Source organism: Pseudomonas sp. WC2, from assembly GCF_050586545.1.
Taxonomy (GTDB): Bacteria; Pseudomonadota; Gammaproteobacteria; order Pseudomonadales; family Pseudomonadaceae; genus Aquipseudomonas.
In genome coordinates this window covers 54976-170318 of the sequence record NZ_JBOBDR010000010.1, presented here as the reverse complement: position 1 = coordinate 170318, position 115343 = coordinate 54976, and the positions used below count along the sequence as shown (strand labels likewise).

Annotated in this window: 107 protein-coding genes and 1 pseudogene (2 of these 108 only partly in view); 47 read left to right on the top strand and 61 right to left on the bottom strand. The window is 59.3% G+C overall.

The annotated features are described in order from the left end of the window. A protein-coding gene (gene lpdA, locus ACQ4OE_RS14590) for a dihydrolipoyl dehydrogenase (RefSeq protein WP_430947028.1) crosses the window boundary here: on the top strand, positions 1-818 show its 3' portion. Its footprint begins 583 nt before the window's first position; only the last 818 of its 1401 coding nucleotides appear in the window; the start codon falls outside the window, past its left edge; it ends in the stop codon at positions 816-818. Between the two features lie 130 nt (positions 819-948). On the opposite strand, the gene ACQ4OE_RS14585 is transcribed toward lpdA, so the two are convergent. Then, positions 949-1422 (bottom strand): Lrp/AsnC family transcriptional regulator, encoded by a 474-nt coding sequence (locus tag ACQ4OE_RS14585; protein ID WP_045122687.1) that lies wholly within the window; start codon positions 1420-1422, stop codon positions 949-951. 145 nt (positions 1423-1567) lie between these two features. Here ACQ4OE_RS14585 and ACQ4OE_RS14580 point away from each other — a divergent pair, with 145 nt between their 5' ends. Beyond that, positions 1568-2197 carry a LysE family translocator gene (locus tag ACQ4OE_RS14580; RefSeq protein WP_430947027.1) on the top strand — a complete coding sequence of 210 codons (630 nt, stop codon included), beginning with the start codon at positions 1568-1570 and terminating at the stop codon, positions 2195-2197. On the opposite strand, the pseudogene ACQ4OE_RS14575 reads toward ACQ4OE_RS14580, so the two are convergent. From ACQ4OE_RS14575 to ACQ4OE_RS14555, 5 genes and pseudogenes are all read right to left on the bottom strand, one after another. Beyond that, a pseudogene (locus ACQ4OE_RS14575) lies at positions 2194-3117 on the bottom strand (hypothetical protein); the annotation flags it as partial. The gene ACQ4OE_RS14580 and the pseudogene ACQ4OE_RS14575 sit on opposite strands and share 4 nt — an antisense overlap. A 115-nt stretch (positions 3118-3232) precedes the next feature. Beyond that, a complete protein-coding gene (locus ACQ4OE_RS14570) occupies positions 3233-4057 on the bottom strand; it encodes a class I SAM-dependent methyltransferase (protein ID WP_430947026.1) in 825 nt (274 codons plus the stop codon). Next, positions 4051-5205 carry an acyltransferase family protein gene (locus ACQ4OE_RS14565; protein ID WP_430947025.1) on the bottom strand — a complete coding sequence of 385 codons (1155 nt, stop codon included), beginning with the start codon at positions 5203-5205 and terminating at the stop codon, positions 4051-4053. Before ACQ4OE_RS14565 ends, ACQ4OE_RS14570 begins: the two co-directional genes overlap by 7 nt. Continuing rightward, complete coding sequence (locus tag ACQ4OE_RS14560) at positions 5202-6503, bottom strand: glycosyltransferase (protein WP_430947024.1); 1302 nt, start codon at positions 6501-6503, stop codon at positions 5202-5204. The genes ACQ4OE_RS14565 and ACQ4OE_RS14560 overlap by 4 nt, the downstream gene beginning before the upstream one ends. Continuing rightward, positions 6497-8074: a glycosyltransferase gene (locus ACQ4OE_RS14555; protein ID WP_430947023.1), complete on the bottom strand. Its 1578-nt coding sequence runs from the start codon at positions 8072-8074 to the stop codon at positions 6497-6499. Before ACQ4OE_RS14555 ends, ACQ4OE_RS14560 begins: the two co-directional genes overlap by 7 nt. Before the next feature lie 427 nt (positions 8075-8501). Between ACQ4OE_RS14555 and ACQ4OE_RS14550 the strand changes: the two genes are divergently transcribed. Genes ACQ4OE_RS14550 through ACQ4OE_RS14515 form a run of 8 tightly spaced genes read left to right on the top strand, consistent with a single transcriptional unit; the run spans position 8502 to position 17490 of the window. Further along, positions 8502-9416: a GDP-mannose 4,6-dehydratase gene (locus tag ACQ4OE_RS14550; RefSeq protein ID WP_430947022.1), complete on the top strand. Its 915-nt coding sequence runs from the start codon at positions 8502-8504 to the stop codon at positions 9414-9416. Continuing rightward, positions 9413-10384: a GDP-mannose 4,6-dehydratase gene (gene gmd / locus ACQ4OE_RS14545; RefSeq protein ID WP_105704732.1), complete on the top strand. Its 972-nt coding sequence runs from the start codon at positions 9413-9415 to the stop codon at positions 10382-10384. Before ACQ4OE_RS14550 ends, gmd begins: the two co-directional genes overlap by 4 nt. Before the next feature lie 3 nt (positions 10385-10387). Then, positions 10388-11830, top strand: a complete 1443-nt coding sequence (locus ACQ4OE_RS14540) for a mannose-1-phosphate guanylyltransferase/mannose-6-phosphate isomerase (RefSeq protein ID WP_122593004.1) — start codon at positions 10388-10390, stop codon at positions 11828-11830. Beyond that, positions 11831-12628, top strand: a complete 798-nt coding sequence (locus ACQ4OE_RS14535) for an ABC transporter permease (RefSeq protein ID WP_430947021.1) — start codon at positions 11831-11833, stop codon at positions 12626-12628. It begins immediately after the preceding gene. Then, complete coding sequence (locus ACQ4OE_RS14530) at positions 12628-13881, top strand: ABC transporter ATP-binding protein (protein ID WP_430947020.1); 1254 nt, start codon at positions 12628-12630, stop codon at positions 13879-13881. Before ACQ4OE_RS14535 ends, ACQ4OE_RS14530 begins: the two co-directional genes overlap by 1 nt. Beyond that, positions 13878-15245, top strand: a complete 1368-nt coding sequence (locus ACQ4OE_RS14525; RefSeq protein WP_430947019.1) for a glycosyltransferase family 4 protein — start codon at positions 13878-13880, stop codon at positions 15243-15245. The genes ACQ4OE_RS14530 and ACQ4OE_RS14525 overlap by 4 nt, the downstream gene beginning before the upstream one ends. Continuing rightward, the gene (locus tag ACQ4OE_RS14520) at positions 15229-16359 is read left to right on the top strand and encodes a glycosyltransferase family 4 protein (protein WP_430947018.1); all 1131 of its coding nucleotides are present in this window, start codon (positions 15229-15231) and stop codon (positions 16357-16359) included. The genes ACQ4OE_RS14525 and ACQ4OE_RS14520 overlap by 17 nt, the downstream gene beginning before the upstream one ends. Continuing rightward, complete coding sequence (locus ACQ4OE_RS14515; RefSeq protein ID WP_430947017.1) at positions 16360-17490, top strand: glycosyltransferase family 4 protein; 1131 nt, start codon at positions 16360-16362, stop codon at positions 17488-17490. A gap of 125 nt (positions 17491-17615) precedes the next feature. Here the strand turns inward: ACQ4OE_RS14515 and ACQ4OE_RS14510 are convergent, their stop codons facing one another. The 19 genes from ACQ4OE_RS14510 to mnmG form a co-directional block, all read right to left on the bottom strand. Continuing rightward, on the bottom strand, positions 17616-19646 hold the full coding sequence (locus ACQ4OE_RS14510; protein WP_430947016.1) for a pyridoxamine 5'-phosphate oxidase family protein: 2031 nt from the start codon (positions 19644-19646) through the stop codon (positions 17616-17618). A gap of 45 nt (positions 19647-19691) precedes the next feature. Continuing rightward, the gene (locus ACQ4OE_RS14505; protein WP_430947015.1) at positions 19692-20318 is read right to left on the bottom strand and encodes a glutathione S-transferase family protein; all 627 of its coding nucleotides are present in this window, start codon (positions 20316-20318) and stop codon (positions 19692-19694) included. A gap of 105 nt (positions 20319-20423) precedes the next feature. Next, positions 20424-21350, bottom strand: coding sequence for a LysR family transcriptional regulator (locus ACQ4OE_RS14500; protein WP_122593019.1), 927 nt, complete (start codon positions 21348-21350; stop codon positions 20424-20426). A gap of 74 nt (positions 21351-21424) precedes the next feature. After that, positions 21425-23257, bottom strand: coding sequence for a glutamine--fructose-6-phosphate transaminase (isomerizing) (glmS, locus tag ACQ4OE_RS14495; RefSeq protein ID WP_430947014.1), 1833 nt, complete (start codon positions 23255-23257; stop codon positions 21425-21427). A gap of 2 nt (positions 23258-23259) precedes the next feature. Beyond that, positions 23260-24036, bottom strand: a complete 777-nt coding sequence (locus ACQ4OE_RS14490; RefSeq protein WP_430947013.1) for a DeoR/GlpR family DNA-binding transcription regulator — start codon at positions 24034-24036, stop codon at positions 23260-23262. 228 nt (positions 24037-24264) lie between these two features. Further along, complete coding sequence (glmU, locus tag ACQ4OE_RS14485; protein ID WP_430947012.1) at positions 24265-25632, bottom strand: bifunctional UDP-N-acetylglucosamine diphosphorylase/glucosamine-1-phosphate N-acetyltransferase GlmU; 1368 nt, start codon at positions 25630-25632, stop codon at positions 24265-24267. Between the two features lie 116 nt (positions 25633-25748). Then, positions 25749-26174 (bottom strand): F0F1 ATP synthase subunit epsilon, encoded by a 426-nt coding sequence (locus ACQ4OE_RS14480; protein ID WP_007954164.1) that lies wholly within the window; start codon positions 26172-26174, stop codon positions 25749-25751. A gap of 45 nt (positions 26175-26219) precedes the next feature. Then, positions 26220-27599, bottom strand: a complete 1380-nt coding sequence (gene atpD / locus ACQ4OE_RS14475; protein WP_007911961.1) for a F0F1 ATP synthase subunit beta — start codon at positions 27597-27599, stop codon at positions 26220-26222. A gap of 27 nt (positions 27600-27626) precedes the next feature. Next, positions 27627-28487, bottom strand: coding sequence for a F0F1 ATP synthase subunit gamma (gene atpG / locus ACQ4OE_RS14470; RefSeq protein WP_122593026.1), 861 nt, complete (start codon positions 28485-28487; stop codon positions 27627-27629). A 50-nt stretch (positions 28488-28537) separates the two neighbouring features. Continuing rightward, positions 28538-30082, bottom strand: a complete 1545-nt coding sequence (gene atpA / locus ACQ4OE_RS14465) for a F0F1 ATP synthase subunit alpha (protein ID WP_016984064.1) — start codon at positions 30080-30082, stop codon at positions 28538-28540. A gap of 21 nt (positions 30083-30103) precedes the next feature. Beyond that, positions 30104-30640 (bottom strand): F0F1 ATP synthase subunit delta, encoded by a 537-nt coding sequence (locus ACQ4OE_RS14460; protein WP_007911956.1) that lies wholly within the window; start codon positions 30638-30640, stop codon positions 30104-30106. A gap of 12 nt (positions 30641-30652) precedes the next feature. Next, on the bottom strand, positions 30653-31123 hold the full coding sequence (locus ACQ4OE_RS14455; protein WP_003229781.1) for a F0F1 ATP synthase subunit B: 471 nt from the start codon (positions 31121-31123) through the stop codon (positions 30653-30655). Positions 31124-31181: 58 nt separating this feature from the next. Next, positions 31182-31439, bottom strand: coding sequence for a F0F1 ATP synthase subunit C (gene atpE, locus ACQ4OE_RS14450; protein ID WP_003097235.1), 258 nt, complete (start codon positions 31437-31439; stop codon positions 31182-31184). Positions 31440-31572: 133 nt separating this feature from the next. Beyond that, positions 31573-32442: a F0F1 ATP synthase subunit A gene (gene atpB / locus ACQ4OE_RS14445; RefSeq protein ID WP_008084413.1), complete on the bottom strand. Its 870-nt coding sequence runs from the start codon at positions 32440-32442 to the stop codon at positions 31573-31575. 16 nt (positions 32443-32458) lie between these two features. Continuing rightward, a complete protein-coding gene (locus ACQ4OE_RS14440) occupies positions 32459-32866 on the bottom strand; it encodes a F0F1 ATP synthase subunit I (protein WP_008084411.1) in 408 nt (135 codons plus the stop codon). 148 nt (positions 32867-33014) lie between these two features. Then, positions 33015-33887: a ParB/RepB/Spo0J family partition protein gene (locus ACQ4OE_RS14435; RefSeq protein WP_430947011.1), complete on the bottom strand. Its 873-nt coding sequence runs from the start codon at positions 33885-33887 to the stop codon at positions 33015-33017. A gap of 9 nt (positions 33888-33896) precedes the next feature. Then, entirely contained in the window at positions 33897-34694 is a 798-nt protein-coding gene (locus tag ACQ4OE_RS14430; protein WP_122593028.1) for a ParA family protein, read from the bottom strand. 18 nt (positions 34695-34712) lie between these two features. Then, entirely contained in the window at positions 34713-35357 is a 645-nt protein-coding gene (gene rsmG / locus ACQ4OE_RS14425) for a 16S rRNA (guanine(527)-N(7))-methyltransferase RsmG (RefSeq protein ID WP_122593030.1), read from the bottom strand. Further along, positions 35354-37252: a tRNA uridine-5-carboxymethylaminomethyl(34) synthesis enzyme MnmG gene (mnmG, locus tag ACQ4OE_RS14420; protein ID WP_008084400.1), complete on the bottom strand. Its 1899-nt coding sequence runs from the start codon at positions 37250-37252 to the stop codon at positions 35354-35356. Before mnmG ends, rsmG begins: the two co-directional genes overlap by 4 nt. Before the next feature lie 570 nt (positions 37253-37822). Here mnmG and ACQ4OE_RS14415 point away from each other — a divergent pair. The 3 genes from ACQ4OE_RS14415 (at position 37823) to ACQ4OE_RS14405 (ending at position 41831) form a co-directional block, all read left to right on the top strand. After that, positions 37823-38329, top strand: a complete 507-nt coding sequence (locus tag ACQ4OE_RS14415; RefSeq protein WP_430947010.1) for a sigma-70 family RNA polymerase sigma factor — start codon at positions 37823-37825, stop codon at positions 38327-38329. After that, positions 38329-39276 (top strand): FecR domain-containing protein, encoded by a 948-nt coding sequence (locus ACQ4OE_RS14410; RefSeq protein ID WP_430947009.1) that lies wholly within the window; start codon positions 38329-38331, stop codon positions 39274-39276. Before ACQ4OE_RS14415 ends, ACQ4OE_RS14410 begins: the two co-directional genes overlap by 1 nt. Positions 39277-39395: 119 nt before the next feature. Further along, complete coding sequence (locus ACQ4OE_RS14405; protein ID WP_430947008.1) at positions 39396-41831, top strand: TonB-dependent siderophore receptor; 2436 nt, start codon at positions 39396-39398, stop codon at positions 41829-41831. 43 nt (positions 41832-41874) lie between these two features. On the opposite strand, the gene mnmE is transcribed toward ACQ4OE_RS14405, so the two are convergent. From mnmE to rpmH, 5 genes are all read right to left on the bottom strand, one after another. Beyond that, entirely contained in the window at positions 41875-43245 is a 1371-nt protein-coding gene (mnmE, locus tag ACQ4OE_RS14400) for a tRNA uridine-5-carboxymethylaminomethyl(34) synthesis GTPase MnmE (protein WP_430947007.1), read from the bottom strand. A gap of 79 nt (positions 43246-43324) precedes the next feature. Next, positions 43325-45004, bottom strand: a complete 1680-nt coding sequence (gene yidC / locus ACQ4OE_RS14395; RefSeq protein ID WP_122593040.1) for a membrane protein insertase YidC — start codon at positions 45002-45004, stop codon at positions 43325-43327. A 2-nt stretch (positions 45005-45006) separates the two neighbouring features. Further along, a complete protein-coding gene (gene yidD, locus ACQ4OE_RS14390; RefSeq protein WP_010465488.1) occupies positions 45007-45252 on the bottom strand; it encodes a membrane protein insertion efficiency factor YidD in 246 nt (81 codons plus the stop codon). Next, positions 45245-45646 carry a ribonuclease P protein component gene (rnpA, locus tag ACQ4OE_RS14385; protein ID WP_016984072.1) on the bottom strand — a complete coding sequence of 134 codons (402 nt, stop codon included), beginning with the start codon at positions 45644-45646 and terminating at the stop codon, positions 45245-45247. Before rnpA ends, yidD begins: the two co-directional genes overlap by 8 nt. A gap of 16 nt (positions 45647-45662) precedes the next feature. Next, positions 45663-45797 (bottom strand): 50S ribosomal protein L34, encoded by a 135-nt coding sequence (gene rpmH / locus ACQ4OE_RS14380; RefSeq protein ID WP_003213577.1) that lies wholly within the window; start codon positions 45795-45797, stop codon positions 45663-45665. Positions 45798-46363: 566 nt separating this feature from the next. On the opposite strand from rpmH, the gene dnaA reads away from it, so the two are divergent. Genes dnaA through gyrB form a run of 4 tightly spaced genes read left to right on the top strand, consistent with a single transcriptional unit; the run spans position 46364 to position 52574 of the window. Further along, positions 46364-47890, top strand: coding sequence for a chromosomal replication initiator protein DnaA (gene dnaA, locus ACQ4OE_RS14375; protein ID WP_430947006.1), 1527 nt, complete (start codon positions 46364-46366; stop codon positions 47888-47890). Between the two features lie 39 nt (positions 47891-47929). Then, the gene (gene dnaN / locus ACQ4OE_RS14370) at positions 47930-49033 is read left to right on the top strand and encodes a DNA polymerase III subunit beta (RefSeq protein ID WP_053125301.1); all 1104 of its coding nucleotides are present in this window, start codon (positions 47930-47932) and stop codon (positions 49031-49033) included. Between the two features lie 14 nt (positions 49034-49047). Then, positions 49048-50151: a DNA replication/repair protein RecF gene (gene recF, locus ACQ4OE_RS14365; RefSeq protein ID WP_038359568.1), complete on the top strand. Its 1104-nt coding sequence runs from the start codon at positions 49048-49050 to the stop codon at positions 50149-50151. Positions 50152-50156: 5 nt separating this feature from the next. Then, positions 50157-52574: a DNA topoisomerase (ATP-hydrolyzing) subunit B gene (gyrB, locus tag ACQ4OE_RS14360; protein ID WP_122593046.1), complete on the top strand. Its 2418-nt coding sequence runs from the start codon at positions 50157-50159 to the stop codon at positions 52572-52574. Between the two features lie 134 nt (positions 52575-52708). Here the strand turns inward: gyrB and ACQ4OE_RS14355 are convergent, their stop codons facing one another. After that, positions 52709-53428, bottom strand: a complete 720-nt coding sequence (locus ACQ4OE_RS14355; RefSeq protein WP_430947005.1) for a response regulator transcription factor — start codon at positions 53426-53428, stop codon at positions 52709-52711. Positions 53429-53597: 169 nt separating this feature from the next. Between ACQ4OE_RS14355 and ACQ4OE_RS14350 the strand changes: the two genes are divergently transcribed. Beyond that, on the top strand, positions 53598-55130 hold the full coding sequence (locus ACQ4OE_RS14350) for an ATP-binding protein (protein WP_430947004.1): 1533 nt from the start codon (positions 53598-53600) through the stop codon (positions 55128-55130). A gap of 168 nt (positions 55131-55298) precedes the next feature. Here the strand turns inward: ACQ4OE_RS14350 and ACQ4OE_RS14345 are convergent, their stop codons facing one another. The 4 genes from ACQ4OE_RS14345 to glyQ form a co-directional block, all read right to left on the bottom strand. Continuing rightward, on the bottom strand, positions 55299-56078 hold the full coding sequence (locus ACQ4OE_RS14345; protein WP_122593052.1) for a lysophospholipid acyltransferase family protein: 780 nt from the start codon (positions 56076-56078) through the stop codon (positions 55299-55301). An 82-nt stretch (positions 56079-56160) separates the two neighbouring features. After that, on the bottom strand, positions 56161-56700 hold the full coding sequence (gmhB, locus tag ACQ4OE_RS14340; RefSeq protein ID WP_430947003.1) for a D-glycero-beta-D-manno-heptose 1,7-bisphosphate 7-phosphatase: 540 nt from the start codon (positions 56698-56700) through the stop codon (positions 56161-56163). 4 nt (positions 56701-56704) lie between these two features. Beyond that, entirely contained in the window at positions 56705-58759 is a 2055-nt protein-coding gene (glyS, locus tag ACQ4OE_RS14335) for a glycine--tRNA ligase subunit beta (RefSeq protein ID WP_430947002.1), read from the bottom strand. Continuing rightward, on the bottom strand, positions 58756-59709 hold the full coding sequence (gene glyQ, locus ACQ4OE_RS14330; RefSeq protein ID WP_025112261.1) for a glycine--tRNA ligase subunit alpha: 954 nt from the start codon (positions 59707-59709) through the stop codon (positions 58756-58758). Before glyQ ends, glyS begins: the two co-directional genes overlap by 4 nt. A gap of 81 nt (positions 59710-59790) precedes the next feature. On the opposite strand from glyQ, the gene ACQ4OE_RS14325 reads away from it, so the two are divergent. The 3 genes from ACQ4OE_RS14325 to ACQ4OE_RS14315 all read left to right on the top strand — a co-directional run bounded on the left by ACQ4OE_RS14325 (position 59791) and on the right by ACQ4OE_RS14315 (position 61589). Further along, a complete protein-coding gene (locus ACQ4OE_RS14325) occupies positions 59791-60348 on the top strand; it encodes a DNA-3-methyladenine glycosylase I (RefSeq protein WP_102902532.1) in 558 nt (185 codons plus the stop codon). A 40-nt stretch (positions 60349-60388) separates the two neighbouring features. Continuing rightward, positions 60389-61276, top strand: a complete 888-nt coding sequence (locus tag ACQ4OE_RS14320) for a lysophospholipid acyltransferase (protein WP_008084359.1) — start codon at positions 60389-60391, stop codon at positions 61274-61276. A 73-nt stretch (positions 61277-61349) separates the two neighbouring features. Then, a complete protein-coding gene (locus ACQ4OE_RS14315) occupies positions 61350-61589 on the top strand; it encodes a PilZ domain-containing protein (RefSeq protein ID WP_430947001.1) in 240 nt (79 codons plus the stop codon). Between the two features lie 4 nt (positions 61590-61593). On the opposite strand, the gene ACQ4OE_RS14310 is transcribed toward ACQ4OE_RS14315, so the two are convergent. From ACQ4OE_RS14310 to def, 5 genes are all read right to left on the bottom strand, one after another. Next, positions 61594-61908, bottom strand: coding sequence for a tetratricopeptide repeat protein (locus tag ACQ4OE_RS14310; protein WP_430947000.1), 315 nt, complete (start codon positions 61906-61908; stop codon positions 61594-61596). A 134-nt stretch (positions 61909-62042) separates the two neighbouring features. After that, positions 62043-63419 (bottom strand): Trk system potassium transporter TrkA, encoded by a 1377-nt coding sequence (gene trkA, locus ACQ4OE_RS14305; RefSeq protein ID WP_122593064.1) that lies wholly within the window; start codon positions 63417-63419, stop codon positions 62043-62045. Positions 63420-63441: 22 nt separating this feature from the next. Continuing rightward, positions 63442-64752 (bottom strand): 16S rRNA (cytosine(967)-C(5))-methyltransferase RsmB, encoded by a 1311-nt coding sequence (rsmB, locus tag ACQ4OE_RS14300; protein WP_430946999.1) that lies wholly within the window; start codon positions 64750-64752, stop codon positions 63442-63444. After that, a complete protein-coding gene (gene fmt, locus ACQ4OE_RS14295; protein WP_430946998.1) occupies positions 64749-65708 on the bottom strand; it encodes a methionyl-tRNA formyltransferase in 960 nt (319 codons plus the stop codon). Before fmt ends, rsmB begins: the two co-directional genes overlap by 4 nt. 57 nt (positions 65709-65765) lie before the next feature. After that, entirely contained in the window at positions 65766-66272 is a 507-nt protein-coding gene (gene def, locus ACQ4OE_RS14290) for a peptide deformylase (protein WP_016984087.1), read from the bottom strand. 160 nt (positions 66273-66432) lie between these two features. On the opposite strand from def, the gene ACQ4OE_RS14285 reads away from it, so the two are divergent. The 3 genes from ACQ4OE_RS14285 (at position 66433) to ACQ4OE_RS14275 (ending at position 69252) form a co-directional block, all read left to right on the top strand. Beyond that, the gene (locus ACQ4OE_RS14285; RefSeq protein WP_122593069.1) at positions 66433-67458 is read left to right on the top strand and encodes a LysM peptidoglycan-binding domain-containing protein; all 1026 of its coding nucleotides are present in this window, start codon (positions 66433-66435) and stop codon (positions 67456-67458) included. Positions 67459-67538: 80 nt separating this feature from the next. Further along, positions 67539-68639: a DNA-processing protein DprA gene (gene dprA, locus ACQ4OE_RS14280; protein WP_430946997.1), complete on the top strand. Its 1101-nt coding sequence runs from the start codon at positions 67539-67541 to the stop codon at positions 68637-68639. Between the two features lie 55 nt (positions 68640-68694). Further along, positions 68695-69252 (top strand): L-threonylcarbamoyladenylate synthase, encoded by a 558-nt coding sequence (locus ACQ4OE_RS14275; protein WP_430946996.1) that lies wholly within the window; start codon positions 68695-68697, stop codon positions 69250-69252. Between the two features lie 88 nt (positions 69253-69340). Here the strand turns inward: ACQ4OE_RS14275 and ACQ4OE_RS14270 are convergent, their stop codons facing one another. Beyond that, positions 69341-70318 carry an NADPH:quinone reductase gene (locus ACQ4OE_RS14270; RefSeq protein WP_430946995.1) on the bottom strand — a complete coding sequence of 326 codons (978 nt, stop codon included), beginning with the start codon at positions 70316-70318 and terminating at the stop codon, positions 69341-69343. Between the two features lie 149 nt (positions 70319-70467). Between ACQ4OE_RS14270 and hemF the strand changes: the two genes are divergently transcribed. Next, positions 70468-71382 carry an oxygen-dependent coproporphyrinogen oxidase gene (gene hemF, locus ACQ4OE_RS14265; RefSeq protein WP_430946994.1) on the top strand — a complete coding sequence of 305 codons (915 nt, stop codon included), beginning with the start codon at positions 70468-70470 and terminating at the stop codon, positions 71380-71382. A 9-nt stretch (positions 71383-71391) separates the two neighbouring features. Continuing rightward, positions 71392-72213: a shikimate dehydrogenase gene (gene aroE, locus ACQ4OE_RS14260; RefSeq protein WP_430946993.1), complete on the top strand. Its 822-nt coding sequence runs from the start codon at positions 71392-71394 to the stop codon at positions 72211-72213. A 115-nt stretch (positions 72214-72328) separates the two neighbouring features. Here aroE and ACQ4OE_RS14255 read toward each other — a convergent pair whose 3' ends face one another. From ACQ4OE_RS14255 to betC, 3 genes are all read right to left on the bottom strand, one after another. Next, positions 72329-73897, bottom strand: coding sequence for a SulP family inorganic anion transporter (locus ACQ4OE_RS14255; RefSeq protein WP_430946992.1), 1569 nt, complete (start codon positions 73895-73897; stop codon positions 72329-72331). Between the two features lie 172 nt (positions 73898-74069). Beyond that, entirely contained in the window at positions 74070-74990 is a 921-nt protein-coding gene (gene choX / locus ACQ4OE_RS14250) for a choline ABC transporter substrate-binding protein (RefSeq protein WP_430946991.1), read from the bottom strand. Between the two features lie 16 nt (positions 74991-75006). After that, positions 75007-76521, bottom strand: a complete 1515-nt coding sequence (betC, locus tag ACQ4OE_RS14245; RefSeq protein WP_430946990.1) for a choline-sulfatase — start codon at positions 76519-76521, stop codon at positions 75007-75009. Between the two features lie 114 nt (positions 76522-76635). Here betC and ACQ4OE_RS14240 point away from each other — a divergent pair, with 114 nt between their 5' ends. After that, the gene (locus tag ACQ4OE_RS14240; protein WP_122593088.1) at positions 76636-77586 is read left to right on the top strand and encodes a choline sulfate utilization transcriptional regulator; all 951 of its coding nucleotides are present in this window, start codon (positions 76636-76638) and stop codon (positions 77584-77586) included. A gap of 3 nt (positions 77587-77589) precedes the next feature. Here the strand turns inward: ACQ4OE_RS14240 and ACQ4OE_RS14235 are convergent, their stop codons facing one another. Then, entirely contained in the window at positions 77590-78252 is a 663-nt protein-coding gene (locus ACQ4OE_RS14235; protein ID WP_430946989.1) for an NAD(P)-dependent oxidoreductase, read from the bottom strand. Between the two features lie 82 nt (positions 78253-78334). Between ACQ4OE_RS14235 and ACQ4OE_RS14230 the strand changes: the two genes are divergently transcribed. Then, a complete protein-coding gene (locus ACQ4OE_RS14230) occupies positions 78335-78661 on the top strand; it encodes a DOPA 4,5-dioxygenase family protein (RefSeq protein ID WP_122593092.1) in 327 nt (108 codons plus the stop codon). On the opposite strand, the gene ACQ4OE_RS14225 is transcribed toward ACQ4OE_RS14230, so the two are convergent. Next, entirely contained in the window at positions 78662-79063 is a 402-nt protein-coding gene (locus tag ACQ4OE_RS14225) for a GFA family protein (protein WP_430946988.1), read from the bottom strand. Between the two features lie 322 nt (positions 79064-79385). On the opposite strand from ACQ4OE_RS14225, the gene ACQ4OE_RS14220 reads away from it, so the two are divergent. Together ACQ4OE_RS14220 and ACQ4OE_RS14215 are read left to right on the top strand one after the other, a co-directional pair. Beyond that, a complete protein-coding gene (locus ACQ4OE_RS14220; protein WP_034152221.1) occupies positions 79386-80693 on the top strand; it encodes a CitMHS family transporter in 1308 nt (435 codons plus the stop codon). A gap of 85 nt (positions 80694-80778) precedes the next feature. After that, positions 80779-81546, top strand: coding sequence for a TerC family protein (locus ACQ4OE_RS14215; protein WP_034152222.1), 768 nt, complete (start codon positions 80779-80781; stop codon positions 81544-81546). Between the two features lie 132 nt (positions 81547-81678). On the opposite strand, the gene ACQ4OE_RS14210 is transcribed toward ACQ4OE_RS14215, so the two are convergent. Further along, positions 81679-82044, bottom strand: coding sequence for a DUF6124 family protein (locus ACQ4OE_RS14210; RefSeq protein WP_430946987.1), 366 nt, complete (start codon positions 82042-82044; stop codon positions 81679-81681). 675 nt (positions 82045-82719) lie between these two features. Here ACQ4OE_RS14210 and ACQ4OE_RS14205 point away from each other — a divergent pair. The 12 genes from ACQ4OE_RS14205 (at position 82720) to ACQ4OE_RS14150 (ending at position 94158) form a co-directional block, all read left to right on the top strand. Next, positions 82720-83352 (top strand): hypothetical protein, encoded by a 633-nt coding sequence (locus ACQ4OE_RS14205; protein ID WP_430946986.1) that lies wholly within the window; start codon positions 82720-82722, stop codon positions 83350-83352. Beyond that, a complete protein-coding gene (locus ACQ4OE_RS14200) occupies positions 83349-83990 on the top strand; it encodes a hypothetical protein (RefSeq protein WP_430946985.1) in 642 nt (213 codons plus the stop codon). The genes ACQ4OE_RS14205 and ACQ4OE_RS14200 overlap by 4 nt, the downstream gene beginning before the upstream one ends. Then, a complete protein-coding gene (locus ACQ4OE_RS14195) occupies positions 83987-84628 on the top strand; it encodes a hypothetical protein (protein ID WP_430946984.1) in 642 nt (213 codons plus the stop codon). Before ACQ4OE_RS14200 ends, ACQ4OE_RS14195 begins: the two co-directional genes overlap by 4 nt. Positions 84629-84662: 34 nt before the next feature. Continuing rightward, on the top strand, positions 84663-85307 hold the full coding sequence (locus tag ACQ4OE_RS14190; protein WP_430946983.1) for a hypothetical protein: 645 nt from the start codon (positions 84663-84665) through the stop codon (positions 85305-85307). After that, complete coding sequence (locus ACQ4OE_RS14185) at positions 85304-85945, top strand: hypothetical protein (RefSeq protein WP_430946982.1); 642 nt, start codon at positions 85304-85306, stop codon at positions 85943-85945. The genes ACQ4OE_RS14190 and ACQ4OE_RS14185 overlap by 4 nt, the downstream gene beginning before the upstream one ends. Positions 85946-86152: 207 nt before the next feature. Next, a complete protein-coding gene (locus ACQ4OE_RS14180; protein WP_430946981.1) occupies positions 86153-87811 on the top strand; it encodes a Na/Pi cotransporter family protein in 1659 nt (552 codons plus the stop codon). Positions 87812-87980: 169 nt separating this feature from the next. After that, on the top strand, positions 87981-89372 hold the full coding sequence (locus ACQ4OE_RS14175; protein WP_430946980.1) for a M16 family metallopeptidase: 1392 nt from the start codon (positions 87981-87983) through the stop codon (positions 89370-89372). Between the two features lie 191 nt (positions 89373-89563). Beyond that, complete coding sequence (locus tag ACQ4OE_RS14170; protein WP_122593107.1) at positions 89564-90592, top strand: DUF5924 family protein; 1029 nt, start codon at positions 89564-89566, stop codon at positions 90590-90592. A 54-nt stretch (positions 90593-90646) separates the two neighbouring features. Further along, positions 90647-91795, top strand: coding sequence for an MlaE family lipid ABC transporter permease subunit (locus tag ACQ4OE_RS14165; RefSeq protein ID WP_430946979.1), 1149 nt, complete (start codon positions 90647-90649; stop codon positions 91793-91795). Continuing rightward, positions 91792-92595 carry an ABC transporter ATP-binding protein gene (locus ACQ4OE_RS14160; protein WP_007911797.1) on the top strand — a complete coding sequence of 268 codons (804 nt, stop codon included), beginning with the start codon at positions 91792-91794 and terminating at the stop codon, positions 92593-92595. Before ACQ4OE_RS14165 ends, ACQ4OE_RS14160 begins: the two co-directional genes overlap by 4 nt. 1 nt (position 92596) lies before the next feature. Then, entirely contained in the window at positions 92597-93535 is a 939-nt protein-coding gene (locus ACQ4OE_RS14155) for an MlaD family protein (protein WP_430946978.1), read from the top strand. After that, positions 93532-94158, top strand: a complete 627-nt coding sequence (locus ACQ4OE_RS14150; protein ID WP_430946977.1) for an ABC-type transport auxiliary lipoprotein family protein — start codon at positions 93532-93534, stop codon at positions 94156-94158. Before ACQ4OE_RS14155 ends, ACQ4OE_RS14150 begins: the two co-directional genes overlap by 4 nt. Positions 94159-94273: 115 nt before the next feature. Here the strand turns inward: ACQ4OE_RS14150 and ACQ4OE_RS14145 are convergent, their stop codons facing one another. The 5 genes from ACQ4OE_RS14145 to ACQ4OE_RS14125 all read right to left on the bottom strand — a co-directional run bounded on the left by ACQ4OE_RS14145 (position 94274) and on the right by ACQ4OE_RS14125 (position 98772). Next, positions 94274-95503 carry a nucleoside recognition domain-containing protein gene (locus tag ACQ4OE_RS14145; protein WP_007911793.1) on the bottom strand — a complete coding sequence of 410 codons (1230 nt, stop codon included), beginning with the start codon at positions 95501-95503 and terminating at the stop codon, positions 94274-94276. Between the two features lie 228 nt (positions 95504-95731). Next, positions 95732-97063 (bottom strand): glutamate/aspartate:proton symporter GltP, encoded by a 1332-nt coding sequence (gltP, locus tag ACQ4OE_RS14140; RefSeq protein ID WP_122593117.1) that lies wholly within the window; start codon positions 97061-97063, stop codon positions 95732-95734. A gap of 702 nt (positions 97064-97765) precedes the next feature. Beyond that, positions 97766-98230 (bottom strand): inhibitor of vertebrate lysozyme family protein, encoded by a 465-nt coding sequence (locus ACQ4OE_RS14135; RefSeq protein ID WP_122593119.1) that lies wholly within the window; start codon positions 98228-98230, stop codon positions 97766-97768. A 1-nt stretch (position 98231) separates the two neighbouring features. Beyond that, on the bottom strand, positions 98232-98396 hold the full coding sequence (locus ACQ4OE_RS14130) for a DUF1328 domain-containing protein (RefSeq protein WP_003177151.1): 165 nt from the start codon (positions 98394-98396) through the stop codon (positions 98232-98234). Positions 98397-98487: 91 nt separating this feature from the next. Continuing rightward, positions 98488-98772, bottom strand: coding sequence for a hypothetical protein (locus ACQ4OE_RS14125; protein ID WP_122593121.1), 285 nt, complete (start codon positions 98770-98772; stop codon positions 98488-98490). A 427-nt stretch (positions 98773-99199) separates the two neighbouring features. On the opposite strand from ACQ4OE_RS14125, the gene algB reads away from it, so the two are divergent. Next, a complete protein-coding gene (gene algB / locus ACQ4OE_RS14120) occupies positions 99200-100546 on the top strand; it encodes a sigma-54-dependent response regulator transcription factor AlgB (protein ID WP_027610247.1) in 1347 nt (448 codons plus the stop codon). Positions 100547-100556: 10 nt separating this feature from the next. After that, entirely contained in the window at positions 100557-102347 is a 1791-nt protein-coding gene (locus ACQ4OE_RS14115) for an ATP-binding protein (protein WP_430946976.1), read from the top strand. 1 nt (position 102348) lies between these two features. Here the strand turns inward: ACQ4OE_RS14115 and ACQ4OE_RS14110 are convergent, their stop codons facing one another. The 7 genes from ACQ4OE_RS14110 to ACQ4OE_RS14080 form a co-directional block, all read right to left on the bottom strand. Continuing rightward, on the bottom strand, positions 102349-103962 hold the full coding sequence (locus tag ACQ4OE_RS14110) for an EAL domain-containing protein (protein WP_430947067.1): 1614 nt from the start codon (positions 103960-103962) through the stop codon (positions 102349-102351). Between the two features lie 76 nt (positions 103963-104038). Further along, entirely contained in the window at positions 104039-104821 is a 783-nt protein-coding gene (locus tag ACQ4OE_RS14105) for an N-acetylmuramoyl-L-alanine amidase (RefSeq protein ID WP_430946975.1), read from the bottom strand. Between the two features lie 101 nt (positions 104822-104922). Next, positions 104923-106986 (bottom strand): diguanylate cyclase, encoded by a 2064-nt coding sequence (locus tag ACQ4OE_RS14100; RefSeq protein WP_430946974.1) that lies wholly within the window; start codon positions 106984-106986, stop codon positions 104923-104925. Further along, a complete protein-coding gene (locus tag ACQ4OE_RS14095) occupies positions 106983-107861 on the bottom strand; it encodes an endonuclease/exonuclease/phosphatase family protein (protein ID WP_430946973.1) in 879 nt (292 codons plus the stop codon). The genes ACQ4OE_RS14100 and ACQ4OE_RS14095 overlap by 4 nt, the downstream gene beginning before the upstream one ends. A gap of 14 nt (positions 107862-107875) precedes the next feature. Next, positions 107876-108517 carry a thiol:disulfide interchange protein DsbA/DsbL gene (locus ACQ4OE_RS14090; protein WP_430946972.1) on the bottom strand — a complete coding sequence of 214 codons (642 nt, stop codon included), beginning with the start codon at positions 108515-108517 and terminating at the stop codon, positions 107876-107878. A gap of 200 nt (positions 108518-108717) precedes the next feature. After that, positions 108718-109329, bottom strand: coding sequence for a c-type cytochrome (locus ACQ4OE_RS14085; RefSeq protein ID WP_122593137.1), 612 nt, complete (start codon positions 109327-109329; stop codon positions 108718-108720). Positions 109330-109372: 43 nt separating this feature from the next. Continuing rightward, the gene (locus ACQ4OE_RS14080) at positions 109373-109663 is read right to left on the bottom strand and encodes a c-type cytochrome (RefSeq protein ID WP_038365005.1); all 291 of its coding nucleotides are present in this window, start codon (positions 109661-109663) and stop codon (positions 109373-109375) included. Positions 109664-109854: 191 nt separating this feature from the next. Between ACQ4OE_RS14080 and yihA the strand changes: the two genes are divergently transcribed. Then, complete coding sequence (gene yihA, locus ACQ4OE_RS14075) at positions 109855-110499, top strand: ribosome biogenesis GTP-binding protein YihA/YsxC (protein WP_016986445.1); 645 nt, start codon at positions 109855-109857, stop codon at positions 110497-110499. A 281-nt stretch (positions 110500-110780) separates the two neighbouring features. Here yihA and polA read toward each other — a convergent pair whose 3' ends face one another. After that, positions 110781-113585 (bottom strand): DNA polymerase I, encoded by a 2805-nt coding sequence (gene polA, locus ACQ4OE_RS14070; RefSeq protein ID WP_430946971.1) that lies wholly within the window; start codon positions 113583-113585, stop codon positions 110781-110783. Between the two features lie 74 nt (positions 113586-113659). Between polA and ACQ4OE_RS14065 the strand changes: the two genes are divergently transcribed. Together ACQ4OE_RS14065 and ACQ4OE_RS14060 are read left to right on the top strand one after the other, a co-directional pair. Continuing rightward, a complete protein-coding gene (locus ACQ4OE_RS14065; RefSeq protein WP_122593142.1) occupies positions 113660-113956 on the top strand; it encodes a DUF2782 domain-containing protein in 297 nt (98 codons plus the stop codon). A 61-nt stretch (positions 113957-114017) separates the two neighbouring features. Next, positions 114018-114971 carry a homoserine kinase gene (locus tag ACQ4OE_RS14060; RefSeq protein WP_430946970.1) on the top strand — a complete coding sequence of 318 codons (954 nt, stop codon included), beginning with the start codon at positions 114018-114020 and terminating at the stop codon, positions 114969-114971. Positions 114972-115075: 104 nt separating this feature from the next. On the opposite strand, the gene ACQ4OE_RS14055 is transcribed toward ACQ4OE_RS14060, so the two are convergent. Further along, positions 115076-115343: the final stretch of a zinc ABC transporter substrate-binding protein ZnuA gene (locus tag ACQ4OE_RS14055; RefSeq protein ID WP_082355434.1), read on the bottom strand. It continues 653 nt past the right edge of the window; only the last 268 of its 921 coding nucleotides appear in the window; its start codon lies beyond the right edge, outside the window; it ends in the stop codon at positions 115076-115078.

The window sequence follows — 115343 nt, the reverse complement described above, 5'->3', positions numbered from 1 at the left end:
GACTCGGCGCGCAGGTGACCGTGGTCGAATACCTCGACCGTATCTGCCCCGGCGTCGATGCCGAGGCTGGCAAAACCCTGCAACGTTCGCTGAGCAAACAGGGCATTGCCTTCAAGTTGAGTTCGAAAGTCACCAGCGCCACGTCTTCCGCCAACGGCGTGCAGCTCAGCGTCGAACCAGCGGCAGGCGGAACGGCTGAATTGCTCGAAGCCGATTACGTGCTCGTGGCTATCGGCCGCCGCCCGTACACCCAAGGCCTGGGCCTGGAAAACGTCGGCCTGAGTACCGACAAGCGCGGCATGCTCGCCAACAAGCAGCATCGCACCGAAGCGCCCGGCGTCTGGGTGATCGGCGACGTCACGTCCGGGCCGATGCTCGCGCACAAGGCGGAAGACGAAGCCATGGCCTGCGTCGAGCAAATCCATGGCAAGGCTGGCGAGGTCAATTACGACCTGATCCCCAACGTGATCTACACCAAACCGGAACTGGCCAGCGTCGGCAAGACCGAGGAACAGCTCAAGGCTGAGGGTCGCGCCTACAAGGTCGGCAAATTCCCGTTCACCGCCAACAGCCGCGCCAAGATCAACCATGAGACCGAAGGCTTTGCCAAAGTTCTCGCCGACGAGCGCACGGATGAGGTGCTCGGCGTACATCTGGTCGGCCCGAGCGTGAGTGAAATGATCGGCGAGTTTTGTGTGGCGATGGAGTTCAGTGCGTCGGCGGAAGACATTGCGCTGACGTGCCACCCCCATCCGACGCGGTCGGAGGCGTTGCGCCAAGCGGCGATGAACGTGGAGGGGATGGCGACGCAGATGTAGGTTTCGAAAATTTTATTGGCTGACCTACCGCTTTCGCGAGCAAGCTCGCTCCCACAGTTGACCGTGTTCCTGATGAATGACTGCGATCGAATGTGGGAGCCAGCCCTGCTGGCGATAGGCGCGCCCCGGTCTAGAGCGGAAGATGCCCCAGCGGCAACGCCCCCGGCGTCTTCACCGTGTGAATCGCAAAGTTGCTGCGAATGTCACTCACCCCCGGCAACTTCAACAGACAGCCACTGAGAAAACGGTCATACGCGCGCAGATCCGGCACCACCACTTGCAGCAAAAAATCCGACTCTCCCGACACCAGAAACGCTGAAATCACTTCCGGCAACGCCGTCACTGCGGCGTAAAACGCCTCGGCCTGTTCGTCGTTATGGCGTTCGACCTTGACCCCGACAAACACCGTCAACCCCAACCCCACTTCGTCGCGATCCAGATTGGCCTGATAGCCCCGGATCACCCCGGCCTCCTCCAGCATCCGCACGCGGCGCAAACAAGGCGAAGCCGACAGACCGATTTCATCCGCCAACTCAACGTTGCTCAAGCGTCCGTCGCGTTGCAGGGCGGCGAGGATTTTGCGGTCAAAGGCGTCGAGTTTCATGTTTGGCAGATTCCGATAGTGATGACGCTGGAAACCCGCAGGTTATGCCAAATCTACCGGGTTTTGAAGCTGACTACGCAAGCACCTGCGCCACCTTCCGACCCTAGACTGAGCGCACCGAATCGACAACGAAAAGGGGTGCAATGTGACGAGTCTGTGGCTGTTTTTTCTGGCGCTGGCAGTGGTGTTTCTGTTGCCCGGCCCGGACATGATCCTGCTGCTGCAAACCGGTGCCCGTCAGGGGCGAACCGCCGCGTTGGCAACGGCCATCGGCCTCGGCATCGCCCGGGGTTGTCATGTGGCGTTGGCGGCGTTGGGGCTAGCGGCGCTGTTCAAGGCCGCGCCGTGGACGTTCGACGTGGTCAGGCTGGCCGGTGCGGCGTATCTGTTGTGGATCGGCATTCAATGCCTGCGCAGCACGCTGCTGCCGGATCTGCAGACCAGCGAAATGGCCGACGCCCACGGACAATGGCGCGAGGCGGTGCGCCGAGGTCTGCTGACCAATCTGCTCAACCCCAAAGCGCTGTTGTTCTGCTCGGTGTTACTGCCGCAATTCATCGTCCCTGACGGCGCGCCGGTACTGAGCCAGTTCGCCTTGCTCGGCGCGCTGCTGGTCGGCATCGGTCTGCTGTTCGATTGCGCCTACGCCCTGACCGGTGCCGCGTTGGGCCGTTGGCTGCAACACAGTCCAACGGCCCAACGGGTTCAACAATGGCTGTTCGGCAGCCTGCTGATCGGCTTTGCGCTACGCCTGACCTTCGTCCAGCAGGCTTAGCCTTTGCGGGCCTTGCGCTGGCGACGGGTGATCAACAGCAACGCAGCGGCGCTGACCAGCACAATCGCGCCGATCTGCACCGGCCACTTGTACGGGCGCAGCGATGAGCGAACCGCATCTGTCACTTGGGTGACGTAGCGCTTGTCGGCGTTTTCAAAGTCCGGGTACGGACATTGATTGCCGAAATCCACCGCCCACGGCACGAAAGGGCCTTCCTTGACGTAACGCTGATACAACGCGCTCTGCTCTTCCAGGCTGCTGTTCCAACCGGCCGCGTTGCACAGCACGGCAGCGAATGCCTGGCTGGTGTGCGGCAGATTGTCGGCGGCGCGACCGGCCAATTCGGTGGCGACGAAGCGGTAGTGATAACGCTGATCAGGTTTCGCTTCGCTGGCCTGCTGACGTTGCACTTCGGCCTCTGAAACCAGCGGTCCGACTTTCAGTTCGGTGGTTTCCAGACTGAAGTTGCCGCCGAACGTGGCATAGTCCGGCGCCATCTCGTAACCGAGAATGTCCATGCCCCACTCCCGAGCGGTCCACGCAGCGTTGTACAACGCACTGGCGCGTTTAGTCGGCCACCACGCGGCATCGGCTTTCAAGCGCTGCTCACCGTAGAGGCGCGCTTTGTTTTGCAAGTCGGGATTATCGAAATAGCCGACCGCTGCGGCGTAATGACCTTCGCGCAGCAAGCGCCGACCGAGCAAATTGCGCAGGCTGGCAGCGACCGGCAATGGCACGTAGTTATCGCGCTCCTGCTGCGTCAGCGCGGGCGAGGCCGGGACGTTGTCGTCGACGTATTTTTTCAATTCATCAACCGTCAGCACCCGTTCGGCAACCGTCGCCGCGTCGAACCAATAAGTGCTGTTGCTGCGATACAACTGCACGAAAGCTTGCAGGTATTCGCCGCGTTGCAAGGCGAGTTACACAAAACCTTGTGGGAGTGAGCCTGCTCGCGAAGGCGTTGTGTCATTCAACCACGATGTCGACTGACGCGGCCTCTTCGCGAGCAGGCTCGCTCCCACAAGGGCAAAGTGATCAGGGTTTACGCGCGATGATCACCTGGCTTTTCGCAACCACGGCATCCAGCGCCTGCTTGATCTGCGCGCCACGCGGCGAGTTCAGCACCGCTTGCCAAGTGTCGGCCCAGTGATTGAGCAGCGGGTGGTCGGGGTTGCTGAAATCAACCTTGGCTTCCCAGAACAGCAGCATCCACATCGACCAGTAAAAACCGTACTGGCTGTGGCTGATGATCTCCAGCCCCGCATCGCTGACCATCGCCTTGAACTGCTCTTCGCTGATGATGCGAATGTGGTTGGGCTTCTGGAAATACTCGGCGGCGGCGATGTCTTTCTGCAGGTCTTCAGAGCTTGGGTGCGGCACGCTCAGCAAATACAGCGCGCCCGGTTTGCCCACGCGCACCAGCTCGGCGAGAAACTGCGCCGGATCGTCGACGTGCTCGATGACTTCGGTGGAGACCACGCGGGTTGCCGTGGCATCGGCAATCGGCAGCGGATTGCAGTCGGTGACGTGGCATTCGACCTCCCGCGCCGGTGTGTCACTGAGACGCTGGCGGGTCGCTTCGACCTTGGCGCCGTCGATGTCGGCGATGATGATCTTCGCCCCGCGCATGCCGCAGAAATGCACATTACCGCCGTCGCCGCAGCCGACATCGAGCAGCGTGTCATCGGCAGTCACCGGAAAGTCTTTGAACAGCTCGCCGGTTTCCTGATTGAACCAGCCACTGAGCATCGCATCGTGCAGGCCGAGCATGTACGGGTCGGTCTTCTCGGCGGCCGCAACAGGCTGCGCGGGGGCCGGGGCAGGCGTGCCCGCCGTGAGTTTCTTCAAAAGGCTCAGCATGAGGTGGCTCCAGAGGATGGGACGGCGGTTCGCGAGGTGCCGAGGCGTTTGACCAGCGCGGCGCCGCGATTGCGCATGGGCATTTCGATGAAGCGGTAATTGAGTTCACTGAGCAGCACGATCAGACCGAACGCCAGCAGCAGCGTGATGATCGGATGCCCGGCGGGGCTCGGCAGCTCAGCAGTCTGCAATCGGAAAATCAGTTCACGCACCAATTGATAGGCCGGAATATGGATCAGATACATGCCGTAGGAACGGCTGCCAATCCAGGCCAGCACACGCTGAACGCCACCGGCCGGTATCAGGTAATCGCGGTCGTACGAAGCAATCCACACCAACAGCGCGCTGAGCACGGCGATCGAACCGATGCGGTAATTGACGAAGGTGAAGCGGTCGGTGGCCATGAAGCTCATCAGCGATCCGATCAACACAAACGCCGAAACACCGACCCACGGGCGTCGCAAGAACGTCGGTTGCCAGCGCTGATAGCTCGGCTGCGCACTCCACATCGCCAGCAAGACGCCAAGCGCCAGCGCATCGGTACGCACCACCATCAGCAGCGGCGTACGCAAGGTGAAGAGCTGCACCGCGACCAGCGCCAGTAAAGCCCAGACCAGATGCTTGCGGCACAGCACGATCAGCAGCGGGAACAGCAGGTAAAACTGCTCCTCCAGTGACAGGCTCCAATAGACGAAACTGCTGCCGTATTCGTAATGGAAGAAGCTGTCCGCGAAGCGGAAGTTGGCGTACTGGAACACTCCCGCCAGTGTCGCTTGCAGGTTGGCCGACAGCGTGCCGAACGCCCCGGAGCGATTGAGAAACAGGCACGCCAGCAGCATCAGCGCCAGCCATAACCAAGCGGATGGCAAGAGACGGAAGGCCCGGCGCAGCCAGAAATTGCGTGTCTGCTGCCAGTATTCCTGACGAGTGCTGCAGCCCTGCATCGCCGGAATCAGGCTGCGGGCGATGACAAAACCGGAGATTGCGAAGAACAGATCAACGCCCCACCACGGCTGCGCCCAGGCATGGATTTTTTCCAGCAAGGGCACCGGATCGGTGAACAGGCTGCCCTGCAGGTGATGGAACAGCACGCCCAGCACCGCAACAGCGCGCAGGACTTCAATGTCCATGATCCGTTTGCTGTTCATGCTTCAGGGCTTTCCACGAGGGCCGCGCTGGATTCAAGCAACTGCGCGAAGAACACCCGCAAACGCTGCTCGGCGACCGCCTGACTGCAGAACCCTTGCAGGCTGCTGACGGCTTGCGCCGACATCTGCGCATAACGCGCCGGCTGGTTTTTCGCCACGTCGTAACTGGCTTGATAGGCCCGACACAACGACGCCCAATTGGTCACATAACGCAGCGTACGGAACGCCTTGCGCGGGTCGTGCGGCCAAGCGGTGAGTTCGTCGGTGGACTCGATCAGGAACGCGTTATCGGCATTCAGGTAATCGATCATCGCTGTGGTACGCGGCGCCACGGCCGGTTTGCCGCAGGACATGAACTCCATCAGCGGCAGGCACTGGCCTTCGCCGTAGGAGGTGTTCACCACGTAGCGGGTCGCTTGCACCAGTCGTTCGTAATCGGGATCGGCGAGATAGCCGTAGATCAACACGATACGGCAGCGATAGGACTGGTTTTTGTACAGGTGATGGAGGATGTCGCCGAGGGCTTCCTCGGCATCGTGATGGGTGAGCTTGAGCACCAGCGTGGCGTCGTCGACGTCGCGAAAAATCACGCAGAATGCGCTGAGCATGTCTTCCCAATTCTTGCGCCCATCGCCGGGGTTGAACACCGAGGTGTACACCACGCCGTCGAGCAGCAACTCCTGTTCGGTGATCGGCGCAGCAAAATCAATTCCTTTGCCTCGGCGCAGATGCTTGGGGCCGAACGCATTGAGATCGACGGTGCGGCTGTCGGCGACCAGCCCTTTGATCTTCAGGCGGAATGACTCAGCGGGCGCTTGCCCCTGCAACTGCTCGCCGCGCGCGGCAAAGCGATCCCACACCGGCGCCGGCACCGCGACGATCGGGTAGTCTTCGGTCATCGCTTCGCGCACGGCATTGACTGTGTAATTGGAATGGGTGATCGCTGCACCACAAGCTGCCAGCACGGTGCGCCAGTCATTGCGCGGCTCACCGGCGAAGGCTTCGTTGGGAATGGTGCTGAATTCCCAGGCAAACACCGGCAACGTCGGACAGGCCAGATGCACCGGCGTGCGGTGCGGTGGCGAGAACGACAGGAACACACAGGGCTCACCGCGGCTCGCGCATTCCAGGTACAGCGCATCGACCTCGCGCTGTGGGTCAACGACTTCCACCACCCGTCCGAGGCGTTCGAGCACTGGCCGGTATTCCTTGAGCACGAAGTAATAGCTGTACTCCGAGCGCCCCAGATTCCGCGCGATGGTGTGCTGGTTGGTTTCCGAATGAATGATGATCAGCATGAGGCGTTGTCCGTTACTGGCGCGGCATCGATGGTGTTCGGCGCCAGCCCGAAAAAGTCCGCCATGCGCTTTTGCACCGGAGCAAAGGAACAGTAATCGTGCATGCGTTGTACCGCGGCGGCCGACATTCGCTGGTAATCCTGCGGTTGTGCCTTGGCCATCCGGTAGCTGTGTTCGTAGGCGTTTTTCAGCGAACCCCAATCCGGGCGATAACGCAGAGTCCGGTAAATGATGCGCGTGTCCTGCGGCCAGATGGTCAGTTCCTCGCTGGAACCGACCACGAACGCCACCGATTCATCGATGTAATCTTCCATCGCCGTGTGATCCGGCGCGATCACCGGTTTGCCGCTGGACATGAATTCCATCAACGGCAGGCACAACCCTTCGCAGCGCGAGGCGTTGACGTAAAAACTCGCGGCCTGATAAAGCCCTGCGTATTGCTCATCGTCGAGGTAACCGTGCATCACCACCACCCGACAGGCGAACGGCGTGAGCTGCGCCAGCAAGGTCATCAATTCGCTGTAGTAGGACGCCAGATCGTTCTGGGTGATTTTCAGCACCAACGTTGCGTCGGGGGTTTCACGGAACGCCCAGCAGAACGCGGTGATCAGTTGGTGCCAGTTCTTGCGGCCATCCTTGGGATTGAACACGGTGACGTAGACCACACCGTCGACCTGGGTCTCGACCACCGAGGTGGTGTCCGGCAGGTCCAGTGGCGGCGGTTCGATCACCGGCAGCGGTTGCGGGCCGCAAATGGCCGGCAGGCGTTGTTCGAGCCAGCCGTGCAGGTTCTCCGGAACCAGATCGCGCAAGCCTTCCCAATACCAGTTGTGCAGAAACTTCACTCGCGGCAGCGGTTCTGCCTGATCGCGCCCCCGGTCCAGCGCCCAGAGGCGCAAGTAATGCCGGGCAATGACCAGGCGCCGCTTAAAGGTCAGAGGTGGTGGGCGGGCGGCTTCGAGTTCGGCGGCCAGCGCCGCCTCTTGTTCAGCGGTCAGCGGCGTCGGGATCAACGCATCGGCCGACAGACCCAGCGTGTGTGAATCGAAAATGCAGCCCTTGATCGCCAGCGTGGCGCCCGGATTGACCGGCGCAGGCACATGCTGCTGACGGATTGCCGCGAAGTTTTCCCATAGCGGTGTCGGCAGCACCAATACCGGAAAGTCCTCACCCATGGCGCGGCGAATGGCGCGCGCGGTATGGCTCGACAGGGTGATCACACGGCCCTGGCGCGCGAGCATCTGCGTCCAGTCCTGGCGTGGATCGTTGTCCCACTGCTCATCGGGGATCGAATCGAACTCCCACGCCACCACGCAAATCGTTGGGCATTGCAGATCGACCGGGGTTTTCTGCGGTGGGGTGAAGGACAGGAACACACTGTCTTCGCCGGCAGCGAGCAGTTGCTGATAAAGCGTATCGACTTCGGCGGTGGACGCGACCACATGCACGCGCCCAAGGCTTTCCAGCACCGGACGATAGGCCTTGAGCACAAAGTAATAGCTGTATTCCGGACGCCCCAGGCTTTGGCTGATGGAGCTGTCGTTGACGTCCGAGTAGAGAATGAAATTCATGGCATCCCACGATGAAACTGCCGTCCTGGCAACTTCATGCTATGACGGCCAAGCCTTGGATCGAGTCGGCATTGCCGTTCTCGCCCTGGGTCCTGGAGCACGTCTTCGTTCTTGTTTTAGTGGTCGGTTTCACCCTGCGTCGCCCTCCCGAAAGCAACACCCGGGTTTTCGCGACGAGGGGCATTCTAAACACATCCGTTAAGGATCCGGGAACCGTCCGACGAGAATAAATCGGGCTACGCTAACGAGAACTGACCGGTCACGGTTGGACCTGTTGAAATTGCCGCGCAATTGGCACAGATTGGCAACCAAACAACTACAACAATGACTTCGCCTGTTGTCGCACCGGTTTTTTCTACCGGTCTGACAGACTTCCCCTCAGAGCCTGTGGGAAAGTGGCGCAAGTTCAAGACCAAGGGGTCGCTGTTTGAAAAAGCGTCTGTTCGTCACGGGTCTCAGTGGATTCGTGGGACAACATATTCAGTCTCGTCTGGCATCGCCTGATGCGTCGTGGGAGCTGCTGCCTGCCGCGGCCTCCTACGACCTGACAAAGCCCGACAGCCTCATCGATCTGTGGCCACAATTGCCCGACGCCGTGATCCACCTGGCCGGGCAGACCTTCGTCCCCGAAGCCTTTCGCGATCCGGCGCGCACCCTCGAGATCAATCTGCTCGGCACCCTCAATCTGTTGCAGGCGCTCAAGGCCCGCGGCTTTCAGGGCACCTTCCTATACGTCAGCTCCGGCGATGTCTATGGCCAGGTCGGCGAAAGCGCCCTGCCGATCTCCGAGCAACAACCGCCCTGCCCGCGCAACCCTTACGCGGTGAGCAAACTGTCTGCCGAATTCCTCAGCCTGCAATGGGGCCTGAGCGAAGGCTGGCCAGTGCTGGTCGCGCGCCCGTTCAATCACATCGGTACCGGGCAGAAAGACAGTTTTGTCATCGCCAGCGCCGCCCGCCAGATCAGCCGCATCAAACAAGGCTTGCAAGCGCCGCAACTGGAAGTCGGCGACATCGACGTGACGCGCGACTTCCTTGATGTCGGCGATGTCGTCTCGGCGTACCTCGCGCTACTGGAAAAAGGCACGCCGGGGCAGGTCTACAACATTTGCTCGGGCCGCGAGCAAAGCATCCGCAGCCTGATTGAACAGCTGGGCGATCTGGCCGAAGTCGAGATGCAACTGGTTCAGGATCCGGCGCGCATGCGACGCGCCGATCAGCGCCGCGTTTGCGGCAGCCACGCAAGACTGGCGAAAACCACAGGATGGGCGCCAGAAATCACCACACAACAATCCCTGCGGGCGATCCTGTCCGACTGGGAGATGCGAGTACGACAAGAATGACAAAAAGTGCACTGATCACAGGGATCACCGGCCAGGACGGCGCATATCTGGCCAAGTTGCTGCTCGACAAGGGCTACAAGGTCCACGGTCTGGTCGCACGGCGCAGCAGCGATTCGCGCTGGCGCCTGCGCGAGATGGGCGTCGAAGCCGACATCGTCTACCTCGACGGTGACATGGCCGATGCCTGCTCGGTGCAGCGCGCGGTCATCAAGTCGGCGCCGGACGAGGTGTATAACCTCGCCGCGCAAAGTTTCGTCGCCGCCTCCTGGGATCAACCGGTGACCACTGGCATCGTCGACGGCCTGGGCGTGACCCACCTGCTCGAAGCGATCCGCCAGTTCAGTCCGCACACGCGTTTTTATCAGGCTTCGACCAGCGAAATGTTCGGCCTGATCCAGGCCGAGCAGCAGGATGAAAACACACCGTTCTACCCGCGCAGCCCATACGGCGTGGCCAAACTGTACGGCCACTGGATCACCGTCAACTACCGCGAAAGCTTCAACCTGCACGCCAGCAGCGGCATCCTCTTCAACCACGAATCGCCACTGCGCGGCATCGAGTTCGTGACCCGCAAGGTCACCGACGCCGCCGCCCGCATCAAGCAGGGCAAACAGCACGAACTGGCCTTGGGCAACATCGACGCCAAACGCGACTGGGGTTTTGCCGGCGACTACGTCGAAGCCATGTGGCTGATGCTGCAACAGGACAAGCCGGACGATTTCGTGGTCGCCACCGGCGTCACCACCACGGTGCGCGAAATGTGCCGCATCGCCTTCGATCACGTCGGCCTCAACTACCGCGACTACGTGAAGATCGACCCGGCGTTTTTCCGCCCGGCCGAAGTCGAAGTGCTGCTCGGCAACCCGGCCAAGGCTCAGCGCGTGCTGGGCTGGAAACCGAAAACCGACCTGGATACCTTGATCCGCATGATGATGGATGCGGACATGAAACGCGTCGCCAAGGAGTAGGCCATGCTGATCCCCGTGATTCTGTCCGGCGGTGCCGGCACCCGTTTGTGGCCAGTGTCCCGCGAGGGCCATCCGAAGCCGTTCATGACCCTGCCCGACGGCCAGTCGCTGCTCGGCAAGACCTACCAGCGAGCCGCCGCGTTGCTCGACGGCTGGGGTGACATCGTCACGGTGACCAACCGCGAATATTACTTCCAGAGCAAGGATCACTATTGCGCCGCCCACGTGTCGCGCCATCGCGGGCACTTCCTGCTGGAGCCGACCGGGCGCAACACCGCACCGGCCATTGCTGCCGCCGCGCTGTCGCTGCAAGCTCTGCACGGTGATGACGCGATCATGGTGGTGATGCCCGCCGACCATTTGATCGTCAATCAGGACGCACTGAAAGCAGCGGTCGAGCACGCGGTTGATCTGGCCAAGGACGGTTATCTGGTGACCTTCGGCGTGATCCCGACCGCGCCGGAAACCGGCTTCGGTTACATCGAAACCGGTGCACCACTGGACGCCAAGGGTGCGGCCAAGGTGCAGCGCTTCGTCGAGAAACCCGACCTGCAAACCGCCACGCATTATCTGGAGAGCGGCAACTTCCTGTGGAATTCGGGGATGTTCTGCTTCACCACGGCGACCGTGATTGCCGAGCTGCAATTACACGCGCCCGAACTGTTGGAACAGACCCGCGCCTGTATGGACGCCAGCGCTCCGGTGGAAACCGTGGGCTGCCTGCAACAGGAACTGTCACCGGCGCTGTTCGCTGAAATCACCGACATCTCCATCGATTACGCGTTGATGGAGCGCTCGGAAAAAGTCGTCGTGGTACCCGCCGGATTCGACTGGAGCGACATCGGTTCGTGGGGCGCCGTCGCCGCACTGGTGCCAGCCGATGCCGACAACAACCGCGCCAGCGGTGAGGCGATCTTCATCGACAGCCACAACAACTTCGTGCAGAGCGAAGGTCGCCTCGTGGCGACTGTAGGTGTGGATAACCTGATCGTGGTCGACACCGCCGATGCCGTGCTGGTGGCCCACGCCGACCGTGCACAAGACGTGCGCCGGGTGGCCAAGCAACTCAAGGACAAATCCCACGAAGCCTATCGCCTGCACCGTACGGTCAGCCGACCGTGGGGCACCTACACCGTTCTCGAAGAAGGTCCGCGCTTCAAGATCAAACGCATCGTGGTCAAACCCGGCGGCAAGCTGTCACTGCAAATGCACCACCACCGCAACGAGCACTGGGTGGTGGTCGAAGGCATGGCCAAGGTCACCAACAACGGCACCGGCACGCACCTGGTGGCGAAGAACGAATCGACGTTCATTGCCGCCGGCCACAAGCATCGCCTGGAAAACCCCGGCGTGATCGATCTGGTGATCATCGAAGTGCAAAGCGGCGAATACCTGGGAGAGGACGATATCGTCCGCTTCGAAGATCATTACGGCAGGACGGTTTGAATGCTGCTTTCCCTGTATCGCTCGCTGCGCAGCTACCGTGGATTCATCCTCGGTAGCGTGCAACGAGAGTTCCAAGCGCGTTATCGCAATTCGCTGTTCGGTGCCCTGTGGCCGATCTTCAACCCGCTGTCGATGATCATCGTGTACACGGTGATTTTCTCGCACATCATGCGTGCGCGCCTGCCGGGCGTGGACGACAGCATGGCCTACAGCGTTTACCTGTGTGCCGGCCTGCTGGCATGGGGACTGTTCTCCGAGATCACTCTGCGCAGCCAGACCATGTTTCTCGACAACGCGAATCTGCTGAAGAAAATCAGCTTCCCGCGGATTTGTCTGCCGGTGATCGTGCTGATCAATTCCGCGATCAACTTCGCGATCATCATCGCGTTGTTTTTGGGGTTCCTGCTGGTGACCGGGCGCTGGCCGGGCATGGTGTTGCTGGCGCTATTGCCGCTGATGGCGCTGCAAATGATGTTTTGCGCCGGACTGGGCATGGTCCTCGGCGTGCTGAATGTGTTCTTCCGCGATGTCGGCCAACTTTTCGCGATCTGCCTGCAATTCTGGTTCTGGCTGACACCGATCGTGTACCCGATCACGATCCTGCCGGAATGGGTGCAGCGCCTGTTGCAGCTCAATCCGCTGACCAACCTGTTCAGCAGTTATCAGAACCTGTTCCTCTATGGGCAGTGGCCGGTGTGGAGTTCGCTGCTGCCGATCTTCGTCACCGGGATCGTGTTCTGCCTGATCGGGCTGCGCCTGTTTCGTCAACGCGTCGGCGAAATGGTGGATGAACTCTGATGGGGCATATTCGTGTCACCGGCCTGAGCAAGGCCTACAAGCAATACCCCAACCGCTGGGCCCGTCTGGCCGAGTGGCTGATTCCTTTTTCGCCGATCCGTCATCACCAGCACTGGGTGCTGCGCGATGTCGAATTCGAGATCGCCCCCGGTGAAGCGGTGGGCATCGTCGGCGCCAACGGTGCCGGCAAAAGCACTTTGTTGAAGATGATCACCGGCACCACTCAGCCCACCGCGGGCAAGATCGAACTCGAAGGTCGGGTCGCGGCGCTGCTGGAACTGGGCATGGGTTTTCATGCCGACTTCACCGGCCGCCAGAACGCGATCATGGCCGGTCAGTTGCTGGGCATGCAGCTCGAAGAAATCGAAGCGCTGATGCCCGAAATCGAACACTTCGCGGAAATCGGTGAAGCCATCAATCACCCGGTGCGCACCTATTCCAGCGGCATGCAGATGCGCCTGGCATTCAGCGTGGCCACCGCCCGGCGCCCGGACATTCTGATCGTCGACGAAGCGCTGTCGGTAGGCGATGCCTACTTCCAGCACAAGAGCTTCGAACGCATCCGCAGCTTCCGCAAGGCTGGCACCACGCTGTTGATCGTGTCCCACGACCGCTCGGCGATTCAGTCGATCTGCGATTCGGCGATCCTGCTCAAGGACGGCCGCATGGCCATGTACGGCAAACCCGAAGCCGTGCTCGATTACTACAACGCCCTGATGGCCGAGCGCGAAGGCCAGGTCGTGCGTCAGGAAATGCTCGCCGGTGGCGAAGTGCAAACGGTGTCCGGCACCGGCGAAGCGGCGATCCTCGGCGTGCGCATGCTCGACGAGAACGAGCGCAGCATCGACGCCGCCGAAGTCGGCCAACCCGTGGTCCTGGAAGTCCAGGTTGAAGTGCGCAAGGACATCGAACGGTTGGTGCTGGGCTTCATTCTCAAGGATCGCTTGGGCCAGATGATGTATGGCATCAACACCCACCGCCAGAATAAAGCCCTGACCGATCTGCACGCCGGCGAACGCTTCACCTATCGCTTCGCCTTCATCATGGGCCTGGGCAAAGGCAACTATTCGGTGTCGCTGAGTCTGTCGCGTCTGGACTCGCACCTGGATCGCAACTTCGAGTGGCGCGACTACGGCCTGGTGTTTCACGTCATCAACAACCGTCACGAGGATTTCGTCGGCTGCTCATGGCTCAACGCCCAGACCACGATCACCCGGCAAACCGACGTCGCGCCTGTCGAGCGCACCTCATGACCCGCCTGCTGGTGGAATGCACTCACGTCTTCAAGCACCCGAAGGTCAATTCGGGGATCCAGCGCGTGGTGCGCAATGTCATCCAGCAATTGCCTGCGAGTGCCGACGGCGTCGAGTGCATGCCGGTGATTCTGCTCAACGGCCAACTCTATCGCGTGCAGCGCCTGGCACCGTTGGACACGCCGGTGTTCAACGCCTTGGCGACGTTCGGCGAGCGCCTGCAACGCTTGGCGCATCGGTTCTGGCAATGGCACCAGCGCCTCGACACCAGGATCACCGCGAAACTGGCGCGGCGCATGGTGTATGTCGCCTATCGCCTGACGTCGTTCGGCGTATTCGGTTTACCGCTGCGCGTGATCGGCGCCATCAACCACACCCAACTGCTCAAACGCTGCTCACCGTTGCAGCATCGGCCCGGCGATCAACTGGTGCTGCTGGATTCGTCTTGGCACTCGGATTTTTTTGCCCAGGCCGAACAACTCAAACGTGACGGCGTCGGCCTGATTGCGGTGATCTACGACCTGATTCCGCTGACCCATCCGCAGTTTTACGACACACGGCTGGTGCAGGTTTTCAGTGAATGGTTCGACTGGATCACCCGCACCGCCGACGGTTACATGGCGATTTCCGCCACAGTGCGTGATCAGGTGCGCGAGGAACTGCAGCGGCGTATCGGCCCCGCACAGACTGACAAGCGCTGGTTTGACTTCTTTCACCTCGGCTCCGAACTGGATTTGCACAGCAGCGAAGACAAAGTCGAGCCGCGCCTGGACAAGCTGTTCACCACGCCGGAGCCGGTGTTCCTGATGGTCAGCACCATCGAGCCGCGCAAGAATCACGGCTATCTGCTCGACGCCTTCGAGCGCGCCTGGGCCGCCGGTTCGAACGCGCGGTTGTGCATTGCCGGGCGCATCGGCTGGAAGTGCGACGCCTTGCTCGAGCGCGTGCGCAGCCACCCCGAACTGAATCAACGCTTGTTCATGTTCAATGATCTGAGCGACACCAGCCTCGAACATGCCTATGCCCACGCCAATGCGCTGGTGTTTCCGTCCTTCGTCGAAGGCTTTGGCTTGCCGCTGGTAGAAGCCATGCAACGCGGCTTGCCGGCGATGGGCAGCGACATCGCGGTGTTCCGCGAAATCGGCGGTGAGTTCATGGCGTACTTCGATTTGCAGGATCCTCAGAGCCTTGCTGATCTGGTCAGCGCTTTCGAAAACACTGGCCAGTTCCCCGCCGCCCGCGATGTGGCTGACTGGGCCTGGATCGGCTGGCGCGAGGCCAGTGAGCAATTGGCTGAGCGCAGCGTGCGCCATGTTGTGCAAGCGCCAGCGGCGCAAGCGAGGCAGCATGCGCATTGCCCTTAACGCCCGAATCCTGCAGGCGCCGCGCACCGGCATCGGCCATTACGTCGCCGAACTGGTGAACGCGTTGCGCAGCGAGACCGATGTCGAAGTCACGCTGTTTCACGGCTGGGGCTGGAGTTCGGCGCTGCCGGAAGCGGCGATGCCCGGTTATTCGCGCCTGACCCCGCTGCTGCGGCAGATTCCCGGGGCCTATCAGGCACGACGTTGGCTGGAGCAAAGGCGTTTCGATCAGGGCAGCGCACAGGGTATCGACCTCTATCACGAGCCGAGCCTGTGGCCGCTGGCCTTCAACGGCCCGACCGTAATCACCCTGCACGACCTGACCCACCTGCATTTCCCCGACACCCAGCCGCCCGCGCGGCTCAAGGAAATCGAGCGGCGTCTGGCCATTGGCGTAGAGCAGGCACGGCTGATCCTGACTGACTCGCAAGCCATTGCCGACGAGGCGCAAGCCTGGTTCGGCTTGCCCGCCGAGCGTTTTGTCGTCGCCCCGTTAGGCGTGGCGGAGCGCTTCCATCCGCGCGAACCGCACAGCATCGACGCCGTGCTCAAGGCGCATGCCGTGGAGTTCCGGGAATACTTTCTGTGTGTCGGCACCCTCGAGCCGCGCAAAAACCTCGGCTTGGCCCTGCGAGCACACGCCTTGCTGCCAGACGCCGTGCGCCAGCGTTTTCCATTGTTGATCGTCGGCATGGCGGGCTGGGAGCGCGAACAATTCAGCGAACCGCTGCGCCAGGCGTTGGCGAGCGGGCATGTGTGCCTGCTCGGTTATCTGCCGGACGAACAAGTGGCGCAACTGCTGGCCGGTGCCCGCGGGCTGATTTTCCCCTCGCTGTACGAAGGTTTTGGTCTGCCGGTGCTGGAGGCGATGGCCAGCGGCACGCCGGTGGTCATCACCCGTTCTTCAGCCATGCCGGAGGTGGCAGGGCCAGCGGGCAACTATATTGAAGCTGACGATGCGGACGGCTTGCGCGATGCAATGAACCGACTGATCGACGATCAAGCACATTGGCAGGCATGCCGAGAAGCCGGATTGCAGCAGGCACGGCTTTTTTCCTGGGAGCGTTGTGCGCAGGCTACGGCCAGTGCCTACCGCCAGGCTATGGGAGGTTGAATGCGCGTACTTCATTTTTTCAAGACTTACCTGCCTGACTCGGTCGGCGGCATCGAACAAGTGATCTTCCAGCTGTGCGAGAGCGGCGCCCAGCACGGTATCGACGGCCAGGTCCTGACCCTCAGTGCCGATCCGACGCCGCCCGTGGTGCAACTCGGTCACCACGAAGTGCACCGCGCCAAACTCGACATTCAGTTCGCCTCCACCGGATTTTCCTGGAGCGTGTTCAAGCAGTTTCGCGAAATGGCCGCTGAAGCCGACGTGATCAACTATCACTTCCCGTGGCCATTCATGGATCTGGTGCATTTCGCCAGCGCCATGCAAAAACCGAGCGTGGTCACTTATCACTCGGACATCATTCGCCAGAAGCACTTGCTCAAACTCTATCGGCCCTTGATGAACCGTTTCCTCGCCAGCGCCGACCGTATCGTTGCGGCGTCGCCGAACTACCTGCACACCAGCGATGTGCTACAGCAGTTTCAGGACAAGACCCGGGTGATTCCGTATGGCTTGAACAAAGCAGGTTATCCACAAGCCGATGCCGAACGCATGAATCGTTGGCGCCGTCAGCTTGGGGATAAGTTTTTCCTGTTTGTCGGGGTGATGCGTTATTACAAAGGCCTGCACATTCTGCTCGAGGCGCTGAAGGACGTGGATTACCCGGTGGTGATCGTCGGCGCCGGCCCGCTCGAGCAAGAACTTCATGCCCAAGCGGCAGCGCTGGGACTGCGAAATATTCACTTCCTCGGGCGACTGGGCGATGAAGACAAAGTCGCGCTGCTGCAACTGAGTTACGCGATCGTCTTCCCCTCGCACCTGCGGTCGGAAGCGTTCGGCATTTCCCTGCTCGAAGGCGCGATGTACGGCAAACCGATGATCTCCAGCGAAATCGGTACCGGCACCAGCTACATCAATATCCACAATGAGACCGGACTGGTCGTGCCGCCGAGTCATCCACAGGCGTTTCGCGAAGCGATGCGTACGCTTTGGGAAGATCCGGTGCGGGCTGCGGCGATGGGCGTGAAGGCTGAGGCGCGCTATCGGCAGTTATTCACCGCCGACGAAATGGGCCGCAAGTGGACGGAGTTGTATCAGGAGTTGCTGGAGGAAAAATCCCTGTCCTACGCCTGACCTCAAGCCAAACCACATTGCCAATGTGGGAGCGAGCCTGCTCGCGAAAGCGTCGGGTCAGCCAACATCATCGTTGCTGACAGAGCGCATTCGCGAGCAGGCTCGCTCCTACAGGTTGTTTTCGATTACAGATCGAGCACCAGTGGCTGACTGCTCTGCGCCGGCACCGCGCAACAAATCAGCACATGCCCCGCTTCCGGGATATCCGCCGGCACCTGTGGATAATTCACCGCGCCACTGACCAGTCGGGTCTTGCACGTGCCGCACGAGCCACCGCGGCAACTGAACTCCGGACGTAAGCCACGGCTTTCCGCCAACTCCAGCAAACTGCCGCCGTCCGGCTGCCAGCGCGCTTCCTTAGCCGAGCGTTCGAACACTACGGGAACCGAAGTCGTCGCTGCGGGCGGTTGTTCGATGACGATGGCGTCCGGATCGGCCTGACGCTTCAGCGTCGACGGGCCAAAGGTTTCCGCATGAATCTGCGCATCGCGCACATCCAGCTCGCGCAAGATGTCGTACAGGCCTTGAGTAAAACCACCGGGGCCGCAAAGCACGAAGTCGAGCTGATCGAAATCCTCGGCATCCAGCAGGTTTCTCAGCACCGTGCCGTCAATTCGGCCCGGCAGATCAAAATCCTCGCCCTCCTGCAGATCGGCTTCCGGTTGGCTGAGCAAACGCAGGACGCGGACTGAGTCGCCTGACGTTTCGAGCAAACGGTCCAGCTCCTTGCGAAACGGTTGATCCGCGAGGCTGCGCGAACTCTGCAGCAACAATGTCGGACGAATCCCTCGCGTCCGTAGGCCTTGGTACACCACCTCGCGCAGCATCGACAGCAACGGTGTGATTCCCACACCGGCCGCCAACAAAACCAACGGTCGTTGCTCCAGCGGTACGACGGTGAAATGCCCTTGTGGCGCCCGCGCTTCGAGCACATCGCCAACGCGAATCTGCTCATGCAGATGCGATGAAATCAGGCCTTCGTGCTTGACGCTGATCCGGTAGAAACCATCCGATGGCGCACTCGACAGGCTGTAAGTGCGGATATGTACCTCGCCATCGATCGTGAAGCGCAGAGGTAAATGCTGCCCAGCCAGAAATACCGGCAGACCGGCGCCATCGGCGGGCTCCAGATAGATCGAACGGATGCTGCGACTTTCTTCCTCGATCTTCGCCACCCGCAGTGGCCGCCATTGATTGCCCAGCGCTTGCGCTTGTAACCGAGCATCTGCCTCGGCCCAATTACCGGTCAACAGGCTGGTCGGCGACATGCCGTCGAAGCGCCAGCGCAACGCCAAGGCTGCCGGCCGTCGCACCAGTTTTTCCACTTCGAATGTCCACAGGCGCTCAGCCCCTTGAAACGCTTCGATCTGCGGGTCATCAAGCAGAATCTCGGTACGCCCGCTGAGTTGCAGCACATCGCCTGTGGAAAAGTCGATGAACAGCAAGCCAGCCTTGGGGTTGAGCAGCAGATTGCCCAAGGTGTTGAAATGCAGGTTGCCGGCAAAGTCAGGGATCGTCAGACGATTGCCTTCCACCCGTACGAAACCGGCCTGACCACCGCGATGGGAAACATCCACCGCGCGCTGGCCATCGGCATCGACATAACTGGCGACGAAGAAAGTATCGGCGCCAGTAATCAGCGCAGTGGCTGCCTCGTCGAGCGTATTCAGATGTTCAGCCGGGCGCGTCTGCGGATCCGTCAGCGGCACTCGTTGAAACTGCCGCAACTGGATGTATTGCGGGCAGTTGCCGAAGGCCTGATCCACCCTTACGTCGAAACCCTGCGCGGTCAGATTGCCGACCTGGCCATTGAGGCGATTGCGCCGGCGGGTGTGCAGTTCGATGCCGAGCAAACCGATTGGCTCGCCATTGCGCAGTTGCGCCGGATCATCGGCAGCGACCTGGCTGGCGAAGTGCAGATGTTCGGGATCGGGCGAATGGGCAAACCCCGGGGCGCCTTCGAGCAGACTGGCCCAAGGCCGCCCGTCCGCATCGACGGCGCCGTACAGCAGGAAAGGCAATTGCTGATAGAACTCACGGTGCTGATCCGGCATCCAGCTGCGAATCACCTTGCGCCCGACGGCTTCCATGCGTTCGGCAACGCCGACATGGGCCTGTAATTGTTGCTCGCCAGCGTGCCACGGTGAACGTTCCATCACGACCTCTCCCCTGCGCCGGCGGCACAGTGTGGATTGCGAAAATCAGGCAGTGGTTTGCAGACCGGCGACGGTGCGCGGCATGCCGACAAAACCAGGCAAGGCTTCGACCCGGGCCAGCCAGGCGCGAACGTTGCCATACTCTTCCAGCGACACATTGCCTTCCGGCGCGTGAGCGATGTAACTGTAGGCGGAAACGTCGGCAATGCTCGGTTCGTCGCCGGCCAGATACGCGGTTTTGCCCAACTCGACGTCCATCACTTTGAGCAGGTTGTGTGCACGGCTAATCGCCTCTTCAGCATTCAGCTGTGCGCCAAATACGGTGACCAAACGCGCGGCAGCGGGACCGAACGCAATCGGCCCGGCGGCGGCGGACAGCCAGCGCTGCACATGCGCGGCACCGACCGGGTCGGCAGGCAACCAACGACCGTTGCCGTATTTCTGCGCCAGGTACACCAGGATCGCGTTGGAATCGGCCAGCACCACGCCGCCGTCATCAATCGCCGGCACCTGTCCGAAGCTATTGATGGCCAGATAGGCTGGCTGCTTGTGCTCACCTTTGGCCAGATCGACGAAGATCAGCTCGGTCGGCAATTGCAGCAGGGAGAGCATCAACTCGACGCGATGGGCATGGCCGGAACGCGGGAAGTTGTAGAGTTTGATCGCTTGCATGGTCGACTCCGCTGAACAGGGGCGCCACTGCGGGGGTGAGAGCGCCGATGCAGGCCATCATCCCCTCACTGCGAAAAGAACAGAATCACCACCAAACGAAATCGATTATTTCATCTCGTGCAATAACGCGGCATTTTTCAACGCCGGATGGACGCGCAACGCCTCTACGGTGAAATCCACGAAACTGCGAATCCGCGCCGGGGCCTTGCGCCCGCCTTGATACACCACGTGGATCGGCAGCGGCGGCAATTCGAATTCAGCGAGGACGATTTCCAGCTCACCGGTGGTGATTTTGCTGGCGACTTGATAGGACAGCACCCGAGTCAAACCGAGGCCCATGCAGGCTGCGGTGATTGCTGCTTGGTTGGCGGTGACGATGAGTCGCGGCTCGGGACGCACGCTGAGCGGCTCGCCCGCGTCGAGAAACGGCCATGTGCGTTGCTGACCGATCGCAGAGGTGGCCACCACGGGCGCTCCGGCCAATGCCAGCGGATGAAGCGGCCGACCGTACTTGGCGAAGTAGCCCGGCGAACCGCAGATGACGCGACGTACCTCTCCCACTCGGATCGCGTGCTGATTGCTGTCGGGCAGATCACCGATGCGCACCGCGACATCGATGCCCTCTTCAACCATGTTGACGATGCGATCGACCAGCACCGCATTGATCGTGACATCCGGATACTGCGCCAGATAACCCGCCATCACCGGCGTCACAAACAAATCACCGAACAATACCGGCGCCGTTACCGTCAATTGCCCACGCGGCTGAGCATGACTGCCTGCAGCGGAATCCTCGGCTTCCTGCACCTCCGCGAGAATCCTCCGACAATCCTCCAGATACCGCTGCCCCGCTTCGCTCAAATGCACACTGCGCGTGGTACGAATCAGCAACTGCGTGCCAATCCGTAACTCCAGCGCCGCGACCGCTCGGGTGACGCTCGCCGCAGACAGCCCCAGACGCCGAGCGGCGGCGGAGAAGCCTTGCTCTTGGGCGACGGTGGTGAAGATGTGCATTTCCTGGAAGCGGTCCATGAAGGCCCTCAGTCAGATACAAAAATCGCAGCCGGGGCTGCGATTTTGTTGTGTCCATGTCAGCTGTGGATAACTTATTCCACCGTCACCGACTTCGCCAAATTACGCGGCTGATCCACGTCCGTGCCCTTCAGCACCGCGACGTAATACGACAGCAACTGCAGCGGGATCGTATAGAGGATCGGCGAGAGGATGTCGTGAATGTGCGGCATCTGCACCACGTGGGTGCCTTCGCCGTTGGTCATCCCGGCTTTTTCGTCGGCGAACACGATCAGTTCGCCGCCGCGTGCGCGGACTTCCTGCAGATTGGATTTGAGCTTTTCCAGCAGCTCGTTGTTTGGCGCAACGGTGACCACCGGCATGTCGTTATCCACCAGCGCCAGCGGGCCGTGTTTCAGCTCACCAGCCGGGTAGGCTTCGGCGTGGATGTAGGAGATTTCCTTGAGCTTCAAGGCACCTTCCATCGCCACCGGGAATTGCGCGCCGCGACCGAGGAACAATGTGTGGTTCTTTTCGGCGAACAGTTCGGCGATTTTTTCCACGGTGCTGTCCATGGCCAGTGCTTCGCCAAGGCGGGTTGGCAGACGACGCAGTTCTTCGACCAGCGTGGCTTCGATGCCTTTGTCCAGCGTGCCGCGCACTTGGCCCAGGGACAAAGTCAGCAGTAGCAGGCCAACCAGTTGCGTAGTGAAGGCTTTGGTCGAGGCCACGCCAATTTCGCGGCCGGCCTGGGTGAGCAGGGTCAGGTCGGATTCACGCACCAGCGAGCTGATGCTGACGTTGCAGATCGCCAGGCTGGCGAGGAAACCCAGTTCCTTGGCGTTGCGTAGCGCCGCCAGGGTGTCGGCGGTTTCGCCGGACTGCGAGATGGTCACGAACAGGGTGTCCGGCTGCACCACCACTTTGCGATAACGGAATTCGCTGGCAACTTCGATCTGGCACGGAATGCCGGCCAGTTCTTCCAGCCAGTAACGCGCGACCATACCGGCGTGGTAGCTGGTGCCACAGGCGACGATCTGTACGTTGCGCACTTTGGCGAACAACTCGGCAGCCTGTGGACCGAAGGCCTGTACCAGCACTTGGTTATTGCTCAGGCGACCTTCGAGGGTGCGCTGGACAACGGCCGGTTGCTCATGGATTTCCTTGAGCATGTAGTGGCGGAATTCACCTTTGTCGGCGGCTTCGGCACCGTCGGTGTACTGCACGGTCTGGCGCTCGACGGCTTTGCCATCGACATCCCAGATCTGCACGTTATCGCGGCGAATTTCGGCGATATCGCCTTCTTCCAGGTACATGAAGCGGTCGGTGACCTGACGCAGGGCCAACTGGTCTGACGCGAGGAAGTTCTCGCCGAGACCCAGACCGATCACCAGCGGGCTGCCACTGCGGGCGGCAACCAGACGATCCGGTTGGTTGGCGTTGATCACCGCCAGACCGTAAGCACCGTGCAGTTCCTTGACGGTCGCCTTAAGGGCGACGGTCAGGTCAGGCTGATCCTTGAGTTTGTGGTTGAGCAGGTGAGCGATGACTTCGGTGTCGGTATCCGAGCTGAACACGTAACCCAGCGCTTTCAGTTGTTCGCGCAGCGCTTCGTGGTTCTCGATGATGCCGTTGTGCACGACAGCGATATCGCCGGAGAAATGCGGGTGGGCGTTGCGCTCGCACGGCGCGCCGTGGGTAGCCCAACGGGTGTGGGCGATACCGAGACGACCGACCAGCGGGTGTTCGGCCAGCGCTGCTTCGAGTTCGCTGACTTTGCCCGGACGGCGCATGCGCTCGAGGCTTTCGTCGTTGGTGTAAACCGCCACACCAGCGCTGTCGTAGCCGCGGTATTCGAGGCGCTTGAGGCCTTCGAGCAGGATGGCGGTGATGTTACGTTCTGCAACTGCGCCGACAATTCCACACATGCTTATTTCTCCTGACTGACAGCCGCGCAAATCACGGTGATACCGCGGGCCTGAATCTGATCGCGTGCATCATTGGGCAGGCGATCATCGGTAATGAGGGTATGGACGCTGCTCCACGGCAGCTCCAGATTGGGAATCTTGCGGCCGATCTTGTCGGCCTCGACCATGACGATGACTTCCCGCGCCACGTCAGCCATGACCCGGCTCAAACCGAGCAGCTCATTGAAGGTCGTGGTGCCACGCACCAGATCGATGCCATCGGCGCCGATGAACAATTGGTCGAAGTCGTAAGAGCGTAGTACTTGCTCGGCGACCTGACCCTGAAAGGACTCCGAATGCGGATCCCAGGTGCCGCCGGTCATCAACAGCACCGGTTCGTGTTCGAGTTCGCTCAGGGCGTTGGCGACGTGCAGGGAATTGGTCATCACCACCAGACCGGGCTGCTGGCCGAGTTCGGGGATCATCGCGGCGGTGGTGCTGCCGCTGTCGATGATGATCCGCGCGTGTTCGCGGATACGCTTCACCGCCGCGCGGGCAATCGCCTGCTTGTATTTCGAGACGCTCTGGGCGGTTTCCGCGACCAGCTCCTGCGGCATGGTGATCGCCCCGCCGTAACGGCGCAGCAACAGACCGTGGCTCTCCAGCGCCGCCAGATCCTTGCGGATCGTTACTTCGGAGGTTTCGAAGCGCTTGGCCAACTCATCCACACTGACTTCACCCTGCACATTAAGCAAGGCAAGGATGTTGTGGCGACGTTGGGGTGTATTGCGTTTCGACATGGCGTCTTAAGTTTCGATTCGAAAGATAACGGAAGCAATCAAAACCTATCGGCCACAAATCGTCAAGCGCCAGTCAGACTTTTTTGAACACGACACAAACAAAAATGTGGGAGCGAGCTTGCTCGCGAAGGCGACGTGTCAGTCAACATGCATGTTGAATGATCTACCGCATTCGCGAGCAAGCTCGCTCCCACATCGATTTCGTCACTAAAACGAATTGTGGATAACTCAGCTCTTCTTGATCTTCTCCGGCCGCTTCCAGCCATCGATATTCTTCTGTCGCGCACGGCCAACTGCCAACTGCGCGTTATCCACATTCTGCGTGATAGTCGACCCTGCCGCGGTGGTGGCACCGTTGGAGATATCCACAGGCGCGACCAACGAGTTGTTAGAGCCGATGAACACGTCCGCACCCAACACGGTTTTCCACTTGTTGGCGCCATCGTAATTGCAGGTGATGGTGCCGGCGCCGATGTTGGTGCGCGCACCTATTTCGGCGTCGCCCAGATACGTCAGGTGACCGGCCTTGGCGCCCTCGCCCATGTGCGCGTTCTTCAACTCGACAAAGTTACCCACATGCGCGCGCGCTTCGAGCACGGTGCCGGGACGCAAGCGTGCGAACGGGCCGGCATCGCTGCCCTCGCCCAGAACCGCGCCTTCGATATGACTGTTGGCCTTGATCACCACACCTTTGCGCAGGGTGCTGTCCTTGATCACGCAGTTCGGGCCGATCACCACGTCGTCTTCGATCACCACGTTGCCTTCGAGGATCACGTTGATGTCGATCAGCACATCGCGACCCACGGTGACTTCGCCACGCACATCGAAACGCGCCGGGTCACGCAAGGTCACGCCTTGGGCCATCAAACGACGGCCAGCGCGCAACTGGTAGTGACGCTCCAACTCGGACAGCTGCTTGCGATCGTTGGCGCCCTGCACTTCCATCGCGTCGTGCGGTTGTTCGGTGGCCACGACCAAACCATCGTTGACCGCCATTTCAATCACGTCAGTCAGGTAGTACTCGCCCTGAGCATTATTGTTCGACAGGCGACTCATCCAGTCGGCCAAACGATTGGCCGGCACGGCGAGAATGCCGGTGTTGCCTTCGGTGATGGCGCGCTGCGCTTCGCTGGCGTCTTTGTGTTCTACGATGGCCGCGACCTTGCCGTCGGCATCACGAACGATGCGGCCGTAGCCGGTTGGGTCGTCCAGTTCGACGGTGAGCAAGCCCATTTGCCCCGGAACGACTTGTTTGAGCAAGCGTTGCAGGGTTTCGACTTCGATCAACGGTACGTCACCGTAGAGGATCAACACGGTGTCGGCGGTAATGAACGGCACAGCTTGGGCGGTGGCGTGACCGGTGCCGAGTTGTTTGTCCTGCAGGACGAAATTCAGGTCATCGGCTGCCAGTCGCTCACGTACTACGTCGGCGCCATGGCCAATGACCACGTGGATGCGTTGTGGATCGAGTTGGCGGGCGCTGTGGATAACATGGCCCAGCATGGAATTGCCGGCAATCGGGTGCAGCACCTTCGGCAGGGCCGAACGCATACGAGTGCCTTGACCGGCCGCGAGGATAACGATTTCAAGAGACATGACTGGCTACCAATCCTGGGTGGTCAGCAACTGCGACCGGGGTTTGAATTCGGAAAAGAAAAAAGGGTAGCCGAGGCTACCCTTTTTTATCAATCGCACAACAAGCGGCTGACGGATTAACCGCCAAACTTCTTGCGGATCTGCTGGACGGTGCGCAGCTGAGCTGCAGCCTCGGCCAGACGTGCGGACGCAGCTCCGTAGTCGAAATCTGCGCTCTTCTCGTGCAGAGCAGCCTCGGCAGCCTTGAGAGCTGCTTGAGCCTGAGCTTCATCCAGGTCGGCGGCACGTTGCACGGTATCGGCAAGCACCTTGACCATGTTCGGCTGAACCTCGAGGAAACCACCGGAGATGTAGAACACCTCGGCTTCCCCGCCTTGCTTGATCAGGCGGATCGGACCTGGCTTCAGATTAGTGATCAGCGGCGCGTGACCCAGAGCGATACCAAGATCACCCAGTGCACCGTGCGCAATCACCATCTCGACCAGGCCGGAAAAGATTTCCCCTTCCGCGCTGACGATATCGCAATGGACTGTCATAGCCATCTGATTGCCTCAACCTAAATTAGCGCCCGTTGCCGGGCGCCGGGATTACAGTTTCTTGGCTTTCTCGATCGCTTCTTCGATGCCGCCAACCATGTAGAACGCTTGTTCTGGCAGGTGGTCGTAGTCACCGTTGAGGATGCCTTTGAAGCCAGCAATGGTGTCTTTCAGGGAAACGTATTTACCCGAAGCACCGGTGAAGACTTCAGCCACGAAGAACGGCTGCGACAAGAAGCGCTGGATCTTACGAGCACGGTTTACCAACTGCTTGTCGGCTTCCGACAGCTCGTCCATACCCAGGATCGCGATGATGTCCTTCAGCTCTTTGTAACGTTGCAGAACGTACTGAACGCCGCGAGCGGTGTCGTAGTGGTCCTGGCCGATTACGTTCGGGTCCAGCTGGCGCGAAGTCGAATCCAGTGGATCTACTGCCGGGTAGATACCCAGGGAAGCGATGTCACGGGACAGAACGACGGTGGCGTCCAAGTGGGCGAAGGTGGTCGCTGGCGACGGGTCGGTCAAGTCATCCGCAGGTACGTATACCGCTTGGATCGAAGTGATCGAACCTTCCTTGGTCGAAGTGATACGTTCTTGCAGAACGCCCATCTCTTCAGCCAGGGTCGGCTGGTAACCTACTGCCGAAGGCATACGGCCCAGCAGTGCGGATACTTCAGTACCGGCCAGGGTGTAACGATAGATGTTGTCCACGAACAGCAGAACGTCGTTACCTTCGTCACGGAACTTCTCGGCCATGGTCAGGCCAGTCAGTGCTACGCGCAGACGGTTGCCCGGCGGCTCGTTCATCTGACCGTAAACCAGTGCCACTTTGTCCAGAACGTTGGAGTCCTTCATCTCGTGGTAGAAGTCGTTACCCTCACGAGTACGCTCCCCCACACCGGCGAACACGGAATAACCGCTGTGCTCGATGGCGATGTTACGGATCAGTTCCATCATGTTTACGGTTTTGCCTACACCGGCACCACCGAACAGACCGACTTTACCGCCTTTGGCAAACGGGCAAACCAGGTCGATAACCTTGATGCCGGTTTCCAGCAGGTCGTTGCCGCCTGCTTGCTCAGCGAACGAAGGTGCTGGGCGGTGAATGCCCCAACGCTCTTCGGTGTCGATCGGGCCAGCTTCGTCGATCGGGTTACCGAGGACGTCCATGATCCGGCCCAGGGTCGCTTTACCGACCGGTACGGAGATGGCTGCGCCAGAGTCGGTAACTTCCAGACCGCGCTTCAAGCCCTCGGTGGAACCCATCGCAATGGTGCGAACCACGCCGTCGCCCAGCTGTTGCTGAACTTCCAGAGTGGTTTCAGCCGCGCTCACTACTTTCAGCGCGTTGTAGATGCTCGGTACGCTGTCGCGTGGAAATTCCACGTCGATAACGGCGCCGATGATTTGAACGATACGTCCGCTACTCATAGCTGGATCCTCTGAATATTTGAACCGTTAAACCGCGGCAGCGCCGCCGACGATTTCCGAGATCTCTTGGGTGATCGCAGCCTGACGCGCCTTGTTGTAGATCAGCTGCAAATCGCTGATCAAATCACCGGCGTTGTCGGTAGCGTTCTTCATCGCGATCATCCGCGCAGCTTGTTCAGCCGCGTTGTTCTCGACCACCGCCTGGTAGACCTGCGACTCAACGTAGCGGACCATCAAGCCGTCAAGCAGCTCTTTGGCATCCGGTTCGTAGAGATAGTCCCAGTGGTGCTTGAGATCCTGATCCGGGGTGGCCACCAGTGGAATCAACTGCTCCACGGTAGGCTGTTGCGTCATGGTGTTGATGAACTTGTTGGACACCACGGACAGGCGGTCAATACGGCCGTCCAGGTAGGCATCCAGCATCACCTTGACGCTGCCGATCAGATCATTGATCGACGGCTCTTCACCCAGGTGGCTGATAGCTGCAACGACGTTACCGCCGAAGTTGCGGAAAAAGGCCGCACCCTTGCTACCAACGACACACAGATCAATCTCGACGCCGTTTTCGCGGTTTACCGCCATGTCCTTGACCAGGGCCTTGAACAGGTTGGTATTCAAGCCGCCGCACAAACCACGGTCACTGCTCACCACGACATAACCCACACGCTTGATAGCGCGCTCGATCATGAACGGGTGGCGGTATTCCGGGTTGGCGTTGGCCAGATGCCCAATAACCTGGCGGATACGCTCCGCATAAGGACGGCTAGCAGCCATGCGCATTTGTGCCTTGCGCATTTTGCTGACCGCCACTTTTTCCATGGCGCTGGTAATCTTTTGCGTGCTTTTGATGCTCGCAATCTTACTGCGAATCTCTTTTGCGCCTGCCATGTAACACCTATCAGGTTAGCAAGCGGGAGCCTCGCGGCTCCCGCTGCGGCTTACCAGGTTTGGGTGGCCTTGAACTTCTCGATACCGGCTTTCATGCCAGCGTCGATTTCGTCATTGAAGTCACCTTTAACGTTGATCTTGGCCATCAAATCGGCGTGATCGCGGTTGAAGAAAGCAATCAGCGCTTGTTCGAAGCTGCCGATCTTGGCGATTTCAATGTCAGTCAGGAACCCACGCTCAGCGGCATACAGCGACAGCGCCATGTCAGCGATCGACATTGGTGCGTATTGCTTCTGCTTCATCAGCTCGGTAACGCGCTGACCATGCTCAAGTTGCTTACGGGTCGCTTCGTCCAGGTCAGAAGCGAACTGGGCGAATGCCGCCAGTTCACGGTACTGAGCCAGAGCGGTACGGATACCACCGGACAGCTTCTTGATGATCTTGGTCTGAGCGGCACCACCCACACGGGATACCGAAACACCGGCGTTCACTGCAGGACGGATGCCCGAGTTGAACATGGCCGACTCCAGGAAGATCTGACCGTCGGTGATGGAAATCACGTTGGTCGGAACGAACGCGGAAACGTCGCCAGCCTGGGTTTCGATGATCGGCAGTGCGGTCAGGGAACCGGTTTTGCCGGTCACTGCGCCGTTGGTGAACTTCTCTACGTATTCTTCCGAAACGCGGGATGCGCGCTCCAGCAGACGGGAGTGGAGATAGAACACGTCGCCTGGGTAAGCTTCACGGCCTGGTGGACGGCGCAGCAGCAGGGAAATCTGGCGGTAAGCCACTGCTTGCTTGGACAGATCGTCATAAACGATCAGCGCGTCTTCACCGCGGTCGCGGAAGAATTCACCCATGGTGCAACCGGAGTACGGTGCCAGGAATTGCAGCGCAGGAGATTCCGAAGCACTGGCAGCCACGATGATCGTGTTGGCCAGAGCGCCGTTTTCTTCCAGCTTGCGAACCACGTTAGCGATGGTCGATTGTTTCTGACCGATCGCTACGTAGACGCAGAAAATGCCGCTGTCTTTCTGGTTGATGATCGCGTCGATCGCCAGAGCGGTTTTACCGATCTGACGGTCACCGATGATCAGCTCACGCTGGCCACGGCCGACAGGGATCATGGCATCGACAGCCTTGTAGCCAGTCTGTACAGGCTGGTCTACCGACTTACGCCAGATCACGCCCGGAGCAACTTTCTCGACCGCGTCGGTCTCGGTGTTGCCCAGTGGACCTTTGCCGTCAACAGGGTTACCCAGTGCGTCGACTACGCGACCCAGCAGTTCCTTACCAACCGGAACTTCGAGGATGCGGCCGGTGCACTTGGCGCTCATGCCTTCAGCCAGAGACTGGTAAGCGCCCAATACAACGGCACCTACGGAGTCTTGCTCCAGGTTGAGGGCCATACCGTAGACGCCGCCCGGAAACTCGATCATCTCGCCGTACATTACGTCGGCCAGACCGTGAATCCGCACGATGCCGTCAGATACGCTGACGACAGTGCCTTCGTTACGGGCTTGGGAGGTCACATCGAGCTTGTCGATGCGGCCCTTGATAATTTCACTTATTTCGGAAGGATTGAGTTGCTGCATTGCTCTGCTGCCCCTTCAAACTCAAGATTTCAATGCTTCGGCAAGTTTCGCGATTTTTCCGCGAATCGAGCCATCGATAACCAGGTCGCCGGCGCGGATCACGACACCACCAATCAAGGCAGCGTCCTCCGCAACTTGCAGGCGCACTTCCCGGTTGAGTCGTGCACTGAGAACCTTGGCGAGTTTGTCTTGCTGTTCTTGGTTCAATGCAAAAGCACTGGTCACTTCAACGTCTACCGATTTCTCTTGTTCGGCCTTGTACAGGTCGAAAAGAGCGGCAATCTCCGGCAGAAGCGGGAGACGGTCGTTTTCGGCAACGACATTGATGAAGTTCTGTGCCTTGGCATCAAACTTGTCGCCGCACACGTCAATAAACGTGGCGGCCTTTTCTGCGCTCGTCAGTCGCGGGGCCTTGAGCACGCGCTGCATGGTGTCATCTTGTGACACCGCTGCAGCCAGGCCGAGCATGGCTGACCAATTGGCCAGTTGCTGGTGGGCCTGAGCGTGCTCGAAGGCCGCCTTAGCGTAAGGTCGGGCCAACGTGGTCAGTTCTGCCATGATCGCCCTCGCTTAGATTTCAGCAGCCAGTTGGTTAACCAGCTCTGCGTGCGCGTTTTGATCGATTGTGGCACCCAGGATCTTCTCGGCGCCGCCGACAGCCAGCAAACCCACTTGGGCGCGCAGCTTGTCTTTGACACTGTTCAGTTCCTGTTCGATCTCGGCTTGAGCCTGAACCTTCACACGGTCAGCGTCGACACGGGCCTTTTCAACGGCCTCTTCGACAATCTGGTTACCGCGTTTCTTGGCTTGCTCGATGATTTCAGCTGCCTGAGCTTTCGCTTCGCGCAGTTGCTGACCCGCTTTTTCTTGGGCCAACTCCAGGTCGCGAGCTGCACGGCTGGCAGCGTCCAGACCATCAGCGATCTTCTTTTGACGTTCGTGCAGAGCAGCGATGACCGGAGGCCATACATACTTCATGCAGAACAATACAAAAATCAGGAACGCAACGGACTGGCCAATCAGGGTCGCATTAATGTTCACGCCAACACCTCGCAGTTACGTTGTCCATCACACCAAATTACCCGGAATATCCGAGTAATTAGCCAGCGATCTGACCAACGAACGGGTTCGCGAAGGTGAAGAACAGCGCGATACCAACACCGATCATGGTTACGGCGTCGAGCAGACCGGCAACGATGAACATTTTAACTTGCAGCATTGGAACCATTTCTGGCTGACGCGCTGCGCCTTCCAGGAACTTGCCGCCCAGCAGGCCGAAACCAATTGCGGTACCCAGTGCGCCCAGGCCGATCAACAGTGCAACAGCGATAGCGGTTAGACCAACTACAGTTTCCATCTTTCCTCCCGACTTTTACGTCGTATGGTTTAGGTTTTTTAGATTAAAGCGGTAAAACAAATCGTTTCAGGTGCCCTGTGAAGAGCCCCTTCCCGTTTGACCGGGAAGGACATCAGACTAGTCGAGACTGGTCTTAATGGTTTTCTTCGTGCGCCATCGACAGGTAGACGATGGTCAGCATCATGAAGATGAACGCCTGCAGGGTGATGATCAGGATGTGGAACACAGCCCACGCCCACTGCAGAACAACGCCCAGGCCGCTCAGCCAGAGCAGGCCGCTGCCGAACATCACAGCGATCAGAATGAACACCAGCTCACCGGCATACATGTTGCCGAACAGACGCAGAGCCAGAGAGATCGGTTTGGCGATCAGGGTCACGAATTCCAGCAGGAAGTTCACCGGGATCAGCAGGGCTTGAACGAAGATGTTCTTGCTGCCGAACGGGTGCAGGGTCAGTTCGCCGATGAAGCCGCCGATGCCCTTGACCTTGATGCTGTAGAAAATGATCAGCGCGAAAACCGACAACGCCATGCCCAGTGTCGCGTTCGGGTCGGTGGTCGACACGGCGCGGAACGGGATGTGGTGATCACCGGTGATCAGGATGGCCAGCTGAGGAATCCAGTCGACCGGGATCAGGTCGACGGCGTTCATCAGGAACACCCAGACGAAGATGGTCAGTGCCAGCGGTGCAATCACCGGGCTACGGCCATGGAAGCTGTCTTTCACGCTGCCATCGACGAATTCGACCAATACTTCAACGAAGTTCTGCAAAGCACCCGGCTGACCCGAGGTCGCTTTCTTTGCCGCCATGCGGAAAAGAAAAACGAAGATCAGACCCAACGCGACCGACCAGCCGAGGGTATCGACGTGGAAAGCCCAGAAGCCCATTTCTTTGGCTTCTGCTGCGGTATGGGCAAAGCCCCAGCCGCCGTTAGGTAGCTGACCGAAGGTCAGGTTCTGCAAGTGGTGCTGGATATAGCCCGAAGCGGTTGTTTCTGCCATGGTTGCCTCAAACGCCCTAAGGTCTCGAAAGTCTTGTTCTCATCAGCAGGGGAGCGAACCAGCTGACCGACTGAGTCAGCACGAACACGCCGAATACAGCAATCGGCGCCAATGGCTTCACACCTGCAAACACCAGCGCAAAAAGCACTGCTGTCAAAATCAGTTTGCCTGCCTCGCCGGCATAAAATGACCGGACGATGGACTGGGCTGCTCGGGCGCCGGAAAACCGAAATGCCTTGTGAGCGAAATAAACATTGGGCAGCAAGGCTATCAGGCCTCCGCAAAGTCCCGAGTATCCGGCAACGACTCCATGCCATTGCCAGAGCGCCAAAGCGGCAATGAGCAAAATGACAAATTGAGCCATTAACACCGGAAAAACTGCCAGGCGATGGAACGGCAGGCGGTTTGGCTTGCGGGTTTCCATCACTATTGCTCTCCAATGGTCGGCTGCCAGAATTCAATAACTTGGCATAATTTGTGCCGACAAAATGCGCGCAGAGTATAGGGGCGGTTCTGCCCCTATTCAACTGTCAGGTAGTGATTTCCGACTGCGCGCTACATGAGGAAATGTTTCAGCGGATGTGTGCGAGCACACCTTGGAGCTCATCGAGAGAGTTGTAACCGATCACCAACTGACCCTTTCCCTTCTTGCCATGGCGAATCTGCACCGCAGAGCCTAGGCGCTCGGCCAGACGCTGTTCGAGGCGGGCGATATCCGGGTCGGGGTTGGTCGCTTCAACTGGCTCCGGTTTGCCACTCAACCACTGGCGAACCAGTGCCTCAGTTTGGCGCACGGTGAGGCCGCGTGCGACAACATGTCGCGCCCCTTCCACCTGCTGATTGTCCGGCAGACCGAGCAAAGCACGGGCATGACCCATCTCCAGGTCGCCGTGGGACAGCATGGTCTTGATGACTTCAGGCAACGCAATCAGACGCAACAGGTTGGCCACAGTGACGCGGGACTTGCCCACAGCCTCGGCAACCTGTTGCTGAGTCAGCTGGAATTCCTGCTGCAAACGCTGCAGGGCCACCGCTTCTTCGATCGGATTGAGGTCTTCACGCTGGATGTTCTCGATCAGTGCAATGGCGATCGCGGTTTCATCCGGCACATCGCGGACCATCGCCGGGATGGTTTCCTGCCCGGCCTGCTGGCTTGCGCGCCAGCGGCGTTCACCGGCGATGATCTCGAAGCGGCCACCACCAATCGGGCGCACCACGATCGGTTGCATCACGCCTTGCGCCTTGATCGACGCGGCCAGTTCTTCCAGCGCCTGCGGATCCATGTCCCGGCGCGGCTGGTATTTACCGCGCTGCAGCAGGTCCAGCGGCAAGTGTTGCAATTCACGGGTGTCAGCTTGCGCGGCTTGTTCTTCCAGCGCGCTGACGGTCGGACCACTCAGCAGTGCATCCAGTCCACGTCCGAGACCTCGTTTCTTGACGGCCATGGGGATTCCTTAAGTTGCCTGAGCGGCGGCGATGCGTGAATTTTTGCGCTGACGGCGAACCATCTCGCCGGCCAGGGCCAGATAAGCCAAGGCGCCGCGCGATTGCTTGTCGTAGGCCAGCGCCGGCATGCCGTAGCTCGGCGCTTCGGCCAGACGGATGTTGCGCGGGATCACCGTATCGTAAAGCTGATCGCCGAAGTGCTCCTTGAGCTGCGCCGATACATCGTTCATCAGGCTCAGGCGCGGGTCGTACATGGTCCGCAGCAGGCCTTCGACTTTCAGGTTCGGGTTCAGCAGTTCAGCGATGCGCTTGATGTTATCCACAAGGTCGCTCAAGCCTTCGAGCGCAAAGTACTCGCACTGCATGGGGATAATCACCCCATCAGCGGCGACCAGTGCGTTCAGCGTGAGCATCGACAACGACGGCGGGCAGTCGATCAAAATGTAATCGTAGTTTTCACGGATCGGCGCCAGCGCGCTGCGCAGACGGCTTTCCTTCATCTGCATTTCCAGCAGCACCACTTCGGCCGCGGTCAAATCGCGGTTGGCCGGCAGCAGTTGATAACCGCCGTGCTCCGAATAGTGCATGGCCTCGGCCAGATCGCATTCGCCGATCAGCAGGTCGTAGACCGAGTTTTCCAGGCCGTGTTTATCCACACCGCTACCCATGGTGGCGTTGCCCTGTGGATCGAGATCGATCAACAGCACCCGGCGCTTGGTCGCGACCAGCGATGCTGCGAGGTTGATGCAGGTGGTGGTCTTGCCCACACCACCCTTTTGGTTCGCTATCGCGAATACCTTAGCCATTCTTGCTTGTGTTCCCAATCATGCCGTGCGGCGCAGTATCAGCAGATGGCGTTGGCCTTGGCAACCGGGTACGGCCAGGGCGTGTTCGCTATCGAGTTTGAAGTCTGCCGGCAATGCTACCAGCTCATCGGCCGGATGAACGCCCTTCATTGCCAGCCAGCGTGTATCGGCATCGCCGAGGTGGCGAGTCCAATTGGTGAAGTTTTCCATGCTGCTGAACGCCCGGGAAATGATCCCGTTGAACGGCTGCGCAGGCTGGAACGCTTCGACACGACTGTGGATAACTTGCAGGTTATCCAGTTTGAGTTCGAGTTTGACCTGAGTCAGGAAGCGGGTTTTCTTGCCGTTGCTGTCCAGACAGGTCACTTGCGAGTCCGGGAACAGGATCGCCAACGGGATCCCCGGCATGCCGCCGCCGCTGCCGACGTCGAGCCAGCGACCGTTTTCGATGAACGACATCACGCTCAAACTATCGAGCAAGTGGCGAGAAACCATTTCGTCCGGATCGCGCACGGCAGTCAGGTTGTAGGCCTGGTTCCATTTGATCAACAGGGCCAGATAGCCCAGCAGCAATTCGTGCTGGGCTTCAGTGAGATTGACACCGAGCTCGCGGGCTCCTGTGGATAACTCTTCGGCGTGTTGCGAAGTGACCTTAGAACTCAAGCGCTTTGCTCCAACTGACGGCCCGCGCCGCGTTTTTTCAAATGAATCATCAACAGCGAAATCGCTGCCGGGGTCACGCCCGGAATCCGCGAAGCCTGGCCCAGCGTCTCTGGTCGAGTCGCGCCGAGCTTGCTCTGGATCTCCTTGGAGAGACCGGAAATATTGGTGTAATCGATATCCACAGGCAATTTCGTGTCTTCACTGGCGCGCAGACGGGCGATTTCGTCCTGTTGACGGTCGATGTAACCGGCGTATTTGGTCTTGATTTCAACCTGCTCGGCGACCTGTGGATCTTCGGCGCCGTTGCCGGTCACTTCGACCAGACCAGCGTAGTCGATTTCCGGACGACTCAAGAGGTTGAGCAAGTTGTATTCGTGGGTCAGCGGCGTGCCGAATTTTTCGGCAATCGCATCGCCCTGCTGCGTGTTCGGGCGAACCCAGGTGCTTTTCAGGCGCTGCTCTTCCAGCTCGATACTTTCGCGCTTCTTGCAGAAGGCCGCCCAACGCGCGTCATCGACCAGACCGAGCTCGCGACCTTTTTCGGTCAGACGCAGGTCGGCGTTGTCCTCGCGCAGAATCAGGCGGTACTCGGCACGGGACGTGAACATGCGGTACGGCTCTTGGGTACCGAGGGTGATCAGGTCATCGACCAATACACCGATGTACGCTTCATCGCGACGCGGGCACCAGGCTTCTTTGCCCTTGGCGCGCAATGCGGCGTTAGCGCCAGCGAGCAAACCTTGAGCGCCGGCTTCTTCGTAACCGGTGGTGCCGTTGATTTGCCCGGCGAAGAACAGACCGCCAATGACTTTGGTTTCCAGGCTGTACTTCAGGTCGCGCGGATCAAAGTAGTCGTACTCGATTGCATAACCCGGACGCACGATGTGCGCGTTTTCCATGCCGCGAATCGATTGCACGATCTGCAATTGCACGTCGAACGGCAAGCTTGTGGATATCCCGTTCGGGTACAGCTCATGGGTGGTCAAACCTTCCGGTTCGATAAACACCTGATGGCTTTCCTTGTCGGCAAAGCGGTGGATCTTGTCTTCGATCGACGGGCAATAACGCGGGCCGATGCCCTCGATTTCACCGGCAGCGGAATACATCGGCGAACGATCGAGGTTCGCGGCAATGATTTCGTGGGTGCGGGCGTTCGTGTGAGTAATCCAGCAGCTGACCTGGCGTGGATGCTGTTCCTTGTTGCCCATGAACGACATCACCGGGATCGGCGTATCGCCCGGTTGCTCGGTCATCACCGAGAAATCCACAGACTTGCCATCGATACGCGGCGGTGTGCCGGTTTTCAGGCGACCGACACGCAGTGGCATTTCACGCAGACGGTGAGCCAGGGCAATTGACGGCGGATCACCGGCGCGACCGCCGGAAAAATTCTGCAAACCGATGTGGATAAGTCCGCCGAGGAACGTACCGGTGGTCAACACCACGGAATCAGCGAAGAAACGCAGACCCATTTGCGTGACAACACCACGGACTTGTTCCTGCTCAACGATCAGGTCATCAGCGGCCTGTTGAAATATCCACAGGTTCGGCTGGTTTTCCAGAATTTCGCGGACAGCGGCTTTGTACAGAATGCGGTCGGCCTGAGCGCGAGTTGCACGTACGGCAGGGCCTTTACGGCTGTTCAACACGCGGAACTGGATGCCGCCCAGATCTGTGGCCGTGGCCATCGCGCCGCCGAGGGCATCGATTTCCTTGACCAGATGGCTTTTGCCGATGCCACCGATCGCCGGGTTGCAACTCATGGCACCGAGGGTTTCCACGTTATGCGTCAGCAACAGGGTTTTTGCCCCCATACGTGCTGAGGCCAGTGCTGCCTCGGTACCGGCATGACCGCCGCCGATGACGATCACTTCAAAACGGGAAGGGAAATCCACCACGCACCTCGTGCCTGCTTAAGTAGGTAATTCAGGAATAGTTTGAGATCAGGTTTTTTAACCTGGTCGACAAGTATAGGGACTTCGCCCTTCCTAAAGAACCCTCTGCACAAAATTTAACCAGCTGTGGAGAACTCGAGGTTAAAAGAATAAAAAAGAGAGAAATTTATAAAACCTTTGTTTTTATGTTTATTTCTACTGAGGCGACTTTCTGTGGATAGATCGCTACAGGCCTTTATATTCAATATGTACAGAGATCCAAAACCCTGTGACCATGTGCCAATGAGCGCCTTGGATAACCGGTTTAAGCCTGTGGATTAAAGGGGTGGTTATCCACAGAGGGGGTTATGTCCAGTTTTCAGGCCCTGTTATCAACTGCCCTTAGTGGCAGTTATTCACAGGGCTTAATCCACAGAAAATCGATAAAACGGCGTTTTCGAGGCGCAAAAAAAATGGCCAACAAGAGTTCGCTGGCGACAGAGAAGGCGATGGAGGGGAGTGCGAGGCTATTGTGAGAGAACGTAACAGGGGCTAATAATAGGCATTATCATTAACTCGCCCACTTTTCCTATGTCCCTACCCGCTCACACTGCTGCGATTGAGCAAATCTACGAGCAACACCATTCGTGGCTCTATGGATGGCTGAAAGGGAAGCTGCATGACGCCTGCGATGCAGCCGATGTGGCGCATGACACGTTTGTGCGGATTCTGGCGGCGCGTAATGCCGCACAGATTCGTGAGCCACGGGATTACCTGGCAACCATTGCACGCGGTCTTGTCATCGATCGTTATAAAAGGCAGGCCATCGAAGTTGCCTATTTGCAGACCTTGGCGGCGCGACCGGAAGCCACCGCCATCAGCGAGGAAGACAAGGCGCTGATCATCGAAACCCTGGTCGCTGTGGATAAAGCCTTGGCCGGTCTCGGTGCCAGGAGCCAACAGATTTTCAAGCTGTCGCAGATCGATGGCCTGACTTATCAACAGATTGCTTCGCAGTTAAAGGTTTCACTGACCACCGTGAAGAAGCACATGATCCGCGCCCTGACGGAATGTGCCCTGACCATGGCGCAACGTTGATGGCCATCGCCCCCAATCGCCAGATTTTCGAAACCGCCGCCAGTTGGTACGTGCAGTTTCAGGCTGAGCCGCCGACTCTCGCCGAACAGAAAGCCTGGCAGCTGTGGATAGATAGCGATCCAGCGAATCTGGCGGCCTGGAATCAGATGGAACAATTGCAGCGCCACCTCGGCACGCTGCCGCAAGATCTGAAACGTCGCGCGTTGAATAACGGTCAGCAACGTCGCCAAGTGCTGAAATTGTTGCTGCTCGCTGCGGGGACAGGGTTTGTAGGTTGGAATGTTCAGCAACACACTTCCTTGGGAAATATCTTGGCCGACTATAAAACCGGCGTTGGCCAGCGTCGCAACATCACATTGGCGGATGGCAGCCAGATTCAACTCAACACCGACACTGCCATTGATGTGTCTTTCGACCCGGCACAGCGGCTGATTCGCCTGCGCTCGGGCGAGATCCTGATTAAAACCGGCAAGCTTGGCGATCAACGGCCCTTTTTTGTCGAAACCCGGGATGGCCGGATACAAGCGTTGGGCACCCGTTTCTCCGTCCACCAGCTATCGGACTCTACCCGTGTTGGAGTGCTGGAGGACCGGGTCAGTGTTCAGCCCGGTGATACTTCAACGGCCGCAACAATCTTGCAGGCAGGCGAAGGTGCTGATTTTGATCGTCAGCACATAGGCCTCATTCATCCGTTCAAACCCTCGGAAGTGGCGTGGATCAACGGCCAATTGATCGTTCTCGATGCACGCTTGGGCGATGTGATTGAAGAATTGGGCCGTTATCGCAGCGGCGTTTTGCATTGCGACGCGCGAGCCCGGGAGCTTCGGGTCTCCGGGACATTCCGCCTCAACTCCACCGATGCAGTCCTGGCCAATCTTCAGGCATCGCTGCCGATCAACGTGCGTTATTTCACCCGTTACTGGGTCTCGATCAGCCACAACGCTTGAACGAAATTTCACCTGGGGAAAATAAATCGACAATCGGGTTATCTTTTTTTGCCCTGACCCGGCCCTACAGGTAATCGCGATATACGCGGCTCTTTGCCACCTTCAGGGCTTATCCACACATGCGTCTTCCCACGTTTCGTCAGCGTTTTTCCTATCACTGCGTTGCTTACAGCCTACTGATGACCAGCGCTGCTTCCTGCTTGGTTCTGACCCAAAGCGCCTTTGCCGCGACGGCGGCCCAGCGCTACGCCATCGCGGCCGGCCCGCTGGACAATGCACTCAGCCAGTTCGCCGCTGCCGCTAACGTGATTCTGTCCTTCTCGCCGCAACAGACCAGCCGTTTACGCAGCGTCGGGTTGAACGGCAACTTCACCGTCGACCAGGGATTCGCCCAACTGCTGCAAGGCTCGGGTTTGCAAGCCGTACCGCAGGCGCCGGGCAGTTACATTCTGCAGGCAGTACCCAACGGCGATTCACTGGAACTGGCCCCGACCAACATCAACGGTCAATTGGCCAACCCGATGAACCTGGATTACGCCGCCGACGTCGGGTACAAGGCGCAGAACAGCCGGATCGGTACGAAAACCAGTACACCGTTGTCGGAAACGCCGCGTTCCGTGTCAGTCGTCACCGCCCAGCGCATGAAAGATCAGAAATCTCAGACTCTCACCGAGGTGCTCGGCTACGTGCCGGGGATCTTTGCCCCACCGTTTGCTGCTGGCGACAGCCTCGCCGGCGACCTGTTCTACATTCGCGGTTTCAATGCCACCGATTACGGCTACGGTCTATTGCGCGATGGACTACGCGTACAGGGCAACCGCTATGACACTAGCACCGAGCCCTACGGACTGGAGCGCGTCGAGATTTTCCGCGGCCCGTCTTCTCTGCTGTATGGGGAAAACGCACCCGGCGGTCTGGTCAATCTGGTCAGCAAACGCCCGACTGCCGCACCGCAAGGCGAAGTGCAATTGGGTTATGGCTCAAACAATCGTCGGCAGATCGGCGTTGATGTCTCTGGACCACTCAATGACAGCGGCAATGTCCTTGGACGAGTGGTGATGCTTGGGCGCCAGTCGGACACCCAGACCGATCACGTCCCGGACGACCGAATCTACATCGCGCCATCGCTGACTCTGAATTTCGACGATTTCAACACGCTGACCCTGCTGGCTAACTACCAGAAGGATCACACCAACATGGAACTTGGCCTGCCGGCCGCCGGAACATTGCTGAGCAATCCCAACGGCAAGTTATCCAAAGGCACTATGCTCGGTGACCCTGACTGGAACACATTCGAACGGGAAACCTGGAGCACCGGTTACGAGTTCAGCCACGCGTTCAACGACGATTGGCAGTTCCGGCAGAACTCGCGCTACATGCAGTCGCGCATTAACCGCCACGAGACCTGGCCGGGCAACCTCAACAACGCAGGGTTTGGCACACGCCTGAACATGACGGCGTACGATCGCTTCAACAAATCGATGGTGTATTCGCTGGATAACCAACTGGAAGGCAAATTCCAGGTCGGTGGTCTGGAGAACACGGTGTTGTTCGGCGCCAGCTACGACCGCACCTCCTTTAATCAGGACTGGAACGCCGGCATCGTCGGGCCGATCGATGTGTATAACCCGGTGTACCTGCGCGACCCGACCACACCGATTGCGGTGCAAAACACCTTGCTTGAACAACAGATGAAAGGGGTTTATGCACAGATCCAGAGCAAGTACGACCAATGGTTGTTCTTGCTCGGTGGCCGACAGGACTGGGTCGACAGTGATTTCCGCGACAAAGTGGCCCAGTCCAGTGACATCAGCTCCGAGGACAAGAAATTCACCTATCAGGGCGGGGTGATGTACCAGTTCGACAACGGCATGACGCCGTATGTCAGTTACTCCACCTCGTTCGTGCCGGTGCAGCAGATTTCCAACGCCGGCGCGCCACTCGATCCGATCACCAGCAGCCAATATGAAGTGGGCCTGAAGTACGAACCGATCGGCTGGGACACCGCGTTTACGGCGTCGGTGTATGACCTGCGCAAAAAGGACGACACCTACTTCGACGCCACCACATCGAGCTATCGCCAGGTTGGAGAGAGCCGCTCCAAGGGTGTGGAACTGGAGCTCAACAGCAACCTGACGCAGAACCTCAACGTCACGGCGGCCTACACCTACACCGATGCGCGCATTACCAAGGATGCCGCAACGTCATTGGTCAAAGGCCATCAAATGACCGGCGTGCCGCGTAATCAGGCTTCGGTCTGGGCGAAATATCGTTTCCTCGATGGCGACTTGAAAGGTTTGTATGTGGGTGGCGGTGTGCGTTATTTCGACAGTGCCTTCGCTTACACCTCGCCTTCTCTCTACGGAAAGCTAGATGCCGGCGATGTCACCTTGGTGGATGCGGCTATCGGTTATCAGATCGATACGCACTGGAGCATCGACCTGAATGCAAAGAACCTGTTCGACAAGGAATATGTGTCGGGTTGCAACGACGCGGGTCGTTGCTATTGGGGTGAAGATCGCACCCTGCTCGGTACGGTTTCCTACAACTGGTAAAACGAAAAAGGGGCTGTGGATAAATTGTCCACAGCCCCATCTGTCATTTGCCGATACAGAAACTTGAGAAGATCCGTCCGAGCAGGTCATCAGAGCTGAAGGCCCCGGTGATTTCGCCAAGAGAATGCTGGGCCTGGCGCAAATCCTCAGCCAGTAACTCGCCAGCGCCAGCCAAGGTCAGCTGGGCGCGGCCGTGTTCCAGTGCCGCACTGGCGTGGCGCAAAGCCTCCAGATGTCGGCGTCGTGCACTGAAACTGCTTTCCGAGGTTTGCTCGTAACCCATGCACGCCTTGAGATGGTCGCGCAGTAAGTCCAGACCTTCACCGGCTGACTTAGCGCTGAGGCTGATCGTCACGTGCCCGTCTTCGCTGGTTTCCAGAACAATGGCTTCGCCCGTCAGATCGGCCTTATTGCGAATGAGCGTAACTTTCGCCGGGTCCGGTCGGGTTTCGAGGAATTCTGGCCACAGGGCAAACGGATCGAGCGCTTCCGGCGCAGTGGCGTCCACTACCAGCAACACCCGATCAGCCTCGCCAATGGCTTTCAATGCCCGTTCAACGCCGATCTTTTCCACATGATCATCGGTATCGCGCAGACCGGCCGTATCGACAACGTGCAGCGGCATGCCGTCGATGTGGATATGTTCGCGCAGGATGTCGCGAGTGGTGCCGGCAATTTCGGTAACGATGGCGGCTTCACGACCGGCCAACGCATTCAGCAGGCTGGACTTGCCGGCATTCGGCCGACCGGCAATCACCACCGTCATGCCATCGCGCAACAACGCTCCCTGCCCAGCTTCGCGCAGCACTGTGGATAATTCATCACGCACTTTGTCGAGCATGCTCAGCACATGGCCATCGGCGAGGAAGTCGATTTCTTCTTCCGGGAAGTCGATAGCGGCTTCGACGTAGATGCGCAGAGCGATCAACTGTTCGGTCAGGTTATGCACACGCTGGGAAAACGCGCCTTGCAGAGAACGCAGCGCATTGCGCGCAGCCTGTGCAGAACTGGCTTCGATCAAATCGGCAATCGCCTCGGCCTGGGCCAGGTCGAGTTTGTCATTGAGGAAGGCGCGTTCGCTGAATTCGCCCGGGCGCGCCAAGCGGCAGCCGAGTTCCAGGCAGCGTTTGAGCAACATGTCCAGAACGATCGGGCCGCCGTGGCCTTGCAGTTCCAGCACGTCTTCACCGGTGAACGAGTTCGGTCCCGGGAAATACAGCGCCAGACCTTCGTCGAGCACCTGATTGTCGTCGGTGAAAAACGGGCCGTAATGGGCGTAACGCGGTTTCAGTTCGCGGCCGCTGATGGCTTTCGCCGCAACACTGGCTAACGGCCCGGAAATACGGACGATGCCCACACCCCCACGGCCTTGAGCAGTGGCGACGGCGGCGATGGTTTCACGAGGTACGCTCATTAACCGGAATCCAGACAAAAATGACAGATAGCAAAACGCCCCACTAGGGGGCGTTTTGAGTGGTTATCCACAGTGTAAATCAAGCGGCTGCTTTGGTAGCCCGTTCGATCTTACGTGTGATGTACCACTGTTGGGTGATGGACAGGCAGTTGTTCACAACCCAGTACAGCACCAGACCAGCCGGGAACCACAGGAAGAAGAAGGTGAAGATGATTGGCATCATTTTCATGACCTTCGCCTGCATCGGATCCGGCGGAGTCGGGTTCAGCTGCTGCTGGATGAACATGGTTGCGCCCATGATGATCGGCAGAATGAAGAACGGATCCTTGATCGACAGGTCAGTGATCCACAGCATGAACGGCGCTTGGCGCATTTCCACGCTTTCCAGCAGAACCCAGTACAGCGAAAGGAAAACCGGCATCTGCACGAGGATCGGCAAGCAGCCGCCCAGCGGATTGATCTTCTCTTTCTTGTACAGCTCCATCATGGCTTGCGACATTTTCTGCCGGTCATCGCCATGTTGTTCTTTCAGTGCAGCCAGTTTCGGCGCAACGGCACGCATGCGCGCCATCGATTTGTAGCTGGCGGCCGACAGAGGGAAGAAAAGACCCTTGATCAGCATGGTCAGGAAGATGATCGACCAGCCCCAGTTACCAACGATCGCGTGGATATGTTGCAGCAACCAGAAGATTGGCTGGGCAATGAACCACAAGATGCCGTAGTCGACGGTCAGTTCCAGACCTGGGGACAACTCTTTCAGCACAGCCTGGCTTTTCGGACCGGCGTACAGCACAGCGCTAGTTTCAACCTTGGCACCCGGGGCAGCGGTCAATGTAGGACCGGTGTAACCGATGATGTAGTTGCCTTTGCTGTCTTTACGGGTCTGGACGACGTTGTTTTCGCCCTTGGCCGGGATCCACGCGGTCACGAAGTAGTGTTGCAGCCAGGCTACCCAACCACCGGTGACGGTTTCTTTCAGCTGTGCCTTGTCCATGTCCTTCATGGACACTTTCTTGTACGGCTCCGAACTTGTCCACAGGGCGGCGCCCAGGTAAGTCGCGGTGCCAGTAGCAGTGGTGGACGAAGGATCAGCGCTGTTATCACGCTTCAACTGAGCAAACATGGCGCCGTTCCAGGGCTGAGCGCTCTGGTTATCCACAATGTAGGAAACAGCTACGTCATACAGGCCGCGTTTCAGGGTGAAACGCTTGATGTAATTGACGCCGTCCTTGCTGAACTTCAGGTCTACGACCAGTTGGTCCTGACCGTCAGCCAGTTGATAAGTCTTCTTCTCCGCAGAGTAGACCGGACGACCGGCCGGATTTGCATCCGGGCCATTGGTGCCGATCAGACCGCTTTGGGCCAGATAAACACGTTCGCCGCCGTTATCGAACAGCTGGAACGGAACATCAGGACGATCCTGACGACGTGGATACAAAGGCAAGGTCAGTTGAGCAACATCACCACCTTGTGGATCGATCGCGAGATCGAGCACATCGGTTTTGATCTGGATCAGATCCTTGCTGGCGGCTACCGGCGTTTCGGCAGGTGCGCTGGTATCGCTAGCGGCGCGCGGAATATCGTCACTGGCGGCAGCATTATTGCCAGTGGCGGTGTCCGGCAAACCGGATGTAGTCGTACTGGAAGCAACATTCTGAGTCGGCAGGGCAGCCTGACCGTAGTCCTGGTTCCATTTAAGGACCATAACGTAGGCCACGATTGCCAGGGCGACGATCAGGATCGTGCGTTTGATATCCATGATTACTCGGCCATCGAAGAAGAACGGGAGGTAGGGATAGGTGGAACCGGGTCATAACCACCGGGATTCCACGGATGACAGCGACCTAAACGACGAAAGGTCAGCCAGCCACCGCGCAGAAGGCCATGATTTTCAATGGCTTCATACGCGTAGCAGGAACAACTGGGGTAGAAACGACAGTGGCTGGCCATCAAAGGACTAATGGCATAGCGATAAAACTGGATCGGAACGAGGGCCAGTTTACGCATCAGTACTGTCTACCCCTACAGTTTCGGTTTTGACTTCTGGAACTGGCTTGCTGCGTGCCAGACGCTTCCAGAGCTTGCCGAAATGCTGAATCAATTCGGGGTTTTCTACATCGCCCAGACCTTTGCGCGCGACGATAACGATATCCCAACCGACCAGTGAATCCTGGTGCAGACGGAATGATTCGCGCATCAAACGTTTGAGGCGATTGCGCTCAACGGAGAGCTTTACGCTCTTCTTCCCGATCACCAGCCCGAGACGGGGGTGATCAAGATCGTTGTTGCGTGCAAGGAGCAGGAGATTTTTCCCCGGAACCTTGCCGGTAGGGGAGTCAAAGACTGCCTTGAAATGCCGGGGGGTAAGCAGACGCTTTTCCCGACTGAAGTCCTGACTCACCTCCAGTACCGGATTATCAAACTGCCAGACGCGCACGACCTTTGGCGCGACGACGCGACAGGACTGCGCGACCGTTCTTGGTAGCCATGCGAGCACGGAAACCGTGGGTACGAGCGCGTTTGATAGTGCTTGGTTGGAAAGTACGTTTCATGTCGTGTTACCTGGTTCGTCCACAACGGGCCGGAATGGCCCCCGTTTTAAGAGACCGGGGATTCTAGAGAAAGCAAGCGTTCAGGTCAATTTCCAACCAGCGTTTCCTTATAAATAGATCTCAAGGTGTTCGTCGACTGATCACCCGCTCGCCATACATAAAAATAAAGAAGGGAATTATTTAAAGCTTTTTTGTAAAGCTTGTTAAAGCTAGGAGCGGCCCTGTCTGTGGATAAGTCGTCTCACGCCATATTTCACAGGGTGTACAGAGAATGACAACTACAGTGGAAAACCGTGGTCAGCCTGTGCTGCGCTGTCGGATAACCTGTGAGTGGAATGGCCGGTTATCCACAGGCTGGTTATCCACCGAGATCAACCCCCAGTTGTCCAATGCCCTTAGAGGGGGTTATCCACAGAGCTTATTCACACACCGTTGGTCGCTTTCTTGGTGGTTAAGGCATTGATAAATCATGTTCCACGAGCAACCTGCATGTGGATAAGTGGACGGCTCGCCGCTACAATGGCCGCTTGTTTTTGCCTCACCGGCTTTCAACTTAGGGGATATCCGTGTCAGTGGAACTTTGGCAGCAGTGCGTTGAGCTTTTGCGCGAAGAGCTGCCAGCCCAACAATTCAACACCTGGATCCGTCCACTACAGGTCGAAGCCGAAGGCGACGAGTTGCGCGTCTACGCACCGAACCGTTTTGTGCTGGACTGGGTCAACGAAAAGTACCTGGGACGTGTCCTTGAACTGCTGGATGAGCACGGCAACGGCATGGCGCCTGCGCTTTCCTTATTAATAGGCAGCAAACGCAGCTCGGCACCGCGTGCCGCACCCAATGCGCCACTGGCGGCAGCGCAAGCTTCCCAGGCGCAGGCCAATGCTGCTCCGGCAAACGCCTCGGCACCTGCGCAGACGCCCGCACCGGCAGCCAAGCGCTCGACGCAGAAAAGTCCGGAAGTCAGCGATGAACCGTCTCGCGACAGTTTCGATCCGATGTCCGGCGCCGCTTCGCAGCAGGCCCCGGTGCGGGCCGAGCAACGTACCGTGCAGGTAGAAGGTGCGCTCAAGCACACCAGCTACCTGAACCGTACCTTCACCTTCGAGAATTTCGTCGAAGGTAAATCCAACCAGCTCGCCCGCGCGGCGGCCTGGCAGGTGGCGGACAACCCGAAGCACGGCTACAACCCACTTTTCCTTTATGGTGGGGTTGGCCTGGGTAAAACTCACTTGATGCATGCGGTGGGTAACCACCTATTAAAGAAGAACCCGAATGCCAAGGTCGTGTACCTGCATTCCGAGCGTTTCGTGGCCGACATGGTCAAGGCGCTGCAGCTGAATGCGATCAACGAGTTCAAGCGTTTCTATCGTTCGGTAGATGCGCTGCTCATCGATGACATTCAGTTCTTCGCCCGTAAAGAGCGTTCGCAGGAAGAGTTTTTCCACACCTTCAACGCCCTGCTTGAAGGTGGCCAGCAGGTCATTCTCACCAGTGACCGCTACCCGAAAGAAATCGAAGGCCTCGAAGAACGCCTCAAATCTCGCTTCGGCTGGGGCCTGACGGTTGCCGTCGAGCCGCCGGAACTGGAAACCCGCGTGGCGATCTTGATGAAGAAGGCCGACCAGGCCAAAGTCGACTTGCCGCACGACGCCGCGTTCTTCATCGCCCAACGTATTCGCTCCAACGTCCGTGAGCTGGAAGGTGCGCTGAAACGCGTGATCGCCCACTCGCACTTCATGGGTCGCGACATCACCATCGAGTTGATTCGCGAATCCCTGAAAGACCTGTTGGCGTTGCAGGACAAACTGGTCTCTGTGGATAACATTCAGCGCACCGTCGCCGAGTACTACAAGATCAAGATCTCCGACTTGCTGTCCAAGCGTCGTTCGCGCTCGGTCGCACGTCCGCGTCAGGTGGCCATGGCGTTGTCCAAGGAACTGACCAACCACAGCCTGCCGGAAATTGGCGATGTGTTTGGCGGCCGTGACCACACCACCGTTTTGCACGCCTGCCGCAAGATCAACGAACTTAAGGAATCCGACGCGGACATCCGCGAGGACTACAAGAACCTGCTGCGTACACTGACCACTTGATGAACACCAGCGCAGCTTATTAAGGCAAGGGACTAGACCATGCATTTCACCATTCAACGCGAAGCCCTGTTGAAACCCCTGCAACTGGTCGCAGGCGTCGTCGAGCGTCGACAGACCTTGCCGGTACTGTCCAACGTGCTGTTGGTAGTCGAAGGCCAGCAACTGTCGCTGACCGGTACCGACCTGGAAGTCGAGCTGGTCGGTCGTGTGCAACTTGAGGAGCCGGCTGAAACAGGTTCCATCACCGTGCCTGCGCGCAAGCTGATGGACATCTGCAAAAGCCTGCCCAACGATGCGCTGATCGACATCAAGGTTGATGAGCAGAAGCTGGTGGTTAAGGCCGGCCGTAGCCGTTTCACCCTGTCGACCCTGCCTGCCAACGACTTCCCAACGGTTGAAGAAGGCCCGGGTTCGCTGACCTGCAGCCTCGAGCAAAGCAAACTGCGTCGTTTGATCGAACGCACCAGCTTCGCCATGGCCCAGCAGGACGTGCGTTATTACCTCAACGGCATGCTGCTGGAAGTGTCCGAAGGCATCATCCGCGCCGTGGCCACCGACGGTCACCGTCTGGCCATGTGCTCGATGAAAGCCGATATCGGCCAGCCGGATCGCCACCAAGTGATCGTCCCGCGCAAAGGTATCCTTGAACTGGCGCGTCTGCTCACTGAGCCGGATGGCAATGTCAGCATCGTCCTGGGTCAGCATCACATCCGCGCGACCACCGGCGAATTCACCTTCACCTCGAAACTGGTCGACGGCAAGTTCCCGGACTACGAGCGCGTTCTGCCCAAGGGCGGCGACAAGCTGGTACTGGGCGATCGCCAAGCGTTGCGTGAAGCGTTCAGCCGTACCGCGATTCTATCCAACGAGAAGTACCGTGGTATTCGTCTGCAACTGGCCAACGGTCAACTGAAAATCCAGGCGAACAACCCGGAGCAGGAGGAAGCGGAAGAAGAAGTGGGCGTTGAATACAACGGCGGTTCGCTGGAAATCGGCTTCAACGTGAGCTACTTGCTCGACGTGCTGGGCGTGATGACCACCGAGCAGGTTCGTCTGATCCTGTCCGACTCCAACAGTAGTGCGCTGGTGCAGGAGTCCGACAATGACGATTCGGCTTACGTTGTCATGCCGATGCGTCTGTAATCAGCTGACTCTGGATGTCCTTAAGTCGTGTTTCGGTCACCGCGGTGCGCAATCTGCACCCGGTGACCTTCTCCCCCTCCCCCCGCATCAACATTCTTTACGGCGCCAACGGCAGCGGCAAAACCAGTGTTCTGGAAGCCATTCATCTGCTGGGGCTTGCCCGTTCGTTTCGTAGCACGCGGCTTTTGCCGGTCATCCAGTACGAACAGCTGGCCTGCACCGTGTTTGGTCAGGTCGAATTGGCCGAGGGTGGCCATAGCGCTTTGGGCATCTCCCGCGATCGTCAAGGCGAGTTCCAGATCCGCATCGACGGCCAGAACGCCCGCAGCGCTGCGCAACTCGCGGAGATCCTGCCGCTACAGCTGATCAACCCTGATAGCTTCCGTTTGCTCGAAGGCGCACCGAAGATACGCCGGCAGTTTCTCGACTGGGGCGTGTTCCACGTCGAGCCGCGGTTCATGGCCACTTGGCAGCGTTTGCAGAAGGCCTTGCGCCAGAGAAACTCATGGCTGCGGCATGGTACACTTGACGCCGTTTCACAAGCGGTTTGGGACAGGGAACTGTGCCAGGCCAGCGCTGAAATCGATGAATACCGCCGCGCTTACATCAAAGCCTTGAAACCAGTCTTTGAACAAACCTTGAGTGAACTGGTTGAGCTCGAAGGTTTGACGCTCAGCTATTACCGAGGCTGGGACAAAGACCGGGAATTGAGCGCCGTATTGGCCGGTTCCGTGCAACGGGACCAGCAAATGGGTCATACCCAGGCCGGACCGCAACGGGCTGATTTGCGTCTTAGATTGGGCGCACACAATGCCGCGGACATCTTGTCCCGGGGTCAGCAGAAGTTAGTGGTCTGTGCACTGCGGATTGCCCAAGGGCATCTGGTCAGCCAGGCCCGCCGCGGTCAGTGTATTTATCTGGTGGATGACCTGCCGTCCGAACTGGACGAGGGCCACCGTCGCGCGCTGTGTCGCTTGCTGGAAGACTTACGCTGCCAGGTGTTCATCACCTGTGTAGATCACGAATTATTGAGGGAAGGCTGGCAGACGGAAACGCCAGTCGCTCTGTTCCACGTGGAACAGGGCCGTATCACCCAGACCCACGACCATCGGGAGTGAAGGCATTGAGCGAAGAAAACACGTACGACTCAACGAGCATTAAAGTGCTGAAAGGCCTGGATGCCGTACGCAAACGTCCCGGTATGTACATTGGCGACACCGACGATGGCAGCGGTCTGCACCACATGGTCTTCGAGGTGGTCGACAACTCGATCGACGAAGCCCTCGCCGGCCATTGTGACGACATCAGCATCATCATCCACCCGGATGAGTCCATCACCGTTAAAGACAACGGCCGTGGCATCCCTGTAGACGTGCACAAAGAGGAAGGCGTTTCCGCCGCCGAGGTCATCATGACCGTCCTCCACGCTGGCGGTAAGTTCGACGACAACTCCTACAAAGTATCCGGCGGCCTGCACGGTGTAGGTGTGTCGGTGGTGAACGCACTGTCCGAAGAATTGGTTCTGACCGTTCGCCGTAGCGGCAAGATCTGGGAACAGACCTACGTCCACGGCGTACCTCAGGCGCCGATGGCGATCGTTGGCGACAGCGAAACCACCGGTACCCAGATCCACTTCAAGCCTTCGGCTGAAACTTTCAAGAATATCCACTTCAGCTGGGACATCCTGGCCAAGCGTATTCGTGAACTGTCCTTCCTCAACTCCGGTGTCGGCATCGTCCTCAAGGACGAGCGCAGTGGTAAGGAAGAGCTGTTCAAGTACGAGGGCGGTCTGCGTGCGTTCGTTGAATACCTGAACACCAACAAGACTGCGGTCAACCAGGTGTTCCACTTCAACATTCAGCGTGAAGACGGCATCGGCGTGGAAATCGCCCTGCAGTGGAACGACAGCTTCAACGAGAACCTGTTGTGCTTCACCAACAACATTCCGCAGCGCGACGGCGGTACTCACCTGGTGGGCTTCCGTTCGGCACTGACGCGTAACCTGAACAACTACATCGAGCAGGAAGGTCTGGCGAAGAAGCACAAAGTCGCCACCACCGGTGACGATGCCCGTGAAGGCCTGACTGCGATCATCTCGGTGAAAGTGCCGGATCCGAAGTTCAGCTCGCAGACCAAAGACAAGCTGGTCTCTTCCGAAGTGAAGACCGCGGTCGAACAGGAAATGGGCAAGTACTTCTCCGACTTCCTTCTGGAAAACCCGAACGAAGCCAAGCTGGTCGTTGGCAAGATGATCGACGCTGCGCGTGCCCGTGAAGCCGCGCGCAAGGCCCGTGAGATGACCCGCCGCAAAGGCGCGCTGGACATCGCCGGCCTGCCGGGCAAGCTCGCTGACTGCCAGGAAAAAGACCCGGCCCTGTCCGAACTGTACCTCGTGGAAGGTGACTCCGCGGGCGGCTCTGCCAAGCAGGGACGTAACCGCAAGACCCAGGCGATCCTGCCGTTGAAGGGCAAGATCCTCAACGTCGAGAAAGCCCGTTTCGACAAGATGATCTCGTCCCAGGAAGTGGGCACCCTGATCACCGCACTGGGCTGCGGTATCGGTCGCGACGAGTACAACATCGACAAGCTGCGCTATCACAACATCATCATCATGACCGATGCTGACGTCGACGGTTCGCACATCCGTACCCTGCTGCTGACCTTCTTCTTCCGTCAGCTGCCGGAGCTGATCGAGCGTGGCTACATCTACATCGCCCAGCCGCCGTTGTACAAGGTCAAGAAAGGCAAGCAAGAGCAATACATCAAGGACGACGACGCCATGGAAGAGTACATGACGCAGTCGGCCCTGGAAGATGCGAGCCTGCACCTGAACGAAGAAGCCCCGGGCATTTCCGGTGAAGCGCTTGAGCGTCTGGTGAACGATTTCCGCATGGTGATGAAGACCCTCAAACGTCTGTCGCGCCTGTACCCGCAGGAACTGACCGAGCACTTCATCTACCTGCCGGCCGTGAGCCTGGAAAAGCTCGGCGACCACGCCGCGATGCAAGAGTGGCTGGCCCAGTACGAAGCGCGTCTGCGTACCGTCGAGAAATCCGGTCTGGTCTACAAGGCCAGCCTGCGTGAAGATCGTGAACGTGGTGTATGGCTGCCAGAGGTCGAACTGATCTCCCACGGCCTGTCGAACTACGTCACCTTCAACCGCGACTTCTTCGGCAGCAACGACTACAAAACCGTCGTCACCCTCGGCGCTCAACTGAGCACCCTGCTCGACGAAGGCGCGTACATCCAGCGTGGCGAACGCAAGAAAGCGGTCACCGAGTTCAAGGAAGCACTGGACTGGCTGATGGCCGAAAGCACCAAGCGTCACACCATTCAGCGATACAAAGGTCTGGGCGAAATGAACCCGGATCAGCTGTGGGAAACCACCATGGACCCAAGCGTGCGCCGCATGCTGAAAGTCACCATCGAAGACGCCATCGGCGCAGACCAGATCTTCAACACCCTGATGGGTGATGCGGTCGAACCTCGCCGTGACTTCATCGAGAGCAATGCGTTGGCGGTTTCTAACCTGGATTTCTGATCCTCGTTTGCGACAAACAAAAAGGCCAACGCATTGCGTTGGCCTTTTTATTGGCGGATCAAAAGATCGCGGCCTGCGGCAGCTCCTACATCGATCTCTGTAGGAGCTGCCGCAGGCTGCGATCTTTTGATCTTTTATTCAGAGGCAGCAGACACGCTCTCCAACCGATACCCATACCCATAAATCGTCAACAGCTGCCAACCCCGATCCGCTGTCAGCCCGAGCTTGTTCCGCAGTCGATAGATATGCGTATCCAGTGGTCGCGACGACGCAATCTCCTCATGTGGCCAAAACCGCTCATAAAGATAATCCCGAGACAGCGGCCGGCCCAGATTGCTGAACAGACACCGCGCCAGTCGATACTCGCGCTCGGTCATGACAATCGGTTTGCCTTCGCGGGTGACAGTCAGTTCGGCGTCATCAAACGTCAGATCATTAAAGCTCAGCACTTCCGTCGCCGCCGCACGTTGCTGGCTGTGACGACGCAATACCGCAGCCACCCGCGCCTTCAATTCATTCGGCCGGAATGGCTTGCTGACGTAATCATCAGCCCCTGCATTCAACGCCTGAACGATATCGCTCTCGCCATCGCGACTGGTCAGCATGATCGCCGCCGGCGGCGCTTCCATGTGTTCGCGGGTCCAGCGCAGCAGGGCCAGGCCGGTGAGGTCGGGCAATTGCCAGTCGAGGATCAGCAGGTCGAAGGTTTCCCGGCGCAATTGCCGGAGGAGGTCTTCACCGCGCTCGAAGCTGTGCAGTGACCACGGCTGCTCGCCGGCATCGGCCATTTGCTGCAGGGTTTGCTCGACCCGGCGCAGTTCGGCGGGTTCGTCGTCCAATATCGCAACGCGCATTCGCGGTGGTTCCTTGTCGCTGGGGCAGTTGGTGGACAACGATAGTCGCACGCCCTTCGCTGTGAAAGTATGCGGCCCGCCGTTGGTCGACGTCCGCTATGATTCTCCGGGTCTACGTCTCAGACCTGTGGCCCATGAAACCATTCACCCTGCCCTGCCGTTTTTCCACATGAACCATAATCGTCGGCGCGAAAGCCGCGAACCGAGCCAGGTGCAGCGACTGTTTCGACAGTTAGTGCGCGAGTGGTTGTGGATAAGTCTAGTGCTGTTGCCGCTGACTGCGGTGCTGTCCTATCGCGCGCAAATCAATCTGCACGATACGACGCCGGCGATGGGCGCATTGTTGTCGGTCACTCTGGTGGCCGGCAGTCTCGGGTTGCTGTTATGGCGACCGCGTTGGGCGCTCTGGGTGACGCTGGTCGGCATGGCGTGCGCACTGCTGGCCAGTGCGGGTCTGGCAGAGATGCGTCGCTGGTGGTCGCCAACGCCAGCGGTGCTGGGCATGTTGTTCGGCTATTTGATCTGGAACTGGCGCCGGCTAAGCGTGGTGCTGACTTATTTCGGTTGGGAACTGGCAAGGCTCGATAGCGAACCCAAGGTCTTTCCCGAACGCCGTCGCTCGCAATTTACCGGCGCTGATCGCCTACAAGGCCAGATCATGGCGCTTGAACAGGCCATGAGCCGTACCCGCGATACGCGGCGATTCATCGCCGATGGCCTGGAATACCTGCCCGTCGCCACGCTGATCAGCGATCCCAAAGGGCAGATCCTGTTGGGTAACCGTAAGGCTCGCGCATTATTCGACGATCCTTTGGTGGGCGACGATGTTCTCGACCAGCTCGCCCGCCTTGGCTATCCGGAATTATCCACAGCGCAGCGCCCACTACTGTCTGCGTTGCCGCTCTTGGAATTTCGCGATCACAAAGAACGCAGTCTGCGTCTGGAACGCGCCGCCCTGCTGCCGGTGGACGGTGACACACCGATCGGCTGGCTGCTGAGCCTCACCGATCTGAGTGCCGAGCGCGCTGCGGAAGAACAACGCGGAGTGTTGCTGCGCTTCCTTTCCCACGATCTGCGCGCCCCTCATTCGGCGATCCTCGCTTTGCTCGACGTCCACCGTCATCAAGCGGGGGCTGATGCGCCGTTGTTCGATCAGATTGAGCGGCAGGTGCGTCGGGCGCTGGACCTGACCGACGGGTTTGTTCTGCTGGCGCGTGCGGAATCCGAGGCCTATCAATTTCAGCCGACGCTGTTCGCGATGCTGGTACTCGACGTGATGGATCAAGCGTTGCCCATCGCTCAGCAAAAACGCATCGAGCTGCTGCATGACATGGATGAGCATTCCCAGGAACGCCTGATCAGCGCTGACCAGGGTCTGCTGACCCGCGCCCTGTTCAATCTGCTGGAAAACGCGATCAAGTACAGCCCGGCCGCCACTACGATCACGCTAAACGTACGTTGCGACGAAGAATGGCTTCACTGTGAACTGACTGACCAAGGCAAAGGCATCGCTGCCGAAGAGTTGCCTGATCTGTTCACCCAGTACCGGCGCTTCTCCTCCGCTCAAGGCATTGATGGCGTAGGCCTGGGTCTGTCGATGGTCAAAGCGGTGGTCGATCATCATGGCGGCATCATCGAATGCCGCAGCGTGGTCGATCAGGGCACTACGTTTGAGCTCGAACTACCGCTGATCCCAGAGTGAACAGGCACAAAAAAACCGGCTATATCAGCCGGTTTTTTAACATCCGAAAAAAACTTATGCACGTTTTACGGTGTTTTATGAGTTTGAGAAATATATAAGTAAATCAGTCACTTAAAATGAATATTCAAGCCTTTTCAACAAAACCGTACACAGGTTATCCACAAAATCTCAGACAGCGATCTGATCATTTGACGCTGGCGCTTGTGGGGCCGGTGGCAGCGAGCCCATTTCGCGTTGAGTCTTCTCGTTCCAGGCTTGCACCCGATCGTTCAACTCGGCAATGGCGCGAGGCCCAGTCCCTTCGGCGTACATCGGTTCACCGATGACTACGGTGATCACTCCGGACTTTTTGCCCCAGCCAACTTTCGGCCAGAACTTGCCGGCATTGTGTGCAATCGGCAGTACCGGAAGCGCCGCATTCACCGCCAAAGCGCTGCCACTGCGGGAGAACTTGCCGACAGTGCCGAAAGGAACGCGTGTGCCCTCCGGGAAGATCAGCACCCAGACATTGTCCTTGAGCAGTTCGTCACCCTTGGCCGCGACTTGTTTCAGCGCCGCTTTCGGGTTGTCGCGATCGATCGCGATCGGCCGCAGCATGGCCATGGCCCAGCCGAAGAACGGCACGAACAACAATTCACGCTTGAGCACCTGGCTCAAAGGCGAGAAATAAGCGGAGAGAAAGAACGTCTCCCAAGTGCTCTGGTGGTTCGATTGAATCACGCAGGGCCGGTCAGGCACGTTTTCCGCGCCTTTGATTTCGTAACGGATACCGAGGAACACCTTGGTCAACCACAAGGCGCAACGGCACCAGTACACGTTGATGAAACGATAACGCGCCTTGAACGGCAGAAACGGCGCGATAAAAAAACTCAAGCTGCACCACAGCAGGGAAGTGGTGCCCAGCAGCAGGTAAAAGAGAAAAATTCTGATGGCCCGCAGTATCGACATAGTGACGTTTACCGTGACGGGGCAATGCCCGAGTGTTCAAGCGCACTCCCGATCAATCCCTGGTCAGGAATTCAGAAGTACTCTAGTTGTGGATAAGTTCTGCGGCAATCGCCGCCAGATCGTCAAAAATCAGAGTGCCAACCGGCAGGGTTTTGCCCTGAGTCTTTGCGCCTTTTCCGGTCTTTACCAAAACTGGCTGTGAATCGACGGCTTTGGCGGCCTCCAGGTCACCAAGGCTGTCGCCGACGAACCAGACATTGTTAAGTTCGACGTCGTAATGCGCCGCGATGGTTTTCAACATCCCCGGTTTCGGCTTGCGGCACTCGCAACCCTCGTCCGGCCCATGCGGGCAATACACGATCAGCCCGACTTCACCGCCCTGCTCCGCCACCAGTTCGCGCAGGCGCGCGTGCATGGCGTCGAGGGTGGCGAGGTCGTAATAGCCGCGAGCAATGCCCGACTGGTTGGTGGCCACCGCCACCGTCCAGCCGGCCTTGCTCAACTGCGCAATCGCTTCGATCGAGCCGGGTAACGGAACCCACTCCGCCACTGACTTGATGTAAGCGTCGGAGTCGTAATTGATCACTCCGTCCCGATCGAGAATCAGCAGTTTCAACAGCAATCCCTCAACCCAGCAGCGAAATGTCGGCAACACCGAGGAACAGGCCACGCAGACGCGCCAGCAGCGCGTAACGGTTGGCCCGCACATTGGCATCGTCGGCATTGACCATCACCGCGTCGAAGAACGCATCCACCGGCTCACGCAATGCAGCCAAGCGTGCCAGCGATTCGTTGTACTGACGCGCCGCAGCCATCGGCTGTACAGCCTGATCCGCTTGCTGGATCGCCGAGTACAGCGAGAATTCGTTGGCGTTGTCGAAGTACTTGGCTTGCACCTCGGTCGGCACCGAACCTTCGACTTTGCTCAACAGGTTCGACACGCGCTTGTTCACCGCCGCCAGCGCTGCCGCTTCCGGCAGTTTGCGGAAGGCCTGAACCGCTTGCACACGCTGATCGAAGTCCAGCGCCGAACCCGGCTTCAGGGCACGTACCGACAGGTAAGTGGCCACTTCAACGCCTTCGTCTTCGTAACGCGCACGCAGACGGTCGAAGATGAATTCCAGCACCGCTTCGTTGAGGCCGGCAGCCTTGACCTTGGCACCGAACGCGTTCACCGCGAAAGCCACGGCGTCGTTCAGGTCCAGATCGAGTTTTTTCTCGATCAGGATGCGCAGCACACCGAGTGCCGCACGGCGCAGGGCATACGGGTCTTTGCTACCGGTTGGCAGCATGCCGATACCGAAGATACCGACCAGGGTGTCGAGCTTGTCAGCGATCGCAACGGCGGCACCGGTCAGGGTCGCCGGCAGTTCTGCACCGGCACCGCGTGGCATGTACTGCTCGTTCAGCGCCAGCGCGACGTCTTCCGGCTCACCGTCATTGAGGGCGTAGTAGTAACCGGCGACACCTTGCATCTCCGGGAACTCGCCGACCATTTCGGTGGCCAGGTCGCACTTCGACAGCAGGCCTGCACGGGCAGCCCACGAGGCATTGCCGCCAATGCGTGCGGCAATGTACGCAGCCAGTTTCGATACGCGTTCGGCCTTGTCGTAGACGCTGCCGAGTTTTTCCTGGAACACCACGTTCTGCAGGCGCAGGTTGAAGTCTTCGAGTTTCTGCTTCTTGTCTTGCTTGAAGAAGAACTCGGCGTCGGTCAGGCGTGGGCGAACCACTTTCTCGTTACCGGCGATGATCTGCTGCGGGTCTTTGCTTTCGATGTTGGCCACAGTGATGAACCGTGGCAGCAACTTGCCGTCGGCATCCAGCAGGCAGAAGTACTTCTGGTTGTCCTGCATGGTGGTGATCAGCGCTTCTTGCGGCACGTCGAGGAAGCGTTCCTCGAACGAGCACACCAGCGGCACCGGCCATTCAACCAGCGCAGTCACTTCGTCGAGAAGCGCCGGCGGCACGATGGCCGTGCCTTCCTGACGGGTGGCCAGCTCCTCGGTGCGCTTGCTGATGATCTCGCGACGTTCGTTGGCATCGGCCAATACATAAGCGGCACGCAGGTCAGCCAGGTAGCTCGACGGCGAACCGATGCGCACGCTTTGCGGGTGATGGAAGCGGTGACCACGGGAATCACGGCCAGCCTTCTGCGCGAGGATGGTGCAGTCGATGACCTGGTCACCGAGCAGCATCACCAGCCACTGGGTCGGACGCACGAACTCTTCCTTGCGCGCACCCCAACGCATGCGTTTCGGGATTGGCAGGTCGTTCAGCGAATCTTCGACGATGGTCGGCAGCAGGCTCGCGGTCGGCTTGCCGGCGATGCTCTGGCTGTAGCGCAGTTTCGGGCCGCTCTGATCGATTTCGCTTATATCGACGCCGCACTTCTTGGCAAAGCCCAGAGCTGCTTGCGTAGGATTGCCTTCAGCGTCGAACGCCGCCTGACGTGGCGGGCCGTCGAGGTTGATGCTGCGATCCGGTTGCTGGGTGGCCAGCGCGGTGATCAGCACAGCCAGACGACGCGGCGCGGCGTAGACGGTTTTAGTCTCGTAGCTCAAGCCAGCGGCTTGCAGGCCCTTGTCGATACCGGCGAGGAACGCCTCAGCCAAGGTGTTCAGGGCTTTCGGTGGCAGTTCTTCGGTGCCCAGTTCAACCAGAAAATCTTGCGCACTCATTGTGCAGCCTCCAGCTTGGCCAGTACTTCGTCACGCAGGTCCGGGGTCGCCATCGGGAAGCCCAGCTTGGCGCGCGCCAGCAGGTAGGCTTGCGCAACGGAACGCGCCAAGGTGCGTACGCGCAAAATGTATTGCTGACGCGCGGTCACCGAGATCGCCCGGCGCGCATCCAGCAGGTTGAAGGTGTGCGACGCCTTCAGCACCATTTCGTAGCTCGGCAACGGCAGCGGCTGGTCGAGTTCGATCAGGCGCTTGGCTTCGCTTTCATAGAAGTCGAACAATTCGAACAGTTTGTCGACGTTGGCGTGTTCGAAGTTGTAAGTGGACTGCTCCACTTCGTTCTGGTGGAACACGTCGCCGTAGGTGACTTTGCCCATCGGGCCGTCAGCCCAGACCAGGTCGTAGACCGAGTCCACGCCTTGCAGGTACATGGCCAGACGCTCAAGACCGTAAGTGATCTCGCCGGTCACCGGGTAGCATTCGATGCCGCCCGCCTGCTGGAAGTAAGTGAACTGGGTCACTTCCATACCGTTCAGCCAGACTTCCCAGCCCAGACCCCAGGCGCCGAGGGTCGGCGATTCCCAGTTGTCTTCGACGAAGCGGATGTCGTGGACCAGCGGGTCCAGGCCGACATGCTTGAGCGAGCCCAGGTACAGTTCCTGGAAGTTGTCCGGGTTCGGCTTGAGCACGACCTGGAACTGATAGTAGTGCTGCAGACGGTTCGGGTTTTCGCCGTAACGGCCGTCAGTCGGACGGCGGCTTGGCTGCACGTAAGCGGCGTTCCAGGTTTCCGGGCCGATGGCACGGAGGAAGGTCGCGGTGTGGAAAGTGCCGGCGCCTACTTCCATATCGTAGGGCTGAAGTACCACGCAACCTTGCTCGGCCCAGTATTGCTGGAGCGCGAGGATCAAGTCTTGGAAGGTACGCACGGCTGGCGTAGGCTGGCTCACGAAATTCACCTGTTTCTTGGGCTGCGATTTAAAGAGCGGGAGTATACCCGATTCATTGCTGCGCACGCCCCCTGGAGCCTTATGCCACGCTGCTTTTGGTGTACCGAAGATCCGCTGTACATGGCTTATCACGACCAGGAGTGGGGCACGCCGCTACGCGATGCGCAGGGTTTGTTCGAGTTGCTTTTGCTCGAAGGGTTCCAGGCCGGGCTGTCCTGGATCACCGTGCTGCGCAAACGCGAGCGTTATCGCGAGGTGTTGTTCGGCTTTGACGTACAGCGCGTGGCGCAGATGAGCGACGCCGAAATCGACGAATTGATGCTCGATCCGGGGATCATCCGCAACCGCCTTAAACTCAACGCCGCCCGCCGCAATGCCCAGGCCTGGCTGGCGCTGGAGGATCCGGTGGCGTTCCTCTGGTCGTTCGTCAACGACCAACCGATCATCAATCATTTCAAGGATCGCAGCGAAGTCCCGGCGATCACCCCCGAAGCGCTGGCGATGAGCAAAGCCCTGAAAAAGGCCGGGTTCACGTTCGTCGGACCGACCATCTGCTACGCGCTGATGCAGGCCTCGGGCATGGTCATGGACCACACCCAGGACTGCGACCGCTACGCGCAGCTCGTCAACGGCGGTTAGAATGGCCGCCTCGCGCACCGCACAAGATCAGGAGTGACCTGTGGAAAAGTTTAAAGGCGCCTTGCTGGTAGGCGCTCTGCGGCTGTTTGCCTTGCTGCCATGGCGGGCCGTGCAGGCCGTGGGTTCGGCGATCGGCTGGATCATGTGGAAAACCCCTAACCGCTCCCGCGACGTGGTGCGGATCAACCTCGCCAAATGTTTTCCACAGATGGATCCGGCCGAGCGTGAGCGTCTGGTCGGGCAGAGCCTGAAAGACATCGGCAAGTCGCTGACCGAAAGCGCCTGCGCGTGGATCTGGCCGGCGCAGCGTTCGATCGATCTGGTGCGCGAAGTCGAAGGCCTCGACGTGCTGAAAGACGCTTTGGCCTCGGGCAAAGGCGTGGTCGGCATCACCAGCCACCTCGGCAACTGGGAAGTGCTCAACCACTTCTATTGCAGCCAGTGCAAACCGATCATTTTCTATCGCCCGCCAAAGCTTAAAGCTGTGGACGAATTGCTGCGCAAACAGCGCGTGCAACTGGGCAACAAGGTCGCCGCCTCCACCAAGGAAGGCATCCTCAGCGTGATCAAGGAAGTGCGCAAAGGTGGTGCAGTGGGCATTCCCGCTGACCCGGAACCGGCCGAATCCGCCGGGATCTTCGTGCCGTTCTTTGCCACTCAAGCGCTGACCAGCAAATTCGTGCCGAACATGCTCGCCGGCGGCAAAGCCGTCGGCGTGTTCCTGCATGCGCTGCGCCTGCCCGACGGTTCTGGCTACAAAGTCATCCTCGAAGCGGCACCCGAAGCCATGTACAGCACCGATACTGCCGAATCCTGCGCAGCGATGAGCAAAGTCGTCGAGCGTTATGTCGCGGCGTATCCGAGCCAATACATGTGGAGCATGAAACGCTTCAAAAAGCGTCCGCCGGGCGAAGAGCGCTGGTATTGAGCTGATTGGCATGATCTGTGGATAACCTCATTGGCGAGGTTATCCACAACCGTTCATCAAAGGGCGCAAGAAGATGTCCGAACAACGCAAATCCTTCCGCATCAAGATCACCCACGACAGCTTTGGCGAATGCCTGGGGCAGACGCGTAATCTGTCGCCCACCGGGGTTTTTGTGCAGCATCCGGTTTTGGCTTCTTTGCACAAAGGCGCAGTGGTTTACGGCCAAGTGCAGGATTTACCCACAGGCGCGCCGCGGGTACGGATGGAAGTGGTGACGGTGGATGCCGAAGGTATTGGCCTGAGGTATTTGTGAACCGTTACGGCGCCTGACGATCGAGCTTCTTCAAGAACACCGTCATTTCTTTCTCGGCCTGCTTGTCGCCATGGGCGCGGGCGGCTTCCAGACCCTGTTCCCAGGCTTGACGCGCGGCAGCATGATCGCCCAGCGCCAGATGCGCCTTGCCCAAGAGTTTCCACGCTGCTGAATACTTTGGATCGAAACCGACACAGCGCTGGAAGTGTTCGGCGGCTATGGCGTTTTCGCCAAGATCCAGATAGCCCTTGCCCAGGCCGAAGCGCAGCAATGAGTTATCCACACCCTTGGCGAGCATTTTTTCCAGGGATTCGAGCATTTTTTGCACCCTCGCTTCAGTCTGATCGTTCCCACGCTCTGCGTGGGAATGCCTCAATGGACGCTCTGCGTCCGCTCTTGGGACGCGGAGCGTCCCGGGCTGCATTCCCACGCGGAGCGTGGGAACGATCAACCTCAGAAAAAGCTCAACCCCACATGAAACAGCTTCTCCACATCGCGAATATGCTTTTTATCCACAAGGAACAGAATCACATGGTCGCCCGCTTCGATCACCGTGTGGTCGTGGGCGATGATCACTTGTTCGTTGCGGATCACCGCGCCAATGGTGGTACCCGGCGGCAAGCCGATTTTCTCGATCGGTTTGCCGATGACCTTGCTCGACTTCGCATCACCGTGGGCAATCGCCTCGATGGCCTCCGCCGCACCGCGCCGCAGTGAGTGCACGCTGACGATATCGCCACGGCGCACGTGGGCCAGCAGCGTACCGATGGTCGCCAGTTGCGGGCTGATGGCGATGTCGATGTCACCGCCTTGGATCAAGTCCACGTAGGCCGGGTTGTTGATGATCGTCATGACTTTCTTCGCACCCAGCCGTTTCGCCAGCAGCGACGACATGATATTGGCTTCGTCATCGTTGGTCAGGGCGAGGAAAATGTCGGCGTCGGCGATGTTCTCTTCCAGCAGCAGATCACGGTCGGACGCACTGCCCTGCAACACCACGGTGCTGTCGAGGGTGTCGGAGAGATAGCGGCAACGCGCCGGATTCATCTCGATGATCTTCACCTGATAACGGCTTTCGATGGCCTCGGCCAGTCGCTCGCCGATTTGCCCGCCGCCCGCAATGACGATGCGCTTGTAGGTTTCGTCGAGACGGCGCATTTCGCTCATCACCGCGCGAATATTCTCACGGGCGGCGATGAAGAAGACTTCGTCGTCGGCCTCGATCACCGTGTCGCCCTGGGGCAGGATCGGCCGGTCGCGGCGAAAAATCGCGGCCACGCGGGTTTCGACATTCGGCATGTGTTCGCGCAACTGACGCAGTTGCTGACCGACCAACGGCCCACCGTAATAGGCGCGCACCGCCACCAGTTGCGCCGCGCCTTCGGCGAAGTCGATCACCTGCAACGCGCCCGGATGCTGGATCAGGCGCTTGATGTAGTTGGTCACCACTTGCTCGGGGCTGATCAGCACGTCGACCGGAATCGCTTCGTTCTGGAACAGTTGCTCCTCGCGATGGAGGTAGGACGCTTCGCGCACCCGGGCGATCTTGGTAGGGGTGTGGAACAGCGTGTGGGCGACCTGGCAGGCGACCATGTTGGTCTCGTCGCTGTTGGTCACCGCGACGAGCATATCGGCGTCGTCGGCGCCGGCCTGACGCAGCACCGACGGCAGCGAGCCACGGCCCTGCACGGTGCGGATGTCGAGACGGTCGCCGAGGTCACGCAGGCGTTCGCCGTCGGTGTCGACCACCGTGATGTCGTTGGCCTCGCTGGCCAAATGCTCGGCCAGCGAACCGCCGACCTGTCCCGCACCGAGGATGATGATTTTCATCCAGTCACTCCGTTGAATCCGTTTAGCCGCGCGCGGCAGCGATCTTGATCAGCTTGGCGTAGTAGAACCCGTCATGCCCGCCCTGCTGGGCCAGCAATTGGCGACCATGGGGCTGTTTGATCCCGGCACTGGTCGCCAGATCCAGCTCGCGGGCACCGGGGGTGCGCTCAAGGAACGCGGCGATGACTTCGGTGTTCTCGGTCGGCAGGGTCGAGCAGGTCGCGTACAGCAGGATGCCGCCGACTTCGAGGGTTTTCCACATCGCGTCGAGCAGCTCGCCTTGCAGTTGCGCGAGGGCGACGATGTCGTCCGGCTGACGGGTCAGTTTGATGTCCGGATGGCGACGGATCACCCCGGTGGCCGAGCACGGTGCGTCGAGGAGGATGCGCTGGAACGATTTGCCGTCCCACCATTTCTCGATATCGCGACCATCAGCGGCGATCAGTTCAGCGTCGAGCCCGAGGCGCTCAAGGTTTTCCTTAACGCGCACCAGTCGTTTGGCTTCCAGATCCACCGCTACTACGCCGGCCAGCGCCGGTTCGGCTTCGAGGATGTGGCAAGTCTTGCCGCCGGGGGCGCAGCAGGCGTCGAGCACGCGTTGGCCCGGCGCCAGATCGAGCAAGTCGGCGGCCAGTTGCGCGGCTTCGTCCTGCACGCTGATCCAGCCTTCGGCAAAACCCGGCAGGCTGCGCACGTCGGCGGCGGCCTCAAGAATGATGCCGTCGCGGCTGTACACGCACGGCGTCGCGGCAATCTCGGCCTCAGTCAGCAAGCCGAGGTAGGCGTCGCGGCTGTGATGGCGGCGGTTGACCCGCAGAATCATCGGCGGATGCGCGTTGTTCGCCTCGCAGATGGCTTCCCACTGCTCCGGCCAGAACGCCTTCAGGGATTTTTGCAGCCAGCGCGGGTGAGCGGTGCGCACCACCGGGTCACGTTCCAGCTCGGCGAAAATCGTTTCGCTCTCACGCTGGGCATTACGCAGCACCGCGTTGAGCAAACCTTTGGCCCAAGGCTTTTTCAGCTTGTCGGCGCAACCGACGGTTTCGCCGATGGCGGCGTGGGCCGGCACGCGGGTGTAGAGCAATTGGTAGAGACCGACCAGCAGCAGCGCTTCAACATCGGCGTCGGCAGCCTTGAACGGTTTCTGCAGCAGCTTTTCAGCCAGCGCCGAAAGACGTGGCTGCCAGCGCGCGGTGCCGAACGCCAGGTCCTGAGTGAAACCGCGATCGCGATCCTCGACCTTGTCCAGTTGCGTCGGCAGGGAGCTGTTCAGCGAGGCTTTGCCGCTGAGCACGGCGGCGAGTGCCTTGGCGGCGGCCAGACGCGGATTCATTGCGCGTCCACCGCTGCGCCAAGCACCGTGCCGACGGCGAATTTCTCGCGACGGCTGTTGAACAGATCGCTGAAGTTCAGCGCTTTGCCGCCGGGCAGTTGCAGGCGAGTCAGGCACAGCGCTTGTTCGCCGCACGCGACGACCAGGCCGTCCTTGCTGGCGCTGAGGATCGTGCCCGGCGCGCCGTGGCCTTCGGCGAGTGTCGCGGCCAGCACTTTCAGCGCTTCACCGTTAAGGGTGCTGTGGGTGATCGGCCATGGATTGAAGGCGCGCACCAGACGCTCCAGTTCAACCGCCGGACGGCTCCAGTCGATGCGTGCTTCGTCTTTGTTCAGTTTGTGCGCGTAAGTGGCGAGCTCGTCGTTCTGCACTTCGCCTTCCAGCGTGCCAGCGGCCAGACCGGCAATCGCTTGCACCACGGCTGGCGGGCCCATTTCGGCGAGGCGATCGTGCAGGCTGCCGCCGGTGTCTTCAGCGCTGATCGGGGTGACGACTTTGAGCAGCATCGGTCCGGTGTCGAGGCCGGCTTCCATGCGCATCACGGTCACGCCGCTTTCCGCGTCACCGTGTTCCACGGCGCGTTGAATTGGCGCCGCTCCGCGCCAGCGTGGCAGCAACGAGGCGTGGCTGTTGATGCAGCCCAGACGCGGAATATCCAGCACCACTTGCGGCAGGATCAGGCCATAGGCGACCACCACCAGCAAATCCGGCTTCAGAGCGGCCAGTTCAGCTTGCGCGTCAGGGTTGCGCAACGTCGGCGGCTGCAACACCTGGATATTATTTTCCAACGCTAACTGTTTGACCGGGCTCGGCATCAGTTTTTGCCCGCGACCGGCCGGACGATCCGGTTGGGTGTAGACCGCAACGATCTCGTAAGGGCTGCTCAACAGGGCCTTGAGGTGTTCGGCGGCGAATTCCGGGGTGCCGGCAAAAACGATGCGCAGTGGCTCAGTCATGAAGGGAGTCTCATAAAAAGAAAAAGGCTTGCCGCAGCAAGCCTTTGAAGAGGGGCATCAAGCGTTCTGGCGGTGCTGCTTTTCCAGTTTCTTCTTGATCCGGTCGCGTTTGAGCGTGGACAGGTAATCGACGAACAATTTGCCGTTGAGGTGGTCGCATTCGTGCTGGATGCACACCGCGAGCAGGCCTTCGGCGATCAGCTCATAGGGCTTGCCGTCGCGGTCCAGCGCTTTGATCTTGACCTTCTGCGGGCGGTCGACGTTTTCGTAGAAACCCGGTACCGACAGGCAGCCTTCCTGGTATTGATCCATTTCGTCGGTCAGCGATTCGAACTCAGGGTTGATGAACACCCGTGGCTCGGTGCGGTCTTCGGAAAGGTCCATCACGACGATACGTTTGTGCACGTTGACCTGGGTCGCGGCAAGGCCGATGCCCGGCGCTTCATACATTGTTTCAAACATGTCATCGACCAACTGACGCACTTCGTCGTCCACTACAGCCACAGGCTTGGCGATAGTGCGCAGACGCGGGTCCGGGAATTCGAGGATGTTTAAAATGGCCATAGGCTTTGATTGCTGCACACGTTGAGTAAAGTCGGGCGATGGCCTGGCAGGTCCGAAGATGCAGGCTACCGTTGTGAAGCGTAGCTTGTGCATTTTGCACAAGCGAGCCACGGGGGCTCTGACGGTTCACGCGAATGCACATGATAAAGGGATTCACTGCATGAGGAAAACACTACTCGCCCTGCTGCTGTTGGCTTCGGCTGGCGTGGCGCAAGGGCAAGTGCAACTCAGGGACGATTTTCCACAGCAATACACGGTGGTTTCGGGGGACACACTCTGGGACATATCCGGCAAATACCTGCGCGAGCCCTGGCAGTGGCCGCAACTGTGGCGGGCCAATCCGCAGATCGAAAACCCCAATCTGATCTACCCCGGCGACACGCTGACCCTCAGCTACGTCAACGGCCAGCCCCAACTGATGCTCAATCGCGGCGCGTCGCGGGGCACCATCAAGCTCTCGCCACGGATCCGCACCAGCCCGGTGGCCGAGGCGATTCCGAGCATTCCGCTGAAATCGATCAACAGTTTTCTGCTGAGCAACCGCATCGTCGACAAGGCCGAAGACTTCGACAAGGCGCCGTATATCGTCGCCGGCGATGCCGAGCGCGTCCTCAGCGGCACCGGTGACCGCATCTTCGCGCGCGGCCATTTCGACCCGAATCAACCGGTCTACGGCATCTTCCGTCAGGGCAAGGTTTACACCGATCCGGAGACCAAGGAGTTTCTCGGGATCAACGCCGACGACATCGGCGGCGGTGAAATTGTCGCGACCGAAGGCGACGTCGCCACCCTCGCCCTGCAACGCACCACCCAGGAAGTGCGCCTCGGCGATCGCTTGTTCAGTGGCGAAGAGCGTTCGATCAACTCGACCTTCATGCCCAGCGCACCGACCAGCAAGATCAACGGCGTGATCATCGACGTGCCGCGCGGTGTCACGCAGATTGGGGTGATGGACGTGGTCACCTTGAACAAGGGCAAACGCGATGGTCTGGCTGAAGGCAACGTGCTGGTGGTGATGAAAACCGGCGAAACCGTGCGCGACCGCGTCACCGGCCAGCCATTGAAGATTCCCGATGAACGCGCCGGTTTGCTGATGGTGTTCCGCACCTACGACAAACTCAGTTACGGCCTCGTTCTTAACGCCTCACGCTCGCTGGCGGTGCTCGACAAGGTGCGAAATCCGTAAGCAAGCTTCACAAGTTACCAACAGAGTTATCCACAGCTTGTTCCGAATGGTTCGGGGCTTATAACGGTCAAGGATGATCCATGATGATGTCTGCCTGTACGCCGGTATCCCCGGCAGAACTGGAAGCGCGCCTGCGCCTGCACCGCCTGCCAGAAATCGGCCCGAAACGTTTTACCAAATTGCTCGAAGCCTTTGGCTCGGCGTCAAAAGCCATCAGCGCGCCGGCCAGTGCCTGGCGTTCGCTGGGGATTCCAGCGTCGAGTGCCGACGCGCGCCGATGCCCTGAAGTGCGCGATGGCGCCAGCCACGCAATGCGCTGGCTAGAGCGTCCGGATCAACATTTGCTGATGTGGGATCAGCCGGATTACCCGGCACTGCTGGCGCAGATTCCCGATCCGCCGCCGTTGCTGTTTGTCGCTGGCGATCCGCTGATTCTGGAAAATCCACAACTGGCGATGGTCGGTAGCCGCCGTGCATCGCGTCCGGGCATGGACACGGCGAGCGCGTTTTCCCGCAGCCTGGCCGGAGCGGGTTTTGTGATTAACAGTGGTTTGGCGCTGGGCATTGATGCCGCCGCGCATCAAGCCGCGCTGGACGTTGGCGGCTTGACTGTCGGTGTGCTGGGCACCGGGCTGGAAAACTTTTATCCACAGCGCAATCGGCGCTTGGCAGACGCGATGATCGCGTCGGGCAGCGCGGTGGTTTCAGAGTTTCCGCTGGATGCCGGGCCGACGCCGAGCAACTTCCCCCGGCGCAACCGGATCATCAGCGGTTTGTCTCTCGGCGTGCTGGTGGTCGAGGCCAGTGTCGCCAGTGGTTCATTGATTACCGCACGGCTGGCGGCGGAACAGGGGCGCGAGGTTTACGCGATTCCTGGCTCGATCCATCATCCCGGCGCGCGCGGTTGTCATCAGTTGATTCGCGACGGCGCGGTGTTGGTAGAAACCATCGAACACATCCTCGAAGCGCTGCGCGGCTGGCAGCATTTACCTTTTTCCACAGACACGGCAAAAACCGATCATCCCTTGCTGGCCCTGCTCCACGCCGCGCCGCATAGCAGCGAAGGCTTGGCCGACAGCAGCGGTTGGGCGTTGCCAAAAGTATTGGCCGCCCTGACCGAACTGGAAATGGACGGCCGGGCGGTGTGCGAAAACGGTCGCTGGTTGGCCAGGACGCGCTAGGTTTTACAAGGAAGATCGGTAAACTGCGCGAAACCTGTTTGTGGAGAGTTTTTTCATGGTCAACAGTTGGCGTGTGCAACAAGCCGCACGAGAAATTCGCGCCGGAGCGGTGATTGCCTATCCAACCGAAGCCGTCTGGGGGCTGGGTTGCGACCCGTGGAACGAAGAAGCGGTTGATCGACTGCTGGCGATCAAGAATCGCTCGGTGGTCAAAGGGCTGATTCTGGTCGCCGACAATATTCGCCAGTTCGACTTCCTGTTCGAAGACTTCCCGCAAGAGTGGCTCGACCGCATGGCCAGCACCTGGCCGGGGCCGAACACCTGGCTGGTGCCGCATCAGGGCTTGTTGCCGGAATGGGTCACTGGCATGCACGACACCGTGGCGCTGCGCGTCAGCGATCATCCGCAGGTGCGTGATCTGTGCTCGATGGTCGGGCCGCTGATTTCGACCTCGGCCAACCCGCAAGGACGTCCGGCAGCACGCACGCGGTTGCGCGTCGAGCAGTATTTCCGCGGGCAGATTGATCTGGTGCTGGGCGGGGAATTGGGTGGGCGCAAAAATCCTAGCCTGATTCGTGATTTGGCTACCGGAAATGTCGTGCGCCCGGCTTAGAACCGAGTTGCTCCCATCGCGAGCAGGCTCACTCCTACATTTGGAATGCGTTCCCTTGTAGGAGTGAGCCTGCTCGCGATGGGGCCGGTCAAGGCAACAGAATGGTCGAACCTGTGGTGCGTCGCGCCGACAACTCGGTCTGCGCCTTCGCCGCCTCAGCCAACGAATAGCGCTGGCTGATATCCACCTTCAACTTGCCGCTGATGATCATCTCGAACAGCTCATCGGCCATCCGCTGCAGGTTCTCGGCATTGTTGGCATAAGTCGCCAGGGTCGGCCGGGTGACGTACAGCGAGCCTTTCGCCGAGAGAATCCCCAGATTCACCCCGTCCACCGCGCCTGACGCGTTACCAAAACTCACCACCAGACCGCGCGGCGAAACGCTGTCCAGCGACGTCAGCCACGTGTCTTTACCAACACCGTCGTAAACCACGGGGACTTTCTTGCCGTCAGTCAGCGCCAGTACACGCTCGGCAACGTTTTCGTGGCTGTAATCGATGGTCGCCCAAGCGCCGTTGGCCTTGGCCAGTTCAGCCTTCTCTTTCGAGCTGACGGTGCCGATCAACTTCACGCCCAAGGCCTTGGCCCATTGGCAGGCCAGCGACCCGACGCCACCGGCCGCGGCGTGGAACAGAATGGTTTCGCCACCTTTCAGCTCATAGGTCTGGCGCAGCAGGTACTGCACGGTGAGGCCCTTGAGCATCACGCCGGCAGCGGTTTCGAAACTGATTTCATCCGGCAGGTGCACCAGATTCGCCTCGGGCAGCACATGCTGTTCGCTGTAAGCGCCCAAAGGGCCGCTGCCGTAGGCCACGCGATCACCGACCTTGAAGCGGGTCACGCCGCTGCCGACTGCATCGACCACGCCGGCACCTTCGGCACCGAGGCCGGATGGCAGGGCCGGCGGCGCGTACAGACCGCTGCGGAAATAGGTGTCGATGAAGTTCAGGCCGATCGCCTTGTTGGCCACGCGCACTTGATTGGGGCCCGGCGCGGCGGGTTCGTAGTCAACATATTCGAGCACTTCGGGGCCGCCGTGGGCGCGGAACTGGATACGCTTTGCCATCTGCCTGCTCTCCTTGGGTCTTTCGTGAGCCCCCTATCCAACTCCCATGCTTGATCTTCGTCAACTGCGGCGCGTTAGTCTGCGGTGGTATGCTACGCGCCCATTTGCGTCGCCCGCCTGCGGGGCGCCGCCCGATTCAAGGTGAAGCCATGACGACCCGCACCGACGCCGTAAAGGCCTATCTGCTCGACCTGCAAGACCGCATCTGCGCCGTACTCGAACTCGAAGACGGCGGCACGCGCTTCGTCGAAGACGCCTGGACCCGGCCGGCGGGCGGTGGCGGTCGCACCCGCGTGATCGAGAACGGCACGCTGATCGAAAAGGGTGGCGTCAACTTCTCCCACGTCTTCGGCAGTGGACTGCCACCGTCGGCCAGCGCCCATCGCCCGGAATTGACCGGTCGCGGTTTCGAGGCCCTCGGCGTGTCGCTGGTGATCCATCCGCACAACCCGCATGTGCCAACGTCCCACGCCAACGTGCGTTTTTTCATCGCGGAGAAAGAAGGTGAAGAGCCGGTCTGGTGGTTCGGCGGTGGCTTCGACCTGACCCCGTATTACGGCAACGAAGAAGACTGCATCCATTGGCACCGCGTCGCCGAACAGGCCTGCGCGCCGTTCGGGCCGGATATCTATCCGCGCTACAAAGCCTGGTGCGACACCTACTTCCACATCAAGCATCGCCACGAGCCGCGCGGCATCGGCGGCCTGTTCTTCGATGACCTGAACGAGTGGGACTTCGACACCAGCTTCGCCTTCATGCGCGCCATCGGCGACGCCTACATCGATGCGTATCTGCCGATCGTGCAGCGCCGCAAGAACGATGCGTTCACCGCGCAGCAGCGTGAATTCCAGGAATTCCGCCGTGGCCGCTACGTCGAATTCAACCTGGTCTATGACCGTGGCACGCTGTTCGGCCTGCAATCGGGCGGGCGTACCGAATCGATTCTGATGTCGCTGCCGCCGCAAGTGCGCTGGGGCTACGACTGGAAAGCCGAGCCGGGTAGCGAAGAAGCGCGCCTGACCGAGTACTTCCTGCAAGACCGCGACTGGCTGGCCGAGGCCTGAGGATTTCTGATGGATCGTTACGTCGTTTTCGGTAACCCGATTGGCCATAGCAAGTCGCCGATGATTCACAAACTGTTCGCTGAGCAGACCGGTCAGAGCCTCGACTACAGCACCCTGCTGGCGCCGCTCGACGATTTTTCCGGCTGCGCCACGGCGTTTTTCCAGGAAGGTCGCGGCGCCAACGTCACCGTGCCGTTCAAGGAAGACGCCTATCGATTGGCCAACAGCCTGACTGCCCGCGCAGAACGCGCCGGCGCGGTGAACACCTTGAGCAAATTGGCCGACGGCTCGCTGCTCGGTGACAACACCGACGGCGCCGGGCTAGTGCGGGATCTGACGGTGAACGCCGGGTTCAGCCTGACCGGCAAACGCATCCTGCTGCTGGGTGCTGGCGGTGCAGTGCGTGGGGCGCTCGAACCGTTGTTGGCGGAGAACCCGGCGTCGGTGATCATCGCCAATCGCACGGTGGACAAGGCTGAGTTACTGGCCGAATTGTTCTGCGATCTGGGGCCGGTGTCGGCCAGTGGTTTCGACTGGTTACGCGAGCCGGTGGACGTGATCATCAATGCCACGTCGGCGAGCCTCACCGGCGACGTACCGCCGATTGCGCCGAGCCTGATCGAGCCGGGTAAAACACTTTGCTACGACATGATGTATGGCAAGGAACCGACCGCGTTCTGCCGCTGGGCCAGCGAGCATGGCGCGGCGGTGTCGATGGATGGGTTGGGAATGCTGGCTGAGCAAGCGGCCGAGGCGTTTTATCTGTGGCGCGGGGTGCGTCCCGATACTGCGCCAGTGCTCGCCGAACTTCGGCGCCAGCTGGCCCAATAAATAACCCTGTGGGAGCGAGCCTGCTCGCGAGTGCGGTCTGTATGACACATTAATGTTGGATGTGCCGCAGTCTTCGCGAGCAGGCTCGCTCCCACAGAATTACCTCGATCCTGGATCAATCCTCAAACCGGATCGGACATTTCTCCGGCCCCTCAAGCTTCCTCAATTCCTCCACCACCTGCGGCCGCGCCCCGCGCAGCGTCAAACTGCGATCCTGACTCAACAACCGCCGCGCCTCCTGATGCAGCATCTCCACCCCCGAATAATCGATGAAGTTGATCTGCTGCGCCTCGATCACCACCCGCGCGCCGTGCATCCGTTGCAGGCGCACTTGCAGGTAATGGCTGGCGCCGAAAAAGATCGAACCGCCGACCCGTAAAACATCGTCCTCACCGTCGCGCCAATGTTGCACGCGCGGTTGCGAGGTGCGCTTGAGGTAGAAGAACAGCGACGCCAGCACCCCGGCATAAATTGCCGTCTGCAATTCCAGCAACAACGTCGCGAGGCACGTCAGCGCCATCACCACGAACTCGGCGCGGCTGACCCGCAGCAATGAGCGAATGCCGCGATGATCGACCAAGCCCCAGGCGATCAACAGAATGCTGCCGGCCATGGAGGGAATCGGAATATGCGAAATCAGCCCGGCGCCGAAAATCGCAAACAACGCCACCCAGATCGCCGAAAAAATCCCGGCCAATGGCGAGCAAGCACCCGCCTCGTAACTTAGACCGGAACGAGTAAACGATCCCGCTGACAACGACCCGGAAAAGAATGCCCCGACAATATTCGACAAGCCTTGCGCGCGGACTTCCTGATTGGCATCGAGCAACTGCTGCGAGCGCGCCGAAATCGAGCGCGCAATCGACAGGCTGGTGACCAGCCCGAGCATGCCCACCGCCACGGCGCTCGGCAGCAGGCGCAGGATCAAATCCAGGTCCAGCGGCAACGCACTGAACGGCGGCAAGCGTCCGACGAATGCGCTGACCAGATGCACATGGCCGAACATCGCCGGCCACAGCCACACCAGCAAGCTTGCCAGCATCAACGTGATCAACAGCGTCGGCCAGCGCGGCAGCAGTTGTTTCAGCACCACGCCGACCACCACTGTGGCCACGCCAAGCACCAACGAGGGTTTATCCACAGCCCGCAGGTGTTGCAAAAGATCCATCAGACTCGCCAGCGCCGTGGCTTGCGCCGGTAGCTCCAACCCGAGCAGATTCGGCAATTGCCCGATGGCAATCACCACCGCCGCGCCGAGCGTGAACCCCAGCACCACCGAGTGCGAGACGAAATTCACCAGCGCGCCGAAGCGCAGCAGTCCAAGCAGCCACTGGAAAATCCCGGCGAGGAAGGTCAGTAACAGGATCAGCGTGATGTAATCCTGCGACGCCGGCACGGCCAACGGACTTACGCTGGCATAGAGCACGATCGAAATCGCCGCCGTCGGGCCGCAGATCAAATGCCACGATGAACCCCACAGACAGGCGATCAACACCGGAATGATTGCGGCATAGAGGCCGTATTCAGGTGGGAGACCGGCGATCAGCGCGTAGGCAATCGACTGGGGTAACGCGAGAATCGCACCGCTGAAGCCGACGATCAGATCCCGTCCGACGCTGGCGCGGGTTTGCCGCGGTAGCCAGGTGAGGAAGGGTAAGAGTGAGCGGCGACTGGGGAAGGCCATGGGTCCTCGCGGTTGAAATTTTTAGCTAGGGTATCAGCCCGTTACGCTGATCGTTCCCACGCTCCGCGTGGGAATGCAGCCCGGGACGCTCCGCGTCCCATTCAAAGCCGAACGCGGAGCGTCCGTTGAGGCATTCCCACGCGGAGCGTGGGAACGATCGGTGCGCGCTAAATCAAAGCTTCGCTTTTACTGCCGCCAACGCATCCTTCCCGTCAGCCGTCTTCACCCCATCCAGCCACTTATCCAGCACCGCCGGATTGGCCTTGATCCACGCCTTGGCTGCCTCGGCATTGGTGACCTTCTTGTTCACCACCTCAGCCATGATGCTGTTCTCCATCTCCTGGGTGAACGAAAGATTGGTCAGCAATTTACCCACATTCGGACACGCCTCGGCGTAGCCCTTGCGCGTCAGCGTGAACACGCTGCCGGTGTCGCCGAAGTATTTCTCGCCGCCCTTGAGGTAATGCATCTTCAGTTGCACATTCATTGGGTGCGGGGTCCAGCCGAGGAAGGTGACGAATTTCTGTTTCTTCACCGCGCGCGACACTTCGGCGAGCATCGCCTGTTCGCTGGACTCGATCAGCTTCCACTGGCCCATGTCGAAATCGTTCTTCTTGATGATTTCCTGCAGCGAGATATTCGCCGGCGCGCCCGAACCGATGCCGTAGATCTTCTTGTCGAATTTGTCGGCGAATTTGTTCAGGTCGGCGAAGTTATGCACACCCGCGTCCCACACGTAATCCGGCACGGCGAGGGTGAATTCGGTGCCGTCGAGGTTCTTCGCCAGTTGCGTGACATCGCCGGTGGCGACGAACTTGTCGTAGAAGCCCTGCTGCGCCGGCATCCAGTTGCCCAGGAACACATCCACCTGGCCATCCTTCAAGCCGCCAAACGTGATCGGCACCGCGAGGGTGTCGACCTTGGCTTTGTAGCCCATGCCATTCAGCAGAAACCCGGTGATGGCGTTGGTCGCGGCAATGTCGCTCCAGCCCGGGTCGGCCATTTTCACCGTGTCGCAACTTTGCTCGGCGAATGCCGACGCGCTGCTCAGGGCGAGCAGGCCAACCGTCACTACTGTGGATAACTTACGCATGGACTTCCCCTTAACATTATTGATTTTGGCAGGGTTGTGGATAACGTGCTTTGCGTTCCAGATCATCGAGGTCGATATGGTTGCGCATGTACTGCTGACTGGCGTCCACCAGCGGCTGGTGATCCCAGCTCTTCAGCTTGCCGATGGTCAGCGCGTCGGCGACAAAACGGCGGCGGCGCTGGCTGGCGAGAACTTCCCGGTGGATTGTCGCAATGTCCCACTTAGCGCGTGCCTCGGCGAGAAAATCGTCGAACAGCTGGCGATGTTGCGGCGATTGACTGAGTTCCTCCAGTTCGCGCGGATCGTTGCTTACATCGAAGAGTAGGCAAGGGTCGCTTTCACTGTAGATAAATTTGTAGGCGCCGCGCCGGATCATCATCAACGGACTGACGGTGCCTTCGGCCATGTATTCGCCGAACACTTCGTCATGCCCGCCCTGCCCTTGCAGATGTGAAACCAGCGAGCGGCCATCCAACGGCAGACCCGGTTCCAGTGAGCCGCCGGCCAGTTCAACGAAAGTCGGCAGCAGATCTGCGGTCGATACGGCAGCGCTGACGCGGCCCGAAGTGAACTGGCCCGGCGCACTGATCAACAGCGGCACACGGGCGGCCATTTCGTACCAGTGCATTTTGTACCAGAGGCCCTTCTCGCCGAGCATGTCGCCGTGGTCACCGGAGAACACGATGATGGTGTCATCGATCAGCCCGGTTTCCTCGAGGGTTTGCAGAAGTTTGCCGACGTTGGCATCGATATAGCTGCACGCGCCGAAATACGCCCGACGCGCGTCACGGATCTTATCCACAGGCAGCGGTTTATCCCACAGGTCATAAACCTTGAGCAGACGCTGCGAATGCGGGTCGAGTTCGTGTTGATCCGGGGTTGTAGGCAAAGGGATATCAGCATCGTCGTACAAATCCCAGAATGCCTTGGGAATGGTGTAAGGGTCGTGCGGGTGAGTCATCGACACCGTCAGGCAGAACGGCTGATCACCGTCCTCGCGGATGTGATCGAACAAGTATTGCTGCGCCTTGAACACCACCTCTTCGTCAAAATCGAGTTGGTTGGTGCGCACACTCGGCCCGGCCTGCAATACCGACGACATGTTGTGATACCAGGTCGGACGCACGTCCGGCTCGTCCCAGTTCACCGCCCACCCGTAATCGGCCGGATAGATGTCACTGGTCAGGCGTTCTTCGTAACCGTGCAGCTGATCCGGGCCGCAGAAATGCATCTTGCCCGACAGCGCAGTTCGGTAGCCGAGACGACGCAGGTAGTGGGCGTAGGTTGGGATATCGGCAGGGAAATCGGCGGCGTTGTCATAGGCGCCGATCTTGCTCGGCAACTGACCGCTGACTAGGGTGAAACGCGACGGCGCGCACAATGGGCTGTTGCAGTAAGCGGCGTCGAACACCACGCCTTGTTCGGCGAGGCGGGAGAGATTGGGCAGTTTGATCGGCGAAGGGCCGTAGAACGGCAACATTGGCGCGGCCATCTGATCGGCCATGATGAAAAGAATATTCTTGCGCTTCATGTGATCGCGGCATTCCATAGTGAATATTTATGCGACATTGCTGCGACCGAGCATGGAGTCCATGCTGTGTCGGGTAAAGCCCGTGTCGGGCAATGACTAGGATAAGCACCGCTTATGTATGAAGCCTTGGGTGATCTGTCCCTCGACCTGTTGCGCGCGTTCGAGGCGGCGGCGCGACATCGCAGTTTTACCGCCGCGTCGGTTGAACTCGGCACCACCCAACCGGCGATCAGTCAGCAGATCAAACGGTTGGAAGAACAACTCGGTACGCGCCTGTTTGATCGCATCTATCGCGGCATTGAACTCACCGAGGTCGGTGCGATCCTTTTCGAGCAAGTTAGCCTCGGTTTGCAGAATATCGACGCAGGATTGAGCGCAATCAGCGCACAGCAGCAACATGAGGTCCTGCAAGTCGCCACTGACTTCGCCTTCGCCGCCTATTGGCTGATGCCACGGCTGCATCGCTTCCACGAAGCCAATCCTCACGTCGACGTCAGCCTCGTCACCAGCGAGCGCAATCACAACATGCTGCGCACCGACATCGACGTGGCGATCCTGTTTGGCGATGGCCGTTTTAAACAGGGTGAAAGCCACTGGTTGTTCAGCGAAGAAGTGTTCCCGGTGTGCAGTCCGCAGTTGCTCAAGGATCGTCCGACGCCCCTGCCCGCTCCCGCGTTACTGGAGTTGCCGCTGCTGCATTTGCGCGGAGAAAACAGCAGTAACTGGTTCGACTGGAGCGGGTTGTTTCGCGAGTTGGGCATCACCACCCCGCCAGCGCCGGGGCAATTGCGTTTCGATAATTACACGCTATTGATTCAAGCGGCGATTGGCGGCCAAGGGGTGGCGATTGGCTGGCGGCACCTTGTGGATAACTTGCTGACCCAAGGTTTGTTGTGTCGTCCGATTGCTGAAACGACGCTGTCGCGGTTGGGCTATTACGTGGTGCTGCCGCAGCGCAAACGGCGCGGGGCGTTGATTCAGCAGTTTGTCGATTGGTTGATGGCGGAACAGGCGAGCAGCGCCGAATCACTCAATGGACTCGCACTGCCCTCCATCGCCGTGTAGAGATTATTCGCTGGCCGCGACAAAATTCACATGTTGTCCCACATGCAAATTCAACCGCAGCTCATCGGCAATCCCCACCGCCACGCGACTCAATCGCTCCAGCGGTTCGGCCAGGCCCGGCTCCAGATTGCCGCCGACCTGGCTGAAATGCTCAATCGTCAGCCCGGCCACGCCGTGCGGCGCATTGACCAGCGTCCACTGCAATGGACTGCTTTGCAGCGCTTCGCGGATTTCCTCAGCGGCGTGACGTTGCAGGCGATCATCCAGGTCCGGCTCGTCGAGTACGGCAAAGTCGCCCACCAGAAACAGCCGCGAAACATTGGCCAGTTGCAGGCCATCGACCAGCGCATCCACCGCCAGCACCTGTTCAACCGGGCCGAGCACGATGGAGCGTTCGACGTGATCGCTGCTGAACGGCAACCCCGGCGCGTCCAGCAGGCAAATCACCGCCGAGCTGCCCGCTACGCTTTGATTGACCCGCTCGACATCGAACAGGTCGCCACTTTTGGTGCGCAAACCCGGTCGCGGCGCGAGCGCCGTCAAATCGTCGAGAATGGCGATGACTTCATGCTGACGGCGCAGCAACTCAGCCATCAACGCACCACCCAGGCTGGCCATGGCACCATAGAGCACCACTTTCACCGTTGGGGTTTCGGCATTTTTCATGGCTGATCCTTTTTGTTATCCCTTGTATGGCGTGTGACATACGGGCAACGCCGAGGGTTCGAACCGATTCAGAGGGTTTCAGATGCAAGCGATCAAGGGCTACCACGCCCACGTCTATTTCGACGCCAGCACCATCAATCAGGCGCGCACGTTGTGTGAGCAAGCCGCGCAATTGTTTCCATTGAAAATGGGCCGCGTCCACGAACGCCCGGTCGGCCCGCACCCGGACTGGAGTTGCCAGTTGGCCTTCGGCCCGGAGCTGATCGCCGACGTACTGCCGTGGCTGGCGCTGAATCGCAAAGGCCTGGTGGTATTTCTGCACCCGGACACGGGGAATGACTTGCTCGACCACACGGAACACGCGATCTGGATGGGCGCGATCCGGCCGCTGAATTTGTCTGGTTTTTGATCACAGCGTTTCTTCGGCTTCACCCGGTAGATGCTCGTCAAGATGCAGCCAGGACAATTGGCTGTCCGTCCAGATATGCCGCTCGGCGGGTGCCAGTTCCGGGTGATCAAGGGTGGCGATGGTCACGTCGATGCTCTCCGGGCTAAGCAACGTCACCAACGCCAGTTGCGCGCCGCACTTCGGGCAGAAGTACCGCGCGCAACTCGGCGACGAGTCATAACGCGACGGCGTCCCGTCCAGCCATTGGAAATTCGCCGCCGGCACGGTGATCCACGTCGTGACAATCCCGCCACTGACCTTGCGGCAGATCGAACAATGGCAGTGGGCGATGTCGTGCAACGGCCCGTTGAACTGATAACGAATGTGTCCGCAATGGCAGCCGCCACTGTGCAATTGGCTCATGTTCAAAGTCCTCCCGCCCGTAATCATTGACTCTAGTTCGCATCCGACGGCCGGTTGACCGTTCATTCAAAGCTTTCTCCAGCGAAAGGTAGCTGAAAGCTTCCGCGATTAGGATCGCCTCACTCCCGGCAACAGACCGGTTGGCCAATGCGTGTGATGCCTCGCACGAATGGCCCAATTAACAACAACAATGGTGATTCTGATGTCCTCTGTAGCCCGCCTCCTCGCTCTGACTCCGCCCGTACGCCTCGTGCTTCCCGTTCTGCGCTGATCCCGCTCGATCCGCTCACTCAACTAGCCGCGCTACGCCTGGAGTATTCCCATGCTGACTTTCCTTGGCTTCGCCATGGTCATCACGTTCATGTTCCTGATCATGACCAAGCGCCTGTCCGCGCTGATCGCCCTGATCATCATCCCGATCGTTTTCGCCCTGTTCGGCGGTTTCGCACCGAAGATCGGCCCGATGATGCTCGAAGGCATCACCAAACTGGCGCCGACCGGCGTGATGCTGATGTTTGCCATTCTCTACTTCGCGTTGATGATCGACTCCGGCCTGTTCGACCCGGCCGTGCGCAAAATCCTCAAACTGGTCAAGGGTGACCCGTTGAAAGTGTCGGTCGGCACCGCCGTTTTGGCGCTGGTGGTTTCCCTCGATGGTGACGGTGCGACCACCTACATGATCTGCGTGGCCGCCATGCTGCCGCTGTACAGCCGCATCGGCATGAGCCCGCGGATCATGGCCGGTCTGATCATCCTCGCCGGCGGCGTGATGAACATGACCCCGTGGGGCGGCCCGACCGCCCGTGCGGCGAGTGCGCTGCATGTCGATCCATCGGACATTTTCGTGCCGATGATCCCGGCGATGGCTGCCGGTGTGGTGGCGATTCTGCTGATTGCCTACTTCTACGGTAAACGTGAGCGTGCGCGTCTCGGTGAGTTGCACCTGGCTGGCGACGAGATCGATCACAGCGAAATCAGCGTCTCGCAATTCCCCGATGCGCGTCGTCCGAAGTTGATCTGGTTCAACGGCGCGTTGACCTTCGGCCTGATGTGCACCCTGATCGCTGGCCTGCTGCCGCTGCCGGTGCTGTTCATGGTGGCGTTCAGTATTGCCATGATCGTCAACTACCCTTGCCTGCAGATGCAGAAGGATCGCGTCGCGGCTCACGCCGGTAGCGTGCTGGCAGTGGTCGGACTGATCTTTGCCGCCGGTATCTTCACCGGTATCCTGTCCGGCACTGGCATGGTCGATGCGATGTCGAAGAGCCTGTTGGCAGTGATTCCGGATTTCCTCGGCCCGTACCTGGCGGTGATCACGGCGCTGGTGAGCATGCCGTTCACCTTCTTCATGTCCAACGACGCGTTCTACTATGGCGTGTTGCCGGTGTTGGCCGAAGCCGCCAGCCACTATGGGATCACCGCAGTGGAAATGGCCCGTGCCTCGATCGTCGGTCAGCCCGTCCACTTGCTGAGCCCGTTGGTGCCATCGACCTATCTGTTGGTGGCGCTGGCCGGTATTGATTTCGGTGACCACCAGCGTTTCACCCTGAAATGGGCGATCCTGGTGTGCATCTGCATCCTGATTGCTGCACTGCTGTTGGGGACTTTCCCGGTGTTCAGCACTCTATAAGCCCAAGACTCACCGTTTCGGGTCCTGGCTTCGCGGTTTGAAGCCCGGACCTTTTTCGGTTTAACAATTGCTCAAAGGAATACACATGGAATGGCTGACCAACCCCGAAATCTGGGTTGCCTTCTTCACCCTGACCGCCCTGGAAATCGTCCTCGGCATCGATAACATCATCATGATTTCGATCCTGGTCAGCCGCATGCCTAAACACATGCAGCAGCGCACCCGGATCTTCGGTCTTGGCCTGGCCATGATCACCCGGATCCTGTTGCTGCTGTCGATCACTTGGGTCATGCGCCTCACTGCCGACCTGTTCGAAGTGTTCGGCCAGGGCATTTCGGGTCGCGACCTGATCCTGTTCTTCGGTGGTCTGTTCCTGCTGTGGAAGAGCTCGCAAGAGATGTACCACGCGCTGGAAGGCGAAGACGAAAGCGACGACACGCCTGGCGGCAAGGGCGGCAACTTCCTCTACACCATCATTCAGATCGCGATCATCGACATCGTCTTCTCGCTGGATTCGGTGATCACCGCTGTCGGCATGGTTTCTCACGTGCCAGTGATGGTCGCGGCGATTGTCGTGGCAGTGCTGGTGATGATGCTGGCCTCGGGCAAGATCAGCGAATTCATCGACAAGCACCCGTCGCTGAAGATGCTCGCGCTGTCGTTCCTGCTGGTGGTCGGTACCGTGCTGATTGCCGAGTCGTTCGACGTGCATGTGCCGAAGGGCTACGTCTACTTCGCCATGGCGTTCTCGCTGGCGGTTGAGGCGATCAACATCAAACTGCGCGGCGCAATGGCCAAGAAGAAACAGCAGCAAGACCCGGTGAAACTGCGCAAGGACATCCCGGGCCAATAACCCGGTAGTCCATCGCAAGCGATACCCCCTGTGGGAGCGAGCCTGCTCGCGAAGACGGAGTGTCAGTCGACAACATTGTTGGCTGATCCACCGCTTTCGCGAGCAGGCTCGCTCCCACAGTTGTTTCTGCGTTCAGGCAGGCGGAACGAGATTATCCAGCACCCGATTCACCGCCAACTCACCCAGCATGATCACCTGCGCAATCCCCAGCAATGAACGGCGCTGCGGCCCGTCGATAAACCCGGCCAGATCACTGGCCATGATGCCCGCCGACGCTAGCGATTCGCAGGCGTGCACCAACAGGGTTTCGTTATCCACGGCGGGATCGATGAGGAAGATGTTGCTCGGTCTGCGCGTTGCGGCGGGGTCTTGTTTGAGGCCGGGACAGAGATAGAAATCGAGGGCGCGGTCGGCGGCTTCTTTCATTCGTTGAGCTTCGACGGCGGGGTCGTGCTGGGAGGGGTCGGTGTTTGGTGGATCTGGCGTTATCTTCGACATGGGCTCAAACCTCTAAAGGTGAGGCTGCAACCAACTCGCTGCTAAACGATGAGGGTGGCAGCTGTACGCAGGTTAGCAGACCGATGAGCCACGCAATCGGCGCACCCGAAGGTGCCCTGCGCACAGCCACCATCAAGTGCAGGAACGGATACCTGACTGATAGAGACTTGTGCGGCGTGGAATCAGCGAGCTGCTAAACCCGACCACTGATGAGCAGTGGCCAGCCAACGATAGAACCCCGCCCCAAGGCGCACAAGCCGGCGGATTCTGGCGTAGCCGTAGGCAACGGCGCAAGGTTTTGTAGCCTTTCGGACGTAACACCGCGTGTGCTTAAACACCCAGCAAAATCCGCGTTTAACCTCTTCAAGATGAGACACATAACCTGTGGGAGCGAGCCTGCTCGCGAAAGCGTCATCACAGTCAAGAACCAGGCTGGCTGACCCACCGCATTCGCGAGCAGGCTCGCTCCCACAGTGACACATCGCAACCGTATGAAACGGGATTCAAAGGTTGACGCCCCCCGCTCCGCTCGTTAGCTTCCCCGCTCGCCTCAAACGACAAACAAGGAGTGTTCATGTCTGGAAAACCCGCCGCGCGCGTCACCGACACCTGCACCTGCGGCCAAGCCCTCAATGGCGCGTTCTCCGCCACGGTGTTCATCAACGGACTCCAGTGATGCAGTTGTCGAAAAAGCGAGTCTGGATAATTCTCGCGGCTGCGTTGGCTGGTGCTGCAATCGCGTATTCCAACTGGAGTACGGATACTTTGCGAATTCATATCGGAAAGACTTACGACGAGACGGTTGCCGACTCAACGTTTGGCGTGCCAGCCCACACTGTGATTTACCCCGGGAATCCTCCCCACCCCAGCTCAGCCTGGATTTCCACACCGGTCATTATTCATTTCGATGACCCCGAGCACGGTTTCACACTGCCTGTTACCAAGTTCGGTGCAATCGGATTTGACGAGGGGAAGGTCTCGCACATGACCACCTCTCCAATGCTCGAAACGTTGCCCTTTGACCAATTGGTGGTCGTGCTCGATCAACTACAGAGCCAATTGAAGAACGCCGGCTGGATAGAGTGGGACCCTGAGACAAATCCTTGGGTGAACACAGCTGATGAGGCCAGTCGAAAGGCGCTTCAGGCCGAGTTGTTTGATCACGTCATGGTGACGGTGCTATTGATCCCCCATAAGTACAGTCTCGCGCTCAACGTCAAATGCTACGCCCGGTGCGACGAACGTGATCCGAAAACGGCGAAATATCTGATCGATGTCAGCGTAGGAAAGGATTACTACAGCGAATGAGGATCCGCTATTGGACTAGTTGGAGCTTTTGGAAGAGACCGCTGTTTTTTGCGCTGCTTCTCTGCATCACATCGTTTCATTATCCGATGGACATCCTGCGTGTTCACATCGGCAAGCATTACCAAAGCGTTCAAAGGGACTCGACCTCCCACCTGGAAAAAAATACTGCGATTTATCCCAGCGAACCTCCCCACCCGAGCTCCACCTGGATAAGCAGCCCCACAGTCGTTGAGTTTGACGATCTTATTCATGGCTTCACCTTGCCTCCTACCAAGTTCGGTGCAGTGACGTACCGCAAAAACCGAGTAGCAACCATCACTACTTCGCCGATGCTTGAAACCCTACCGTTTGACGAGCTGGTGCCTCTTTTGGAAAGGCTTCAGCTTATGCTGAAAGCAAGAGGATGGGCGCCCCGAGATGCCGATAAACATGCTTGGGTGGAAGTACCAAGTGATGTCGAAAAAAGTGCGTTGCAAAGAACGCTGTTCAATCAGGTCGTCATCGTGCTGCTACAAATCCCTTACAAATACACCCTGGCGCTAAACGTCAAATGCTACGTTCGCTGCGACGAGCGCGATCCAAACACCGCAAGGTATTTGATCGATGTCAGTATTGGTTCGGATAACTACAACAGATGATTTCTCGCATCACGGAATGGCGCCGCTACGGGCGTTGGCCGGCACTTGTCCTGCTGTACATTGGCCTGACGTCTTTTCACTATCCGCTGGATTTTCTGGTCGTTCACATCGGCAAGCATTACGAAAGCGTTGTGCATGATTCGACGTTTCCTGTGCCATGGAAAACAGCTGTTTACCCAAGTAACCCACCTCACCCAAGTTCGACTTGGATCAGTACCCCAGTGATCATCACTTTCGATGACGAACAACATGGGTTCACGTTGCCCGTCACAAAATTCGGTGCAATTGGCTGGTCTGACTTCAAAGCGATCACCCTTTCTACGTCACCAATGCTGGAGACGGTGCCGTTCGAGCAAGCAGTGAATCTGCTGGGAGAGCTGCAGCAGATGTTCAAAAAGGCAGGTTGGTCGCCAGATGCTGTTGAAGGGAATGATTGGCTCAAGACTGAAACCCAAGAGGACAAGGTGCGCCTTCAGACCAAGCTTTTTGATCAAATGGACGGTGTCATTCTGTTGATCCCACACAAGTACAGCCTGTTCCTCCACATCAAGTGCTATGCACGGTGCGATGAGCGGAATCCGGAGACGGCGAAATATTTGATTGATGTAGGTTTTGGTGAAGATCATTTCAGTGATTGATCGTTTTAAACCGTCTCGGAGGAAATCAACGACCTTGGCAGGTAAGCATTGGGTGTCAATGTGCGCCGCTACGATTTTGCTGGCTGGTGTTATGGCGTGGCCATTGGGTGCCAAGACCCTATCCGTTCATATCGGCAAACACTACGAACAGGTCATCAAAGACTCAACCTTCCCGGTCGAGGATAAAACGGCAATTTATCCAGGCGATCCTAATGACCCTAAAGATCCCGCGCTTCCAGGCTCTACATGGATTAGCAGCCCGACCATCATTGAGTTTGATGATCCTGTTTATGGCTTCAAACTGCCCCCGACTGTATTCGGTGCTGTGACGTATGTCAGCCAGAAGGTCTCGACACTGACGACCTCGCCAATGACAGAAACCTTGCCGTTCGCAGAAGCTCTGGATCGATTGGTTGCTACGCAAAGCAATCTCAAATCGCGAGGATGGAAGCTTGAACCTTTGGAAAAAAACGACTGGTTCAATCTTGACTCCTTTCCGGAACGTGAGCGGCTACGGGCGAAACTCTTTGATCAAGCTGTTGGCATTGATTTGTACGTACCGGGAAAGTACAGCTTGCTGCTCTTGATCAAGTGCTACGCAAGCTGTGACAAGCAAGATCCGACGACTGCGAAATATCTGATTGATATCAGTGTGGGTCGGGATCGAAGCGGAGCATGAGTAATCGGTACAAGTGGTGCAGTCGATACTGGCGCAGAGCAGCGTTTTTCGCGCTGTATGTATGCCTGACGTCTTTCCACTATCCGATGGATGTTCTGGTCGTTCGCATCGGCAAGCCATATGCCGAAGTCGTCAAAGACTCCAGTTTTCCTGTTGAGCGGAAAACAGCCGTGTACCCAAGTGACCCGCCCAAGGTCGACTCGACCTGGATTAGCAGCCCGGTCGTGATCACTTTTGATGACCCTGAGCATGGCTTCACTTTGCCCAAAACCATCTACGGGGCGGTGGGCTACACCAAAGGGAAAGTAGACGGCATAACAACGTCTCCAATGGTTGAAACACTTCCCTTCGACCAGACGGTGAAACTTTTGAGTGAGCTGCAAGCGATGTTCAGGGACGCCAACTGGATTCCTGAACCCGTTGAGGGAAATGATTGGATCAAAGTGCAAAGCGATGATGAAAAGCGACAGCTACAAGCGAAGCTTTTTGATCAGGCGGATGGGGTCATTCTTCTGGTTCCGCAAAAATACAGCCTGTTGATGCACATCAAGTGCCATGCGCGTTGCGATGAGCGGAATGTGGATACCGCCAGGTACTTAATTGACGTTGGCCTGAGTAGGGATCATTTCAGCGATTGATTCAGCCACGTCCACAAGGATTTGTGGTGATTGTGGAACGGGGTGGATGAAGTGCTTTTCATGACACTTTTGTTTCAATCCGCTCTTTAGCTGTGCAATGCTGGCGCCCAGTCCGTTAGCCAACTACAGCTTAAGTATCAAAAACGTAGAAACCGCGCGGTACCGTCAACTTGCTCCTCTGGGGCGCTGCTAATACAGGGGGTTTGCATGCTCACCCTGCTCAATCTGCTTTCCGCCGTGGCCTTGCTGATCTGGGGCACGCACATCGTTCGAACCGGCATCCTGCGGGTGTACGGCACCAATCTGCGCCATGTAATCGGCCAGAACATGTCCAAGCGCTGGCTCGCGTTCGTTGCCGGCATCGTCGTCACCGCGATGGTGCAGAGCAGCAACGCGACGGCGATGCTCGTCACTTCCTTCGTCGGCCAGGGCCTGATGGCGTTGACCCCGGCGCTGGCGACCATGCTCGGCGCCGACGTGGGTACCGCGCTGATGGCGCGGGTGCTGACGTTCGACTTGTCGTGGCTGTCGCCGCTGCTGATTTTTCTCGGGGTGATTTTCTTTCTGTCGCGCAAACAGACGCGGCTCGGGCAGATGGGCCGGGTGTCGATCGGGCTCGGGCTGATCATTCTGGCGCTGCAATTGATTGTCGAGGCCGCCGCGCCGATCACCCACGCCCAAGGGGTGAAGGTGATTTTCGCCTCGCTGACCGGCGACATCCTCCTCGACGCGTTGGTCGGCGCGTTGTTCGCGATGATTTCCTACTCCAGCCTCGCCGCCGTGCTGCTCACCGCGACCCTCGCCGGCGCCAGTGTGATCAGCCTGCCGGTGGCGATTGGTCTGGTGATCGGCGCCAACATCGGCAGCGGCATTCTTGCGTTCATGAGCACCAGCATGCAGAACGCCGCTGGCCGGCAAGTGGCGCTGGGCAGTCTGTTGTACAAACTGATCGGCCTGCTGTTGATCATTCCGGTGCTCGATCCACTGGTGCACTGGATCGACAGCCTCGATTTCAGCCCGCAGGAAATGGTCATCGGCTTCCACCTGCTCTACAACACCGCACGCTGCCTGATTCTGCTGCCAAGCGTCGGGCCGATGGCGCGCCTGTGCGCGTGGCTGCTGCCGGAACGCCCGGAGGTCAACGGCAGGGCCAAGCCACGGCATCTCGACGCCACCGCGCTGGTCACGCCGAGTCTGGCACTGGCCAACGCCGCGCGGGAAACCCTGCGCATGGGCGATCTGCTGGAGAACATGCTCGACGCGACCCTCGATGTGTTGCGCGGCAAGCAGACCGCCGTCACGCAGGAAATACGCCGGCTGACCGATGACGTCGAAGCGCTGTACAGCGCGATCAAACTGTATCTGGCGCAAATGCCCCGCGAGGATCTCGGCGAGCAGGACAGTCGGCGCTGGGCCGAGATCATCGAACTGGCGATCAACCTGAAACTGGCCGCCGACCTGATCGAACGCATGCTGCGCAAAATCCAGCAGCAGAAGACTTCACAGCGCCGCTCGTTCTCCGAAGAAGGTCTGGAGGATTTGGCCGGATTGCAGCAGCAATTGATTTCCAACCTGCGTTTAGGCCTATCCGTATTCCTGAGCGGCGACCGGGAAAGCGCTCGGCAGTTGCTGCGTGAGAAACGCCGTTTTCGCGCACAGGAGCGGCGTCTGGCCCATGCGCATGTCAGCCGTTTGCAACGCAAGATCGTGCAGAGTATCGAGACCAGTTCGCTGCATCTGGAGTTGATTGCCGACATGAAGCGGCTCAATTCGCTGTTTTGCGGTAGTGCCTATGTGGTGCTGGAAACGGCGGACACCGGCGCGCTGCCGGCGGACGATATTGCCGACATTACGCATTCGCCTTGAACGTTTTACGGCTGGGTTTAGTCAGTTACTTTGATTCAGCCTTCAGGCCGCTATCGCGAGCAGGCTCACTCCTACAGGGGGACGCATTCCAAATGTAGGAGTGAGCCTGCTCGCGATGGCGCCCTGACTGACGACACGGATCTCCAAATCAGCCGTATGGAAGCCTGTTATGCGTTGCCTGTTGTTCGTCTGTCTGTTGCTCGGTTCCCTGCCCGCCTTTGCCCTGGATCGCTTTCAGGTCGAAGGCTATGCGCTGCCCAACGGTTTGCAGCTGATGCTCAAGCCCGGCACCGAACGCGGGCATGTGGCGATCCGGTTGGTGGTCGGCGTCGGCCTCGACGATTTCGATTGCGATGAAAAGGAGCTGCCGCACCTGCTTGAACACTTGTTGTTCAGCGGCGTCGACGCCACCGGTGAAGGTGGTTTAGAGGAGCGCATGCAAGCGCTGGGTGGCGATTGGAACGCGTTCACCAGCAACGCCGACACCACGTTCGTCATCGAAGCCCCGGCGAAGAACCAGCGCAAAGTGCTCGACCTGCTCCTCGACCTGCTCACGCAAACCCGCATCGACGACAACGCAATCAACGCGGCCAAACGCGTGGTCGAGCGCGAGGACGGCGGCCATTACACCCGTCTACAACGCTTCCTTGATCGACAGGATCTCGGTCACACCGCGAGCAATCAACTGGCCGTCGAGCTGGGCCTGAAATGCCCGCAGCGCGCCGAGGTCGGCCATCTGACTCAGGAACAATTGGAGAAGGTGCGCAAGGCCTGGTACGCGCCGAACAACATGACCCTGATCGTCGTCGGCGAACTCGACAAACTGCTGCCGGCCTATCTGGAGCGCACCTGGGGCGCGCTCGAAGCGGTCGATCCGAGCGAACACCGTCCGCTGCCGGACATCCGCACCAGCGCCGCTCATGAGCGCACCCTCACCCGCGGCTTTATCGGCGACAGCGCCAAACTGCACTGGCTGGTGCCGGAACCGGTGATCGATGATCAATACGACCAGACCTTCGACATCCTCAAGGACTATCTCGACTGGGCGCTGTATCGGCAGATCCGCCTCAATCACGGCTTGTCCTACGGGCCGTGGGCGGAACGCGAAGTGTTTGGCGGCGTTGGCTTCATGAGCCTGAATGCCGATCTGGATCGTGATGATGTCGACGAAGCCATTCAGGTGTTGGAAGACCTCAAGGCTGATCTGCTGAAAAACGGCCTCGACCCGTCCACCTTTGCCCGGATCAAACAGGCCGCCATCGCCCATCAGGCCTGGGCGGTACAAGGTAACAGCGCGCTGGCGGATTATTACTGGAGTGCGCTCGGCGATTACCAGGACGGCCGCTTCGCCAACCCGGCCCGGGAGCTGCAAGGCGTGACGCTGGAAGCGGCGAACAAGGCCATGCGTGAGTTGCTGCTGCAGCCGGGGTATTTGCGCATTGAAAAGCCGTTGATCAGTGATGATCAGGTGTTGTGGTTGAGTGCGGGTGGCGTTGGTTTGTTGCTGCTGATCCTGATCGGCTGGCGCTTGCATCACCGCCGAAAACCCGCCGAACACTGACCCCTGTGGGAGCGAGCCTGCTCGCGAAAGCGGTGGGTCATAGAACGGATGTGGTGACTGACCCACCGCATTCGCGAGCGGGCTCGCTCCCACAGGGAAGGTGGTGAATTTACTGACCGGCAGCCTCGCCACAGCGCCCGGCGGGCGCTACTCTGTCGAGGTTTTTTCCTACAGCGTTGTGAACCGCCCACATGCCGAAAATACAACTCCTGATCCAGCGCATTCTCGAGCTGATGAAGCGCTATCCCGGGGTCATTGCGCTCGGCGGTTTCATTTCCGGGGTCGGCAGTTTCATCATGGTCGATCGTCAGCAAGGGCTGGCGAGCTGGATCACCGTGATCATGCTGCTCAGCTGGATCTGGCTGATGCTGGAAAACACCCTCACCGGCCTCTTCACCCGCATCTTCAAACGCGAGATTCCCCAGCCGCTGCTGCGTTACGCGACGCAGATGATCCATCAGGAAAGCCTGTTTTTCGTCCTGCCGTTCTTCTTCATCACCACGACGTGGAACAGCGGCCAGTTGTTTTTCACCGGCCTGCTCAGCGTCGCCGCCCTGATTTCCATCGTCGATCCGCTCTATTACAAATGGCTGGCGCCTCGGCGCTGGGCGTTTCTTGCCTTGCACACGCTGACCCTGTTCGCCGCCCTGCTCACCGCGTTACCGGTGATCATGCACCTGACCACCGCGCAGAGCTTCAAATGGGCGCTGGGCATCGCCGTGCTGTTGTCGTTCCCGAGCCTGGCGTCGATCTTCCCGATCCGCACGCTGCGCAATGCTCTGGCGATCCTGTGCATCACCGTCGGCATTGGCGGCGTCGGTTGGGCGCTGCGTTCGTGGGTGCCGCCGGCGACGCTGTGGATGACCGACGTGGCGATCAGCACGCAACTGCAGGATCGCACCCCCGGTGACAGCCTCGACGAAGTCAGCGCTGAGCAGATCCGCAACGGCGGGCTCTACGCTTACACGGCGATCAACGCGCCGCGCGGCCTCGATGAGCGGATTTATCACGTCTGGCAGTTCAACGGCAAAGAGGTCGACCGCATCCCCCTCGACATCCACGGCGGGCGCAAGGAAGGTTACCGGGCGTGGACGCACAAGCAGAATTTCCCCGGCAACCCGGCGGGCAACTGGCAGGTGCGAGTGTTGACCGAGGATGGCCAAGTGATCGGCGTGCTGCGCTTCAAGATCACCGACAGCACAGCGATCAAAGAAAAGTAATCCGGTTCGTGCTATTACGTTAGTTCGCATAAAGGCCGAACAAGCACGGAGCTTATGACCAGCAGCTCGATCAGCGGTAACGCCCAACTGGACACGTCCATCAGCCCTGCCCGCCTGCGGGTCACGGGGGACTGGACGCTGGCCCATTACGCCGAGCTCAAGACCCTGAGCGAAAAACTCCGCGGTCAATACGACACCAACACCGCCATCGACCTCAACAGCCTCGGCGCCCTCGACACTGCTGGCGCTTCGTTGCTGGTGGAACTGCTCGGCTCCGAGCGCCTCGGCAAATCCGCTGAACACCCCGATTGCACCCTGACCTCCGCCGACCGCGCGCTGCTGCAGACCGTGTATTGCTCAATGACTGACTTTTGCGTGCCGATCAAGGAAGCGGAAGTCAGTGTCAGCGTGCAGTTGCTGACGCGCATTGGCCGCGCCGTGGACACCGTTTGGCAAGACACCCTGCAATTGCTCGGTTTCGTCGGCCTGATCATGGAAACCATCGCTCGCAACCTGTTCCGGCCCAAGCGCTGGCGGATCACGCCGATGATTGCGCACATCGAGCAGACCGGCCTCGACGCTGCGCCGATCGTGGCGTTGCTGACCTTTCTGGTCGGTGCAGTGGTGGCGTTTCTCGGCGCGACGGTGTTGGCCAGTTTCGGTGCGACGATATTTACCGTGGACCTGGTCGGCTTCTCGTTCCTACGCGAATTCGGCGTGTTGCTCACCGCGATTCTCATGGCCGGGCGCACCGCGAGTGCCTTTACCGCGCAAATCGGCTCGATGAAGGCCAACGAAGAAATCGACGCGATCCGCACCCTTGGCCTCGACCCGATGGAGCTGCTGGTGGTGCCGCGCGTGCTGGCGATGCTGGTGGCGCTGCCGATGCTGACCTTTCTGGCGATGCTCTGCGGGATCATTGGCGGCGGCGTGGTTTGCGCGGTGTCGCTGGATATCTCGCCGGCGATGTTCCTGACGCTGTTGCAGTCGGACATCGGTGTGCAGCATTTTCTGGTCGGGCTGGTAAAAGCGCCGATCTTCGCCTTCATCATTGCCGCGATTGGTTGCCTAGAAGGCTTCAAGGTCAGCGGCAGTGCCGAGTCGGTCGGCGCCCACACCACGTCCGCCGTGGTGCAGTCGATTTTCGTGGTGATCGTGCTCGACGCGGTGGCCGCGCTGTTCTTCATGGAGATGGGCTGGTGAGTCGTCTACCCCGCGCGCCCTCGGAGGCGGTGATCGAAGTCCGTGGCCTGTGCAATCGCTTCGGCAGCCAGAGCGTCCACGAGAACCTCGATCTGGATTTGTACAAAGGCGAAATCCTCGCCGTGGTCGGCGGTTCCGGCAGTGGCAAATCGGTGCTGCTGCGCAGCATTGTCGGGTTGCGTCGGCCCAGCGAAGGCATGGTCAAAGTGTTCGGCAAGAATCTGCCAAGCCTGTCCGAGCATGAGCGCTCGCTGGTCGAACGACGCTTCGGCGTCCTGTTTCAGAAAGGCGCGCTGTTCTCGTCGCTGACGGTGACCGAGAACGTCGCCCTGCCCCTCATCGAACACGCTGGCCTCAGTCGCAACGACGCCGAGCACTTGGCGGCGGTGAAGCTGGCGCTGGCCGGGTTGCCGCTGTCGGCAGCGGACAAATACCCAGCGTCGCTGTCCGGCGGCATGATCAAGCGCGCTGCGTTGGCGCGGGCCTTGGCGCTGGATCCGGACATCCTGTTTCTCGACGAACCCACCGCCGGCCTCGATCCGATTGGTGCGGCGCAGTTCGATCAATTGATCCTGACCCTGCGCGATGCGCTCGGTCTCAGCGTGTTTCTGGTGACCCACGACCTCGACACGCTCTACACCATCACCGACCGCGTGGCGGTCCTGGCGCAGAAGAAAGTGCTGGTCGCCGGCCCGATCGACGTCGTCTCGGAAACCGACGACGCGTGGATTCACGAATACTTCCACGGCCCGCGCGGCCGCTCGGCGCTGGACGCCGCCAAATTGCTCAACGAGGTCTGACATGGAAACCCGAGCGCATCATGTGTTGATCGGCCTGTTCACCGTGATTGTGGTGGCAGGCGCCCTGCTCTTCGGTCTGTTCCTGGCCAAGTCGAGCGTCGACACCGAGTTCAAGGATTACGAAATCGTCTTCAACGAGGCGGTCAGCGGTTTGTCCAAAGGCAGTTCGGTGCAGTACAGCGGGATCAAGGTCGGTGACGTGATCAGTCTGCGCCTCGACCCGCAGGATCCACGGCGGGTGCTGGCGCGGATTCGGCTGGCGGGTGACACGCCGGTCAAGGAAGACACCCAGGCGAAACTGGCGCTGGCCGGGATCACTGGCACGTCGATCATCCAGCTCAGCGGTGGCACGCCGCAGAGCCCGAAACTGCGCGGCCATGACGGTAATCTGCCGCTGATCGTCGCGTCGCCCTCGCCTATTTCGCGCTTGCTCAATGACTCCAACGATTTGATGACCGGCATCAGCGCGCTGCTGCAGAACGCCAATCAGATGTTCTCCCCCGACAACGTCGAACGCGTCAGCAAGACCCTCGCCCATCTGGAGCAAACCACCGGCACCATCAACGACCAACGCGGTGACATCAAGCAAGCCATGCAGCAACTGGCGACGGTCGGCAAACAGGCCGGCAGCATGCTCGAACAGACGTCGCTGCTGATGCGCAACGCCAACGGCTTGATCAACGATCAGGGCAAACAAGCGCTGGGCAGCGCCGAGCAGGCGATGAAGTCGCTGGAGCAAAGCACGACGACGATCAGCACCCTGCTGAACAAAAACGAAAACGCCCTCGACAACGGCATGCAGGGCCTCAATGGTCTGGCCCCGGCGATCCGCGAGCTGCGTGAGACGCTGACCTCGCTGCGCGCCATCTCGCAACGCCTTGAGGCCAACCCCAGCGGATACTTGCTGGGCCGTGACAAGAATAAGGAATTCACGCCATGAAGCTGACTCGCCTCGCCCTCCTCGCTGCCGGCCTTACGTTGCTCAGTGCGTGCTCGATTCTGCCCAAGTCCGAACCGTCGGATGTTTATCGGCTGCCAACCGCCCAGGCGCCCGCCTCGGCCAGTTCGGCGGCAACACAGCATTGGTCGTTGCGACTGAACAAGTTACAGGCCAGTGAGGCTTTGAATAGGCCGACGATTGCGGTGATTCCACAAGGCGATGTGATCAGCAGCTACAAGGCTTCACGCTGGAGCGATCCGGCGCCGGTGCTGGTGCGCAATCGCTTGTTGGACGGGTTTCAGCGCGATGGTCGAGTGACGTTGCTCAGTACCGATGACAGCAACTTTGCCGCGGATTTGGAGTTGGGCGGGAGTTTGCAGGCGTTTCAGACCGAGTATCAGGGCACGCAGGCCAGCGTTGTGGTGCGGGTTGATGCGTTATTGGTGCGCGGCTATGACCAGCGGATTCTGGCCAGTCGGCGCTTTGAAGAGCGCCAGCCGCTGAGTGATGTGCAGGTGCCGGCGGTGGTTGCGGGATTTGGCCAGGCCAGTGATCGCCTGACCGCGAAAGTCGTGGCTTGGGCCGTCGACCAAGGCCAGAAACTCGCGCCCCCAAAACCCTAAGCCCAACACCGTCCCTGTGGGAGCGAGCCTGCTCGCGAAGGCGTCGTGTCAGACACATCAACGTGAATGACACACCGCTTTCGCGAGCAGGCTCGCTCCCACATTGGATTTTTGTTCAGCCGAAGAACCAGTAGCAGACGAAGATCGCGCCCACGACTCCGGCAAATTCCGCCAGCAACGCACACCCCACCGCATGCCGCGCCCGCTGAATCCCCACCGCGCCGAAATACACCGCCAATACATAGAACGTGGTCTCGGTACTGCCCTGAATCGTCGCTGCGACCAATGCCGGGAAACTGTCGACGCCTGAGGTCTTCATCGTTTCGATCAGCATCGCCCGTGCCGCACTGCCGGAGAACGGTTTGACCATCGCCGTCGGCAGCGCATCGACAAACCGCGTGTCCCAACCGGCCCACTCGACCAGATGACGAATGCCGTCGAGCCCGAAGTCCAACGCCCCGGACGCGCGCAATACGCCCACCGCGCAGAGCATCGCCACCAGATACGGCAGCAGATTCTTCGCCACATCGAAGCCTTCTTTGGCGCCTTCCACAAACGCCTCGTAAACCTTGACCTTCTTCAGCGCGCCGATCAGCAAAAACAGCATGATCAGGCCGAACAAGGTGAGATTGCCGAGGATCGACGACAATCCCGCCAAAGCCGTCGCCGAAAGGGTGCCGAGCAGCGCCATGAAGCCACCGAGGATCAGCGCACCGGGAATCAGATACGCCAGTACCACCGGATCCCAGATCCGCAGCCGTTGCATGAACGCCACCGAGAGGAAACCGACGATCGTCGAGCAACTGGTCGCCAGCAGGATCGGCAGGAACACCAGCGTCGGGTCCGGCGCGCCTTGCTGGGCGCGGTACATGAAGATCGTTACCGGCAGCAGCGTCAGGGAGGAGGCGTTGAGCACCAGGAAGAGGATTTGCGCGTTACTGGCGATGGTGGCACTGGGATTGAGCTCCTGCAGCGCCTTCATGGCTTTCAGGCCGATGGGCGTGGCCGCGTTATCCAGACCGAGGCCGTTAGCAGCGAAGTTGAGGGTGATCAGGCCAAGGGCAGGGTGACCGGCCGGGACTTCCGGCATCAGTCGCAGGAACAGCGGGCCGAGCACCTTGGCCAGCCATTCGACGATCCCGGCCTTCTCGGCAATGCGCAGGAAACCCAGCCACAGGGTGAGGGTGCCGAACAGCAGCACCATGACTTCGACCGAGAGCTTGGCCATGGCGAAAATGCTTTCCACCATCGCCGCAAAGATCCCGGCGTTGCCGCCGATCAGCCACTGAGCCAGCGCCGACACGGCTGCCACGATGAAGAAGCCAAGCCACAGGCCATTAAGCATCAGTCAAATCCCCCGAAGAATGCCGCGAATGATAACGGGGTCGCCAGAAACGACAAACCCCGGATTTCTCCGGGGTTTGTGTATGCATCTTTTGTGGCTTGGCTCACATCCCCTGTGGGAGCGAGCCTGCTCGCGAATGCGTCCTGTCAGTCACACCAATGCTTAATGACATACCTTCGCGAGCAGGCTCGCTCCCACAGAAAAGCCAATCTCCACAGGTTTCAGCAATCAGTTCTTGGAGATTTCGCCGGCCGGCAGTTTTTCCTTGCTGCGCCAGTGCGGCAGGGAGTTCCAGTAGCGCTCGCCCTTGGCGTCGTCGTACATGCCTTCCCAGCGCGAGATAACCAGCACGGCCAAGGCGTTACCGATCACGTTCAGTGCGGTACGCGCCATGTCCATGACGCGGTCGACACCGGCGATGAACGCCAGGCCTTCCAGCGGAATACCAACGCTCCCCAGAGTCGCCAGCAGCACCACGAAGGACACGCCCGGTACACCGGCGATACCTTTGGAGGTGACCATCAGGGTCAGCACCAGCAGCAGTTGCTGGCTGATCGACAGGTCGATGCCGTACAGCTGAGCAATGAAGATTGCCGCAATCGACTGGTACAGGGTCGAACCGTCGAGGTTGAACGAGTAACCGGTCGGCACCACGAAGCTGCAGATGGCTTTCGGCGCGCCGTAGGCTTCCATTTTCTCGATCACGCGCGGCAGCACGGTTTCCGAAGAGGCGGTGGAGTAGGCCAGCACCAGCTCATCTTTGAAGATGCGCATCAGCTTGAACACCGAGAAACCGAACATCTTGGCGATCAGGCCCAACACCACGAAGGCGAAGAAGGCGATGGCGAAGTAAACCAGGATCACCAGTTTCGCCAGCGGCAGCAGCGAAGCGAAGCCGAAGTTGGCCACGGTCACCGCGATCAGTGCGAATACGCCGATCGGCGCATAGTTCATGATCATGTGGGTGACTTTGAACATGCTTTCCGAGACGCCCTGGAACATCTTCACCAGCGGCTCGCGCAGGTCCGACTGCAGGCTCGACAGACCGAGACCGAACAGCACGGAGAAGAAGATGATCGGCAGCATTTCGCCACGGGCCATGGCCGCGAAGATGTTCGACGGGATCAGGTTGAGGATGGTCTCGATGAACGCGTGTTCATGTTGTACTTCGGCGGCGGTCGCCTGGTACTTGGAGATATCCACCGTGCCCAGGGTGCTCATGTCGATGCCGGCACCCGGATGAACCAGGTTGGCCAACAGCAGGCCGACGACGATGGCGATGGTGGTGACGATCTCGAAATAGATGATCGTCTTCAGGCCGATACGCCCGAGCTTCTTGGCGTCGCCCACGCCGGCGATGCCGACAATCAGGGAAGAGATGACGATCGGGATCACGATCATCTTGATCAGACGGATAAAGATATCGCCTGCCGGTTGCAGGACATTGCTGATCCACCAGGCTTTTTCGGCACTGAAGTGGTTGAGCAACGCACCAATTGCAATACCCAAAACCAGACCGATGAGGATCTGCCAGGCGAGGCTAATTTTTGCCTTCTTCATTATCTTTACCCTTACTTGCGTTTGACTCAGGCACATGCAGGAACTGGAACGCTTTTTAGCGGAAAAGTCTGTGCATCTGCCTCCGTATAAGGTGCCCCGAAGTGCGTATTTACGGCTCTCCGGCAGGCGAAAAAAGGCGCAACTATTCCGATGCAAGGTTGCGCCGTCTAATGCCGTAAACGCCTACCCTATGCCGAATCGGCATGAGCTTTTTTTATTGAAACTGGCGTCCCAACCGGTTCGATTACGACATTTCAGCCGGCATAAGTGCCGTGAACCGGCCATTTCAGCTTGGGTTGGTTGTTTTTTAAACGAGAAAATTCGATAGAAAATTTAGGAAAAAGCCTACGCAGGAAGACTAGAAGTCCTCTTGTCTTGACGGTTTCTTTCTCGATATACGGTCGCCAGGAAACACCGCGTAATGTTTTCGCGCGCAGTGTCAGCGATAAAAAGGATGAGCTGGACGCTCTGGATCAATGTTTTATCCGATTGAAAGCTCTGCGCAAGTCCGTCGAACCACTGAGGGTCGGCGAACCTGCGACGCAGCTTTTACCCTGACCCGGCCCTCGCGCAGGCACTCCCTGTACCCGTAGGTCACTCCGACCCTGTAACAGTCAGAACGTCCCGGCCCCTTGGTCATGCGCCTGCCTTCCTCAGGTGGGCGCAATGGAAGGCAGCAGGGCTGCTGCCTTCGTGTTCAGATCAGTACCATTTGGGATCTTTCTTCAGGGTTTCCATCAGAAGATCCTGCATGCCCTGGTCGGGTTTGCCGAGGAAGCGGTAGGTGGCATGTCGCGTAGGCGACTTGTCAGCCGGCAGTCCTTCGGGCACATCGACGAGCATGGCGTAAGCATCTTTCTTGTCGAAACTGAAGGCGACGATCAAACGGTGGTTGAGGCACTTGTCTGCAGATTCGCAGAGCGGGCCGACCAGATACTGATCGCCGTCTTCAGTCACGGCATTCATTTGCTGGTCAGGCGTGCCGGACAGGTTCATCACCCATTCCGGCAGGCGCTCTTCCTTCTTCACCACGCCTTCCCAGGTTTCCCGATACTGCGGGTCTGAACTCAAGAGTTCGTTGACCCGCGTCTGGCCATCATTGGCCGCCATCGCCATGGCACTACCGCCCAGAAGCAGGGCGGCTGCCAGTGTCTTGAAGACAGTCATGTCAACCTCGGCCGCGACGGCCAAAGAAGAAGGATGCGATGAACATCACCAGGAACACGACAAAGAGAATCTTGGCGATACCCGTGGCGGTGCCCGCGATACCACCGAAGCCCAGTACTGCAGCGATGATGGCAATGATCAAGAATGTAATTGCCCAGCTCAACATGGTGATTCTCCTTACTTCTCTATTTAGGGGTGTTTCTCTGTTTACAGGTGTTACGTGTTCCGGCGCGCTGCGCCCGAATTCATTCAATCAGTCAGAAAACCCAACGCTCTTCACGTGGCATTTGATCCAGTGGCTGCGCCTGATCAACGTCCATCATGCGCATCGAGGCGTTCTCGGCCTGGCTGCTGCTGACGGCGCTGAAATGCGTTTGCGTGTTGTGCTGGATCGAGATCAGCGGTTCAACGTGCTGGCTGTTTTCCCAGCGCAGGTACTGCTGACAGGCGATCAGGGTGATCAACAGCGCCAATACGCCAAACAGACCTTGCTGGATAAGCAGTGGCGAGATACGCACTTGGGCGGCACGTGGGCGAGTCATCCTGAGTTCCTCACTCTTATTCGGTTGGGGCAGTTCATTTCTGCCCGGGCTGAATGAGGTATTGCAGCCTGCATGCCAGTTTTTTAATTAAAAAAAACATAATAAAATCAATAGCTTGAAAGTGAGGTAAAAAGCGTTGGCGACGCATCCTGCACGATGGGTCATCTGGCATCGTGCGCAATGCACGATTTTTTCGTAGGAGAATTCATTCTTAGGGAATTGAGAGCAGGCCGCAGATGTCAGAAAAGTAGGCAGGCAATGCCCTGCAAATCGGTGATTGTTCAAAAAACCAACAAAACCAACTACTTGGCTGTAATGGCAGGAGAGAGCTACCCTCCTATGGCTGGCATCGTTCAGAATCAACCTTGCAACTTGCCCGATTTTTCCGGGACTAACCTAAGACCAATCACTATGGAGCGTAGGAAAAATGGAATCTGCCACTGAGCATCAAGGCCGCATTCTGCTGGTGGACGACGAATCCGCCATCCTGCGTACCTTCCGTTATTGCCTTGAAGATGAAGGCTATACGGTTGCCACAGCGAACAGCGCGGCCCAGGCCGACGCCTTGCTGCAACGCCAGGTCTTCGACCTGTGCTTTCTTGATTTGCGCCTGGGCGAAGACAACGGCCTCGACGTGCTGGCGCAAATGCGCGTTCAGGCGCCATGGATGCGCGTGGTGATCGTCACCGCGCATTCGGCTGTCGATACCGCCGTTGATGCGATCCAGGCCGGCGCCGCCGATTACCTGGTCAAACCGTGCAGCCCGGATCAATTGCGTCTGGCCACCGCCAAGCAGCTGGAGGTGCGCCAATTGTCGGCACGTCTCGAAGCCCTTGAGGGCGAGATCCGCAAACCGAAGGACGGCCTCGATTCCCACAGCCCGGCGATGAAAGTCGTACTGGAAACTGCCCGCCAAGTGGCGGGCACCGACGCCAACATTCTTATTCTCGGCGAGTCCGGCACCGGTAAAGGTGAACTGGCGCGGGCCATTCACGGTTGGAGCAAGCGCGAGAAGAAATCCTGCGTAACCATCAACTGCCCGTCGCTGACGGCGGAGTTGATGGAAAGTGAGCTGTTCGGTCACAGCCGTGGTGCGTTTACCGGTGCCAGCGAAAGCACGTTGGGTCGTGTTAACCAAGCCGACGGCGGTACGCTGTTTCTCGACGAGATCGGCGATTTTCCTCTGACATTGCAACCCAAGTTGCTACGTTTTATTCAAGACAAGGAATACGAACGGGTAGGGGATCCGGTTACCCGTCGCGCCGATGTGCGAATTTTGGCGGCGACCAACCTCAATCTGGAAGACATGGTTCGCGACGGTCGCTTCCGAGAAGACCTGCTCTATCGCCTCAACGTGATCACCCTGCACCTGCCGCCTCTGCGCGAGCGTGCCGAGGACATTCTCACGCTGGCCGATCGCTTTCTCGCCCGCTTCGTTAAAGAATATGCGCGTCCGGCGCGTGGCTTCAGCGATGAGGCTCGCGAGGCACTGCTCGGCTATCGCTGGCCGGGCAACATTCGTGAACTGCGCAACGTGGTCGAGCGGGCGAGCATCATTTGTCCGCAGGAACGCGTGGAAATCAGCCACCTGGGCATGGCCGAGCAACCGGCCAACAACGCACCAAGAGTCGGCGCGGCGTTGAGCCTCGACGAGTTGGAAAAAGCCCACATCGGCGCGGTGCTCGCCACCGCCGGCACCTTGGACCAAGCGGCAAAAACCTTGGGTATTGACGCCTCGACCCTGTATCGCAAGCGCAAGCAGTACAACCTGTGAGCGCGCCGCGATGAAATTGGCGATGAAGTTGCGAACGCGGTTATTCCTGAGCATTTCCGCTTTGATCACCGTGGCCTTGCTCGGGTTGTTGCTCGGGCTGGTCAGCGTGATGCAAATGGCCGGCTCGCAGGAAACCACGCTGCGTAACAACTTCGTCACCCTCGATCTGGGCCTCAAACTGCGGCAGACCTTGGGCGATCAACTGGTCCTCATGCTCGCCGAAGTACCCGACCCGGTCGCCTTCGAGGCGTCCAAGCAGCAATACCTCAAGTTGCTCGATGACGGTGTCGCCCAAGAACAGGTAGGCGATGGCCGGCATTACGGTTTCAGTCAGGCAAAGGCGGATTACCTGAGTTTTCTTCAGGCCTTCGATGTTTCCCGTGATCCCGGAGCTGCGTTGAGCAGCAACGCTAATCTCAGAGAGCGCTTCAACACACTGCGTAACGGTTTGATCACCGAACACAAGCATGCGCTGGACAACATCAACGCGGTTCAGCATCAAGCGCGCGACCGTGCATTGTTGGTTGCCAGCCTGCTTGGGGTTGTCGGGTTGGCTGTGCTGATCATCGGTTTCATCACGGCCCACGGGATTGCCCGGCGTTTCGGCGCGCCGATCGAGGCGCTGGCGAAAGCGGCGGACAATATCGGCCAAGGCAATTTTGAAGTGACCCTGCCGATTTCCTCGGCGATGGAAATGAATCAGCTGACCAAGCGCTTCGGCATGATGGCTGAGGCGTTGCGCGAGCATCAGGCGACCAACGTCGACGAATTGTTCGCGGGTCAGCAGCGCTTGCAGGCGGTGCTCGACAGTATCGACGACGGCTTGCTGATGATCGACCGCCAAGGGCATCTGGAACACCTTAACCCGGTGGCCCAGCGGCAATTGGGTTGGGAAGATGATCGTCTTGGTCAGGGCCTGGGCACGGCATTGGGGCGGCCGGAACTGGATGCGCAGCTGCAACTGGTGCTGCGCGGTGGCTCGCTTGAGCGTGCCCCGGAAGATTTGAGTATCGAGGTAGACGGCGAATCGCGCCTGCTGACTTACAGCCTGACCCCGGTCAGCCACACGCAGGGGCACATCCTGGGTGCGGTGATGGTGTTGCACGACGTCACCGAACAGCGTGCGTTCGAACGGGTGCGCAGCGAGTTCGTTTTGCGCGCCTCTCACGAGCTGCGCACGCCGGTCACCGGCATGCACATGGCGTTCGGATTGTTCCGTGAGCGGGCGAAGTTTCCAGCGGATTCTCGCGAGGCTGACCTGCTCGACACGGTCAACGAAGAGATGCAGCGCCTGATGCAGTTGATCAATGACTTGCTTAACTTCTCGCGCTACCAGAACGGTCTGCAGAAACTCTCGCTGGCACCATGCTCTATCGAAGATCTGCTGGAACAGGCGCGACTTCGCTTTGCTGATTTTGCGCAGGGCAAAGGCATTGCCCTGAATGTCGAAATCCAAGGACCGTTGCCGCGCTTGCAAGCGGATCAGCCCCAACTCGACCGCGTCCTCGACAACCTCATCGACAACGCCCTGCGGCATACCGCCCGCGATGGCCAGATCCGTTTGCAGGCGCGGCGTCACGGCGAGCGTGTGATCATCAGTGTTGAGGACAACGGTGAAGGCATTGCCTACGGCCAGCAGGGGCGCATCTTCGAGCCGTTCGTGCAGGTCGGGCGCAAGAAGGGCGGTGCCGGGCTTGGCTTGGCGTTGTGCAAGGAAATCGTGCAGTTGCACGGCGGGCGGATGGGCGTTTATTCGCGGCCGGGGCAGGGCACTCAGTTTTATATGGCGCTGTCGGTTTAGCTCACGCTTCGTCGTCCATGCGCCGCCCGGCGAGCCGTCGACCACGGGTGATCAACTCGATGAACTGCACCGCGCTGAGGGCATGGGCGAACAACCAGCCCTGACCAAACTTGACCCCCTCACTGCTGAGCAATTGCGCTTGTGATTCGAGCTCGATGCCTTCGGCAATCACCTTCAGATCCAGTGCCTGCGCCATGTGAATGATGTGCGGGGCGACGCCGCTGCTCGCCGCATCGTGGCCGAGCGCATCAATAAAGGCTTTGTCGATCTTCAAGCAATCCACCGGCAGGGTTTGCAGGTAGGCGAGGCTGCAATAGCCGGTGCCGAAGTCATCGATCAACACTTGATGGCCGACATCGCGGAGGGCCTGCAGGTTTTCCCGCGCCACCACCACATCAATCAAGCCGCGTTCGGTGACCTCGAAGGCGATCTGCCGGGCGGCGACCCGATGCAACGTCAGCAGGCGCGCCATGACCAGGCCGATGCGCGGCACCATCACATCGCACGCGGCGAGGTTCACCGAGATATACAGCTGCGGATTGGCCCGGAGTAATTGGCCCAACTGCTCCAGCAAGCGCTGCAGAACGAAGTCAGTCATCTGGCGAATCTGCCCGGTATTCTCCGCCATCGGAATGAACAGGTCGGGACTGGTCAGCGTGCCGTCCGGACGCCGCCAGCGCAGCAGGGCTTCGGCGCCCACGCAGTTGCGACTGTCGAGGTCGAAGATCGGCTGGTAGAGCACCTGCAACTCGCCACGGCGGATCGCGCCGTGCAATTCGGCATCCAGCGACTGTCGTTGGCGCACCAGCATGAACACCAGGAACCCGACAAGAGCGCCCGCGACCAGGCACGCCGGGATCATCCACCACCAGATCGCTGGAATGTGCATGCCGGTACGCGATGTGATGAGCACGAGTTGGTATTCGGGGTTGTCGGTCGGCATGCGGTAGATCAGCCGCGTTTGCGTGACTTGCAAGGCATCGCGGCTTTTCGGCGGCCAGTGTTCCGAGGGTGGCCAGGTCTGTTCGGTGCCCAGCACCGGGATGGCCCGGGTGCCATGATCGAGCACCACTAACAGGCTACTGCCGGGCGACAGATCAACCATATCGGTCAAGTGCCCGCGCGAAGTTGCGACGCGAAAATTGCCGCGACCCAACATCAGCGCTGCGCGGTTTTCGTCGGGTTCGGTGGTGGTGTTCAGCCAATAGCTGTAAGTCGGGCCTTTGATGTCCGGAGCGCGAACCACCGACAGACCTTCCTGGCGCGGACGGTTGGAGCAGATCCGCGAGGCGTCCATGTAGGCGGCCTCATAAACGAAGCGATAGTTGAAGGTGACTTGCTGCAGGGTGGCGATCATTTCGTCGTCACAACTGCGCAGAGGCTGAGCTTCGAGGTCGTCGAGGCTTTCGCGCAGTTGCCCGAACAATTGTTCGAGGCGAGCGAGGAAACGTTCGCCCTGGGCGTTCATTTCCTGGCTCTCGCTTTGCTCGACCTGACGCATCGCTACGAACATACCGCCGGCGATCAGCAAGCTGGCACTGAGGACAGCCGCGATCATCGCCAAAAACCACGGGCGATAGAACCAGCTACGCAGCGTCTCTCGGGTAGCAACCATCATGGAATATCCGAAGAATTACCAATGAGTTATAGCTGCTGATTGCGATTGCGCCCTGACCGTCGGGCGGGCGTCATTATTTTGTCTGATTCAGTACCAGCAACAGCGCTGCCGTTTGCGCGTCCGGCGTGCCGTCGAAGCGCGAAGGGCGGAAGTGCATCTGGAAGGCAGCGAGGACGTGACGTGTCGCGACATCGAGTTCGCCGGTCTGCGGCGTGTCGTAGCCCAAGTGCGCCAATTGCGCCTGGAACCAGCTGATGCTCGGCAGCTCGCCGCTGTTGAACAGCATTTGCTGGTGCGCAACCGCCGCTTCGTTGGGCCACACGCCCAAGCCTTCAGCGGCAAGACGTTTCCATGGGAACAACGGGCCCGGGTCGAGTTTGCGCAGCGGTGCGATGTCGCTGTGACCGATGATGTGGCGCGGACTGATGCCGTTGCGCTTGCTGATGTCCTTGAGCAGGGCGATCAGCGATTGAATCTGCGCTTCGCTGTACGGGTACCATAGACGCCCGGTCGGGGTGTCCTTGAAGCCCGGATTGACGATTTCGATGCCGATCGAACTGGAATTGAGCCAGGTGCGGCCCTGCCATTGGCTTTCGCCGGCGTGCCAGGCGCGCTGGTTTTCATCCATCAGTTTGTACACCGTGCCGCCCTTGTCGTCGCCGATCAGGTAGTGGCTGCTGACTTCGCCGTGCGTCAGCAACTGCAGCGAGCGCTCGAGCGACGCCGAGGTGTAATGCACGATCACGAACTGGATGCGGCTGTCGTAATTGGCCGAAGGATGACTGGTGTCGTAACGCGGAGCGCTGGCGCAACCGGCTAGAACGAGCAGCGAGGCGAGAAGGGCAAAGAATTTCATGGCAGAAGGCAATACACGCAAGACAATAATGCAACAGTGTAACGTACTGCCTTGCGTCTCGACGGTCAGCGGGCGGATTTAAACAAAATGGAACAATTTGCTCAGCCCAGCTCGACCCGGTTGCGTCCTGCGTTTTTCGCCCGGTACAGCGCCTGATCGGCTCTTTTCAGTACCAGATCGCTGTGTTCTCCAGCCCTGAATGTCGCCAGCCCCATGGAAACGGTGATCGTCACCCGCTCGCCCTTGAAGTGAAACGGGCAGGCCTCGATGGCTGCGCGCAGAGTTTCCAATAGTTTTGCGCCGACCGCTGGCGGAGTGGCCGGCAGTAGCAAAACGAACTCCTCACCGCCGAAACGGGCGATAAAATCGGAGCCGCGCAGGCGTTTGCGCAGCACGGTGGCGATGATTTTCAGCACCTTGTCGCCGGCCAAGTGACCGTAGTTGTCGTTGATCCGTTTGAAGTGATCGAGGTCGAGCATCGCCAGGCTCAAAGTGTTGCCGTGTTGCTGCCACTGCTTGATCTCATGTTCGAGGCGTTCGCTCCACGCGGCGCGGTTGGGCAGGCCGGTGAGCGGGTCGATCATGGCTTTCTGGCGTTGCACTTCAAGGTGTTCACGGAAGCCTTGGGCTTCCTGCTCCATGTGCGCGACGCGCTCGGACAGGCTTTTGAGCCGTGTCGCCACTTCCTGCTCGCGGGCGTCACGCTGCTTCTGGTGCTGATCCATGGTGCCGAGCAGGCCTTCCAGATGGTTCTCCAGGACTTGCTTGAGGTCATCCAGATCCGCCGCTTCCTGAACGCTGGTCTGCAAGCCGTCGACTTGCTCGCGGATCTGCGTGTCCATGGCCCGGGCCGCCGAGCTGTTGTCGGCATGGCCCTCGCTGGCGGCTTGCAGATTGCTTTGAAACGCTTCGAGGCGTTCGTTGAGCTGCTGCAGGTAGGCTTCGAATTCGTGTTGCCCGCTGTCGGTGATCGCCAGCATCAAGGTAGCGAGATCGTCGAGGATCGGGATCAGCTCGTACCAGTTCAAACCGTGTTTGAGGCGGTCGCGCATCGCTTCGGCTTGCGGGCGGTGGCGCTCTGGCAGGGTCAGGTCGTCGAGGAGGCCGATCAGGGTGTCTTCGATGTGCTTGGCCACGGAGCTGTAAGACGGCTCCGGGGTATCAGGCAGGGCGAACAGGATGTCGTGTTCGGATTGCTCCGGATCAATGGCGGCCAACGCCTGCGCGATGGGTTCGGGCAGGGGCAGGCTGTCGAGGATCAGCGATGTCGGGTCGCCGGGGTGGATCAATTCGTCGGGGTTGAAGCTGGAGGCCATCACTGGCGTCGGCGTGACAATGGGTGCAACGACGGCTTCAGATCTGGCCTGTGCAGCTTCCGTCGTGATGGGCGCTGCTTCGCTGGCGACAGGGGGTGGTTCAAACGCAACCACGTCAGGTTCGGGCTGAGGCTCCGAACGCGGCGCAGGTGTTTCAGTCGCGGGCTCGGGTTGTTTGCTCACGGGAGCGGTGATGACCGGCTCTGCATCTGCGGCGGCTTGCACGGGCGCGGATTCTGGCTCGGCTTCGGACGCGACAGGCGCCTGCACCTCACGTGGTGCCGGAGCTGGAGCTTCTGCGCTTGGGGCCTGCGCTTCTTCGCTGTCACGACCACCAAACAACCGCTGCAACAATCCCGGGCGTCCCGTTTCGGCAGGCGTTTCGAGCTGACTCAAGGCCTTGCCCTGCAGTCCACTGAGTTCACTCAGCAGTAAGGGCATTTCCCGCGCCGAACCGACGCGGCCATCCAGCTGTTTGGCGAATTTCTTCAGCGGCTGGGCGACTTCCCGTGGCAGCGGCAGCGCCTGCAACTGGGTGACCAGCGAGGTCAGCGCGGTACTGACTTGATCGATACGGGTTTCGCGACGCTGCTCGGAATCGAGCACGGCTTTTTCCAGGCGCGGCAGGAGGGCGGCGAGGCCGGCGTCCATGTCGTCGGTGCGCACTACATCGCGCATCTCTTTCATGCACTGATCAACGACCTTGTCGGTGCCCTCAGCGGCTAGCGTGCTGCGCACCAGACCACGACGCAGCAAGTCGAGCCGGGCGGCCCAGCGGCGTTCGAGCTTGTCCTGCTGTTCGATGCTTTTGAGGTATTTCTCTTTCCAGCGCTGGGTTTCGTCGCTCATTCAGGGGTTCCGCGAGGGTCAGGACTCAACGCGGGCAATGCATCGGCCGTGAGCGAACCCGGCAGACGAATCTCTACCGCGACCGGCAGGTGATCTGAAATGGGATGCGCCAGCACTTCGACCTTTTCCAGGGTCAGGGTCGGGCTGAGCAAAATATGATCAAGGCAACGCTGAGGACGCCAGCTGGGGAATGTCGCTTCCACCTGCGGGGCCAGCAGGCCGAGATCGCGTAACGGGGAATGTTGTAGCAGATCGCTGGCATGGGTGTTCATGTCACCCATCAACACTTGGTGTTTATAACCACCGATCAGCTCACGAATATAGGCCAGTTGCAGGCTGCGGGTTCGGGCGCCAAGGGCGAGGTGCATCATCACCACTACGAGCGCTTCCGGGCCTTCGCCGAAGCGCAACAGGATCGCGCCGCGACCTTTCGGGCCGGGCAGCGGGTGATCTTCAATCGCCGACGGTTTCAGGCGACTGAGCACGCCGTTGCTGTGCTGGGCCAGTCGGCCAAGGTTGCGATTGAGTTGTTGATACCAGTAAGGGAAGGCGCCGAGCTGGGCGAGGTGTTCGACCTGGTTGACGTAGCCTGAACGCAGGCTGCCGCCGTCGGCTTCCTGCAGGGCAACCAGATCGAAGTCGCCAAGCAAGTCGCCGATCTTTTGCAAGTTGCCTGAGCGCCCGTTGTGCGGCAGCAGATGCTGCCAGCTGCGGGTCAGGTAATGCCGATAGCGCTCGGTGCTGATGCCGACCTGGATATTGAAACTGAGCAAGCGCAGACGCTGGTATGCCGGCAAGCCAGTCGATGCCAGGTGATGCTCGTTGACCTGCGGATCATGCAGGCCAACGATGCGTTCGGACTTCCAGCGGCGCATGGCGGTTGCCGCGCTTAGTTGGCAACAGCCTTGGTTGCCGCTCGCTCTTTGGCGACCAGTTGGTCAGCCAGTTGCAGCGCTTGCTCGGCACCACCGGCAGAGCCGATGTCGAAACGATACTTACCGTTGACGATCATGGTTGGAACGCCAGTGATTTCGTACTTCTTGGCCAGTTCGCGAGCTTTTACGATCTGACCCTTGATAGCGAACGAGTCGAAGGTGGCGAGGAACTTGTCCTTGTCCACGCCTTGAGTGGCGAGGAAGTCAGCCATGTCGTTCTTGTCGGTCAGCTTTTTGTGTTCTTTCTGGATCGCGTTGAATACGGCAGCGTGAACCTTGTGCTCAACGCCCATCGCTTCGAGGGTCAGGAACATTTGGCCGTGTGCATCCCACGGGCCGCCGAACATGGCAGGAATGCGCACGAAGTTCACGTCCTTGGGCAGTTTTTCAACCCATGGATTGATCACCGGCTCAAAGGCGTAGCAGTGCGGGCAGCCGTACCAGAACAGCTCGACCACTTCGATCTTGCCAGGCTCTGCAACCGGTACCGGGTTGGCCAGCTCGACGTAAGGGGCGGCTGGTGCTTCGGCGGCTTGAGCGGTCACGCCGAACAGGCTGGCAGCGACGAGGGCGGCGCTGATGATCAGATTACGCATGCTTTACTCCTGGACAATTTGGGTCGCCTCGCGCGACCTGTTTTCAGACAGATCCTGGCGGGCATGAGTTCTGTAGTGTAACGGTAGCGGCCACAAAAAAGGGCGGCCTAAGCCACCCTTTTTATACTTGCTGCGACGGATTAATCGAGCGTTAACATTGCAGGAGATGTCAGTCCCTTGCAGGGCTCGATCCGCAGCCTTTAGTGCAGGCCTTGAATGTAGCTGGCGACTGCGGCGATGTCTTCGTCGCTCAGGCGCTTGGCGATGGTCTGCATGGTCATGGTGTCGCCGTCGTTGGTGCGGCCGCCTTCTTCCTTGCGGAAATCGGTCAATTGCTTGGTGATGTATTGAGCGTGTTGGCCACCGAGGTGCGGGAAACCGGCAGCGGCATTGCCCGCGCCATTCGGCGAGTGACAGCCAGTGCAGGCTGGCAGGCCCTTGGCCAGATTGCCGCCTCGGAACAGCGCTTCACCGCGCGCGACGATCTTCGGATCGGCGGCGCCGACGCTGCCTTGCTGGCTGGCGAAGTAGGCGGCGATGTCGGCCAGATCCTGATCGCTCAGGTTGGTCAGCAATCCGGTCATTTCCAGAACCGTGCGCTTGCCCGATTTGATGTCGTGCAGTTGCTTGGTCAGGTAGCGTTCACCTTGACCGGCCAGTTTCGGAAAGTTTGGCGCCATGCTGTTGCCGTCCGGGCCATGGCAGGCTCCACAGACGGCGGCTTTCGCCTGGCCCGCTGCGGCATCACCGGCAGCATGGGCGAAGCCTGAGATTCCCACGGTCAACAGCAGACTCACGATCAATTTGTTCATCAGCTAATCCAACTACGGCTAAGGGTTAAGTTATGGACCGGGCTTACTCGCTCATCCAAAGGATGATGGCTTGGTAATCCTCGGCACTGCAGTCCATGCACAAACCACGCGGCGGCATCGCCTTGAAACCCTGGGTCACGTGTTGCACCAGCGTCCCCATACCTTTCGCCAACCTCGGCGTCCAAGCTTCCTGATCGCCTCTTTTGGGCGCCATGGGTAGTTGGCCGGAATGACAGGCACCACAAACACGGTTGTACACAGCTTCCGGATCCTGTGTAGCCTGTGCGCTGTAAAGCGGCATCAAGACTCCGGCAGCCAGCAGCCATTTCGTCATAAAACGACCTTTTCAGGGTTGAGAGCGTTCTGCGTTCTAATGCGCAATCAAGGTCTGTCGCTCTCGTGAACTTCATCCTACGCTGGGACAAAGCACACACAAAATCTGCGGCATTATATACTGGCGTCACTGAAACGGAAGCGACACCGCGTTCCGCGCCCAATCCCGGCGCCGCCCACATCGGAAATCCCATGCAACTCAAGAATCCCATCCTCGGCCTGTGCCAACAGTCCACATTCATGCTCAGTGCCGCCAAAGTCGATCAATGCCCTGACGACGAAGGCTTCGAAGTGGCGTTTGCCGGTCGTTCCAACGCCGGCAAATCCAGCGCACTGAACACCCTGACTCACGCCAGCCTGGCGCGTACCTCGAAAACTCCGGGTCGCACACAGCTGTTGAACTTCTTCAAGCTAGACGAAGATCGGCGTCTGGTCGACCTGCCGGGCTACGGTTACGCAAAAGTCCCGATCCCGCTGAAGATGCACTGGCAGCGTCACCTTGAGGCTTACCTCGGTGGCCGCGAGAGTTTGAAGGGTTTGATTCTGATGATGGATATCCGTCATCCAATGACCGACTTCGACCTGCTGATGCTCGACTGGGCCGTTGCGGCCGGCATGCCGATGCACATCCTGCTGACCAAGGCTGACAAGCTGACCTACGGCGCAGCCAAGAACACTCTGCTCAAAGTGCAGTCGGAAATCCGCAAAGGTTGGGGTGATTTGGTCACCATCCAGCTGTTCTCGGCGCCAAAACGCATGGGCCTGGAAGAGGCCTACACTGTATTGGCAGGCTGGATGGAACTGGCTGACAAAGGCGCTGAATTGCCTGCTGAGTAAATCGCAGGCAAAAAAAGCCCCGGATTTCATTGGGGAGGGAGAAATTCCGGGGTTTAAGTTCCGAACCGCTAGGGCGGGGTTCAGATATCTGCCAACACTTAACACAACATAGGAGCATCGAAGGGCTTCACCAGCCATTCAGTATCTCTGAGTGGTGTCCTTCCAGATTAGTTCAGATTTTTTTCAAAAAGCTTTGGAATAATCCCCAGCGCTTTTCGAAATAAGCAGGTTTTACCGGCGCTGCCGCGACATCAGGTCGCGGCAGACCGAGATCAACTGGCTCAGTGAGCTTCATCCCAATTGTTGCCCACGCCGACTTCGACCAGCAGCGGTACATCCAGTTTCGCCGCTTCGCTCATGTGCACGCGGATCTCGGCGCTGACCTGTTCGACCAGATCTTCGCGAACCTCCAGCACCAGTTCATCGTGCACCTGCAGAATGACTCTGGCGTCCAGCCCGGACGTGGCCAGCCAGTTATCCACTGCGACCATGGCTTTCTTGATGATGTCGGCAGCCGTGCCCTGCATCGGCGCGTTGATCGCCGTGCGCTCGGCGGCGGCGCGTTCCTGCGGCTTGTTCGAGTTGATCTCCGGCAGGTACAGACGACGACCGAAGAACGTCTCGACATAACCCTGATCCGCCGCCTGTGCGCGGGTGCGATCCATGTACTCGCGAACCCCAGGATAACGGGCGAAGTAGGTATCGATGTAAGCCTTGGCGGTCTTGGTGTCGACGCCGATGTCCTTGCCGAGTTTCTGCGCGCCCATGCCGTAGATCAGACCGAAGTTGATCGCCTTGGCCCCACGACGCTGGTCCGAGCTCACTTCGTTGAGTTCGACCTTGAACACTTCGGCAGCGGTCGCGGTGTGCACGTCCAGATTGTTGCGGAAGGCATTCATCAAGCCTTCGTCCTTGGACAGGTGCGCCATGATCCGCAGCTCGATCTGCGAATAGTCAGCCGCCAGCAGCTTGTAGCCTTTCGGCGCGACGAACGCCTGACGGATACGCCGGCCTTCAGCGGTACGCACCGGGATGTTCTGCAGGTTCGGATCACTGGAGGACAAGCGACCGGTCGACGCTACAGCCTGATGATACGAGGTGTGAATACGCCCGGTGCGCGGGTTGATCTGCTCCGGCAGACGATCGGTGTAGGTGCTTTTTAGCTTGCTCATCGAACGGTGCTCCATCAGCACCTTCGGCAAGCGGTGATCGTCTTCGGCGAGTTTCGCCAGCACTTCTTCAGCGGTGGACGGCTGACCCTTGGCGGTTTTTTTCAGCACCGGCAGGCCGAGTTTCTCGTAGAGAATCACGCCCAGTTGTTTCGGCGAGCCAAGGTTGAATTCTTCCCCGGCGATCTCGAACGCTTCGCGCTCCAGCGCAACCATTTTGTTGCCCAGCTCAATGCTCTGGATGCCCAGCAGTTCAGCGTCAACGAAGGCGCCTTGGCGCTCGATGCGCGCCAACACTGGCACCAGCGGAATTTCGATGTCGGTCAGCACGCTGGCCAGACTCGGGATGGCGCTGAGCTTTTCGAACAAAGTCTGGTGCAAACGCAGCGTGATGTCGGCGTCTTCGGCGGCGTAGGGCCCGGCCTGTTCCAGCGCGATCTGATCGAAAGTCAGCTGCTTGGCGCCTTTGCCGGCGATGTCCTGAAAGCTCACGGTGCTGTGATCCAGGTACTTCTGCGCGAGGCTGTCCATGTCGTGGCGGGTGGCGGTGGAATTGAGCACATAGGACTCAAGCATCGTGTCGAAGGCGATGCCGCGCACGGTGATGCCTTGGGTCTGATCGCCGCCGATGGCGCAGTTGGCGAGGATATTCATATCGAACTTGGCGTGCTGGCCGACCTTGAGCTTGCTCGGGTCTTCCAGAATCGGCTTGAGCGCGCGCAGCACGGTGTCGCGATCCAGCTGCTCCGGCACGCCGATGTAGGAGTGGGTCAGCGGGATGTACGCGGCTTCGTTGGCCTGCACAGCGAATGACAAACCGACCAGTTGCGCCTGCTGCGCGTCGATGCCGGTGGTTTCGGTGTCGAAGGCGAACAGCTTGGCGTTGTTCAACTTTTCCAGCCAGACAGCAAAACGCGCCTGATCGAGGATGGTTTCGTAAGCGGCTTCGGTCGGCGCGGCGGGAGTTTCGATATCTGGCGCGCTGAACAGATCACCGGCCGGCGCAGGCTCTGCGGCCGCGCTCAATTCCAGACGTTTGGCGTCGCGATCCAGATCGTTGATCCAGCTCTTGAATTCCAGCAGCGAGTACAACTCGTAGAGCTTGGCCGGGTCTTCCGCGCCCATTTGCAAGTCATCGAGTTCGATGTCCAGCGGCACGTCGATCTTGATGGTCGCCAGTTGATAGGAGAGGAACGCCATCTCCTTGTGCTCTTCGAGCTTGGCCGGCAGGGTTTTCGCGCCGCGAATCGGCAGCGTCGGGACGATGTCCAGATTGGCGTACAGCTCGGTGAGGCCACCGTTGACGCCGACCAGCAGACCGGAAGCCGTCTTCGGGCCGATGCCCGGAACGCCCGGAATGTTGTCGGACGAATCGCCCATCAGCGCCAGATAATCGATGATCTGCTCCGGTGCGACGCCGAATTTCTCCTTCACGCCCTCCACGTCCATTGAGCTACCGGACATGGTGTTGACCAAGGTAATGTGGCCGTCGACCAGTTGCGCCATGTCCTTGTCGCCGGTGGAGATGACCACCGGGCGATCCGCCGCCGCGCTGCTGCGGGCGAGGGTGCCGATGACGTCGTCGGCCTCGACGCCTTCTACGCACAGCAGCGGGAAACCGAGGGCGATCACGCTCTGGTGCAGCGGCTCGATCTGCACGCGCATGTCGTCGGGCATGCTTGGGCGGTTGGCTTTATATTCGGCGTACATCTCATCGCGAAATGTCCCACCCTTGGCGTCGAACACCACGGCGAACGGGCTGTCCGGGTACTGCTTGCGCAGACTCTTGAGCATGTTCAGCACGCCTTTGACCGCACCGGTCGGCAGGCCTTTGGAGGTGGTCAGTGGTGGCAGCGCGTGAAAGGCGCGGTACAGGTAAGACGAACCGTCCACCAGGACGAGGGGGGCTTGGCTCATGAGCAGGATCAACCTTTTCGGCGGGTCCGGCGCTAGAATAGCGGGACCGTTGACGACAAAGGGACAAGGTTATCATGCGTACGTTAAATCGCTTGCTGCTGGTCGGTCTGATTGCTGCCTCACCGTTGGCCGCGATGGCGGCGGATGATGCGCCCGCTTCGGAACCGGAAGTTACGATCAACACGCACACGGAAGGCGACAAGGTCATTCAGGAATACAGTCGCAGTGGCTTCGTCTACGCGATCAAGGTCACGCCGAAGGGTGGCAAACCGTATTTTCTGGTGCGCGCCGATGGTTCGGACGCGAACTACATTCGCTCCGACCAGCCGGATATGCTGATTCCGTCGTGGGAAATCTTTACCTGGAAGTAAGATTCCCGACTTTTAATCGGCGTCGCCTGATCGCGACGCCTGAACTGAGCAGTTTTTAACCATGTCTGTGTTCACTCCCCTGGCTCGGCCCGAGCTGGAAACCTTTCTCGCCCCTTACGGGCTTGGCCGTCTGCTTGATTTCCAGGGGATCGCCGCCGGCAGCGAAAACACCAATTTCTTTATCAGCCTGGAACAGGGCGAATTCGTCCTGACCCTGGTCGAGCGCGGCCCGGTGCAGGAGATGCCGTTCTTCATCGACCTGCTCGACGTCCTCCATGAAGCGGATTTACCGGTGCCGTACGCACTGCGCACCACCGACGGCGTGGCGCTGCGTGAGCTGAAAGGCAAACCGGCGCTGCTGCAGCCGCGCCTGTCCGGCAAGCACATCAAGGTCGCCAATGCCCAGCATTGCGTGCAGGTCGGCGAATTGCAGGCGCATCTGCACTTGGCGACCCAAGGCGAGCGCATGATCAAGCGCAAGACTGATCGAGGCCTGGACTGGATGCTGGAGGAGGGCAACGAGTTGCTCTCGCATCTGGGCGATGAGCCGCGTGCGTTGCTGCAAAAGGCTTTGGATGAAATCACCGAGCGCAAAGACAAGATCCTCGCGCTGCCACGGGCAAACATTCACGCCGACCTGTTCCGCGATAACGCGATGTTCGAAGGCACCCACCTGACCGGGCTGATCGACTTCTACAACGCCTGCTCGGGGCCGATGTTGTATGACGTGGCGATTGCCTTGAACGACTGGTGTTCGGACGAGGACGGCTTGATCGATGGGCCGCGTGCGCGCGCGTTCCTTGGCGCCTATGCAGCGCTGCGCCCGTTCACGGCGGCGGAGGCTGAGTTGTGGCCGACCATGCTGCGCGTGGCCTGTGTGCGGTTCTGGCTGTCGCGGCTGATCGCGGCGGAGCAGTTTGCCGGGCAGGATGTGCTGATTCACGATCCGAAAGAGTTTGAGCAGCGCTTGGCGCAGCGGCAGCGGGTTGATACACCGCTACTGTTCGCTCTTTAACAGCTTCGTCGGAATGCCGCCCGGAGCAGGCTCGCTCCCACAGGATTTCGGTGATCCTGTGGGAGCGAGCCTGCTCGCGAATGGGAGCAATACCGATGCCGGGGTTATAGAGATTCCAGGCACCCGGCCAGATCGTTACCCAACTTCTCCAGCACTTGCTCATAGCCCTGAGCCGTTGCCGGTGTATACCCGCCCAACGCATCCAGCTCAGCCAGTTTCACTGGCAGGCCCGCCACCAAAGTCTCCGCCAGACGCGGACGCAACGGCGGCTCGCTGAACACACAAGTCTTGCCCACTTCCTGCAAGCGCTTGCGCATCGCCGCGACATGCTGCGCGCCCGGCTGCACTTCCGCCGCCACGCTGAACACACCG

Bases quoted from the DNA above. Each gene is read 5' to 3' on its own strand.
- ACQ4OE_RS14175 (WP_430946980.1), top strand. From the start codon at position 87,981: ATGCGTTGCCTGTTGTTCGTCTGTCTGTTGCTCGGTTCCCTGCCCGCC.
- ACQ4OE_RS14530 (WP_430947020.1), top strand. From the start codon at position 12,628: ATGGGGCATATTCGTGTCACCGGCCTGAGCAAGGCCTACAAGCAATAC.
- ACQ4OE_RS14460 (WP_007911956.1), bottom strand. From the start codon at position 30,640: ATGGCAGAACTGACCACGTTGGCCCGACCTTACGCTAAGGCGGCCTTC.
- ACQ4OE_RS14220 (WP_034152221.1), top strand. From the start codon at position 79,386: ATGCTGACTTTCCTTGGCTTCGCCATGGTCATCACGTTCATGTTCCTG.
- ACQ4OE_RS14480 (WP_007954164.1), bottom strand. From the start codon at position 26,174: ATGGCTATGACAGTCCATTGCGATATCGTCAGCGCGGAAGGGGAAATC.
- ACQ4OE_RS14490 (WP_430947013.1), bottom strand. From the start codon at position 24,036: ATGTCGAAACGCAATACACCCCAACGTCGCCACAACATCCTTGCCTTG.
- ACQ4OE_RS14410 (WP_430947009.1), top strand. From the start codon at position 38,329: ATGGCCATCGCCCCCAATCGCCAGATTTTCGAAACCGCCGCCAGTTGG.
- ACQ4OE_RS14565 (WP_430947025.1), bottom strand. From the start codon at position 5,205: ATGAACAGCAAACGGATCATGGACATTGAAGTCCTGCGCGCTGTTGCG.
- ACQ4OE_RS14555 (WP_430947023.1), bottom strand. From the start codon at position 8,074: ATGAATTTCATTCTCTACTCGGACGTCAACGACAGCTCCATCAGCCAA.
- ACQ4OE_RS14325 (WP_102902532.1), top strand. From the start codon at position 59,791: ATGCCACGCTGCTTTTGGTGTACCGAAGATCCGCTGTACATGGCTTAT.
- ACQ4OE_RS14125 (WP_122593121.1), bottom strand. From the start codon at position 98,772: ATGACTCGCCCACGTGCCGCCCAAGTGCGTATCTCGCCACTGCTTATC.
- glmU (WP_430947012.1), bottom strand. From the start codon at position 25,632: ATGTCTCTTGAAATCGTTATCCTCGCGGCCGGTCAAGGCACTCGTATG.
- ACQ4OE_RS14115 (WP_430946976.1), top strand. From the start codon at position 100,557: ATGAAATTGGCGATGAAGTTGCGAACGCGGTTATTCCTGAGCATTTCC.
- ACQ4OE_RS14185 (WP_430946982.1), top strand. From the start codon at position 85,304: ATGAGTAATCGGTACAAGTGGTGCAGTCGATACTGGCGCAGAGCAGCG.
- ACQ4OE_RS14540 (WP_122593004.1), top strand. From the start codon at position 10,388: ATGCTGATCCCCGTGATTCTGTCCGGCGGTGCCGGCACCCGTTTGTGG.
- gltP (WP_122593117.1), bottom strand. From the start codon at position 97,063: ATGAAGAAGGCAAAAATTAGCCTCGCCTGGCAGATCCTCATCGGTCTG.
- ACQ4OE_RS14440 (WP_008084411.1), bottom strand. From the start codon at position 32,866: ATGGAAACCCGCAAGCCAAACCGCCTGCCGTTCCATCGCCTGGCAGTT.
- ACQ4OE_RS14060 (WP_430946970.1), top strand. From the start codon at position 114,018: ATGTCTGTGTTCACTCCCCTGGCTCGGCCCGAGCTGGAAACCTTTCTC.
- ACQ4OE_RS14310 (WP_430947000.1), bottom strand. From the start codon at position 61,908: ATGCTCGAATCCCTGGAAAAAATGCTCGCCAAGGGTGTGGATAACTCA.
- ACQ4OE_RS14165 (WP_430946979.1), top strand. From the start codon at position 90,647: ATGACCAGCAGCTCGATCAGCGGTAACGCCCAACTGGACACGTCCATC.
- atpE (WP_003097235.1), bottom strand. From the start codon at position 31,439: ATGGAAACTGTAGTTGGTCTAACCGCTATCGCTGTTGCACTGTTGATC.
- glmS (WP_430947014.1), bottom strand. From the start codon at position 23,257: ATGTGTGGAATTGTCGGCGCAGTTGCAGAACGTAACATCACCGCCATC.
- def (WP_016984087.1), bottom strand. From the start codon at position 66,272: ATGGCCATTTTAAACATCCTCGAATTCCCGGACCCGCGTCTGCGCACT.
- atpA (WP_016984064.1), bottom strand. From the start codon at position 30,082: ATGCAGCAACTCAATCCTTCCGAAATAAGTGAAATTATCAAGGGCCGC.
- atpD (WP_007911961.1), bottom strand. From the start codon at position 27,599: ATGAGTAGCGGACGTATCGTTCAAATCATCGGCGCCGTTATCGACGTG.
- ACQ4OE_RS14570 (WP_430947026.1), bottom strand. From the start codon at position 4,057: ATGCTGAGCCTTTTGAAGAAACTCACGGCGGGCACGCCTGCCCCGGCC.
- ACQ4OE_RS14215 (WP_034152222.1), top strand. From the start codon at position 80,779: ATGGAATGGCTGACCAACCCCGAAATCTGGGTTGCCTTCTTCACCCTG.
- ACQ4OE_RS14200 (WP_430946985.1), top strand. From the start codon at position 83,349: ATGAGGATCCGCTATTGGACTAGTTGGAGCTTTTGGAAGAGACCGCTG.
- ACQ4OE_RS14095 (WP_430946973.1), bottom strand. From the start codon at position 107,861: ATGCGCCGCTGGAAGTCCGAACGCATCGTTGGCCTGCATGATCCGCAG.
- ACQ4OE_RS14275 (WP_430946996.1), top strand. From the start codon at position 68,695: ATGGTCAACAGTTGGCGTGTGCAACAAGCCGCACGAGAAATTCGCGCC.
- polA (WP_430946971.1), bottom strand. From the start codon at position 113,585: ATGAGCCAAGCCCCCCTCGTCCTGGTGGACGGTTCGTCTTACCTGTAC.
- ACQ4OE_RS14405 (WP_430947008.1), top strand. From the start codon at position 39,396: ATGCGTCTTCCCACGTTTCGTCAGCGTTTTTCCTATCACTGCGTTGCT.
- rpmH (WP_003213577.1), bottom strand. From the start codon at position 45,797: ATGAAACGTACTTTCCAACCAAGCACTATCAAACGCGCTCGTACCCAC.
- ACQ4OE_RS14085 (WP_122593137.1), bottom strand. From the start codon at position 109,329: ATGAACAAATTGATCGTGAGTCTGCTGTTGACCGTGGGAATCTCAGGC.
- recF (WP_038359568.1), top strand. From the start codon at position 49,048: ATGTCCTTAAGTCGTGTTTCGGTCACCGCGGTGCGCAATCTGCACCCG.
- ACQ4OE_RS14180 (WP_430946981.1), top strand. From the start codon at position 86,153: ATGCTCACCCTGCTCAATCTGCTTTCCGCCGTGGCCTTGCTGATCTGG.
- yihA (WP_016986445.1), top strand. From the start codon at position 109,855: ATGCAACTCAAGAATCCCATCCTCGGCCTGTGCCAACAGTCCACATTC.
- ACQ4OE_RS14585 (WP_045122687.1), bottom strand. From the start codon at position 1,422: ATGAAACTCGACGCCTTTGACCGCAAAATCCTCGCCGCCCTGCAACGC.
- ACQ4OE_RS14230 (WP_122593092.1), top strand. From the start codon at position 78,335: ATGCAAGCGATCAAGGGCTACCACGCCCACGTCTATTTCGACGCCAGC.
- ACQ4OE_RS14195 (WP_430946984.1), top strand. From the start codon at position 83,987: ATGATTTCTCGCATCACGGAATGGCGCCGCTACGGGCGTTGGCCGGCA.
- dnaN (WP_053125301.1), top strand. From the start codon at position 47,930: ATGCATTTCACCATTCAACGCGAAGCCCTGTTGAAACCCCTGCAACTG.
- ACQ4OE_RS14515 (WP_430947017.1), top strand. From the start codon at position 16,360: ATGCGCGTACTTCATTTTTTCAAGACTTACCTGCCTGACTCGGTCGGC.
- ACQ4OE_RS14135 (WP_122593119.1), bottom strand. From the start codon at position 98,230: ATGACTGTCTTCAAGACACTGGCAGCCGCCCTGCTTCTGGGCGGTAGT.
- dprA (WP_430946997.1), top strand. From the start codon at position 67,539: ATGATGATGTCTGCCTGTACGCCGGTATCCCCGGCAGAACTGGAAGCG.
- ACQ4OE_RS14130 (WP_003177151.1), bottom strand. From the start codon at position 98,396: ATGTTGAGCTGGGCAATTACATTCTTGATCATTGCCATCATCGCTGCA.
- ACQ4OE_RS14505 (WP_430947015.1), bottom strand. From the start codon at position 20,318: ATGCAAGCGATCAAACTCTACAACTTCCCGCGTTCCGGCCATGCCCAT.
- aroE (WP_430946993.1), top strand. From the start codon at position 71,392: ATGGATCGTTACGTCGTTTTCGGTAACCCGATTGGCCATAGCAAGTCG.
- algB (WP_027610247.1), top strand. From the start codon at position 99,200: ATGGAATCTGCCACTGAGCATCAAGGCCGCATTCTGCTGGTGGACGAC.
- gmd (WP_105704732.1), top strand. From the start codon at position 9,413: ATGACAAAAAGTGCACTGATCACAGGGATCACCGGCCAGGACGGCGCA.
- glyS (WP_430947002.1), bottom strand. From the start codon at position 58,759: ATGAGTGCGCAAGATTTTCTGGTTGAACTGGGCACCGAAGAACTGCCA.
- ACQ4OE_RS14255 (WP_430946992.1), bottom strand. From the start codon at position 73,897: ATGGCCTTCCCCAGTCGCCGCTCACTCTTACCCTTCCTCACCTGGCTA.
- fmt (WP_430946998.1), bottom strand. From the start codon at position 65,708: ATGACTGAGCCACTGCGCATCGTTTTTGCCGGCACCCCGGAATTCGCC.
- hemF (WP_430946994.1), top strand. From the start codon at position 70,468: ATGACGACCCGCACCGACGCCGTAAAGGCCTATCTGCTCGACCTGCAA.
- ACQ4OE_RS14105 (WP_430946975.1), bottom strand. From the start codon at position 104,821: ATGAAATTCTTTGCCCTTCTCGCCTCGCTGCTCGTTCTAGCCGGTTGC.
- ACQ4OE_RS14155 (WP_430946978.1), top strand. From the start codon at position 92,597: ATGGAAACCCGAGCGCATCATGTGTTGATCGGCCTGTTCACCGTGATT.
- ACQ4OE_RS14235 (WP_430946989.1), bottom strand. From the start codon at position 78,252: ATGAAAAATGCCGAAACCCCAACGGTGAAAGTGGTGCTCTATGGTGCC.
- atpG (WP_122593026.1), bottom strand. From the start codon at position 28,487: ATGGCAGGCGCAAAAGAGATTCGCAGTAAGATTGCGAGCATCAAAAGC.
- ACQ4OE_RS14150 (WP_430946977.1), top strand. From the start codon at position 93,532: ATGAAGCTGACTCGCCTCGCCCTCCTCGCTGCCGGCCTTACGTTGCTC.
- ACQ4OE_RS14210 (WP_430946987.1), bottom strand. From the start codon at position 82,044: ATGTCGAAGATAACGCCAGATCCACCAAACACCGACCCCTCCCAGCAC.
- ACQ4OE_RS14170 (WP_122593107.1), top strand. From the start codon at position 89,564: ATGCCGAAAATACAACTCCTGATCCAGCGCATTCTCGAGCTGATGAAG.
- ACQ4OE_RS14510 (WP_430947016.1), bottom strand. From the start codon at position 19,646: ATGGAACGTTCACCGTGGCACGCTGGCGAGCAACAATTACAGGCCCAT.
- yidC (WP_122593040.1), bottom strand. From the start codon at position 45,004: ATGGATATCAAACGCACGATCCTGATCGTCGCCCTGGCAATCGTGGCC.
- betC (WP_430946990.1), bottom strand. From the start codon at position 76,521: ATGAAGCGCAAGAATATTCTTTTCATCATGGCCGATCAGATGGCCGCG.
- ACQ4OE_RS14345 (WP_122593052.1), bottom strand. From the start codon at position 56,078: ATGTCGATACTGCGGGCCATCAGAATTTTTCTCTTTTACCTGCTGCTG.
- ACQ4OE_RS14315 (WP_430947001.1), top strand. From the start codon at position 61,350: ATGTCCGAACAACGCAAATCCTTCCGCATCAAGATCACCCACGACAGC.
- atpB (WP_008084413.1), bottom strand. From the start codon at position 32,442: ATGGCAGAAACAACCGCTTCGGGCTATATCCAGCACCACTTGCAGAAC.
- ACQ4OE_RS14355 (WP_430947005.1), bottom strand. From the start codon at position 53,428: ATGCGCGTTGCGATATTGGACGACGAACCCGCCGAACTGCGCCGGGTC.
- ACQ4OE_RS14535 (WP_430947021.1), top strand. From the start codon at position 11,831: ATGCTGCTTTCCCTGTATCGCTCGCTGCGCAGCTACCGTGGATTCATC.
- yidD (WP_010465488.1), bottom strand. From the start codon at position 45,252: ATGCGTAAACTGGCCCTCGTTCCGATCCAGTTTTATCGCTATGCCATT.
- ACQ4OE_RS14415 (WP_430947010.1), top strand. From the start codon at position 37,823: ATGTCCCTACCCGCTCACACTGCTGCGATTGAGCAAATCTACGAGCAA.
- ACQ4OE_RS14080 (WP_038365005.1), bottom strand. From the start codon at position 109,663: ATGACGAAATGGCTGCTGGCTGCCGGAGTCTTGATGCCGCTTTACAGC.
- ACQ4OE_RS14525 (WP_430947019.1), top strand. From the start codon at position 13,878: ATGACCCGCCTGCTGGTGGAATGCACTCACGTCTTCAAGCACCCGAAG.
- rsmB (WP_430946999.1), bottom strand. From the start codon at position 64,752: ATGAATCCGCGTCTGGCCGCCGCCAAGGCACTCGCCGCCGTGCTCAGC.
- choX (WP_430946991.1), bottom strand. From the start codon at position 74,990: ATGCGTAAGTTATCCACAGTAGTGACGGTTGGCCTGCTCGCCCTGAGC.
- mnmE (WP_430947007.1), bottom strand. From the start codon at position 43,245: ATGAGCGTACCTCGTGAAACCATCGCCGCCGTCGCCACTGCTCAAGGC.
- ACQ4OE_RS14225 (WP_430946988.1), bottom strand. From the start codon at position 79,063: ATGAGCCAATTGCACAGTGGCGGCTGCCATTGCGGACACATTCGTTAT.
- ACQ4OE_RS14205 (WP_430946986.1), top strand. From the start codon at position 82,720: ATGCAGTTGTCGAAAAAGCGAGTCTGGATAATTCTCGCGGCTGCGTTG.
- ACQ4OE_RS14500 (WP_122593019.1), bottom strand. From the start codon at position 21,350: ATGGACCGCTTCCAGGAAATGCACATCTTCACCACCGTCGCCCAAGAG.
- trkA (WP_122593064.1), bottom strand. From the start codon at position 63,419: ATGAAAATCATCATCCTCGGTGCGGGACAGGTCGGCGGTTCGCTGGCC.
- ACQ4OE_RS14430 (WP_122593028.1), bottom strand. From the start codon at position 34,694: ATGGCTAAGGTATTCGCGATAGCGAACCAAAAGGGTGGTGTGGGCAAG.
- ACQ4OE_RS14270 (WP_430946995.1), bottom strand. From the start codon at position 70,318: ATGGCAAAGCGTATCCAGTTCCGCGCCCACGGCGGCCCCGAAGTGCTC.
- ACQ4OE_RS14145 (WP_007911793.1), bottom strand. From the start codon at position 95,503: ATGCTTAATGGCCTGTGGCTTGGCTTCTTCATCGTGGCAGCCGTGTCG.
- ACQ4OE_RS14065 (WP_122593142.1), top strand. From the start codon at position 113,660: ATGCGTACGTTAAATCGCTTGCTGCTGGTCGGTCTGATTGCTGCCTCA.
- ACQ4OE_RS14090 (WP_430946972.1), bottom strand. From the start codon at position 108,517: ATGCGTAATCTGATCATCAGCGCCGCCCTCGTCGCTGCCAGCCTGTTC.
- ACQ4OE_RS14110 (WP_430947067.1), bottom strand. From the start codon at position 103,962: ATGGTTGCTACCCGAGAGACGCTGCGTAGCTGGTTCTATCGCCCGTGG.
- ACQ4OE_RS14100 (WP_430946974.1), bottom strand. From the start codon at position 106,986: ATGAGCGACGAAACCCAGCGCTGGAAAGAGAAATACCTCAAAAGCATC.
- ACQ4OE_RS14285 (WP_122593069.1), top strand. From the start codon at position 66,433: ATGAGGAAAACACTACTCGCCCTGCTGCTGTTGGCTTCGGCTGGCGTG.
- ACQ4OE_RS14560 (WP_430947024.1), bottom strand. From the start codon at position 6,503: ATGCTGATCATCATTCATTCGGAAACCAACCAGCACACCATCGCGCGG.
- ACQ4OE_RS14435 (WP_430947011.1), bottom strand. From the start codon at position 33,887: ATGGCCGTCAAGAAACGAGGTCTCGGACGTGGACTGGATGCACTGCTG.
- ACQ4OE_RS14350 (WP_430947004.1), top strand. From the start codon at position 53,598: ATGAACCATAATCGTCGGCGCGAAAGCCGCGAACCGAGCCAGGTGCAG.
- ACQ4OE_RS14520 (WP_430947018.1), top strand. From the start codon at position 15,229: ATGCGCATTGCCCTTAACGCCCGAATCCTGCAGGCGCCGCGCACCGGC.
- ACQ4OE_RS14240 (WP_122593088.1), top strand. From the start codon at position 76,636: ATGTATGAAGCCTTGGGTGATCTGTCCCTCGACCTGTTGCGCGCGTTC.